The sequence below is a fragment of the Lederbergia sp. B243.17 genome (assembly GCF_057657925.1).
Genome location: NZ_JBWBKF010000019.1, coordinates 1 through 110,543, shown reverse-complemented (window position 1 = coordinate 110,543; position 110,543 = coordinate 1). Strand labels below are relative to the sequence as shown.

Genomic DNA, 110,543 nt, shown 5'->3' with positions numbered 1-110,543 from the left:
GCCGTCATCTCCGTCTTCATTTCGTCAAGCCGGAGGAGCATTTTCAGACAGAGCGGAAAAAGTGTAATCGCAATGATCAGGACAAGGCTCAGCGCCAGCAATCCCTCCACAAAGCTGAACCCGCCTTCACCTCTGCACATGAAATCGACCTCTTCCGATATAAAAGACGACTTTGAACGGCTTGTCGTCATGGGAAAATATGAGCGTTCCGAAATCACCGACTGTTCCGGAGGGCGAGATCGCCTGGTCCTTCATATTCGTCCTTGGGAGTGAAATGGACTCCGGATAGGTTCTATTAAACAGAACCTTCCCCTCACGCGATGAAACGGCGGTGTAATTTTTCGGGCGGTACGAAATTTTAACGGTCTCCTGACGGTTTAAAGCATAGGAATGAGCCATGTAAATATCCGCCTGAAATTGCGTCAAGAACAGCCGGAGCTGGAGGCTTTTCCAAACGGGCTGGATGTTGACCAAGCTGAAAGCAAGCATAATCGAAATGACGGAAACGACGATGAGTGCTTCCAGCAAGGTGAATCCGCCCTCCCCTATCCTATTCAACCGCCGCTTCCCTCCTCTTTGACAAGTCCTGTACTCCCATCAATTGTCAGCGGATTGCCGTTCGGGCATGTTTTTTCCTGATCCCCGATATACCCTTTGGCTGCCAGTTCTTCGAGGGTCGGGTATGCATGTTCATCCATCTGGTAGGCCTGGACCTGCCCCTGCACCATCTGAACGAGCGCCTTGCATCCTTTGTCATTGATCGAGGAACTGTGCTTTGTCACATTCGGGAGCGCAATCAACAGAATGACCGTGATGACAAGAAGTACAATCAGCATTTCGATCAGAGTAAACCCTTCTTCGTTTTTCAGCCATTTCTTTATCATGGATCCTATCTCCTTTAGTGGTATTGTAAAAATTCGTCAGGTCTAACTTGTCCAGCCCCTAAAGCGGACTCTTCATTCGGAGAGGCGGCCTTGACCGCAAAGACTCCAGCGCTTGTCGGGGCTGAAAGGGTGCCTTCCGCTTTTGATTCGGCTAGCTCCAGGCGCCAGCCCCTCGAGTCGCTTCTCCTATGCCCCCAAGGCAAAGAGCGCCTCGACCGCAAAGACTCCAGCGCTTGTCGGGGCTGAACGGCGCCTTCCGCTTTTGTATTTCAAATGGTTTCGAGCATGCGGAACATGGGCATGAGGATGGACAGGTAGATGGCGACGACGAAGAGACCGATGAGGGCGAAAATGAGCGGCTGGAGCAATGTGAACAGCCGTTCCGTCCTGTCCTCGAGCCTCTGTATGCACATTTCGCTGTAATACAGCAGCTCGTCTGCCAGCTTGCCGTTTTGTTCTCCATGTGCAATGATGATACCCATTTCCTTTTCCAGGAACTTCATGCCGGCGAGCGCTTCGGAAAAAGAGCAGCCGACAATCAGCAGCGCCCTCATTTCCTCGGCTGATTCTTTCAATAGCGGCCGAAAAGCCTGCTTTTCCATGATGGCGATCAGTTCATTCAGTGAGAATCCGCTTTTCAGCAAATAACTCCATTCTCGTGCAAGGAATATCGTTTGGATGAGGCGGTAGGTGGTTGAATAAAATGGGATTGACGCGAGGAGGTCAGCTTTTTCAATTGCGGTAAGACGGCGGAGGTAGAGGTGTCCGGCCATGATGGTGAGTCCAATAAAAGCGGCTGCGCCCCCAATGTATGCAGGCAAATGGTTCATAATATGAAGAAGGAGATCCGTTTTGCCGTCCGGTGCATAGCCCATTGAACTATACAGCTCCCTGAAACGCGGATAGAGGACACCTTTCAGGAGTCCCCCGGCTCCAATCATGATGACAAGAAGGAGAAGCGGATACTGGATCAGCTTTATGAATTTGCTCTTCTCCTCCGTTTTTTTCTGGATGTACATTCCGGCTCCGAACAAGGCATCCGCCAGAAAACCATGCTGGCCGGCGAAGAAAAGCTGGGTGCACGCCTGCGAGTCAAAACGCTGCCTTGCAAACACTTCATGGATCGGGAGACCCGCTTGCAGATCCTTCGTCATTTCTTCAATATCAATATACTTCCGCTTCTCGAGCCTCTCTAAAAAGCGGAGGGATTCCAGGAGCGTAAACCCATTGTCAAGCATCTCGGCGAGCCGAAGCAAAAAGGCGCCCTGTTCTTTGAGCCCCGGCTGCCTAAATTTATCCAGACGCCCAGCGAACAAACTCTTGCTCAGAGATGTAGCCAAGTGCAATCCCCTTTCTAATGATTTTAGCGAGCGGCTCCTCTGAAAATCGAGCATCCGTCCCAGCAGCTTGTCTGATGATCTTTTCTAGCCGGCAGCCTTGCAGCATTTCAAAAACGCCTGCCCTCTTCGGCAGTCCACCATACTCACAGTACAAATGGCACTCCGGCCCGCAGATCGGGCAGTTCAGATTGACAAGCCGCTGTCCGGTAATTCCGATCAGACTCTGGCCGATCTCCTGCTCCGACAGACCGAACTCCTTCAGCCTGTACACGGCTCCTTCTGCATTCCTCGTATGGAGGCTAGACAGAACGAGATGGCCGGTCATGGCCGCCCTTGCCGCGATGGCAGCGGTTGCCGCATCCCGGATTTCGCCGATCAGGATGATGTCGGGGTCATGGCGCAGAATCGCCTTCAGGCCGGAGCTGTACGAGACCCCCGCCTTTTCGTTCACTTGCAGCTGGACGAATGAATCGTTCTTCACTTCCACCGGGTCTTCGATTGTGACGACTTTCCGCTCCAGCCTGGCTGTGCAGTAATCGGCAAACGTATACATGGCGGTCGACTTCCCGCTCCCAGTCGGGCCAGTAAAAAGAAGCAGTCCATGGGAGTGACCGGCAAGCGAGAGCAGTCTGTCATTGTCATTCTTGAAAAGGGTAAATTGGTCGTAGGAGTGGATTTTTGCAGCGGGCAGCAGCCGGATGGCCAGGCTTTCCTTGGAGTGGATGGTAGGCAATGTGGACAGCCGCATCGATATGGGCCGGTTGAGGATGGGGATTTGCAGCGAGCCGCTCTGGGGTCTTCTTCTTTCCCCGATGTCCATCGAGGCGAGGAATTTCATATGGGAGATCAGTCTTTCGCCGGCGATCGGGGGGATCCGTTTAACTTCGGCCAGGCGGCCGCTGATCCGGAACCGAATGGAGTAATCCTTTTGGCTGGGGGCGATATGGATATCGGTCGCATTTTCGTGGAGCGCTTGGGTGAAGAGCAATTCAGCGGTTCTTTCAATCAACATTCTTCATGAAACACCTCCTTTTTCCCCTCGCTTTGTACCTATTCGACACCTCTCGTCAAACTCCTTCTTTAATTTGAAAACATTTTCTTTTTTATCCGGAGATATGGGGTATAATAATGGACAGGAGATCGTTATCACGTTTTCGACACAATCTCGATTGGCCGATTATTTACATTTCGTCTCCTTTTGCTTTATAATAAGATATTGATGGATCAAAGCTGCAAAGGAGGGAATACATATGGATCGTATGTACAGAGTGCTGGGCTTCTGGACCGGTATTTTTACCGTCATGTTTTTTCTTGGCGGAATGGACAAAACAGCTCTGTTATTCCTTGGACAAACAGGCTTCTTCGTACTTTTAAGTTATTTAAAATTGACTGAGCGGATGTATATGTATGTATTTGGAGCATATCTGACTGTATTTTTTGCCGGATTTACATACTATACACTCTTCCTCATGCCTCCGGGCGGCGGACTATAAGAAAGAAAACCAGGCGATTTGCCTGGTTTTTTCTTTTATGCGAGGAACGGGTTGCTTTCCTTCTCGGTCGAAATGTTCGTTTCCGGCCCATGTCCCGGCAACACAACTGTTTCGCCCGGGAGCGAAAATAATTTTCTCCGGATCGATTCGAGCAGCTTCTCTGTATTGCCGCCAGCAAGGTCCGTTCTTCCGATGCTGCCCGCAAACAGCGTATCGCCGGCAAAGACGGCGCCAGCCGGTTCCACATAGTAAGAGATGCTGCCAGGGGAATGGCCCGGCGTGTGGAACATCTCAAGGACGAATGGCCCGATCGTAAGCTCCCCTTCTTCTTCAATCGTCACCTCAGGAGAGCGGCAAATGATCGGAGCCCCGAATGGGAAACGGGAGGAGCCGTTCAGTTCGGGCTCTGCAAGCCAAGACTCTTCCTCCTTGTGGATGTACACCGGCACCTTCCAACGGTCCCTCATTTCCTCCAAGGCGCCGATATGGTCGAAATGCGCATGCGTAAGCAGGATGGCAAGCGGCTTGAGCTGTTTTTCTTCCAGCCATGATGACAGCTTATCCGCCTCCTCTCCCGGATCAAAGACGAGGCATTCGCCCTCCTCGTTGTAAAGAATATAACAATTGGTTTGTATCGGTCCCAAAGGGATCCCTTCCCATTTCAGCATGGATGACCCTCCTCTTTCCTTTTTCTCCATTTTACCATCCCCCTCGGGAAAAACATCCTTAACGCCTCAACCGAAAATGCAAAAACACTGCAGGTGCCCGGACGCCATAGAAGATTCACTTTTACAACTCGACAAAAGGACAGAAAAGCGATAAAATATGAGAAGCATGATATGATATCTACATAGCCATACTAGAATGATGAATTGGAAAGGAGCTTTTTTATGGGTACCGCCATTATTTTTCTGTTAGTAGCACTGCTAGCCGTATTCGGCACAGTGAGCGCCCTTAAAAACAAAAACATCCTCGGAATCCTCTTTGGTCTGGGAACTCTGAGCGTATTCGGGTTCTTTGCCGTCATGACATTGATCGGACTGCCAGACACATTGCCTAAATAATAAACAGCGAAAAAAGCGAAGTTCCCATCGGGAGTTTCGCTTTTTTCATTTTGCCGATGTTCCTGGGAAAAGCGGGATTATCTCTTTCTTCCGAAGATCAAGAAGCTGTTCAAGACTATAGCCATATAAGCATGCGTCCCCGTCCCTAGAACACTGCAAGGGCCTCGGCTCCAGGTTGTCGAACAAAATCGCCATCTCATCTTTTTTCCCGACGTTATACGACCTCAATTGATAGCTGCTTGTTGCCGGGTCTCCGTCCACTGGATAAAACGTGTAAAAGGTCTTGCCGCTGCTGCCGAACGCATAATAGGGCACCATCCAGCCGGAAAAATCCTCGATTGCCTTCATCGGGAACGAGGAAAACAGTTCACCACTTTTGTAAAACTCATATTGCAGCGATCCACCCTCCCCTTCAGGAGCCCGGATGGCGAGCAGTGTGCTGCCGGACACATCATAGCGGTACGTATCAGCTATGAGGATGCCGCTCTCCTCGAACTGCGGGATGCGCCTCCTGACGAGCGGAGCGCTTGCCTCCTCGCCGTCCTGCCAGTCCTGCTCGACAATCGTATCCTTGCCCAGCCATTTAACAAAAGGCTGCGGCAGATCAACCGGCTCTGCCCGCTCATTCGGGATATCCAGCAAAAAAGCTTCAAATGACCAATCCTCAAAGAAAGCCGTTAGGATCATGGAGGAATCGTCCTGTTCATTCCAGGCATACGCCAGTTCGTGGGAATCAATATCCTTTGTAAAAAGGAGCTTTCCTTCCAAATCTGTGAAATAGATTTTTGCAGTGCGGGCATTGGCTGAAGTATGGATAAATATCATTTTCCCATCAGGGTGGACAAGGACATCAATGATGGGTTCCGTTGAGGAAAAAATCTTACGGCTGCTGCCGTTATGCAGGTTGTAGGATCGAATTTCATGCTGGCCATAGATTTCCGCCGAATAAGCGATCGACTCATTGTCAATCCAACCGTAGACCCGCTCAAAAATGCCTTCCTTCAGAGCTACAGGTACCCATTTCGCTTCCTTCGCTGCCTTGTCTTGTACTGCTGGCAGCTTTTTCTCGCTCGGAGAAGTGTCCGTATCGGTGTTGCAGGAGGTTAAAAGCAGCACAAAACAAAAAAAGAGAAAAAGGTACCTTGTTTTTCTGGTTCTTATGATGGACACCCCCCTTTATGAATATTATCCTACTAAACCTTACGGAATTGAATAGGAAATGTTTCACTTTCTGACTGAAAACACAAATTACATTTATTTACAAACCCATAAAAAATCCCCCTGCCAGCGAAGAGCAGGCAAGGGGCAGCTGCGGAACTTACTGTTTATCCGAGCGGTATCCTGTATTTTCATAAAAACGGAGCAAGTCACCGTAGATGATTTTATCAGAGTAATCGAGCTCTACCTGGGCATTCTCCTTAAACGGCTCACATTTTCCCGGTTCAACAGGCAGCTCTGTCGATTTGGAATAGCATGTATTGTCTGCAAACACATAATCCTTTGTTACGAAACGGCCATCCCTGAAAACAACCATATCACGGTGCTTATCAGAGAATAGGTCCTCCCCGAACTGAATGTCCTTTTTCGTATCTATTCCGAGCAGATGAAGCAATGTAGGCCGCAGATCGATCTGGCCCCCCACTTTGGAAATAACCTTTCCGTTCCCTTGGTCGGTCACTCCCGGAATGTGAATAATCAGCGGGACTCTTTGAAGCTGTGTCGAGACGAATGGCGTCACTTCTTTCCCAAGATACTGGCTCATCGCCTCATTGTGGTTTTCCGATATTCCATAATGGTCCCCGTACATGACGATGATGGAGTCTTCATAGAGCCCTTCTTCCTTCAGCTGGGCAATAAACTCCTTCACTGCTTCATCCGTATAGCGGACCGTTGTAAAGTAGCGGTTCAATGTACCGCTTTTTGAGTCGTATTCATCGATAAACTTGTCCTCATCATCCAATTTAAAAGGATGGTGGTTCGTCAGTGTGATCATCTTTGTATAAAAAGGCTTTGGCATTGTCTTCATATGGTTCACAGACTGATCGAAGAAGGAGATGTCCTTCAACCCCCAGCCAATCGAGTTTTCAGGCTGGATATCATAGTCAGTCGCAGAGTAAAAGCGGTCATAGCCAATCGAATTGTACATAATGTCACGATTCCAGAAGCTTTTATTGTTGGCATGCATCGCTGCTGTGAAGTAGCCATTTTCACCGAGGCGCTCTGCCATCGAATCATATTCATTGCCGGAATGGGTAAAAAATACGGCTCCACGGCTCAGCGGATACAGCGAGTTCTCTACAAGGAATTCGGAGTCTGACGTTTTCCCCTGTCCGGTCTGGTGGTAAAACTGGTCGAAATAATAGCTGTCGCCAATCAGCTCATTCAAGTAAGGTGTGATCACCTGGCCGTTCACCGTATTGTTTATGACGAAGTTCTGGGTCGATTCCAGCGTGACAAGGATTAAATTCTTGCCTTTGGCAATCCCGAAAAATTCATCATCCGGCTTAACATAATTCGCCCGGATATGGTTGTCGATATCGACCAATTCGCTCCCGTCAGCCATCGCCCGCTGTGCGGATGATTTAGATTGAAGGAAGATATCATAGATATGGTAATTGTACGTCCCTAGATTCTTCACGAGCATTTCCCGGTCAAACGTGCGTGTCAGCAGCTGCGGCCGCTCTGTCTCGGCCAGGCCGATGTTTAAGAACAAAATAGCGGCAGAGACGAGGAAATACGCCCTCCGGTTCATTTTGCTGATCATCTTCTTCGGCTGGTCGCTCTTCGTCTTTTTCATTAAAAAGAACAGGAGAAGGATGTCCAGAAAATAAACAATGTCCAAAACGTGGATTTCCGTCAGCGCACTGTCCCCGAGATCGGCAAAATTACTCGTTTGAAATAGGACAGGCAAGGTGATGAAATCCGTAAAAAAACGATAAAAGACAACGTTGGCATACAGAATGAAGCTTAGTATTCCACTTGTAATCAGCAAATAGCGGTTCCGCCGCTTCTCTGTTTTGAAAAATAATGCAATTCCAAATATAAAGAGAAGAAAGCTTAGCGGATTAATCGCCATAATGAGTTCCTGCATAACATTCTCTGTCTTAATAGAGAAACTTGTCTTGTATACAATATACGTCTTGACCCACAACAAAACGGCTGCAGTCAAAGGAAGTGCGATAATTTTCCCGTTTAATTTTTGCAATGTATGTTCCTCCTTGCCCCTTCATACAATTCCAGTTTCCCCTGAAAGTAAGCAAAAGCAACAATGTCATTCTTGATCTCTGTGATGTTTAAAAGCAAATTACTGCCCCCCCTATAAAAAGCACAACAATATCCTATTCAGTCTTCCCTTAATATAGACGTTGCAAACGGATAAAAGTTTCGTTTTTCAGACAGGTTCCACCGAATACGGAACTTTCCTACTGCGCTTGTTCCATTTATTTACAAATAATACCCCGTCTTTTTTCATTAAAGCATAAGAAAAGACCCCGTTGAAAACTAACAGGGTCCCGGGAACATATAGGTGGCTGCCTGTTTTGTCAGCCGTTAAAACGGTTCTTTGCAAGCCATGCCGCGCCGATGATTCCGGCGTCATTGCCAAGCTGTGCAGTAACGATCTCCGTGTACTCGGCGATCGGCTTGAATGCATACGCTTTGAAATAGCTGCGGACCGGTTCCATTAACAGATCACCCGCTTTAGACACACCGCCGCCGATGACGATTTTTTCCGGATTGGTTACCGCAGCAGCATTCGCCAATGCGAGCCCCAAATACTTGGCAAGGCGGTCGACCGCTTTTTTTGCCAGAGCATCGTTCCGCTCAGCAGCGTCAAAAATATCTTTCGCACTGATGACGCCAGTCTTCTCGAACGATTCCCTAAGTTCCGATGCTTCATCGCTCGCGCCAATCAAATCAACTGCTGTTCTGACTACTCCAGTCGCAGAGGCGACCGTTTCCAGGCAGCCTTCCTTGCCGCAATTGCACAGATAGCCATTTTCCAGCACAGAGGTGATGTGGCCGATTTCGCCTGCTGCTCCCCTTGCCCCATGGGCGATATTCCCGTTGACGATCACGCCGCCCCCGACACCAGTGCCGAGCGTGATGGCAAAGAGATCCTTGGCCCCGAGTCCGGCTCCGCGCCACATTTCGCCCAGTGCCGCACAATTGGCGTCATTGTCAATCGCGACCGGGACACCGAGCGCCTCCGCCAGTAAGTCACGGAGCGGATACCTGTCACCCCAGCCAAGGTTGACGGCTTCGAATAACAGCCCGTTCTCCGCATCGATCGGTCCAGGCGCCCCGGCACCTGCACTCACTACTTTCTCCTTCGGCAAGCCGAGCTCTTCAAGCTTGGATGCGACCGAAGCAGCAATGTCACGGATGATTTGATTTCCGCCGTCCGCTTTATTCGTCGGAATCTCCCACTTTTGTTGAATTTCGCCTTCCATATTGAAAAAAGCGAGTTTTACACTCGTACCCCCGATATCAATTCCTGCCATCCATTTCTCCATTGCTCCTCTTCCTCCCCTTTTTACTTTCCTCTATGATGTTTTGCTGAATCACCATTAATGCCGAATGAAGCTCCTCTTTTGAAATAAGGCCTGCAAGGTAAAGCTCCTTCAGCTCAGCTGACATCATTTCCAGATCCCCGATCCGGTCCCCTATGTAGACGAAAACTCCGAATCTCTTCAATAATTGCTGCACATCATACATCGTTTTCATGTTTATTCACCGTTCCCGGCCTCTGTTTGTTCAATCTGTTTCATTACTTCTTTATATTTCGGATCATCGGCAATCTTTATTGCTTTTTCAATATTTTTCTTTGCATTGCCAATGTCGCCCTCATCCAGGTAAATCAGCCCCAGATTAAAATACGCTTCATGGAAATCCCTGTTCAGCCGGATGACTTGTTCAAGATGTTTTTTCGCATCTTCCAGCTTGTTCAGCTGGATTTCCGCATAGGATAAGTAGAAATACGTCACTTCATTGCCTTTCCCTTTATCCGCCAACTCCGAAAGCCGTGTGTATGCCGATTGAAAATTCCCGCTATCGATGTCTCTTTTCGCCATCTCATTGACCGTGCCTGGATGCTCCGCATTATAGCCGGTAAAGATGGTCACAGCCAATGCTGCTGCCAGCACAACGAATGAGGCCGCCTGCCAAAGCAGGTTTTTCTTTTTTGGAAGACGGACAGCACCGGTAGCAAGGAAGCCGCCGATCAGGCCGCCGATGTGACCCGCATTGTCGATACCGGAGACGGAAAAGCCGAAGACGAGGTTGACGCCGATCAGCATGATGACATTCGTGCCGATCGTCCGGAAAAACAACTTCGGATATAGAATTCCCACGTAAAGCAAGGCACCGAAACAGCCGAAAATCGCCCCGCTCGCTCCTGCGGAAACATGGTCGCTCAAGGCAAAGCTCGCAGCAGACCCCGCTAATCCGGAAAGAAGGTAGATCCACAAAAATCTCGCCCGTCCAAAAATCTTCTCAACCATCGTTCCCATGTAATAAAGTGCGAGCGTATTCATTAACAAATGGAGAACACCGATGTGAAGGAAGATCGGCGTAAAGAAACGCCACCATTCCCCGGAGATAATCGCCGGATTGTATTTGGCACCGTACTCCACGAGCGTCTCCGTATTCGTGCTCCCGCCGTTGAATTCCAGCAGGGCGAACATCACAAGCTGTATCGCAATCAGCACATAGGTGAAGAACGGTTTTCCATATTCGAAAACGCGCCGGTCCTTATCCGCCTGATCCGCCGCCCTCAAGTGCAAGGCCTGCTCGAGCTGAAAAATTTCAACTTCTTCATATTCCTCTTTTAGAGGCGGCAGCGAAAGGGGCCCAACTTTCTCCTGCAGTGCCTGAAGGACTCTCGAGGAATCCTCCCGGTCCAAAATATAGGACTCAATCAGCAGCTTTCCCTGGCTGATCGGATCCGTCAGTGCGGCGGTTTCATCAAAGGGGGCGTGCTTGCTCACATAAATATTGAAAATGTCCAACTCTCTGGAAAATGAGCTTTTTCGCAGTCTTTCCCCCAGGGCGGCCGTATGTTCCAGATCCTGTTTCACCCTATTCGCCCAATCAAGGTCGAACCGGACGAGTCTGATCATCTTCGGGCCTTCTTTCCCCTGCTTCTCCAGCCACATCTCATTTTTCGCTTCGCTGATGTTCGCCAGCCTGTACTGCTTGTCATTCACCAGCTGGAACGCCAGCAGCCAATATAGATAATCCTCTCGTTCACCCAATCAAGAAGCCCCGCTTTCCTACGCCTTCCAGCTTTGCATGTTACCTCTAACTATAGCGAAAAAGAGCCAATCATGCAAAGCAATCGATGCTGTCAGCGCAAGCCCCCGGCATAGAAAAAAAGACCTCCCGGACATCCGCCGGAAAAGGCCTTCCCTCCGCCTTCCTTCTTAAGCTGCAGAAGGGCGGCAGTTTTTCATCGCTATTTTTTAAATGCGCTGCTGACGAACCTTTCCCGGACCCCCGGAATATTCATCGCCGCATTGACGCTGATTTTCCTGAGCCGCTCATTGCCGAGCAGCGCATTCATGATTGTATATCTTTTCTTCACGGCAATTGTCAGGGCGACTGCAGGCAAGAGCCATTTCATCCAATTTGACATCTGCATCCCTCCTGTCGGTAGTTTGTGAAACAGGAGGGGGAAATATGCCTTGTTCAAAAAACGGGGTTCAGACTCCTTCAGGCTTGATGATGCCTTGTTCTGTTATCAAGGTGGGAACCTTTTTGTCATGTACCTCAGTGGGAAGCCGATCGACAATCTGGTCGGTAAAAGCGAGGGCAAGCGCTCGGCCTTTATAGTTTTCCAGGTAGCGGTCGTAATACCCGCCTCCGAAGCCAAGTCGATGGCCGCCCTCTGTAAAAGCGAGCCCTGGAATGATAATCAAGTCTATGTCCTCTTTCATTGCTTCCTCCGTCGCTTCAGTCTCCGGTTCAAACAGCCCAGAATACCCGGCCTCCAGCTGATTAAAGCTGCCAAGAACATGAAACGTCATCCCCCGGCTTGCCGGTTGGCATTTTGGGACCGCCATCCTTTTGCCCTGCTCCCAGCCTTTTCGGATCAACTGCCATGTGTCCACTTCCGGAAAGCGGGACACCGTCAGCGCGATCGTTTTGGATTGTTTCCATAGCTCCGTAGAAAAAAGCGTCCTGGCGATTCGATAAGAATGGTGTTCATACGCTGGCCGTCCAAGAGCCTGCAGGCGGCCTGATACGAGCTTCCGCATTTCTTTTTTGTCCATATCCTCATCTCCTCCTCATAAGCCGGACACAAAAAAAAGCCAGAAACACTTCTGTCTGCAAGTGTGTGCTGGCTTTTTCCATCCTTATTTCGTTTCACGGTGCACTGTTACACGTTTTTCTCTAGGGCAGTATTTTTTAAGCTCAATACGGTCTGGATTGTTACGTTTATTTTTTGTAGAAATATAATTACGCTCACTGCAATCCGTGCAAGCCAATGTAATATTTACGCGCATGTCTTTCCCTCCAAACTCAATGCATTCTTCTCTATTCACAAGACTTTTATATAATATCACTATTTTTTCGGAAATGCTAGTGCATTTTCTTGAAAGAAGCCGACATTTTCGCAAGCAAATAGAGGAGAAGGAAAAATTATGGTATAAATAGAGGAGCAGGAGAGAAGTTTTTTCTCTCCAAAAGAACAAACAACGGCAGAGGTGGATTCATGAATACATTGATTATTGCATTACTGGCAGCAACAATCTTGCTCTTCGTCCTCTCTTTTTTTCAAAAAGACCGTACGAAACAGCTAGAACAGGATCTGGAGGAGCTGTCGCTGCTCGTCGTAAAGGAGCAATACGGGATGAAAAACCGGCTGAAAGTGCTCGAGGAAGAACTGCTGCTTGAAAACGACGGATCATTTGTGGAACAGGCAGCACCTGCGGGAATTAATGATATTTTGAAAAACCAGGTTCTCGCCCTCCACAGCCAGGGATTGAATGTGATGCAAATATCCCGCCAGTCCTCCTTGCCGCCAGAGACTGTAAAATCGATCATTTCGGCAAGGGTTTAGGAGGAAAACGGATGAATCGGAACACAACAAGAGGCCTCGCTCTCGGGCTTTTAATCGCTGCTGCAGCCCTTTTCTTTTATGAAAGATGGGAAGAGAAAACACCCTTACCGGCTGCTTCTGCTCCGGATATGGTGTCAAAGGCAGACTATGAAAAGGCGGTCGGCGAAGCGAAAACACTGCGCGAGCAATTGGATGCTCTGACGGCGGAGCGTGATGCCCTCCTCGCCAAAACACCGGAAGAGGAAACGAAAAAAGCGGACAAACCAAAAACGTATCATCTTTTAGTGCGCGAAGGCACAAATTCCAAGGAAATCAGCCGCTTGCTCGAGGAGCAGGGAATCGTTGAAAACGCGGAAGAGTTTGACCAGTATTTGGCCGATCGGAATTTGCAGGGATACATTCAGATTGGCGAATATACAATCAAAAAAGGGATGAGCTACAAGGAGATCGCCTCCATGATCGCAAAAAGCCGATGATTTTCATCATCGGCTTTTTCCTATTTACTCGGCTTCCTCCGTTTGTTCATCAGTGGAGGGAGCAGTACCTTCGGCTCTGTCCTTTTGGATCTGGTAATAAGCCTCGATCACCCGCTTGCCGATGTCCATGTTAATCGAGTTTTTGTAACGGTCGTCACCTGTATTGAGATAAGCGGACGGAACAACGACTGTCATGGTGATCTCCGGATTTTCATACGGAGCATAGGCTACGAGCGACAGGTTCCAAACAGACTGGCCCTGGTCGTATGTTTCGGCCGTACCCGTTTTGGCGGCCATCCGGTATTGCCGGTATGGTTCTGTATTGAGGGCACGCCCTGTCCCTTTCGGATCATGGACCACTCCCCAGAAACCTTCCTGTACGACTTTCAGCTGCTGTTCCGTCGCATTGATCTTATTCAGCACTTTTGGTTCGAATGCTTCCGCAACAGGACCCAGCCCTTCTTTTCCGGTATCAGGCTCGCGGATTTCCTTGACGATCCGCGGCTGCATACGATAGCCCCCGTTAGCAATCGTCGATACGTATTGCGCCAGCTGAAGCGGCGTGTACGTATCATACTGGCCAATTGAGAAGTGGAGGACATTACCTGCCATATCCACATTCCCTTGATAGCCCGCCAATTCGCCAGGCAAGTCGATGCCTGTTCGGACGCCGAGACCAAACTGGTTAAAGTGGTTGCGCAATTCCTTAACGGCAAGGTTCTTGTCAATCGAAAGCGGCTGGCCGCTGCGGTACTGCCCCTTGCCGATCATGATCGCCAATTTGTACATGAAAACGTTCGAGGAGCGGACGAGCGCCTGCCTCGGAGACAGATACATGTTATTCCCGCCCCGGTTGAATACGGAGCTCATTTTTCCTGTCCCTTTAATATTCAATGGTTCATCCAAAATAGTCGACCCGCCCTGGATTACTCCTGTCATCAGGCCGGTCATAACCGTCGCACCTTTAACGACGGATCCCGGAACATAAGCAGTCGTATAGGCACCAGAGGCAAAGTCGCGGAACACCCTGTTCCCATCATCATCCCGTGTGTACTGCTTGCCCGCCATCGTCAGGATTTCACCGGTATGCGGGTCCATCATCACGACGAACGCCCTGTCGAGAAGACCTGTTCCCCCTCGGGACTTCGCTTTCAGGAGCTCTTCCTCAATGATCTGCTCCACTGCTTTTTGCAGATCCATATCAATCGTCAAGACAAGATCGTTCCCCCGCTGTCCCTCGTGGAGCACTTTCGTTTCAAGCACGCTTCCCGACCTTGTCACATTTTTAATTTTCGCCTTCTGTCCGCGCAGCACATCTTCGTATTGCTGCTCAAGATAGCTTACGCCGACCCGGTCGTTACGGCTGTATCCCCTGGCCATATAATAATCGAGTTTTTCAATTGGCATCTCATTGATGCTGCCAAGAATCGAGCGCATCGTTTTTTCATTTGTGTATGACCGCGTCCAGTCAGTTGTTGTATCCACTCCCGGTAGCTTCGTCAGCTGTTCGCTTACCCGTGCGAATTCCTCCGGGGTCACATCCGAATTTTTTACAAGCTGCGGTGTGAGTGCATAGCCGCCGATGAACTCGCGGTAGATTGCCAGCACCTTCAGGTCCTCTTCCGTCAGGCTGTTCAAATCTTTCTCGGTTACACGCTCGCGCTGCAGCCGGTAGATCTCATCATTTTTCCCTTTGTATTTTTCCAACTCTTTATCCGTGACGAGTTTCTTCGCCTTTTCCGGGTTTTTAATCAGCCAAAAGTCGATTTTGTCCCGCTCGGTAATCTTTTTTGTGCTTACCTCAATCAATTTTGATAATTCCTTAGCCGTATTGAGCGCCTCTTCCTGATTAAACTTCTTCGGTGCCGTATAGGAAATGGCACGCTGAGGCTCGTTCTGCACAATTGGCTGATGGTTTTTGTCATAGAACAGCCCGCGCGGGACCGATGTATTGACCGTAATGTCTTCTGTTCTCTCAAGCTCTATTCTAGCGTCTTCCCCGTGAACAATTTGGACAAATCCTAATCTCAGGATCAAAGCCGCAAACAGGAGGAACACAATAAAAAACAGCATATTTAATCTGAGAGGTATATGCGTTTTACGTTTCCTCGCCTTTTTTTTCATACCTTTCAGTCCTTTCTTCCCCAATGCACTATTCCCATTGTAAAAGAAAAACCGCCATATTGCCAGATGAAAACCGGCAATATGGCGGATGTACGCTTTTTCCTGAGTCGTTAATTGAATTTCAGTCTTTGCAATAGGATGGCAGCCGCCAAATGGCCGGCCCCCACAATGAGCAGGAAATACGGTACAGCCACTTCTGTTTCCCCCAGCGAAAGGGAGAATAGAAACGCCAGAATAGAGAAGACCCTGCCAAGATTAAGGAATACTTCCCTTACGACGATATATTCGATCCGCATCTCAGCCGCTTTCCAGGCGAGACCGATCACATCATACGTCATGGAAGAATACGGAACGAGCATGAGCGGATAGGACAGGCCGATCACCGCGCCGTAGAGGAGCAGCCTCGGGAAGGTCAGGTCGAATGTGATCAAAAACAGGGAGGCATAGAGAAGAATCCCTCCCAGCAGCATCACTTTCTTTTTCCAGCCTTTTTTAATCCATTTGGCGATCAAGGTGTATGCAAGAAAGGAGACAGCCGAATTGATCAATCCGAACGTCCCGAGCGAAAACTCACTACCCGTCGACAAAAAGATGAGAATGGAGATGATAAAAACAAACGATCCGTCCCTGAGTCCCTGCAAGAAATGGGCATTCGTGATCAAGCGCCAGTTCCTGTTCCTTTTCCTCTCCTTGACGATTGCCCAGAAATGGAACTGCCCCTCGGCTCCCCGCCTTTTCAAAAGCAGACTTAAAACGACGGCGCCTGCAAATAAGATGAGCGAGACGGCGAAAATGATCGTATAACCAAAATTGGATGCGAAGCGGGTGATGATGAAACCGGCGGCAAGCGGGCCGACCATCCCTCCGGCAGACGAAAGTGTACCAAGGAGGCCGTTAAAGAAATCACGGGTCTCGGGTTCTGTAATTTCAAAGGTGAGGACGTTGAATGCCAGCCAGTATAGGCCGTAGCCAATCCCCAACAAACCGCCGAGCATGGCGAGATGCCTGGACGAATGCTCGCCGAAAACGAGAACAACAATAAAAAAAAGGGCCAGGAACAGGACGCCTGCTCGGAGTACAAGCACGCGATCCACCTTCTTTGCCCAGCGTCCGGCTGCGATGAAGGCAACCAATTGGAAGATAAACACAGCCAAGTTATAAATGGCGATCGCCTGGAACTCGCCTGATTGCTTCCACAAATAGATATTCACGAACGTGTTGGAGAGCGCAATGCTCAACGAATAGAGGCCGCCGATGCCGAGCAGCAGAAGCAGATCTTTCGTAATCTCAATGTTTCCTGTTAGTTTTTTCAAAAGTGACATAAGAAAACTCCCCTTTGCCTACACCTTATTTTTCGTGAAGCGGAGAGTTTTATACTTGCAAATCATTTTCATTAAAAAAGGAGTGCCGAATCGGCACCCCTTTCTTCTTATTATTTTGCTGCGTCGTAAAGTTTTTGAACTTCATCCCAGTTAACGACGTTCCAGAATGCACTCATGTATTCAGGACGGCGGTTCTGGTATTTCAAGTAGTATGCATGCTCCCAAACGTCAAGGCCAAGGATTGGCGTTTTGCCTTCCATAACCGGGCTGTCTTGGTTCGGCGTGCTGACAATCTCAACATTGCCGTTATCGACAATCAGCCATGCCCAGCCTGAACCGAAACGGCCTGCGCCTGCTGCTTCAAATTGTTCTTTAAACTTATCGAAGCTGCCGAACTTGCTGTTGATCGCTTCTGCCAAAGATCCAGCCGGCTCGCCGCCGCCGTTTGGAGAAAGCAATTTCCAGAACATGGAGTGGTTCGCATGGCCGCCGCCGTTGTTGCGGACAGCAGTGCGGATGGACTCAGGTACTGCATCTAGGTTTGCAATCAGTTCTTCCACTGATTTGCCTTCCAGGTCAGCGTTTCCTTCGATCGCCTTATTCAAGTTTGTCACATATGTGTTATGGTGTTTTGTGTGGTGGATATTCATTGTTTCCTTGTCGATATGAGGCTCCAGTGCGTCATATGCGTAAGGTAGTTGAGGTAATTCAAATGCCATTTTAACATTCCTCCTTATGTAATGGATAATTCGCTCGTTTTTAAGAGCGTTTACAGTTTAAGCCTACCAAATTTAGGCCCGGCATACAAATTTTTTGCCTGCCTTTGCAGCATACCCAGAGCTCTTCCGCAAAAGCATTTAATGAAGAACGGCCCATAGGAAATAACCGATCATCCCAAGCTGGATCAATGCCTTCATAACGACACTGCCGATGAAGCCTGCCACAGAACCGACGCCAATTTTCAGCGCCCTTTTCCAAGGTGTCCGGTTGACAATCATTTCACCGAGCAGCGCACCAATAAACGGGCCGAGCAAGATGCCTGCGACCGGGATGAGAAACGGGCCGAGGAGGAGGCCAGCCGTGCTGCCCCAGATTCCCGCCTTTGATCCGCCGAATTTTTTCACTCCGAAAATATTCGCAGCCTGGTCGGCGGCAAGCAGGAGCAGCGCAAATAACACCTGAACAAACCAAAAGAAAATACCGAGCGGCTCAAATGAAAAGAACAGCCCGTATAAAAGATAGGCTCCGAGCAAAAACAGCATGCTTGGAATAATTGGATACACCAGACCGACAAACGCGATGATGAATAGCGCGATGATAATGGCCCAATAAACGATTGACATGACAGCACCCCGTTCATTCTTTTCTTTTACTATACCCGCCCCTTTGCTCTCTTGAGCAGCTTTTCGAACTTTTTCGCACTCTTTGCCAAATAGCTTGAACGGACGGGCGTTCCCATCTAAACTGGCTTTAGAAGGAAGTGGATCAATGAATAACTCTATCTTTTCCCTTTTCGGATACAGTTTGTATTCCCTGAAAAAAATCGCCAAACTCCGAGCTGCGGGAATCGGCAAGACAATAAAATATGTATTTCTCCTTTCTTTTGTTTATTTCCTGCCTGGACTTTTCGATGCACTTGACCCTGACGGCATTCGATCCGAAATACCGGAAACCTTTCTCCTGCCCTTTTACATCTTGTTCATGTACATTTTTTACGCAGGTTTGATCTTCCTAAAAATCTCGGTATTTGCCATCTACGGGACTGGATTCGCCCATTTGGCAAAACGGAAACTCGTTTACAGGCACAGCTGGAGACTATCCGCGTTCAGCATCACGCTGCCCGTACTGCTGTTTGCACTGCTCGCCTTTTTTGACATCACCTTTAAAGGCGACTCAACAATAGACCTACTGCTTAGCCTGCTGATCATCTCAGGGAGCATTTTGACAATCCCAAAACGCGCCGATTCTTAAAGAAGAAAACAGTCATACTCTCCCCAGCCCCTGCATAAAATGAGGCATCATAAGGACAAGGCGGGGAGAAATCATGAAAAAAGTCGCAGCTCTATTTGCCGTACTGATTTGCCTCTACAGTATCTATTACGATATGACGGTCGGAACGGTTCCCATTCCAAAAGCGGCCGCTTCCGACAAGTCGGAACAAAAGCAAAACGAAGAAAAATTCAGGCTCGTGACCGTCAGCGCCGGCGACACAGTCCTCTCAATCATCGAAAGAGAGAACGGCGCTCAAATCGATGTTCCGATCGAGACGGCTGTCGCCGATTTCCAAAAGCTGAACCCCCAGGCCGATCCGCATTTTATTCAGCCTGGACAGGCGTACCGCTTTCCGCTATACAGTAGTGCAAGTCGCTGAAAACGGGCATTCTATTGTCAATCAGGAGCAAACATTGGTACAATAGAGACGTACCGCATTACGATTCTTCGTTTTTATAAAGGAGAGAATAACCCTTGGGTGAAATTATACATCGTTCAAAAACCCGTCCCGTCAAAGTCGGAAATTTGACGATCGGCGGAAATAATGAAGTCATCATTCAAAGTATGACCACAACCAAAACACATGATGTCGAAGCAACTGTCAAAGAAATACAACGCTTGGAAGAAGCCGGCTGCCAGATTGTCAGGGTCGCTTGCCCAGACGAAAGAGCTGCCCGCGCCATTCCAGAAATCAAGAAGCGGATCAACATTCCGCTCGTCGTAGATATCCACTTCGACTACCGCCTCGCTTTGATTGCGATTGAAGGCGGAGCGGATAAAATCCGCATCAACCCGGGCAACATCGGGAAGCGGGAAAAAGTTGAAGCCGTCGTCAAAGCGGCGAAAGCGAAAGGCATTCCGATCCGGATCGGCGTCAACGCCGGAAGCCTTGAGCGGCATATCCTGAACAAGTACGGATATCCGACTGCGGACGGCATGGTCGAAAGCGCCTTGCACCATATCAAAATTCTTGAAGACCTTGATTTCCACGATATCATTGTTTCCATGAAGGCATCTGATGTCAATCTGGCAATTGAGGCGTACGAAAAAGCATCGCGCGCGTTCGATTATCCGCTTCACCTCGGTATTACTGAGAGTGGAACGCTGTTTGCCGGCACTGTAAAGAGTGCTGCAGGCCTCGGTGCCATCCTTAGCAAAGGCATCGGGAATACGTTGCGCATTTCGCTCAGCGCCGATCCTGTCGAGGAAGTGAAAGTCGCCAGGGAATTGCTGAAATCATTCGGCCTGATCTCCAACGCAGCGACTCTTGTTTCGTGCCCGACATGCGGACGGATTGAAATCGACCTGATCAGCATTGCGAATGAAGTGGAAGAATACATTCGCGATATTAAAGCACCAATTAAAGTATCCGTCCTTGGCTGCGCCGTAAACGGTCCAGGCGAGGCCCGCGAAGCCGATATCGGCATTGCTGGAGCACGCGGCGAAGGTCTTCTCTTTAAAAAGGGAAAAACCGTCCGCAAAGTTCCGGAAGAGACAATGGTCGAAGAACTTAAAAAGGAAATCGACTTGATGGCCGCGGAATACTTCAAGAAGCAGGAAGAAGAAAGAGCTGCGCTTGAAGCGGAAACGCCTGTACAATTATAACGAAGACGAAAGGAGCACGGGGCCACCGTGCTTCCTTTTTTGAAAGGGGAATTTTGTTTCATGAAAAAAAGATTTGGCATTGATATTGACGGGACGGTCACTTGCCCCACTTCGCTCGTCCCCCATATCAATAAAGCATTCAATTTGGACATTACGCTTGATGACCTGACTGAATATGAGATCACCTCATGCCTGGATATCCCGAAGGATGAATTTTACAAATGGTTCATCGGCGCCGAGCCGGCCATCTACTCCCAGTCACCGATGGCAGCTGGAGCCGGAGAGGTGCTGAACAAGTGGAAGCACGACCACGAGCTTTATTTCATCTCTGCCCGTGCGAACGCATTAATCGACGTCACAACGAAATGGTTCACCGACCACGAGCTGGAGTACCATCATATTGAATTGATCGGGTCGCATGACAAAGTCTCCACCGCTAAAAAATACGATGTCGACCTGTTCTTTGAGGACAAGCATGACAACGCGGTCTCGATCTCCGAAGAATTGGGCATCCCAGTCATCCTCTTCGACACGCCATACAACCGAAAACCCGCTCCGGAGCAAGTCATCCGTGTGCATTCCTGGGAAGAAGCCGAGCAGTGGGTCAGCGGCTGGTTGCAGCAGGAAAAGAGATTGACAATTAAAAACGCTTAACAAAGAGAGGGACCCGGCACAGAATCACTTCTGAACCGGATCCCTCTTCTTTTGATTCTCAAACTGCATTAATGCTATATCTCCCGGTTGGCGCTTTAACCTCAATGAAATACTTTTGGTTTCTCTTGAGACTTTTTAATTTCACGCTGTGACCGGGAAGTATCCGCGTTTCATCGATCACGATATTTCCCTTTCCATCCTTTACTCTTAATAGGATAGCCTTATCGCTATTTGCATCATTAATCAATTCCTTTTTCCAAAAAACACTTTTGTACAAAATATGATCCTGACCTTGATTATCGGAATGCGGTTTATAAAAATGGGTGCTCTGCCAGTCAGCGGGGTCATCTGTTATGTTTACGATTGCGAATACTTTCGGGAAAAAGACTTGATTGACAACCCCTACGTCCTGGACGACGAAAGAACCGGCGATCGTCAGCAATAGAGTGAACAGGACAGCCGTCAATACCTGTAATCGCCGGTATCTGTTTATCCGTTTAAACGGCGCTTTTGCCTCCTCAACCTCCGGGTCGGGTAGTGGATCAGCGGTCTGCTGCATTATCTGTAAAGCGCGGGCACATTCCGAACAAATTCTCGTATGATTTTCTACAGCAGCTTTTGTGTCCTCGCTGGAAATTCCATCAATATAAGACGGCAGTAAATCCTTAATAATATTACAATTCATCGACATCCATCCTTTCTGCCAATTTGCATTTTGCACGATAGTATGTAACCCTTGCCCAGTTTTCCGTTCGCTCAAAAATTTCACCAATCTCCCTAAAGCTTGCGTTAAGCGATGTCCGGAGCAAAAAGATTTCCCGGTACGGCTCATTCAATTGTTCGATTTCCTTATAGATGGAGGATAATGTGCTTTCTTTCATCAAGGTCAACTCTGGCGTATCGTCGCTTGATTGAATATCCAAACCCTTTTGTGCCAGTTGATCCAGACTCGTATGATTGCGGTATCTCGCCTTTTTTATGTAGTCATAATAGGCATGCTTGGCAATCTGGCATAACCAGACCGACATTTTGCATTCGCCATTGTAGCGATCAATCGATTTGACTGCTTGATAAAAAGTTTCTTGCGTCAGTTCCTCCGCCAAATCAACATCTGATGTCAGGCAATAGAGAAATCGTTTCACGTCATTTGCGTATGTTCGGTAGACTTGACTAAGTTCTTCCACTTCATTCCCCCTTCCTTTTTAAATGAGCCGGACACGTATAAATAGAATGAAACAGCGTTTTGTTACAAAAATCCTCAATTATTTTTATATATAAAAAAAGCATATTATCTATGGGACTTGTACCATAGTATAATATGCTTTCCGTTAGGCAGGTTCATTTCCGCAAAATCTTCTCCATCGCTTTACCCTTTGCCAGCTCATCGATCAGCTTGTCCAAATAGCGGATTTCCTGCATGGTCGGCTCTTCAATCTCTTCCACCCTGACGCCGCAGACTACCCCTTTGATCAAGGAGCGTGACGGATTCAATTGAGGAGCTTCAGCAAAAAAGGATTCGAAATCTGTATCCTTTTCCAATTGGGTATTCAGCTCTTCATCGGTATAGCCGGTCAACCATTGGATGATCTCATCGACCTCCGACTTTGTCCGTCCCTTCCTCTCGGCCTTTGCAAGATAAAGAGGATACACCTTTGCTATGCTCATTGAGTAAATCTTATGTTTGGCCAAATTAGTCCTCCATTCGCCCCTAATGGCGTTTCGCTTCTACACATTCCGGGCAGTTCCCATAGATTTCAAACTTATGGTCTTTGACCGCGTAATCCTTCAAGTCCTCAGTCACAAATGACATCGGGCAAGCGGCGATCGCCTTCGTCCTCCCGCAAGTGAGGCAGATGAAGTGGTGATGATGGTCGTCGGTTCCGCATGTATAGCGGAAATGCTTTTCCCCTGACAACTCGGTCATCTCAAGGATGCCGAGCTCCTCAAACAAGGACAGGTTTCTGTAAATGGTATCGAAACTCAATCCCGGGTAGGCCGTCTGCATCTCTTCAAGCACTTCTTTTGCCGTCAGGTACTTATTATTAGCTGCAAAAATTTCGAGCATCTCTTCCCTTTTGCCTGTCAGTTTGTATCCCCGGTCCTTCATTAGCCCAATAGCTTCCGATATATTCATTCCATTTCACCTCTGTTATATGAAAAGCATAAAGCTTACAGTTTCAGGCGGCAAGCGGAACAGCGCTCCCCGGTTAATGGCCTGGAACCGGAAATCCTTTTATAATGCGCGAGAACTGCGCCGCTTTTTCAAACCGATCACCGATAAAAGCAAAATGATGGCGACCATCACGATTGTCCCGCCTGGTGCGAGATCAAGGTAATAGGAGCTGATCAGCCCAGTGATGACGGAAAATTCTCCGAACACAATCGAAAGTAGGATCGTCTGCTTGAATCCTCTTGCAATCCGCATGCTGGCGGCTACAGGGAGTGTCATCAAGGCTGAGACAAGGAGAATACCCACGACACGCATTGACGCTGCGATGACAAGGGCGATGACAACCATGAACACGTAGTGGATCGTCTTCGCCGGAATGCCGGAAGTTTTCGCATGCTCCTCATCAAAGGAGAGCGAAAATAATTCCTTGTATAACCCGATGACAATCAAGATGACAACGAGGCTGATCAGTGCTGTCACATATAGATCTGTCCGGCTTACCGCACTCACGCTTCCAAAGAGATAACTGAGCAGGTCGGTATTGAAGCCGTCAGCGAGCGAAATAAAAATGACGCTGACCCCGATGCCTCCTGACAAAATGATCGGGATGGCCAGCTCCTGATAATGCTTATAGACGACGCGAAGCCGTTCAATCAAAACCGAGCCGAGCACCGAAAACCCCATTCCCATGTATACGGGGTTTAGGCCCGACAGAAAAGCAATTTTTTTGCTTAACAACAGGCTGCCCGCGATGCCGGCGAGCGTAACATGGCTCAATGCATCGGCGATCAGCGACAGCCTTCTGACAACGATGAACGTGCCTAGCAGCGGAGCGATAATCCCGATCAAAAGGCCGGTGATCATTGTATTCCGCAGAAATTCATATTGAAAAAATGCTGTTATCATGGCAGTTCCACCTTCTTAATGATCATCATGATTGTGCGCGAGCATATGGACGTCATGATGATAAAATGTTGAGACATCTTCATGTTCCATTTCCTCAAACTCAGCTGCAGGACCATGGAAGTGCAGATGTTTGTTCAGGCAGGCGACATGGGTCACTTTATTCGTCACCGTTCCGATATCATGGGTGACGAGCAGGAGTGTGATCCCCAGCCTCTTATTCAAGCCTTCAAGCATCTCGTAAAATGCCTGGACATTTTTGGCATCGACACCGACTGTCGGCTCATCAAGGATCAATACGTCCGGTTTGCTGACGATTGCTCTCGCGATAAATACACGCTGCTGCTGACCGCCCGACAGCTCTCCGATGTTGCGGCCGATAAATTCTTCCATGCCGACCGCTTCGACAGCTGCAGCAATCTCCCGTCTGTGAGACTTGTTCATTCTTTTGAACAAGCCGATGCTTGCCGTCAATCCACTCGCGACGACTTCAAATACCGTAGCAGGAAATCCGCTGTTAAATGAGTTCGCTTTTTGGGAAACGAAACCGATCCTGCTCCAATCCTTGAACTTCGACAGCTCATTGCCGAACAAAAGAATCTCTCCATGCTGCGGCTTGAGCAGTCCGAGAATCAGCTTCAGCAAGGTCGATTTCCCGGATCCGTTCGGACCGACAATCCCAAGGAAATCACCTTGATTGATTTTAAGATTGATATGATCAAGGACGTTTTCACGCTCGTAGCGGAAGCTGACGTCCCGTAATTCAATAACCGGCTTTTGGCTCATACTTTCACCTGGCCTTCTATAAATAAGAATTGTTCCGATTTAACTCTTAGCATTATACACAAAAGTTTTCAGCTTGTAAATGGATAGAATTTTGCGCACTGTTTCCGGAAATCCGGCATACACATTGATGGAGGAGTGATGCAGATTGAAAATCATGAAACAGATTGTCAATGCGAGGATTAACACGATCACGGCTGATGAATTGCTGAAGTATGCAGGACAGTTCGGTTTTACCATTACTTATGAGGAAGCGGACAAAGTTGCCGGTTATTTGCGGGGCAGGCAGATTGATATTTTTAACGACGAAGATAGAGTCAGGCTCGTCCGGGAAATCGCAAAAATATCTGGTCCGGATACGGCAAAAAAGCTGAATGGACTGTTTCTCCAATTTTTAAATGAAATATAAAAGCAGCGGGAAGGCCGTATCGGCCTCCCCTCCTTTTTGTTATACAAGTGTTTCGCCCATAATCAATCCTTTAAGCTCTTCATTGAATTGCTTGCTGCGGATCATTTCAATTTCATGCTTATATGGGGCTTTCTTGTCCTTCTTGTCTTCACCAACGAATGGCGTTTCCAAGATCTTCGGAACATCTGCAAGCTGCGGATGGTGGACGATATAGCTCAAAGCATCAAAGCCAATATGGCCGAAGCCAATATTTTCGTGGCGGTCTTTCCCGGCTCCGCATTCGTTTTTACTGTCATTAATATGGAGCACTTTGATTCTGTCGATGCCGACCAACCGGTCAAAATCGGCGAGCACGCCGTCGAAATCATTGACAATATCATATCCAGCGTCATGAGTATGGCACGTATCGAAGCAGACCGACAGCTTGTCATTATAGACAACACCATCGATAATCCGGGCAAGCTCCTCGAAGTTCCTGCCGATCTCGGACCCTTTCCCCGCCATCGTTTCCAAGGCAATTTGAACATCATGTTCTGGGGTCAGCACCTCGTTCAGGCCCTCAATGATTTTCCGGATGCCTTCCTCAGCGCCTGCGCCGACATGGGCTCCAGGATGCAGCACGATTTGCTTTGCGCCTAAAGCGATCGTCCGCTCCAGCTCGCTTTGGAGGAAATTAACTCCGAGTTCAAAAGTCGCCGGGTTTACCGTGTTGCCGATATTGATGATATAAGGGGCATGAACAATAATTTCATCGATGCCATTTTCAGCCATATGCGCTCTTCCGGCTTCGATGTTCAGGTCTTCAATCTTTTTTCTTCTCGTGTTCTGCGGGGCTCCTGTATAAATCATAAATGTATTGGCCCCGTAGGAAATCGCTTCTTCACTGGAACCAAGCAGCATTTTCTTCCCGCTCATTGATACGTGGGATCCAATTTTCAGCATGATGTTTCTCCTCCCCTTTATCTATTGCTGTTTCTGTTTTTTATCTTACGCTGGCGCCGCTTCACTTTTTCAATTTCGGCGTTCATCTTTTTCTTATAGCCCGGCTTTACCTTATCCGGTTTCCTGACAAACTGACGGGCCTTTTCGTCGATTTCATCCTTGCCCTTTACCCTGTTCTTCCGTCTGTTCCGATCCTTAACTTCCACCCATTCGCCTTTCTGCAAATCGGCATAGCGGAACTGAATTCCCATCTTTTCAAGCTGGACGAGTGCTTCCTCATCCGCCGGTTCATAGATGGACGCAGCAATGCCTTCGTTGCCTGCCCTCGCTGTCCTGCCTGTGCGGTGAACATAGAAATCAAGGTCTCTCGGAAATTCATAGTTGATGATATGGCTGACGCCTGGGATGTCGATTCCTCTCGCTGCCAGATCGGTCGCCACAATATATTGGAATTCAAGGTCGACAATCTGCTTCATCACCTTTTTGCGTTCACGCGGTGAAATGTCGCCGTGCAGCCTTCCTGTCTTAATTCCTTTTTCAATCAAGCTGTCCGCAACTTTATCTGCCATTTGTTTTGTATTGACAAAAACGATCGCCAAATACGGATTGTAGCTCTCAAGGATATCCGCCAGCAAGTCCATTTTCTTTCTGCTGCCAAGCGGAACGAGAACGTGATCGATATTCTGGGCTGTGGCATGCTCAGGTTTAATATGGATCGTAACCGGGTTTTCCATATACTTTTTGAGGAAAGGCTTTAATTTTTCCGGAATGGTTGCAGAGAAGACGAGCATCTGCAATTCTTTCGGCATCCTTCCTGCAATCTGATCGACTTCATGAAGGAAGCCCATGTCGAGCATGAGGTCTGCTTCATCAACAACCAAAATACCGGCTTTGTATACAAACAGCGCCTGTTCCTTCATTAAATCCAAGATACGGCCCGGTGTACCGACGATGATTTGCGGCTGCTGCTTCAGCTTGCCGATCGCCCGTTGCTTGTCGGTACCTCCGACGAAGCACCTGGCCGTGATGCCTTCTCCGCCTTCCTGGTCTGTGATTTTCAAGATTTCCTGATAAATCTGGTTCGCCAGCTCCCGTGTCGGCACGGTGATGACCGCCTGCACTTCTTGTGCCTCCGGTTTGATCTTTTCTAAAATCGGCAAGAGGTACGAATGGGTTTTTCCTGTCCCTGTCTGCGATTGGCCGACCGCACTTTCGCCCCGCAATGCAACTGGGATCATCTTTTTCTGAATTTCAGTAGGCTCTTCAAAACGAAGTTCTTCGATCGCTTTATGGATAAACGGCTTGAATGGATATTGCTTAAAGTTTTCAGCCATGATTCAATCACTCCTTAGCTATGGGCATAGACCCAGATACAACATTATAAACCATACAGGCGTCAATCACAATCTTTCCTGAAAAGCCCACGGTGTTTTTGCCGTGTCTGTGCGTTCATCCATGGATTTTTTCCGTTTTTAGCATATGGTACTATAGCTGGATATTTGGGAAGGGGTGTGCGGTATGGATCCGCGTTTTATGAGAGGGCCCGGCATGAGGGGAATGGGCCCAATGGGAAGGTCGATGGGAAGGGCCATGGGAAGACCGATGGGAAATCCGATGCCAATGAGAGGGCCAAGAATGGGAGCAGGGATGGGGCCGCCGAATGGGATGATGATGGGCAGAGGCATGCAGGCACCGGCAGCAGGCGGCGGAACGCCCCGCAGCGGAGGCGGTTTGCTCTCGCGATTGCTGAGCAGGGTCAGCGGCGGGCAAGGTGCACAGAGTGCCGCCGCTCAAGGGTTTTCACAGGCAGCAGGCGCCGGAGAAGCGGTCCAGGGAATGTTGAATCCACAAAAGTTTTCGTCTTTCCTTGGCCAGACACAGGAAGTATTGCGTACGGTTCAGCAGATCGGCCCGGTCGTCCAGCAATATGGCCCGATCGTGAAGAACCTTCCGTCGATGTGGAAAATCTACCGGGGACTACAGTCTGCATCTGAAGAGAATGGCGGCACAGATGAAGAAAAAGCAGATTCTGCAGAGGAAAAAGTGGAAACAAAGAAGAATGACCAAACCGATGAATCCGCCGAGAGAATGGAAGAAAAGCACGATGATGAAGAGGATCAACCGACAAAGAGAAAAAGCGGCGAATCTGTGCCAAAATTGTTTTACCAGTAATGGATCCGCCCTCCTCCATTTGGCTTTTCGGCCTATGTTCTATATAATATAGGTATGAGTTCAATAGATTACAGGTCGAAGCCTGCAGTCAGGAGGATTTAATTCATGCAAATTATAAAAATTTCCCCGCGCGGTTATTGCTATGGTGTGGTCGATGCCATGGTGATTGCGAAAAATGCCGCTTTGGATAAGACGTTGCCGCGTCCGATCTACATTTTGGGGATGATTGTTCATAATAAGCACGTTACAGATGCATTTGCCGAGGATGGAATCATCACCCTCGACGGGAAGAACAGGAAAGAAATCCTTGAAAAGGTCGATAAGGGCACTGTCATTTATACGGCTCACGGCGTTTCGCCAGAGGTGCGTGCGCTTGCCGAAGCAAAAGGCCTGACAACGATTGATGCGACATGCCCGGATGTGACGAGCACGCATGATTTAATCAGGGAAAAAGAAAAAGAAGGCTACGACATCATTTACATCGGGAAAAAGGGCCATCCGGAGCCTGAAGGAGCCGTCGGTGTTGCTCCGCATATCGTCCACCTGGTCGAATCAGCGGAAGATGTTGCCAAACTCGACATCCAAAATGAAAAAATCATCGTCACCAATCAGACGACAATGAGCCAATGGGATGTCGCCGCGATCATGGATACAGTCAGGGACAAATATCCACATGTTGAAAAGCATGAAGAAATTTGCCTGGCCACGCAAGTCCGGCAGGAAGCTGTCGCAGAGCAGGCCGGAGAAGCGGATGTCCTTATCGTTGTCGGGGATCCGATGAGCAACAACTCAAACCGTCTAGCCCAGGTTTCGATAGAAATTGCCGGCACGGAAGCATACCGTATCGGCGATGTCTCAGAGCTTAAGCTGGAATGGATCATGGATGCAAAAACTGTCGCCGTAACGGCAGGTGCCTCGACGCCGACACCGATTGTCCGGGAAGTCATCGCCTTCCTGGAGCAGTTCGACCCGAAAGATGAGTCTACATGGACCAGGGAGCATCTCGTTCCCCTTGAAAAAATCCTGCCGAAGGTCAAAAAACCGAAAGTGCAGACAAACTGAATCTAGAATAAGAGGAGGAGAAAAACTATCGTTTTTCTCCTCCTCTTTCGTTTATTCCTTGGAAAAGAAAAAAGACTGTAGACAAGCTCCGAAATTTCTAGAGCTGCCTACAGCTTGAAGCCGTCCTTTATGGCCGGCTTTTTTCATATGAAATAAAACGGGTCGGTTTTCGGTTCCGACGGAAAGACTTCGACATCGTATCCCTTTTGACCGCATACGGACTGCAGTACGTTCGCAAGCCCTTTCTTCATCACTTTTTCCACATGATGACCCGGATCAACGATGTTCATACCCGCCGCCATCGCATCATGGGCCGTATGATAGTAAAAATCGCCGGTCACATACACATCCGCACCCATTCTTTTGGCGTGATGATAGTACTTGTTTCCATCCCCGCCAAGAACTGCTACCTTTTTCACCTTATCACCGAGATTGCCGACCACTCTTACTCCGGAAGAATCAAGCGCCTCCTTGGCAAATGAGGCAAACTGCTCAAGTGTCATCTCTTCTGGCAGTTCCCCTACCCTGCCAAGGCCGAGCGTCTCTTCCGTTACTTCAAGTGGATAGACATCATAGGCCGGCTCTTCATATGGATGGGCTTTAAGCATCGCCTGGAGAATCTTTTTCTGCAATTCTACAGGAAATACCGCTTCGATCCTCACTTCATCGACTTCCTCCACTTTGCCGACTTCGCCGATATGCGGATCGGCGCCATTCCCCGGAAGGAATCGGCCCTTGCCCTTCACCCTGAAGGTACAATGGCTGTAATCACCAATGGCACCTGCCCCGGCGTCTCCGAGTACCTGCAGCAATTCCTTTTCGTTTTCCTCAGGGACAAAGACGACGAGCTTCTTTAGCGGCTGCTCGTACAAAGGAACCATCACTTTTGTATTTTGCAATGTAAGGGCCTCTGCCAGCATATCGTTCACGCCGCCTGGCGCAATGTCCAGATTGGTATGGGCGGCATAGACTGCGATATCATGCTTGATCAGCTTTTCAATAATTTTACCAGCCGGCTCATTCGCATCAATTCGTTTAAGCGGGCGGAAGATGAGCGGATGGTGGGCAATGATCAGGTCCACTTTATGCTCGATTGCTTCGTCAACAACCGGTTCAAGCACATCAAGCGCCGTCATGATCTTTTTGACAGGTCGATTCAGGTTCCCGACCTGCAAACCGATTGGATCCCCTTCCATCGCGAATTTTTTCGGGGCGAACGCTTCGAGCAATTCAATGATCTGGTGGCCATTCACCTTTTTCATGCCAACGCCTCCTTAACAAGTCGGATTTTTTGTTCCATTTCACTTCTTTTGGCGAGCGTCTTTTCTGGATCTTCAGCCTTTTCTAGCTGCCGAAGCACATTCTTCCATTGCTCCATCTCATGCTGCCATTTCTTTTTGAAGACAGGGTTCTTTTCTTTCAATAAAAATGGGCCCATGAGCAGTTCCGCCTCTCCCATGCTGAGGCTGCTGTCCGTGCCGTTCTTTTCAGCGACAAGCACTTCATAAATCTTGTCGTCTTCCTCCAGGATCTCTTCTGCAATCAGTCCCCAGTTGTTGGAAACTAACCACCTTCGGACAGTATCCGACCCGATGTTCGGCTGCAGTATCAGCCTTTTTGTCCCGGAGATTTTTTCCTTGCCCCGATTGAGAATATCCCGGATCAGCGCTCCGCCCATGCCGGCAATAATGACGCAATCGGCCTCTCCTGGAGCGAGGACTTCAAGGCCGTCCCCTTTTCGGACGCTGATTTTGTCTTCAAGGCCATTGAGCCTAACCTGCTTTTTCGCCGACTGACATGGCCCCTCTGCGACCTCGCCTGCAATCGCGGAAGCGGCTATCCCTTTTTTTAGAGAGTAGCAGGGCAAGTATGCATGATCCGAGCCGATATCTGCAATCGTCATCCCTTTTTCTATGTATGATGCAACGGTTGAAAGTCTATTTGATAATTGATCACTGTTCACGCTGTTCACCTCTCTCTAACGATAAAAGAGTTCTTTGCAAATTGCAAAGAACTCTTATCCTGTGTGGCTCTCAAAGTTTAAAAGCCCTTATTTCAGATTGGCTACCCATTCTGCCATCTCGTCGATGTTGTCAGCAGGCACTAGCCCAGCAGGCATACCGCCCTTACCGTTTGTCAATATATCGGCAATTTCATCTTTGGAGATCGGAAGTCCGTGCAAGGACGGCACAGAGCCATTTCCTTTAAGGTTTTCCCCATGGCAAGTGATGCAAGTTGTGTTCGCTGTATTTTCCGGATCGAACGCGACCGCTTCCTCTTTCGGGCCGCCCTCCGCATCTTTTGCGATCTCCTTGGCATCGCCAAGTCCTTTGATTCCCAAGAAAAATACGAGTCCCAAGCCCAGGACCATAATCAAAATATAGGGAACGATTGGGTTACGTTTCATGACTATCCCTCCTTATGTAGTAAGCATGAGACAAATATCAATAATGCAAACATCTACATTTTACTCGAATTCCGTCAGAAGGGAAAGCCTTAGCCTTGAAGTTTCACTCATTTTTCGATAATTGGACAAAAAGACGGCCATTTCCGTCAGAAACAGCCGACTTCCCTTGAAATGACCATTCTCTGAACTTCCGATGTCCCTTCGCCGATTTCGAGCAGTTTGGCGTCCCGCATCATTCTTTCCACTTCATATTCTCTCATATACCCGTATCCTCCGTGAATCTGCACCGCTTCATCTGTGATTTCCATGCAAACCTCCGAAGCATACAGCTTGCACATCGCTGCCTCCTTCGCGAATGGCCTGCCCTGATCCTTCAGCCAAGCAGCTTTATACACCATGTTCCTTGCCAGTTCAATTTTCAGCGCCATATCGGCGATTTTAAATTGAGTAACTTGGAAAGCGGACAACGTCTTGCCAAACTGTTTTCTCTGTTTTGCATACTGGAGCGCCTTGTCGAATGCCCCTTGGGCGATTCCAACGGCCATCGCTCCGATACCGATCCGTCCGCCGTCCAGTGTTTGCAGGAACTGCTTGAATCCCTCGCCCTCTTTTCCGAGCAGGTTCTCCTCAGGCACTTTCACATCCTCTAGAACGAGCTCCGTTGTATTGGAGGCATGAAGCCCCATCTTTTCATATTGATCTATAACGGTGAAGCCTGGAGCGTCTGTCGGCACGATGATCGCACTGATCTTCTTTTTCCCATTCACTTCACCGGTGATAGCTGTAAGTGCAAGATGTTTGGCATAGGAGGCATTGGTGATGAAGCATTTATTGCCGCTGATCACATAGTGGCCATTTCCCTTAACGGCCGCGGTTTTGGTGCCGCCGGCATCTGAACCCGCATTCGGCTCTGTCAGCCCAAAGGCGCCCAACGATTCGCCTGTGCAGATCGGAGTCAAATATCTTTTCTTCTGTTCCTTCGTGCCGAAAAGATGGATCGGAGCCCCGCCGAGGGAGATATGGGCGGAATAAGTGATTCCCGTTGAGGCGCAGGCCCGGCTCAGCTCCTCCGTCACGATGGCGAAGCTGACCGTATCTCCCCCGGCTCCGCCATACTCTTCAGGGAAAGGCAACCCCATCATGCCCAATTCGCCCAGCTTACGGAAAATTTCAAGAGGAAACTGCTTCGTCCTGTCCCGAATGATTGCCCCGGGTGCTACTTCCCTATCAGCAAAGTCACGGATCGTCTTCCTGATCATTTCTTGTTCAGCCGTCAAATCAAAGTTCATACCTTCTCCCCCTATCCTTTGAATGCGCTTACAATCTATAATATAATAAGAGCAGGGGGAAATGTTTCATTTTTTCAAATTCGTTATCGATTCTACTTAAAAAAAGACAGCCCGGAAAATCAAGAATAACACCGAAAGCCCGCTGGCAAAAAGGAAAAAAGGCTGCCGTTTCCAAACGCCGATTACTAGCCAGGCAACGATATTCGCAGAAACGAGGCCATACAGCGACCCTGTTCTTCCGGAGAAAAAGACATCATTTATTTCTACAGAATACAACAAAACCAGAAATGCCATTGAAATGAACAGCAGTAAGGGATTTTTCTTCTTCTTGATAAAAAGAACGGAAAATATACCAATCAAAATGACAAAAAATGACATGATTCCAGTTTGCAATGAAAATGAAAGTTCAGTAAAATAGGTTATCAATAAGGTGCTGAGCAAAATAACTGCCATGACGGGGTAAATGATTCCTTCAGCGGATAGGCGCTTTTTCCCTTTAACAACAGGCTCGATTTCCTGCTCTTCCCCTTCTGTGTAGAGAGTCGTCAAATAGTCGCAATAATGCGCAGGGAGCATATTGTGCTCCTTCCAAAATTGAATTTCCTGAAGAATGACCTTTTTCCGGTTCCGATCCATAACACCACACCCTGAATGCTCGTTTTTGTGTAAAGCATACGCCTTGCCTGAAATTAGAAAAGCGCAAGGCGCCCGCCTATCGGCGACAAGCATAAGACAAGCGCTGACAGAAGGCATTTGCCTTCCGAAGCGATTGGCTTTTGACTCGAGCCGATGGCGCCTGGAGCTGGACAATGAAGAAAAACAGTTTGCCTTCCTGCAAGCAGAGGGCAAACTGTTCTGGCTGTTTATTCCAAGAAATCCTTCAGCCGTTTGCTTCGGCTTGGATGGCGGAGCTTCCTGAGTGCTTTCGCCTCGATCTGGCGGATCCGTTCGCGAGTGACACCGAACACTTTGCCGACTTCTTCAAGTGTCCTTGTTCTGCCGTCATCAAGACCGAAACGGAGCCTCAGCACGTTTTCTTCCCTGTCTGTCAATGTGTCCAGCACATCTTCGAGCTGTTCCTTGAGCAGCTCGTAAGCAGCATGGTCAGCAGGAGATGTTGCTTCCTGGTCCTCAATAAAATCGCCGAGGTGGGAGTCATCTTCTTCTCCGATCGGCGTCTCAAGAGAGACAGGCTCCTGAGCGATTTTCAAAATCTCCCTGACTTTTTCAGGTGTGAGGTCCATCTCCTCCGCAATTTCTTCTGGGGATGGTTCGCGGCCAAGATCCTGAAGCAGCTGGCGCTGGACGCGGATCAATTTATTGATCGTTTCCACCATATGGACAGGTATACGAATCGTTCTAGCTTGGTCAGCGATAGCCCGAGTGATTGCCTGGCGGATCCACCACGTTGCATACGTACTGAATTTAAAGCCTTTGTCATAGTCGAATTTTTCGACCGCTTTGATGAGGCCCATATTGCCTTCCTGGATAAGGTCCAAGAACAGCATACCGCGGCCGACATAGCGCTTGGCAATGCTGACGACGAGACGAAGGTTCGCTTCAGCCAGACGTTTCTTTGCCTCTTCATCACCTTGCTCGATCCGCTTGGCGAGTGCAATCTCCTCTTCCGCGGACAAAAGATCAACACGGCCGATTTCTTTCAGGTACATGCGGACAGGGTCATTGATCTTGACACCGGGCGGTACACTCAGGTCATTAAGATCAAATTCCTCTTCGCTCTCTTTTTGGATTTGTGAAGCTGCCGGATCGTCCTCGTCATCCGCTTCCTCAGAAAGCTCGACACCCTGGTCTCCTAGGTATTCATAAAATTCATCCATCTGGTGGGAATCCATTTCAAAATGGGCGAGTTTCCCAGAGATGTATTCATATGTCAAACTACCCCGTTTTTTACCTTGTTCGAGCAGTTGCTCTTTCATCTGGTCAAGGGTAAATTCCGTTTCTGTTTCATTGGAACGAGCTGATTTTTCAGCCATGCGTCCCCCTCCTTCCACCATTTGCACGCCATCGGGTCAACTTCCTGCCGGATGTTCACCTATAAAGATTTACGGAGCTCAATAATCTCCATCGCAATTTGAATTGCTTTTTCAAGATCATTTTTTCGCTCTGCATGTTTCTGTTCTGCCTGCTTTTCCTTTATCATTAACAATTTTGGATATTTCAACACATATCCAACATAATCTTCTAACTCCCGCTCGGTATATTCCTCATTGATCTCGAGCATGGCAATTTCAGTTGCCGTCCTGCGAAGCTGCGGATCGGGCAGGTAATTGAGGAAGTTGCTTGGATCCGGCTGGCTGCCTTCTTCATAAAAACCGAATAAATACGTTAAAATTGCCTGGTGCTCATCAAAATGGAACCCCTTGTTTCCAAGCATCCCTTTTACCTTGTAGGCCAGCTCCGCATCGCGCAGCATTCTGGCCAGCAGCTGCCTTTCCGCCTGTTCGGCCGCCGAAGGCATGCGCTTCGGCTTTTCCGCCTGCTCTTGTGCCATAGCGGGTTTCTGATATTTAGTTTTTGGAGGATTCTTCTTCGCGGGAATCATGTCTTCCAGCTGTTGCTGCAATGCACCGAGGGAAAGTGTGAATTCTTCGGCAAGCTGCCGCAAATACATATCCTGCTCGACTGCATTAGACAATTTACTTATTTCCGTTAATACCTCTTCGATATACTTAAGCTTTTCTCCTTCATTTTGGAGATTTTTTTTCCTGCGAAGATAAAAAAGCTTGAATGAGGTCCATGTCATCGCATTCCCGATGACTTTGTCACGGAATGCTTCTGCCCCAGACCTGCGGATATACTCGTCAGGGTCTTTCCCCTCTGGCAGCAAGGCTGCTTTTACTGTCATCCTCTGCTCGGATAGCATTGAACCGGAGCGGAAAGCCGCTTCAATGCCGGCATCATCGGAGTCAAGGCATAAAATGACGGTATCGGTCAGTTTTCTCATCTTCTTGACGTGTTCCGGCGTCAGCGCTGTCCCCATTACGGCAACCGCATTCTGCACGCCTGCCGCGTCGGCGGAAATGACATCTGCAAAGCCCTCCATCAGCACGGCGCTGCCCTGCCGCCGAACCTGCCCCTTCGCTCCTGAGAAGTTATAGAGCAGGGAACTCTTGTTAAAAAGCGGAGTCTCCGGTGTATTCAAGTATTTCGGGTGGTCTTCCGCATCAAGTGCACGTGCGGAAAAGCCGATCACCCGCCCTTTCTCATCGCTGAGCGGGAACATGATCCTGTTGCGGAAACGGTCATAATACGTACCGTCCCGCTCGCGCTTCCCTGCAATCCCGGCGAGCTCCGCCAGTTCATTCGGAAAGCCGCGCTTTTCCAAGTACTTGACAGCAAAATCCCACTCCGCAAGCGAATAGCCAATGCCGAATTTTTCAATGCTCTCCTTCGTAAAGCCGCGATCGAGCAAATATTCGAGCGCTCTTGACCCTTCATTTGTATGAAGCAGCAGATGATGGTAGAATTTAGCCAAGAGCTCATGGGCATCGATGATTTTCTGGTGGTTTTCCGGCAGCTGCGGAGAACGGCTTCCGCCCTTCGGCTCAATTTCGAGTTCCACTCCGCCTTTGTCGGCAATCATTTCTGCCGCTTCTTGAAATCCGACTCCTTCAATATCCATCAAAAAAGTGAAGGCGCTGCCCCCGGCTCCGCAGCCGAAGCAGTGAAAGATCTGCTTTTCTTGAGATACAGAAAATGAAGGAGTATTTTCCCCATGAAACGGGCAGAGACCAAAGTAGTTGCGCCCCTGCTTCTTCAACTGGACATAGTCACTGACGATATCGACGATGTCTACCGCCTGCTTCAGCTCAGTGATCTTTTCATCAGATATTCTTGCAGTCACAAAAACATCTCCATTAGCGTAATGTATCAATAGTTATATTCGCCGAAAATGCTCAGACTCCTTCAATTTTCGACAAAAGGCTTAAAAGACTAACGAGAAAATTTCGGCGGTCCGCCTCCGTAAAAGGCTTCGGCCCTTTCCCATAATTCCCTTTCTTCCTTTCCTGAGCCGCCAAATACCGGAAGCCAAGAGAGACGTCTATCGTTTCTTCCCTGTATTCCGTTCCCTTGGGTGAAAGTGCATAAACGCCTTTCGGGAGGACAAGGCTTGCCAGCCCGATATCCTGGGTGATCAATACATCGCCCTTGCGGATCCGGTTCATAATATGAAGATCAGCCGCTTCCTTGCCGGGATCAACGAATGTCCATTCACCTTCCATATTGGCTGGCTTATGATCATAGGACGCAATGAATCGAACGGGGATATTTTTCTCCTTGCCGGTCTGTAAAATTTCCTTTTTGACCGGACAGGCATCCGCATCGACAAAAATGGATATAGTATGAGTATCTATTTTTGCATCACTCCGTCTACACATTTTTTGAACCGTTCTGCCTTCAACCTGCACAATCCATAGTGTATTCCTCAAACAGGCACTCTAAACCTATTTTCCATACAATTCAACACAATATTTCATTATAGCGCATAAATGCAATTTTGCCTAGGAAAAAGAATGAAGTTCTTTTGGGCTTCATCTGCACCCCTGAATAGGCAGTGCTTCTTCATTTTTCCCTGTCATGAAGCGGAACGGCTGACAGGTATGCAATTATAAAAAAAAGAGTGAAAGCACAACGCGGTTGTGCTTTCATCTTCTTTTGCTCATATACTCCATGATGATGTTGGCTGTTTCTTCAACAGCTTTATTTGTGACATCGATGACGGTACAGCCGAGCCGTCCGGCAATTTCATTGAAATAGCCGATCTCTTTTTTGATCCTCTCGATGTTGGCGTAGCTCGCCCGGTCATCAAGACCGAGGGAGATGAGCCGCTCCCGGCGGATGTTGTTCAGTTTTTCCGGACTGATGCTTAAGCCGATGCAGCGTGTCGGATCGACTTTGAACAATTCTTCGGGCGGGTCGACCTCAGGAACGACCGGCACGTTCGCCACCTTGTACCGCTTATGCGCCAAGTATTGGGAGAGTGGTGTTTTCGAGGTCCGGGATACACCAACCAAGATGATGTCAGCCCTCAAAAGCCCTCTCGGATCTCGTCCGTCATCGTACTTGACCGCAAATTCGATCGCTTCCACCCGTTTGAAATAGTCCTCATCCAGCTTGCGCACGAGGCCCGGTTCGTTCAACGGCTTCTTCTCAAAAATCTTCTCAAACGTATCCATGAGCGGGCCCATAATATCGATTGCTGTTACTTCCATATCTGCTGCCCTTTGAATCATCAGCGCCCTCATCTCAGGCTTGACGAGCGTAAAAACGATAGTGCCCTGGTTCATTTTAGCAAGTGACAGCACTTCATTGATGTGCTCTTGCTCTTCAACAAACGGATACCGCTTCAAATCGAAAATCGCACCGTTAAACTGGCTGATCGCCGCTTTCGTAACGAGCTCAGCCGTTTCTCCGACTGAGTCGGAGACAACATATATGATTGGCTGCTTCACTGCCCTTCACCATCCCTCATCCTATATGTCCTGTTCTGTAAGCGAAACGAAAGCTTTCGTGATGTTTGTCTTCGTCAGTCTGCCGATCACTTCAAAACCGTTGCTTTCCCCTTTTACGACAGGCACGGCGTCAATTTGAGTATCAATCAATTTCTTCGCTACATCAATCAGCAGATCATCTTCCCTGCAGACGGTGATATTCGGCATCCTCGTCATAATAATGTGGACGGGCAATGAAGACAAATCCTGATTGCCGAGACTTGCCCGGAGCAGGTCTTTTCTGGAAACCACTCCGGTCAGCTTCATTTTGTCATCTGTCACAAAAATCGTCCCGACATCCTCCAGAAACAGGGTGACAATCGCATCGTAGACGGAGATGTTTTCATTGATAAGGACAGGCATTGATTTGAAATCCTTCACAAGGAGTTTCCTCAGATTCTCGGTCAGAAGCTGTGTTCCTGTCTTTCCTGTATAAAAGTAGCCGACCCTGGGCCTTGCATCCAGGTAGCCCGCCATGGTTAAGATGGCCAGATCAGGCCGGAGCGTCGCCCTGGTCAAATTCAGCCTTTCTGCAATATTCTCGCCTGTAATCGGCCCGTTGTCTTTGACGATTTGCAGGATGCGCTCCTGTCTATCACTGAGTTCGATTGTACTCACCACCTTGTCTTCGTTAATGACCTACTTATTAGAATGATTATATCCTAATGTAGAGCAGGGGACAGCCTTATTCACGAAACGTTCATTACTTGACGAGGATTTCGTTCATATTGGCAAAGGAACCGATCAATTCTGCAAGCTCCCTCATTTGAGCCAAACGGTTTGCCTTGATCTTTTCGTCTTCAGCCATAACCATATTGTTGTCAAAATAAGCAGCAATCGGTGCAGCCATCTCTGTTAGTTCACGGTACTGAGACTCAGCATCCTGATGGGCATCCACCGTTGTCTTCAGCTCGGTAAAATGTGCGTAAAGATCACGTTCTTCTTCGTTTTCAAACAAGGAAGGATTGATTTCCGAAGGCTGATCCGCTTTTCCGGCAATGTTCATCACCCGTGCGAGCGACTCGACAACCTCCTTGAAATCAGCATCCTGGCGATGGCTAGACATGACGATTGCTTTTTCGAATACAGCAGGAAGGTCAGTAATTTTTGCCCAAAGAACCGCTTCGATAATGTCATGGGAAACCGATTCAGACTGCAGCAAATGCTTCATCCGCAATTTAAAGAATTGGACGAGGTCTTCAATCAGGTTTTCATTTGATTGCTCAATATCTTCCTTGACAACAGCCGCTGCTTCCTCTAACAAAGTGACAAATGGAAGATGCCACTGCTTCTCTTTGAAAATTTGAATGATGCCTGTCGCCTGTCTTCTAAGCGCATAAGGATCCTGGGACCCGGTCGGAATCATGCCGATCGCAAAGGCGGACAGGATCGTATCGAGTTTGTCAGCTGCGGCAACGACTGCTCCTGTGAGAGAAGCAGGGATGGAATCTTCGGAATGCCTTGGCTGGTAATGCTCATTGATCGCTTTGGCAACTTCCGGCTGCTCGCCTTTTTCCAGAGCATATTTTTCACCGATGATGCCCTGCAGTTCAGGGAATTCATTGACCATGTTCGTAACGAGGTCGAACTTCGCAATGGCGGCAGTCCGGTCGATTCGGTCCTTCTCTTCTCCTGATAAGCCGAGATGCCCGGAAATCAAGCTGGACAGCTTGCGGATTCTAGCCACCTTCTGCGCCAACGTGCCCATTTTCTCATGATAGACAATCGTTTCAAGTTTCTTCAATGCATCCTCGATAGCAAGCTTTCCATCCTCTTCAAAGAAGAATTCAGCATCTGCCAGGCGGGCCCGAAGCACCTTTTCGTTTCCTTTGACTACGGTCTCAAGATGGCGATGGTCACCGTTGCGGACACCGACGAAATTCGCCTGCAGTTTTCCGTCCTGCCCGATGACAGGGAAATAACGCTGATGGGTTTTCATCGATGTGATCAGCACTTCTTCCGGCAGTTTAAGGAAGGTTTCATTAAACGTGCCTGCGAAGACTGTTGGGTATTCGACGAGGTTTGTCACTTCTTCCAACAGCTCCTCATCCACAGGAATCTCCCAATTGTTCTCTTCAGCAAGCTTGCCGATCTGATCGAGGATCGCCGCACGTCTTTCCTCATAGTCTGCAAGAACGTATTGGCCGAGGAGGACTTTTTCATAATCTTCGGGGGCGATCAGCGCGATTTCTTCCCCAAGAAAACGGTGGCCCTGTGTTGTTGCGCCGGCTTCCACTCCAGCCGCCGAAAACGGAATGACTTCCGATCCAAACAAAGCGACAATCCATTTGATCGGGCGGATATAACGCAGGTCATTGCTACCCCAGCGCATTGACTTTGGAAAATGCATGGAAGTGATGACGGAAGAGAGTTCAGGAAGGAGCTCCATCGCTGTCTTTCCTTCGCTGAATTTTTTAACATGTGCGTACTCGACGCCGTTCAGTTCAACAAAATAAATGTCATCTGTAGACATTCCCTGGCCGCGGGAAAAGCCGATGGCGGCCTTTGTCCAGTTCCCCTCTTCATCAAGGGCGATTTTTTTCGCCGGTCCTTTCGCCTCTTCAACCGTATCTTCCTGGGATTCTGCTACCTCTTCGACAAGCACCGCAAGTCTCCGCGGTGTCACATAGCTCCGGACTTTCCCAAAAGAGATTTTATGATCTTCCAGCCATTCGGCAAGTTGGGTTTTCAGCAATTCGGCACTTTCATTCATATACCTGGAAGGCATTTCCTCCAAGCCGATTTCAAGCAGCAGGCTGCGTTTATTCATGATCTCCCGTCTCCTTTGCTGTTTGATGCAGAATCGGGAAGCCGAGCTTCTCCCGCTCCTCGTAGAACGTTTTGGCAACGGTCCGCGCCATCGTTCTCATCCGGCCGATGTAGCCGGTTCTTTCTGTAACCGAAATCGCTCCTCTAGCATCGAGAAGGTTGAAAACATGAGAGCATTTCAAGATATAGTCATAGGCCGGATGAACAAGGCCATGCTCCATCTGCTTTTTCGCTTCCGCTTCATAGATCCCGAACAACTTGAACAGCATCTCTTGATCAGATGTTTCAAACGCATATTTGGAATGCTCGAATTCCGGCTGGAGAAAAATATCCCGGTATGTGAAATCGTCAGTCCATTGCAGGTCAAACACGTTTTCTTTTTCTTGGATATAGGAAGCGAGGCGCTCCAGTCCGTATGTCAGTTCAACCGACACCGGCTTGCACTCAAGGCCGCCGACTTGCTGGAAATAGGTGAACTGGGTCACTTCCATTCCATCCAGCCATACTTCCCAACCAAGACCGGCACATCCGAGAGACGGGTTCTCCCAGTTGTCCTCGACAAAGCGGATATCATGCTCAAGCGGGTCGATGCCAAGCGCGCGGAGCGAATCAAGGTACAGCTCTTGAATATTATCCGGTGACGGCTTCATGATCACCTGGAATTGATGGTGCTGGTACAAGCGGTTCGGGTTTTCCCCGTATCTTCCGTCAGCAGGCCTTCTGGAAGGCTCCACATAGGCAACATTCCATGGCTCCGGGCCGATAGCGCGCAAGAAAGTGTACGGACTCATCGTACCAGCGCCTTTTTCGACATCATATGCTTGCATAAGGATACAGCCTTGCTCTGACCAGTGCTTTTGAAGCGTCAAAATCATTTCCTGAACGTTCATGCATTAACATCCCTTCTCTGATTAAGTACAAAAAACAGTTTCCTCAGGATGAGGCCGGATGAACGCAAAAAACTCCCGTTCCCATGCTTACATCCTAAGCATAGGGACGAGAGTTTACCCGCGGTTCCACCCTATTTGCCGCAAAAAGCGGCCATCTTCATAAAAACCCGCTCCGGAATGCCCTTCCCTGGTGCCTGCTCTCCGGCTCCCACTATCCCGGATTCGCTATAAAACAGACGAGCCAAGTACTCTTTTCCATCAATGCGGAGACTATTTTTCATTCATATACGTAAAATAGCTGATAAAGCGAGATTTGTCAACCATCTCCACTTCAAAGGGAGTTAAAGACGGTCTTTCAAGTCACCAAGAGAATCAAGGAATTTCCGCGATTTCAGAAAAAGTCCGGAGTATTCATCATAATATAGTGAAATCGCCCTTTTCAGTTCCTGCTTTGTCTCCTCGCTGACGGAAATATTGCCAAGCTGCTGCAGGTCGTAATAATAAAAAAGCCGAAGCAGCCTGATCGCTTTCTGGGAAAGCGGCAGATAATACGGATCCTTTTCCATGCATTGTTCACAGATCAGCCCGTTTTCCCGGATCGAGAAGCCGAAGCGGGATTCCGTGTTTCCGCAGACGGCACACTCATTCATGACCGGATAAAGCCCAAGGACATTCAACATTTTCATTTCAAAGATATGGATGATAATGTCTGGGTCGAACCCCTCGCTTATGTTATGGAGTGTCTGGTAAAGCAGTTCAAACAAAAAGGGATTCGGCTCCCTGTCTCCCGTGCCCTTATCAAGCAATTCGACAACATAGGAGGCGTAGGCCGTCTTGAAAATATCTTCCCTCAATCCCCTGAGAGAAGAGAGGACTTCTCCTTGCTGGAGGGCGGCCAGGCCCCTGCCAGTCTGCAGGAGAAATTGGGCATGGGTGAACAGCTGGGAAATACCGGCGAGGCGGCTGCTCGGCTTTTTCGCGCCCCTCGCCATGCCGCCGATTTTGCCGGCTTCCCGGCTGAAGATCGTAACAATTTTATCGGACTCCCCATAATCGGTCGTCCGGATAATAATTCCTTCAAACTTTTGAAGCATGCTCTTCACCCTTTCACAGCAACAGCTGCCTATTGGGCGACAAATGAGGATCAAGGAATCGGATAATCAATTTCCCCCGCAGCTTCCTCGACTGGCAGAATCTTCATGTGCTCTTCCTTTTCAAGTTCCTTCAGAAGCAAGTACGTGTCAACGCTGCCTGTTTCTTTAAAAACTTTCCATGTGAACTCATACATCGATAATCCCGCCTTTCCATCTCGTAATGATGAATTTCATTCTTATTTTAGCCACTTGGACGGGGACAATTCAGCGTAAAATTTGCTAACTGCATGACGGTTGACTTCCGCATGAACTCTTGGATTAGTATTCATCTTCCTTGAAACCATAGTCTTTCAACAGGGATGACTTGTTGCGCCAGTCTTTTTGGACTTTCACCCACAGCTCGAGGAACACCTGGGATCCAAGAAGGTGCTCAATGTCTTTCCTTGCAAGCTGTCCGATTTCTTTAAGCATCTTTCCTTGCTTGCCGATGACGATCCCTTTCTGGGAATCCCGTTCGACGATGATCGTTGCCATAACATGAACGAGCTCTTTGTCCGGCTTTTTCTCCATCTTGTCGATTAATACAGCGATCGAGTGCGGGATTTCCTCCCTCGTCAGATGAAGCGCTTTCTCCCTGATAAGCTCTGACACAATGAACCGTTCCGGATGATCCGTGATCTGGTCTGCAGGATAAAACTGCGGTCCCTCAGGAAGTAATTCTTTCAGTGTTCCCAGCAGCCTGTCGACATTTGTTCCTTCCAGCGCAGAAATGGGCACGATCTGCTCGAAATCATAAAGCTCCTTATACTGCTCGATCAGCGGCAGCAATTCATCCGGGTGGAGCTGGTCGATTTTATTGACGACGAGAAATACAGGCGTCTTGACATCTTTGAGCTTTTCGATAATGAACTCATCCCCGCGGCCAAAGCCTTCGACAGCGTTGATGACAAACAGGATCACATCAACTTCCCTCAGTGTATTGGTGGCAAGCTTCATCATGAAGTCTCCGAGTTTGTGCTTCGGCTTATGGATTCCCGGTGTGTCGATGAAAATCATCTGGGCATCATCTGTTGTCAGGACACCCTGCACCTTGTTCCTCGTTGTTTGCGGTTTGTCGCTCATAATGGCGATCTTTTGTCCGACAACCCTGTTCAGGAAAGTTGATTTTCCGACATTCGGACGCCCAATAATGGAGATAAAACCTGATTTATACTGATTTGTTGTATTATTCACCATGCAGATCCTCCGGCATGAAGGCAAATGGGAGCAATTGCTCTACTGTTACTTCCTTCATATCCCCTTTTCCGTTGGACAAAACAACTTTCATATCTTTCGGACACAGCTCTGCAATGACTTGCCTGCAAGCTCCGCATGGAGGTACCGGCCTTGCCGTATCCGCCACAACCGCGAGCTGGACAAATTTCGTGTCACCTTCCGAAACCGCTTTGAACAACGCAGTCCTTTCAGCGCAGTTGCCGACTCCGTATGCGGCATTCTCTATATTGCAGCCATGGTAGACTTTTCCGTCTTCCGTGAGGAGCGCAGCGCCTACCGGAAACTTCGAATACGGCACATAGGCCTTCTCTTTCGCCAGTATGGCTTCTTTAATCAGGTCTTCAGCATTCATGAAAAAACCCCTTTGCATTCATAATTTTATTTTACTATATCCGCAAGAAAAAAGTTATAAAATCCACAAAGATTTTTGATTATTTCAAACAATTGATCTTCCTGTCCCTTTTCAAGCTGTGAAAATAGTTTATCGCAAAGGGAGGCAAGATTCAAACATGGGTGAGCCTTCCATTAACAATTAACCAATATCGAGGGATCGTCTCGGAGGATAACTCTTTTGTGGCCGAGCAGCATAGAAAAGGAAAAGGTGTGACATATATTTCGAACAAAAAAAGCCCGTTTCCTTAGGAGGGAACGCGCTCTGAATAAAATCGATTTTAAAAGAAGTCCATCATTTTAGGGCCGAAGATGACGGCGGCTGCCAGGACGGAAAAGATGGCAAAAACGAGAACTGCCGCGGCTGCCATGTCTTTTGCCTGCTTTGCCAGCGGGTGGATGTCCTCTGTGCTGAGGTCGATCGCCTTCTCAATCGCCGAATTCACCAGTTCAAGCGCCCATACCCCAAAAATGCACAGCAGCAGAAATAGCCATTCTACTGCACTAACCCGAAAAACAATGCCCGCAAGGACGGTAAGAACAGAGGCGATCAAATGGATCTGCATGTTCTTTTCTGTCCTCGCCGCATAAAGAAATCCGGAAATGGCATGGTGAAAAGAAGCGGTAAGCCGCCTGGGGGAAAAGACTCCCCTCTTATCTTCCAAGACCGAATCCCTCTAAAATCGCTCTTTGGCGGCCGAACATTTTTTCCTCATCTTCGGGATTCATATGGTCATACCCGAGAAGATGAAGCAAGCCATGGACCGCCAAGAAGCCGAGCTCCCGCTCAAATGAATGGCCATATTCCTCAGCCTGTTCGATTGTCCGATCAACGGAAATAATGATGTCTCCGAGCGTCCGCGGGATGCCGGCACCGGTAATTTCGATTTCTCCTTCGCCCATTTCTTCCAAAGCGAACGAGATGACATCCGTTGGCTGGTCTTTCCCCCGATAATCACGGTTGATCTCCCTGATCCGTTCATTGGACACGACAGTGACGGACAGCTCAATAGCGCCTTGCAAGTCCTCCTGTTCAGCTGCGTAGCCAAGAAGCCTTTCAAGCAGGTTCACATTTTCTTCTTTCAGAGTGTCTGTTTCATCTATGAAATCAATTTCCAACTCCATCATTAACCACCTTCTGCTGTTTGAAATCCGGATATTCGATCCGCGAGTGAAAAATCCCGTTCAATGTTTCACAGAACGTTCGCTTTACGATTTCCAGTTCTTTTAATGTAATATCACATTCATTAAACTGTCCGTCAAGCAGCTTGTCTTGGACGATATTATGGACGAGAAGGCGAATCTGCCCCGAAGTCGGGTGTTTCATCGAACGAACTGCTGCTTCTACGCTATCAGCCAGGCTGATAATCGCTGTTTCCTTTGTCTGCGGCTTTGGCCCTGGATACCGGTAGTCCTCCTCCTGCAAATCAGGATTCTTTTCTTTCGCTTTGTAATAAAAGAACTTAAGAAGGCTTGTGCCATGATGCTGTTCCGCGATGTCGACAATCTCCTTCGGCAGTTTGTGCTTCCTCAGCACCTCCGCTCCGTCCACTGCATGGGCAACAATGATATCCCTGCTTGTCTCTGGCGGAAGCCGGTCATGCGGGTTGTCATGCCCCATTTGGTTTTCGATGAAAAAGTGCGGCCGCTTCGTCTTGCCGATATCATGGTAATAACAGCCGACACGGGCAAGGAGCCCATTTGCGTCTATTGCCTCACAAGCAGCTTCTGCCAGATTTGCGACCATTACACTGTGATGATACGTGCCGGGAGCTTCCATCAGGATTTTTTTCAGCAGCGGATGGTTCGGGCTTGATAATTCAATCAGCCGGATCGTCGATAAGACGCCGAAGCCTGCCTCAAAATACGGCAGCAAGCCCATCGTCAGAATGGCCGAAATGATGCCGGAGCCGATTGCATAAAGAATATAGTAAAAGTACTCCGCCATCTCAAACTGCCCGCCGCCCATCAAGGTCAAGAACAGCATCAGGCCGATATTCGTCACAGAGACAAGCAAGCCTGAGCGCAAGATCCGGTTCCGGCCATTGCGTTCCCCCAAAAATAGGCTGCCCGCCATACCGCTGAACAAGATATACATGGCGACCTCCACATCAATCGTTCCTGATATGCCATCATGGAAGATGATGCTGCCGCATGCTGCAAGCAAGATCGCCATCATCAAAGCAAGCCGCTCATTGAGCATAATTTTGACGAGCATCGGCATCATGGCAGCCGGGAAAACGAATGCGATGCCGTACAAGCCGACCTCTTCCAACAGTCCGATGATTTTCATTAAAATAAGAGAAAGGATGAAAATGACACTGACAAGCAGCAGGTAATTCTGCTTCCTTTCCTCGGAAACGTTCAGACGGGAAAAGTGCAGATACAGCGCACCGATGGAAAGAATAACAAATAGGAGCAGGCCGACAATTGGCTTGATTGTCGGATTGCTTTTCAGGAGCCCGAGCATTTCCAATTGGCGGTAAATTTCCCTGTCGATCAAATGCCCTTCCTGAACAATGATCTGTCCCTGAAGAATTTTGACCGGCTCAACAGATGCTCTTGCCTGTTCCCGTCTTTCATCGGTTAAACCTGGATCATACAGTTCATTGGGCACGATCGCATATGTCCCCAGTTCTCTTGCGGCAGCGAGCAGGTCGTCAGGCAGTCCTGTGATTTGCACACTTGTGCTATCCTTCACTCGCTGCAGCTGCTCTTCACGAATCTTACCGGCCATCGTCGTTTCCACACTGCGAATGACGGTGTTCTTCGTCTTGGCCAAATTTCCTTGGCTCGCATCCAGCAGTGTGGTCAATGTCTTATCCGAAACGGAATCCGTAATATCCTCAGATACATTGGCGGTCAGCTTGCTTTTTAATGTTTTCAGGCGGTTCTGAATTGAAGGTGCAGCATTCTCCATCTCAGCCTCGCCATCTGTTCCAGCAGAGACTTTGTTATACTCATGGTTCGTTTCCTTAACATAATCAAAGATCGACCCGATCAGCGAAATTCTGTGCTGGGCCGTCTCTTTCTTGAATACATACACCCTGTCCACATTGTCGGCAGCAATTTCCCGCTCCTCTTCCGTCTTCGCTTCATCTTCGACGGTTTTTGGTGAACGGATTGTTTTATCAGCGACCGAGAACTGTTCAATGTCATACGTTTCCGGTTTCACATTGTGGTACAATACGCCGAATAACACGAGCGCAAGCACTCCATAAATGATAGCGGTGAAAACTTTATAGCTTAGAAACGTTCGAACCTTATTCAGATGCGATTGAAAGTTCATATAAGCCTCCATCTAAAGCGTTTTCCTCTTAACTTGATGATAGCAGGTTTTTCGCGTGAATACATCAACAATTGGGAAATTTCCCATGCCATCGACACGAATTCTGCCAGACGATGCGGGGAATTGGAATCAATAGGGAGGTGGCATATGAGGGGAATTCGCTTTCAGCTTGGCAGAGGCTGTTGTTGTTTGATACGGATACGCCAAGACGAGAGGAATCTTGATTCTTCGAGTCTAAGCCTTCTCTGGCGATTTCAGCCTGAAAGGGTGAATCCCAAAGTCTTCATCCAATGCAAAAAGGGCTGTTCATTAGCCGATCTTTCCGACTTTCTGAACAGCCCTGGATAAAAGCAGCAGACCGCTCCTACTGCCCTGCCAGCGTGTCATTTTTTTCGTACGCATCAATGATCCGCGCCACAAGTGGATGGCGGACAACATCGCTTTGGTTCAAATGGATGAAGGAGACGCCTTTGACATCGTGCAGGATCATTTCCGCTGCGACGAGTCCGGACCGGGCTCCTTTCGGTAAATCGACTTGGGTGGAATCCCCGGTGATGACCATTTTCGAACCAAAGCCAAGGCGGGTCAGAAACATTTTCATCTGCGCCTGCGTCGTGTTTTGCGCCTCGTCCAAAATGACGAAGGCGTCGTCCAGTGTTCTTCCGCGCATGTAGGCAAGGGGCGCGATTTCGATTGTTTCCCGGTCAATCAGTCTTTGCGTATGCTCTGCGCCGAGAACATCGTGGAGCGCATCGTATAACGGCCGCAAATAGGGGTCAACCTTTTCCTTTAGGTCTCCCGGCAGGAACCCGAGACTTTCGCCCGCTTCAACCGCCGGCCGTGTCAAAATGATTTTGTTTACTTTATTGTTGCGGAGAGCATTCACCGCCATGACGACGGCAAGATAGGTTTTCCCCGTTCCCGCCGGCCCGATTCCGAAAATCAGGTCATGCTTCCGGATGGCATCAATATAATGGCGCTGTCCAAGCGTTTTTACCCTGATCGCCTTTCCTTTCGTGTTGCGGGCGATCTCTTCTTCGAAAAGATCAGAGAAATAGTCGATCCGGTTCTGCTTCGCCATTTGAACCGCGTAAGCTGCATCACGCTCGCCGATATTCATTCCGCGACGTATGACAAGCAGCAGCTGCCCGATCACTTCTCCGGCAAGCTCAGCTTGTTCCGGTTCCCCTGTAATGGAAAGCGTTCCGCCTCTTGTGACGATGGCCACACCGAACTCCTCTTCCAGCAATTTCAGGTTTACATCTCCATTGCCGAGCAGGACAACCGCTTCATCTGTGTTTTCTAGTTCAATTTTGACTGTGAAATTTTGTTGTTCGGACATTCGCTAGTCTCCTTGGATAATCGGTTTTTCTTCCGCTATATTTTCAATGATTTGATAATGTACTGTCAGCTTCACTTTACCATTGTCGACATTTTCATGCAAAATATATTCTTTGTCGATTCTGGCATCTTCGGGAATGGTCTTCTTCACGTCCATCCGGGCAAGCTCCAATGCTGCCTCAATCGCTTCTTTCTTTTCCAGAGAACGGGGGATTTCCTCGTTTTCCCGGAATATATGTTTCTCATAGCTGAACGGTGTCTTCCAGCCGAAAAGCTGGACCGGCCGCTCGTCAATTTCCTCGACGAACGACTTGAATTCTGGCTTGGCGAACCCCCAAACCGGAACCCGCCAGTTCCATGCTTTTACGATATGCTTCCTCATTTCAGCTCCGCTGTATACACTGAACAGCGTCTCAAGCGGATACTCGACATCTGTCTGATACCATGTTTTTCCCCATACCTTTCCGGTCGAGGCAACGAGTCTTTGCCCGTCGTCCAGGCCGATTACTCCTGATACGAGCAGCTGTCCCGGCTGGACATATTGGTTGACTTTAACAAGCGGTTTCCCTTTTTCCACGAATAAGTTGGCAATGACCGCCTTTTTCTTTGCGACTAAATTCCGGGGACCGCTCACTTCAATTTTCTTCGGTTCATTTTTTTCCACGACCTGGAAGTGGAAGGTTGTCCCCTTTAACTCTACCCCGACCCATGTAATATTATCCATCCTCTCCGTCAGTTTCCGTTGAATTGTCTCCGGATGATCGTTTTTCCAGTGAGAGGTGCCGACCTTGACCCCAAGCTTGTCCAACTCCTTTCGCATCTTATGCTCGGTCTCCGGTGAGGCGCCTTGGATTTGAATGCCCCATGTAATATTGGATAAGACAAGCGCTATTGCAAAAAAGAGGACAGCCCCTACGAAAAATCCGCTGTTTTTCTGCAGGCGCTTTGTTAAGAACGGCAATCCTTCCCCCCTTGCAAACGAAATACGGCATTCATGCTTCCTTGCCGCTCTCCGCAGCTTATGGACATCTTTCAGCGGTATATAAAAAGTCAGGAGCTGGTCTTTTTTTCTTTTTACGTGCCAAATGGAAAGACCGGAGCGGGTCAATTGATTAAGGAGCCGCTCTAGGCCTTTTCCTTCAGCTTGTACCTTCACCCTGCCTGCCAAAAATGTAAGCCATTGATTTTTCAACATCCCCATCTCCTATTCTTCCAGATACCTGACTTCTTCGATCTTCCCTTCGAGCAAAATTTCCTCAGGCAGAATGGTCTTGATCACAAATGAGTTTCCTTTCACGAGAAGCTGCCCCTGCTTGAGAAGTAGCCTGATCTCTTTGTCAGTAAAGGTAAGAAGCCCCCGATGGTTTTCTATATAAATATGGAGCTGCCCGACCATGGTCACTCTAGGGAGGTCCATGAGCACATCCGCAGGGAGGTCCATTTTCTTCGTGATCCACGACCTGATTCTTTCTGTCATTTTCCTGGCCATAAAATAGACTCCCCCTTTCCTCACGTATATGTATATGGTCAATTATCGGGAGTTTAGAATGGCGGCTTACATTATTCATATTCAAGGATGCTCCTGTTATGCGGAAAAAACAGGGGCGTGGAGGGCGAATAAGAAAAAAACAAAAAGCCCCATTCGTTCCCGCCGGGCAGGAACAAATGGGGCTTGCACAATTTTATCTTCTTGGCATGTGATAGGGATTTTTGGCTCTCGGCTTTCCGAGCACTTCCGCCATGATAATGCCGTTCAGAACTTCTCTTTGGCTGAATTCAGGCAGCCCGCCCTGATCTGGGCTGTTGCCTGCGTCCAGAGCCGGCGCCGTGCTGGCAGCTGTCTGTTTCAATTTCTCGGCGCGTGCCAGCAGCCTTTCTTCTTCACGTTTCAATTCCCGCATCTTCTCGGCGGCCGCCCGCTCCTGCATCTCAAGATCGGGACGCGATTTTGCGAGCATTGCCTCGGCTGCTTCCTTCAGGGATTGGAACCCCTTCGACATCGGCTGATTCGGGAAGCCCTGGGCAGGTGTCGGGAAGGGCTTGAATTCACGTTTGTCCTCTTCGATTTCATACTCTTCCTGTTCAGCCGTCTGATGCTGCGGCCGTGAAGGCTCATTTCTTCGGACCGGAGGCTTTTCCGGTTTTTTGTTGCGGTTGAACAGAAAGCTCAATATGGCAATGATGATAATCGGCAAAAACTGTTCCACTGCAAAACCTCCTTCCCATTATCGCTTGCCTGTATTATTCGGGCTTGCGGTTTTGCGGCTTGTTGGACATTTTGCTGATTGAATCACGCATATCCGTATCGGCATCGATGTTTTTCAATGAGTAGTAGTCCATGACGCCAAGCTTTCCGCCCTTCAGCGCATCTGCCATTGCAAGCGGAACCTCCGCTTCGGCTTCGACGACTTTCGCTCTCATCTCTTCGACGCGCGCCTTCATCTCTTGCTCATTCGCTACCGCCATCGCTCTTCTTTCTTCCGCTTTCGCCTGGGCGATTTTCTTGTCCGCTTCTGCTTGGTCAGTCTGAAGCTGGGCACCGATGTTTTTGCCGATGTCCACATCCGCGATATCGATCGAAAGAATTTCAAAAGCCGTTCCGGCATCGAGGCCTTTTGAAAGGACTGTCCGGGAAATCATGTCCGGGTTTTCCAGCACCTTTTTATGGTTATCGCTTGAACCGATTGTAGAGATGACGCCTTCGCCGACACGGGCGATGACCGTATCTTCCCCGGCTCCACCGACGAGACGCTCGATATTCGCGCGCACGGTGATTCTCGCTTTCGCCTTCACTTCGATCCCGTCCATTGCCACACCAGCGATGAATGGTGTTTCTATAACCTTCGGGTTAACACTCATTTGAACGGCTTCCAACACGTCACGTCCGGCAAGGTCAATTGCCGCTGCCCGTTCAAACGTCAATTCAATATTCGCACGCTGGGCTGCAATCAGGGCGTTGACGACCCTGTCAACATTACCTCCTGCTAGATAGTGGCTCTCCAGCTGATTTGTTGCAACATTTATGCCTGCTTTATGGGCCTTAATGAGCGGATTGACGACACGCCCAGGAATAACCCGACGTAGTCTCATTCCAATAAGTGTAAAAATTCCGATTCTGACTCCTGCCGCAAGGGCCGAAATCCAGAGGCCGATCGGTACGAATGTAAAGATGATCGAGAGAATAATAATCCCCACTACGATCGCCACTAGCAAAAAGATTGTTTCTGGTCCAAATACCATGCTGATTTTTCCTCCTTGGCTTTATATATATAATTCTACCCGGTTGAGGGGGACATCCCTCCCGTATTGGCGCGGGATGGAGGGATGTCGGTCAGTGCCGGCTACACTTCCCTGACGACAATCCGGGAACCCTCCACTTTGACCACCTTGATGTCTGTGTCTGATTCAATGAATCGGCCTTCCGCCACAACATCAAGGCGCTCATCATCGACCACCACCGTCCCGGATGGACGCAAAGCAGTCACCGTTTTTCCTGTCCTGCCAATCAGGTCAAGGCGATTTACGTTCGAAACATATCCACTTTCTGTGTTTGTCGAGTCGGTTAAAATAAGCTTTTTGAATATATTCATACGTTTACCAAACACCTTTATCATAATAATAATGGATAGTGCGGCGAGCAGCAGCGCAACCGCTACAGAAACCGCCATGTGAGCAACATTCCCGCCGGCCAGGAATAGGCTGCCAACGACAGCAAGGGTGCCAAGCGTACCGGCTATGCCGCCTGCAAGGAAAAACTCTGCAGCGATGAGAAGAACGCCGAGTACGAACAGGATCAGCGTTTCATACCCTGCGAGGCCCGCTACATAATGCCCGTAAAAGAACAGCAGCAAGGCGCTGACTCCCATGCCCCCCGGCAGGCCGAAGCCCGGTGAATAAAGCTCCAGAACAAGGCCGATGCTTGCGATTGAGAGCAGGATCGGAACAACAATCGGATTCGTGATAAACCTTGCCAGTTGCTCTGCAAAGGACAGCTCAACTTGGTGGACATCACTTTCGGAATACCCTAATTGCTTGACAAGGGCAGACAGGTTTTTGACCGTCCCTTCCGAGTATTTGACTTTCTCCGCCTTCTCGGATGTGAGCGTCAGCAGTTTTCCGTTCTTCTTCAAATCGGGCAAATCGATATCGGCAGTGGCCATCGCCAAGGCAATTTGAGGGTCACGCCCGCTTTGCATCGCAGCGCCTTCCATCTCGGCCAGCCACATGCTTTCCGCCTTCTCCCCAGCCGTATTGCCTGTCGACGCCTCAATGATGGCAGATGCACCCATCGTCGCGGATGGGGCCATATAAATCTCGTTCGACCGCAGCGCGAGGTACGATCCTGCTGAAAGCGCCCAAGTATCGACGTAGGCAACCGTCTTGATCTTTGTATCTGACATACGGTTGCCGATTTTCACAGCCGCATCAACTGACCCGCCTGGCGTATGCATATCAAAGATGATCACTTCCGCCTTATTCTTCTCAGCCTCGCCGATCGCCCTGTCCAGAAACGCGTACAGCCCTTTCTCTACTTCCCCTTCAATCGGAATCACGTAGACCTTCGCATCCTTCTCTGCGGCCTGTACGAAGAGGACCGGCAAAAAAGAGACAGCGATAAGACAAAATAACGCAACAATCCGTTTCACATCATTCCCCCCTTCAAAATGTTTTCAAAGCTTAACAGTAAGCGGGCAGACAGGACGATGATAACGGCTGTTCGATTGCCCAGCCTGATGGATCCGCAGCAGCTTCTGCCGTATTGCTCGCGCCGGACAGCCCCTCCGGAATAAAAGTATATGCATCATTTCACAACGATGTCTTCCGCCGTTGCTCTTTTCTACGTTTTAGATAGAAAAAGGTTTCAAAAAATATGCTACTTTAAGTATAACGTATCTCTGTCCAGAAATCTGTTCGGTTATGTACATTTCCTGAAAAGTTTGAGGCTTTCCAGGCATATGAAAAAACCGGCAGCAAAAATGCCTGCCGGTTTTGCGACTGCTGATTATGATAGATGCCTTTGGACAAGTTTGCTCACAGTCGAGCCGTCCGCTTTGCCTTTTACTTTCGGCATGAGGGCGGACATCACTTTGCCCATATCCGCTTTCGAAGAGGCGCCTGTTTCAGCGATGGTCTCTTTGACGATCGCCTCCACTTCCTCGTCTGAAAGCTGTTCTGGCATATATATATTCACAAAAGCCAGTTCACTTTGAACTTTTTCCACAAGGTCATGACGACCTGCTTTTTCAAATTCATGGAGGGAGTCTTTACGTTGCTTTACTTCGCGAGAAAGGACTGTCAACTCTTCTTCTTCCGTCAGTTGTTGCTTGCCAAGCTTAATGGCTTCATTTTGCATGGCTGCCTTCAGCATCCGAATGACAGAGAGCTTTTCTTTTTCTTTGTTTTTCATCGCTTGTTTCATATCTTCGTTTAAACGACCGAGAAGACTCATTACTTATAGCACCCTCTTTAGAACTTGCGCTTTCTTGCAGCTTCGGATTTTTTCTTGCGTCTTACGCTTGGTTTTTCATAAAATTCGCGCTTTCTGTATTCTTGTAAAGTTCCTGTTTTAGAAACTGTACGTTTGAAGCGGCGAAGAGCATCTTCAAGCGATTCGTTTTTACGAACAACTGTTTTTGACATCTCTCTTTCCCTCCCTCCGAACATAGCGATAACATGTTCACACATGGCATGAACCATGTACTTTGCAATTATAATATAATGCTTTTATCCGGTCAACAATCTTTATTCAAAAACTGCCGAGAGGAACTATTGGCATGTCCTTCTCCGACTGATCATATGTATACAGGAGAGGTGGTTGGACGTGCTATATTTATTTCTTTTCATTTTATTTGCGGGCTGCTTCATCCTCGGAATGGTCTGGATGAGGGTCGGGCTCTTCAACCTGTCTGGCAGCAGGATCGAGCGTATGCTCCGGCAAGTTACCGGAACGCCGCTGAAAGGGATGGCGGCCGGAATTGTGATGACTGGACTGCTCCAGAGCAGCTCGGCCGTAACCGTCATTGCTGTCGGGCTCGTTTCCGCCAGGATTCTAACCTTTCCGCAGACGATCGGCATCATCCTCGGAACGAATATCGGTTCGACCATTCTGCTTGAAATTTTCACTTTCGATCTCTCTCGTATTATCGTTCCCGCACTTGCGGCCGGTCTTTTGCTCCAATGTTTCCGGAAACCCATGTTGAAAAGTATCGGCTTTATCTTTCTTGGCATCGGCATCATCTTCGCCTCGATGAACGGCTTCGAATGGCTTTCCGAGCCGCTGGCCAGCATCGATTATGTCCAGGGCTTTATCGCTGCGATGGGAGCAAGCAAGGTGCTGGCGCTTCTGACTGGAACGCTGATGACGGCCGTTATCCAGTCGAGCACCGTAATGACCGGGATTGCGATGAGCTTCCTCTCCTCCGGCACACTCGGGATTGAGACAGGGATCGCGATCATGTTCGGCGCAAATGTCGGCACATGCTCCACCGCTCTTTTCGCCAGTCTTGGAGCAGGGCGAGAAGCGCGCCTGACAGCCTTTGCCCATTTGTGGCTCAATCTTGGCGGTGTAATGCTGTTCTGGTTCCTGATCCCGGCTCTCGCCGCCTTGAGCGGCTATCTGTCTCCTTTGCCGGAGACACAGCTTGCCCATGCGAGCGTCCTCTTTAATATCATCTGTTCCCTCCTTGTCCTTCCTTTTGCTGGCACATTCGGAAAGATGATTGAACGATTACACGGGAAACGAAAAGGATGAGGCAAATGCCTCATCCCTTTTTAGTAATCAGATTCTCCTTGAAGCCCCTTGGCAATAGAGACGCCAGAGCTTGCCCCAATTCTTGTTGCCCCTGCTTCAACCATCGCTTTCACATCATCAAGGCTCCTGACGCCGCCTGAAGCTTTGACGCCGATGTCCGGACCGACAGTTTTTCTCATCAAGGCTACATCTGCCGCTGTTGCCCCGCCTGTAGAAAATCCGGTTGATGTTTTGACGAAATCCGCTCCGGCTTTCACTGCGAGCCTGCATGCCAATTCTTTTTCCTCATCGGTCAAAAGACACGTCTCGATAATCACCTTTACGAGCGCCTTGCCTCTCGCTGCAGCGCATACAGTCGCGATGTCCTGCTCAGCCTTTTCCTCGTCTCCACTTTTCAAAGCGCCGATATTCAGCACCATATCGATTTCCTGAGCGCCATTTTCAATCGCATTTTTCGCTTCAAATGCTTTTGTTTCTGTTGTGCTTGCGCCGAGCGGGAAGCCGATGACGGTGCAGACCTTTACATCGGTATCATGCAGCAGCGAACTGGCATTTGCCACCCAAGCGGGATTGACGCAGACAGAAGCAAAGTGGTATTCCTTCGCCTCTTGGCAAAGTTTTTCGATTTGTTCCTTCGTTGCATCCGCCTTCAGCAATGTATGATCGATCAATGACAAAAGATTTTCCGCCATAGTGTCCAGCTCCCTTCAATTTATCATGCCTGTCTATTCTATCAAAAAAGCCGCAGCCTGTAAGCTGCGGCTCCTCCGCTCAAACAACCAATGTACGGTGTTCGGACGCTGTTTCATCTTCCATGACGCGGACGAACTGTCCTTCATTGTATGGATAGCCTGCTTTTGTGATTTTCACTTTCACAAGCTTGCCGACCATTTCCTCCGTTGCCGGGAAGACAACTTTCAGATAGTTATCAGTATAGCCTTCATAAAGACCGCTGTCAGGGTCTTCCTTGTAACGCTCTTCAGGAATGACTTCCAGTACTTCATTTTCGAAGCGTGAAGCATATTCCTTCGCCAACTGGTCCGAAAGCTCGATCAGCCTGTGGACGCGGTCATTTTTGATATTTTCGTCAATCTGGTCTTCCATTCTTGCAGCAGGCGTGCCTGTCCGCTTGGAATATGGGAAAACGTGAAGCTCGGAGAATCCATGTTCTTCAATGAACCGGTATGTCTCCATGAACTCCTCTTCCGTCTCGCCTGGGAAGCCGACGATGACGTCCGATGTAATCGCCAATCCCGGCAGCGCTTTTTTCAAAAGTTCGAGGCGCTCAGCGAAAAATTCCATCGTATATTTCCGGCGCATCCTTTTCAACACGGTGTTCGAACCGGATTGGAGCGGAATATGGAGATGGCGGACAACAAGCTTCGAGTCGTTGATCACTTGGATCACTTCATCTGTCAGCTGGCTCGCCTCGATAGAAGAAATGCGGATCCGCTTCAGGCCTTTCACCTGTGCTTCCATATCGCGGAGGAGAGCAGCAAGGTTATAGTCCTTCATGTCTTCTCCGTATCCGCCTGTATGGATCCCTGTCAGGACGATTTCTTTATATCCGGCATCAACAAGCTGCTGTGCCTGGCGAATCACTTCCTGCGGGTCGCGTGAACGCATCAGACCGCGTGCCCACGGAATAATACAGAATGTGCAGAAATTGTTGCAGCCTTCCTGGATTTTCAGGGAAGCCCTTGTCCGGTCCGTAAATGCCGGCACGTCCAATTCTTCATATACGCGGTTTTTCATAATATTGCCGACGCCATTGATCGGCTGGCGTTCCTGCTTGAATTGCTCGATATAACCAAGCATCTTCGTCCGGTCCTGTGTTCCGACAACAATGTCCACTCCCGGAATCGCCATGATTTCCGCAGGGGAAGTCTGGGCGTAGCAGCCCGTAACACAGATCACCGCATCCGGATTGCTGCGGATCGCCCGGCGGATCACCTGCCGGCTTTTCTTGTCTCCCGTATTTGTTACGGTACAAGTATTGATAACGTATACGTCCGCACGGCTTTCAAAATCGACGCGTTCGTACCCTTGATTTTTAAACAACTGCCAAATTGCTTCAGTTTCATAATGGTTTACTTTACAACCTAATGTATGAAAGGCAACTAGTGACATATGATCACCTCATTAATTCAAAATGATAGGAAATGGCCGCAAGCGCATATAGCGGCGCGGTTTCCGTCCGTAAAATCCTTGGTCCAAGTCCGCAGAGAACAAATCCCGCTTCTTTTAGCGTCTCTGCTTCCTTTTCCGACAAACCGCCTTCCGGGCCGAACACGATCAGTATCTCGTCGCCGGGTGCAGCGGAAGACAGCACCTTGGCAAAGCTGCGCTGTTCCCCTAGCTTTGCCTCTTCTTCAAAAGCGGCGATTTTCTTATCATACGATCCGGCCAGTGAGAGAAGCCCCTTAAAGGAGACTGGCTGTTCGATGGCAGGAACAGACTGCCGGTGCGACTGCTCAGCCGCCTCTTTGGCAATCTTCCTCCAGCGCTCAGCCTTTTTGGCCGCTTTTTTCTCTTCCCATTTTACAACGGAGCGGCTTGCAATAAAAGGGATAAAGCTGGAAGCTCCCATCTCAGTCCCTTTCTGGATGATCCATTCTAATTTATCCCCTTTTGGCAACCCGCTCGCAATTGTCACCTTCACCGGGAGCTCTTTTTGCTGCTCTTCCCATCCAGTGATCGCCACTTCGGCAGAGTCCTCCCCGATCAGGGTAACCTCGGCCAATGCCGTCTTTCCGTCAGGGTAAGAGATCCATACTTTATCGCCCGGCTTCATCCGCATCACCCTCGCGAGATGGTGGAACGATTCACCCGTGATCTCCTCGGATGACTGTCCTTTATATTCGCTGTCGAGAAAATATCTTTGCATTTCGGCACCTCATTTGCGTCTCGCCACAAGCGCAACCCAGTCTTCCATCGTCAATGTTTCCTCTATTTCAAAGCCTGCCTTCATAATGGCATCCTTCACTTCGTTTTTCTTGTGATGGATGATGCCTGACGTGATAAAAAGACCGCCTGGCTTGACAACATTTGCCGCATCCTCAGTAAACAGCAGAATCACTTCGGCCAGGATATTGGCAACAACAATATCCGCCTGTTCATCAATTCCTTGAAGCAGATTGCCCTGTTTCACTTCAACGACCTTGTCGACATGGTTGAGTTCGACATTCTCGGCAGCAGATCTTACGGCTACTTCATCCAGATCCAGTGCGGTAACATGGGATGCCCCAAGCATCGCTGCGGCAATGCTCAGCACGCCTGAGCCTGTGCCGACATCGACGATCCGGTCATTTTTCCTGACGGCATTTTCAAGCGCCTGGATGCACATGACCGTTGTCGGGTGCGTCCCCGTTCCAAACGCCATACCAGGATCCAGTTCGATGATCAGCTCGTCGGTGCTGACACGCTCATAATCCTCCCATGTCGGGACAATCGTGAACTTCTCGGAGATTTTGACAGGGTGGTAGTATTGCTTCCAAGCCGTCGCCCAATCCTCCTCATGAACATCGGCCGTCGTAACCTTATTATGACCAATATCAATATTGAATTGGGACAGGCTCGTAATTTCCTGCCGGATTGAGTCGACAGTTTCGCCGATGAAGTTATTCACAGGCAAATAGGCTTTGACGATGACACCGTCCGACGGGTAATCTGCAGGATTTAGTGCATAGATCTCTCCGAATCTGTCTTCCCGTTCCCGAGTCAGCTCCGCAGGGTCCTCAATAACAACCCCGCTCGCACCTGCCTCGTGGAGGATATTGGAAATCGGCTCTACCGCTTCGTTTGTCGTATGAATACTGATTTCAGTCCATTTCATTTGCTGCCCGCTCCATTTCCGTTAGTCACCTTTAAATGCCCGTTTTACCTTTGAGAAAAATCCTTCATGCTGTTCATCCGGAATATCACCGCTAATGTCGCCAAACTCACGGAGCAGCTGCTTCTGCTGTTCAGTCAGCTTTGTCGGAGTAATGACCTTCACAATCACATGCTGGTCGCCGATTCCGTAGCCCCGGACATTTTGAATCCCTTTGCCGCGCAGCCGGAATTTCGTCCCTGTCTGTGTGCCGGCCGGAACTTTCAGTTTCACTTTGCCATGGATTGTCGGCACTTCCACTTCATCACCAAGAGCTGCCTGGACGAAAGTGATCGGCATTTCGCAGTAAACATCGTCGCCGTCCCGCTCGAAAAATTCATGCCTTCTGACATGAAAGACCACATAAAGATCGCCCGGAGGCCCTCCGTTGATTCCCGGCTCCCCTTGCCCGGCTACCCGCAGCTGCTGGCCATCGTCCACGCCCTGCGGTATTTTCACCTGAATTTTCTTGCGCGTCTTGACAGTTCCTTTGCCGTGGCATTTCGAGCATTTCTCTGGAATAATCTTACCCGTTCCCTCGCATCGCTGGCACACTCTGCGATTGACGATCCGGCCGAATGGTGTATCCTGTTCCACATTCAACTGGCCGCTGCCATGGCATTCCGGACATGTTTCCGGAGAAGTTCCCGGCTTGGCGCCGCTTCCGTCGCATCTGTCACATTCCTCATCTTTCGGAATTTCAATTGTCGTTTCTTTTCCGAATGCCGCCTCCTCAAAGCTAAGCGTCATCGTGTATTGCAGATCGGCACCCTGGCGCGGAGCATTTGGATCTCTTCTGCCGCCTCCGCCGAAAAATGTGCTGAAAATGTCCTCAAAGCCGCTGAATCCGCCGAATCCTCCTCCGAAATCGGAGCCGCCTCCGCCGAATCCCTGCGGGCCGCTATGGCCGAACTGATCGTATTGCGCCCGTTTCTGGTCATCGCTCAGCACTTCATAGGCTTCGCTGATTTCCTTGAACTTTTCGTCTGCACCCGGCTCTTTGTTGATATCCGGGTGATACTGTTTGGATAGGCGCCGGTACGCTTTTTTGATTTCGTCCTTGCCGGCGCTTTCCGAGACACCTAACACCTCATAATAATCCCTTTTACTCATATGCAGCACTCTCCCGATTCTGTTCACATAAAGATTATTCTAACATAAATGCCAAGTGGATTAAAAGCAGATTCAGCCTTAAGAAAAGCCCAAGCCAATTCAGGCTCGGGCTTTCCGGTTTTGCTACGCTTATTTCTTGTCATCTTCCACTTCTTCGAACTCTGCATCAACAACGTCATCTCCGCCGGCATTTTGGCCGTCTTGAGCTTCGCCGCCTTGCTGAGCCTGCGCCTGTTTTGCCGCTTCTTCATAAAGCTTGACTGACAGGTTTTGGACGATTTCTTGAAGTGCGTCTTTCTTCTCGCGAATTTCTTCCAGCTCATTTTTTTCGACTGCGGCTTTCAGTGCGTCTTTCGCCTCTTCCGCTTTCTTGACCTCAGCTTCATCAACTTTGCCTTCAAGGTCTTTCAGCGTTTTTTCAGTCGTGAAGATCAGCTGGTCTGCTTCGTTTCGCAACTCCACTTCTTCTTTGCGTTTCTTGTCCGCATCTGCGTTTTCTTCCGCTTCGCGGATCATCCGGTCGACTTCGTCCTCTGAAAGGCCTGAAGAAGACTTGATGGTGATGTTCTGCTCTTTGCCTGTACCAAGATCTTTTGCACTGACGTTTACGATACCGTTTTTATCAATGTCAAATTTGACCTCGATTTGTGGAACGCCGCGCGGAGCTGGCGGGATATCGGACAATTGGAAACGTCCGAGTGTCTTATTGTCAGCAGCCATCTGGCGCTCTCCTTGCAGGACGTGGATGTCAACTGCTGTCTGGCTGTCAGCCGCAGTTGAGAACACTTGGGATTTTGATGTCGGGATTGTCGTATTGCGGTCGATCAATTTTGTGAACACGCCGCCCATCGTCTCGATTCCAAGCGAAAGCGGTGTAACGTCAAGAAGCACGACGTCTTTTACGTCTCCAGTCAGCACGCCGCCCTGGATGGCTGCACCCATGGCAACAACTTCATCCGGGTTCACGCCTTTATGAGGCTCTTTGCCTGTTTCCTTGCGGATTGCTTCCTGGACAGCAGGGATTCTTGTCGAACCGCCGACAAGGATAACTTTGTCGATTTCGGCAGCCGTTTTGCCTGAATCTTTCAGTGCCTGGCGAGTAGGTCCCATTGTACGCTCAACAAGGCCTGAGGAAAGCTCTTCGAACTTCGCGCGTGTAAGAGTCATTTCCAGGTGAAGCGGTCCTGCTTCGCCTGCTGTGATGAACGGCAGTGAGATTTGCGTAGAAGCTACCCCTGAAAGGTCTTTCTTCGCCTTCTCTGCTGCATCCTTCAGGCGCTGCAATGCCATTTTATCCTGCGACAAATCAATACCGTTTTCTTTTTTGAATTCAGAAACAAGGTGGTCAATAATCACTTGGTCGAAGTCATCGCCGCCGAGACGGTTGTCACCGGCAGTAGCGAGCACTTCAAATACGCCGTCGCCGAGCTCAAGGATGGAAACGTCGAATGTTCCGCCCCCAAGGTCATATACAAGAACCGTCTGGTCTTCGTCAGTTTTTTCCAGTCCGTATGCTAGAGCAGCAGCTGTCGGTTCGTTAATGATCCGCTCAACTTCAAGGCCCGCGATCTTACCTGCGTCTTTTGTCGCCTGGCGCTCAGCATCATTGAAGTATGCCGGAACTGTAATTACGGCTTTATCCACTTTTTCGCCGAGATAGTCTTCAGCGTATGATTTCAGGTATTGAAGAATGATGGCGGAAAGCTCCTGAGGAGTATATTTCTTGCCTTCAATTTCCTCTGTGAAATCTGTGCCCATATGGCGTTTGATTGACATTACTGTATTCGGGTTTGTGATTGCCTGGCGCTTTGCCACTTCCCCTACTTGGCGCTCCCCGTTTTTAAAAGCGATGACCGATGGAGTTGTGCGATTGCCCTCTGGGTTTGGAATAACTTTCGGTTCGCCGCCTTCAAGTACGGATACGCATGAGTTTGTCGTACCAAGGTCAATTCCGATAATTTTGCTCATACACCTTACCTCCTAGATATGTAGTCCTTATTTGTTCACTTTCACCATAGCCGGCCGCAAAACTCGGTCTTTCAGCTTATAGCCTTTCTGCAGCTCTTCCACTACGATATTTGAACCGTATTCAGGGTCTTCAGCCTGCATGACCGCCTGGTGGAAGTTCGGGTCGAATTCTTTCCCGGCAGCCTCAATTTGCTCTGCCCCTTCTTGCTCAAGCGCAGAGATGATGCTCCGGTATACCATTGCCACACCGTCAAGCAGAGCCTTCGCCTGTTCATTGTCGGTTTCGATTTGCATCGCCCGTTCAAAATTATCAATCGCAGGCAGCAGGTTTGTGATCAACTGCTGTGATCTATATTTTTCTCCAGCCTCACGCTCCAATTGCGCACGGCGGCGGAAATTGTCAAAGTCAGCATAGAGACGCAGATACTTGTTTTCCTTCTCCGCAAGCTGGGCTTCCAGCTCACTGATCCGGGCAGCCAATTCTACTCCCGGGCTTACCTCAGCCTCAGCAGTTCCTGTCTCACCTTCACCGAGTACAGTTTCTTCCGGTTCAGCCGTCTGCTGCCCAACCGTTTCCTCGGTCTCTTCATTATGGGAATTCTTCATTTCGTCAGACATCATTTCACCTCCTTAAAATAGAAAAGCGTAGGGCGGCTGCTTAGGGGCGACAAGCATAAGGCGAGAACAGAAGAAGGCGCTTTTTGCCTTCATCTGTTCTTGACTTATGACCTCGAGCCCCTGCCGCCCGGAGCTGGACAAGCGAAAAGCGTAGGCGCCTTGCTCAGCTGCGACAAGCATAAGGCGAAGACGGACAAAGGCGCTTTTCAGCCTTTATCCGGCTTTGACTTATGACCTCGAGCAGCTAGGCGCCGGAGCTAGACAATCGAAAAGCGCAGGGCATCCGTTCACACCGATACCCGCGCATTGTTTCACTGATGGTAAAGCCTTGTCAGGGCACTCGACATGTCACGGCTTAGAAAATCAAGGATGCTGATCACCCGGGAATATTCCATCCGGGTTGGCCCGAGAATTGCAATTGATCCGACAGGCTCCTCGCCGATAGAATAGGTCGCGGTGATCACACTGCAGTCTTCCATCGCCGAGTTTTTGTTTTCCCTGCCAATACGGACATCAATTCCATCCGGTATGCTCTTGAACAGTTCGTATATACCCTGTTCTTGTTCAATCATGTCCATCAGCGAACGGATTTTATCTATATTATGGAATTCGGGCTGGTTCAGCATGTTTGACTTCCCGCCAAAAAACACTTTGCTGGCGGCAGGATAACTAACGGCTTCCGAGAGCGACCTAATCATGAAGCTATGCTGTCTGACATTGTGCCTGATGATGCTGGCCGCTTCCTTGAAAATCGTATCCTTGAGCTCTGAAATGGGTACTCCGGCCAATTTTTCATTGAGAATATTCACAAGCCGTTCAATTTCTCCTGCATGGATACCATCCGGCAAGGTGAAAATCCGATTTTCAACATGCCCGGTGTCCGTCACGATGATCGCAACAGCCGTTTCATGCGAAAGCGGGACAATCTGCAACTTTCTCAATTTGTTTTCCTTCACTGCCGGCCCTAGGAGAATGGCTGTATAGTTCGTCAGCTCCGATAGGATCTTGGCAGATTTCTGCACGGTGTTTTCAAATTCATATATTTTCTCCGCAAAAATCGAATGGATTTTTCTGACGGCTTCTGTTTCAAGCATCTGGGGCACAAGCAAATGGTCCACATAGTATCGATATCCTTTTTCCGAAGGAACCCTGCCTGAAGAAGTATGGGTTTTTTCAATGAAGCCATACTCTTCCAGATCTGCCATTTCATTTCGGATTGTCGCCGAGCTGAATGGCAATTCTTCTTTCTTGGACAAGCTTCTTGAGCCGACCGGCTGGGCAGATCGAATAAAATCATCGATGATAACTTGCAATATGAGCAACTGCCGATCTGTTAGCACACTCATCACCTCTGTTAGCACTCTTTATGGCCGAGTGCTAAATCTACCATTAAATTATCAAAATCATTCACTGTTGTCAACGATTTTACCCGCTGCGGAGAGTTGGGTTCAGAGAAGGAATGCCTGGAATACTTCATTGCCAAGGTAACGACCTTTTTCGGTCAACCTTACTGCTCCGTCTTTGATTTCCAACAATCCCCGTTCAGTCATTTCCTGGATTGGCTCCGAAAAGACGTCACGCATTTCCTCGGCAAACTTTTGTTTAAAATGAACCGTACTGACGCCGGCTGTTTTCCTCAGCCCGAGGAACATCTCTTCTTCCATCTTTTCTCGTTTTGTCAGCTGGAAAGTTTCATATAACGGACGTTCGCCCTCTCTCAGCGGCTCCATGTATTTTTTTAGCGGCCCATAGTTCGAATACCGGGTATCTCCTGCATAGCCATGAGCTCCGGCACCAAAACCGAAATACTCCTCATTGCTCCAGTACACGAGGTTATGCCTGCTCTCGTATCCTTTTTTTGCGAAATTGCTAATCTCGTACTGCTCGAGCCCGTGCTTGGCCATCTCCTCCATCAGCATCCCGTACATCGTTGTTTCAGCATCTTCACCGGGCAGCTTCAGTTTCCCGTTTCTCATCTGATTGTAAAAAACGGTTTTCGGCTCGACGATCAAGGAATATCCCGAGTAGTGGGGCAGATTGAGCGCAATCGCACTATCCAATGTATGCTTAAACGACTCGGTGGTCTGGCCTGGCAGCGCGTAGATCAGATCAATGCTAATGTTGCTGAATCCTGCTTCCTGTGCATTGCTGATTGATGTATACACATCTTTCACTCGGTGTGCCCTTCCTATACGCTGCAGCAGCTCATCATCAAAAGCCTGAACACCGAAGCTCAGCCTGTTTACCCCGTAGTCTGCCAGCACTTTCAATTTGGCAAGAGAGAGGTCGCCAGGATTCGCTTCAAATGTGAATTCGCCATCTTCAAAAGGCAAGTAAGTCCGAATCCCTTCACAAAGTACGGCAAGCTGTTTTTCATCCAGAGCGGTCGGAGTGCCGCCTCCGACGAAAATTGTTTTGAACTGAGAATCCGGATGTTGTTGCCGGACGATCGCCATTTCTTTGATCAGCAGATCAACATACTCATCGACCGGCTGGTTTTGCAGGAAAACCTTATTAAAATCGCAATAATGGCAGATGTGCTCACAGAACGGGATGTGTATATACGCTGCATTCATAATTTTTCACTACCTTATCATTGATTATCCGACAATCCGGACCATTCCATTTCCAAATAAAAAGGGAATGGAAGCGAATGATCGCTTCCCCTCCCCTGTGATCAGCCTGTATTATTTCGATCCGTTCTTGCCTGGATCGTCCATTTTCAGAACGGCCATGAACGCTTCTTGCGGAACTTCGACTGATCCGACTTGCTTCATCCGTTTCTTACCTTCTTTTTGCTTCTCAAGCAGCTTCCGTTTACGGGAAATGTCGCCCCCGTAACATTTGGCAAGTACGTTCTTGCCCATCGACTTGATGGTCGAGCGGGCGACGATCTTTTGCCCGATAGCTGCCTGAACCGGCACCTCGAACTGCTGGCGCGGGATGAGCGACTTCAGCTTCTCGACAATCGTTTTTCCGCGATCATAAGCAAAATCGCGGTGAACGATGAAGCTGAGAGCATCGACTTTCTCCCCGTTGAGGAGGATATCCATCTTGACGAGCTTCGACGGTTTGTAGCCGATCAGCTCGTAATCGAAGGAAGCATATCCTTTCGTATGAGACTTCAGCTGGTCAAAGAAGTCATAAACAATCTCCGCGAGCGGGATTTCATAAATGACGTTGACACGGATGTCATCCATGTATTTCATATCGATGAAATTGCCGCGTTTTTCCTGGGCAAGCTCCATGACGGCCCCTACATAATCATTTGGAACCATGATTGAAGCTTTCACATATGGTTCCTCGACATGTTCGATCTTTTGCGCATCCGGCATATTTGACGGGTTGTCGACCGTCATTTCCGTGCCGTCTGTCATGACTACCTTATAGATAACGCTTGGTGCAGTCGTGATCAGGTCGATCTTGAATTCGCGCTCGATCCGCTCCTGGATGATTTCCATATGAAGAAGACCGAGGAAGCCGCAGCGGAAACCGAAGCCGAGTGCCTGGGAGGATTCCGCTTCGAATTGAAGCGAAGAGTCATTCAGCTCCAATTTTTCCAATGCTTCACGAAGATCGTTGAATTTCGCAGAGTCGATCGGATACAGTCCGCAGTACACCATCGGGTTCAGTCTTCTGTACCCAGGCAGCGGTTCGGCCGCCGGATTGTCAGCACCTGTGATCGTATCCCCGACACGGGTATCCTCGACCCGCTTGATTGCGGCGGTGAGGAAGCCTACATCACCGACGGTCAGTTCTTCGACAAGCATCGGCTTTGGCGCGTGGACTCCGACTTCGATTACTTCGAACTCCTTGCCGGTTGCCATCATTTTAATTTTGTCGCCCGGCTTCACGCTTCCTTCCATGACACGGATCGAAGCGATGACACCGCGGTATGCATCGTAGAGCGAGTCGAAAATGAGCGCCTTCAGCGGTGCTTTCGGATCTCCTGTCGGTGCCGGCACCTTTTCGACGATCTGTTCCAAAATCTCGTCAATGCCGATACCTGCTTTGGCTGAGGCAAGCACTGCATCGGAAGCATCAAGGCCGATAACATCTTCTACCTCTTGGCGCACCTTTTCAGGATCGGCTGCAGGAAGATCAATTTTGTTGATCACCGGAACAATCTCAAGGTCGTTATCCAGAGCGAGGTACACGTTCGCAAGCGTCTGGGCCTCGATGCCCTGAGCAGCGTCGACGACTAGGATCGCACCCTCACAGGCCGCGAGACTGCGGGACACTTCATAGGTAAAATCCACATGTCCCGGAGTGTCAATCAAATGCAGGATATAATCCTCGCCATCCTTCGCTTTGTAATGCAGCTGGACCGCGTTCAATTTTATTGTAATGCCCCGCTCCCTTTCCAAGTCCATTGAATCGAGCAATTGGCTCTTCATTTCACGGGACGACAATGCTTTCGTTTTTTCAAGGATCCGGTCAGCCAATGTCGATTTCCCATGGTCGATATGGGCAATAATCGAAAAGTTGCGGATTCTTTTTTGCCGTTCTGACTTCTCTTCATGATTCATTATGTTTTTCACTCCTGTTAATCTGCGCATGCAAGCTAGGTTAAATTATATCAGCCCGCATGGGAATGGGCAATGAAAAGCGCATCCCGGGCAGGATGCGCGCTACTCTTTCAGAAGTGAGAGCAAAGAAGAGAAGACTTTCTCCGTGAAGGAGGAGACTCCCGCTGCAAGTGTCTTTCCAAGCTGCGAAAAGAAATTGAATGTCTCCAGACTCTCCAATTTTTCCTTTTTCTCCTTAAGATGATCGATCTCTATTCCTTTTCCAAGCACAGCGGCCTCCGTCTTGCCGCCTTCCGTTTCTTTTATATGGAGCGGCGATGGAAAGGAAGTTTCCTCATATCCTTTCATGCTGACCATGCCTTGATTTGCTTTTTGCATGCCGATTCCGATGCCGGCAAACAGCACAGAAACAAGTAGCACCAGTTTAAGGAAAAACCTCATTCCCATCACCTCTCTTATCTATTAACAAGATATGTCTTTCTTTCGATTGATAGACCGTCAGTGCGTTTTATAGCCAGTGTTTCCCTGGTTAACCGCGGAATGAAGGGCAGCATTCAAGCCGGATGCGATCAAATGGGCCATGTCTTCGATAAATACGTCCACTTCTTTCGGGGTCACCATCAAGTTATGGCCGAGCGGGGCGAGCACCTCGCGGATCAGGCTTCTTTTATCGGCTTCTTCCAGCGTGCCGACAATGCCCATGAACGCTTTCCGTTCCTCTTCCTGCGGCATGTCTTCATCCGTCAGCACCCGCTTTTCACCAAAGGTCATCCCTGCCGGGGCAAGTGCTCGAGACGGCCGGCCTGACTCTCCCATCTCCCGTCCGAAATGCTTTAACAAAAAGTCGATTGTATCACTGGTAATGGACACCGCATCGACTACCGTCGGAACCCCGATTGAGATGACCGGAACGCCCAGTGTGTCTTTGCTCAGTTCTTTCCGTTTGTTACCTACTCCTGAACCCGGGTGTATGCCGGTATCCGAGATCTGGATCGTTGAATTCACTCTTTCCAATGATCTGGAGGCGAGAGCATCGATTGCAATAATGAAGTCGGGCTTTGATTTTTCCGCAACACCGAAAATGATGTCACTCGTTTCGATACCTGTCAGCCCCATAACACCAGGAGACAGCGCACTTACGGATCTGTAACCCTCTTCTACTTGATGATCCTCCAATTCGAATAAATGCCTCGTGATAATCAGATTTTCACATACCCTCGGACCAAGTGAATCGGGTGTCACATTCCAGTTGCCGAGACCGACGACGAGGCAGCGGGCATTTTTCCCTATGCCGATTTGTTCAAGGAAAGCGCTGAATTCCCTTGCGAATATTTCCTGCACACTCTGCTGAAGGTCGGTATTTTGTGAGCGGATCCCTTGTACTTCCAGTGTGAGATAGCGGCCTGCCTTCTTGCCGATTTTTTCGGCTCCTTCCGGTGTAATCACCGTCTGGGAAATGTTCAGCTCTCCAATGGATCGTTTGCTCATCGTCACGCCTTCGATTTCCGGCCTGACTGTTTTTTCCCTTTCAAGAACTTGAGCAGCAGCCATTTCAAATGCCTCGGCTGCGAGATCGGTTCGAATCTGATAGTGTTTCATCTCTTCCATTTTGGACCCTCCTCAATGGCAATAAACATAGCCATAGGATTGCCTTCTCCCCCTTCTTTCATTCAAACTGACATTTTAAAATGAATTCTATTGCAATCCGTCCTTTCGTTTGATAAAATATCTCTTGTTCTTACTGTTAATTAGGGATCGTCGAGAGCAATAGAACCTCGATACTTGTCAGGAGGTGAATGCAATGCCAAACATTAAATCCGCTATCAAACGTGTGAAAATCAACGAAGCGAAAAACGCGCAAAACACTGCTGCAAAATCTGCTATGAGAACAGCAGTCAAGAAGTTCGAAACAGCTGTTGAGCAAAATGCCGATAACAAAAACGAACTATTCAAAGATGCTGTTAAGCAATTGGATAAAGCTGCAACTAAAGGTCTTATCCATAAGAACACAGCAAATCGTCAAAAAGCACGCCTTTCCCGCAAATTGGGCTAAGCTATGAAGGGTTGAAGGCCTTCACCCCTTAAAACGTGCTGAATATACGTAAAAAAGACAAACAAAAAGCGTCCGTATTATACGGAACGTTTTTTTGTTTGTCTTTTTGACTTTCATTCAGTTTCCTTATTTATACTTCCAGTGAATGCAACCTCATCAAAAATAGTTCAAGCGGTAATTTCTTCTCCAGCGCGCTTGTCTTCAATTGAAGATCAACCTCAGAAAGCATATCGATGATACGGCAGAGCGCCTCCTCGGAAAAAGACTGCGCCTGGCCGGCTGCAAGCTTGACCCGGTACGGATGCACTTTCAGCACTCCCGCAATCTGCTTTTGCCCGTACCCCCGTTTCAGCAATGATTTCACCTGGTAAATAAGCCGGAATTGGCCTGAAACGAGTGCAAGGATTTTGATCGGCTCCTCGTTCAGCTTCAACAAGTCGTAATACATGCGCAGTGCCTCGTCCATTCTCCGTCCGACCACCTTGTCGATCAGGGAGAATACATTTTGCTCAAGTGACTTCGAGGTGAGGTTTTCGACAGTCTCTGCATCGATCTCCTTCGTGTCTTGAGCATAAAGCGCCAGCTTGCGGATCTCCATTGCCAAATTAGCTTGATCCGTCCCGGCAATGGCAAGCAGCCTTTCAACCGCTTCATCGCTGATCGCCACGTCATGTTCCGCTGCTTGTTCCCGCAGCCAGCCTTTCAGTTCTCCTTCGGCCGGCTTCTTCGCTTCGATAATTTCAGCTTTTTTCTTCAGCAGTTTCGTCAGCTTTTTACGCTCGTCCAGCTTTTCATATGGACCTGTAAAAACGACAATCGAATAAGGGGGCGGATCTTCCAGAAAAGATTCGAGCCGCGCAAGGCTATGCTCCACTTTCTCTTTTGACTTCTCTGCAGTCAGGAACATCGGATTGGCAATGAAAATGAGCTTTCGGTCTCCTAAAAACGGCAAGGTCTCCGCATCCTCGATAGCTGTTTCTATCGGAGTCTCCTCCATATCATATACAGCCAAGTTGAATTCCGCTTCCTCGTCTGTTAACACATTTGCCACTAATTTCTGTTTTGTCTCGTTGATAATAAAGCTTTCCGTTCCATATAATAGATAGAGACTTGAAAATTGTTTCCGTTCTATATTCTTCCATATATTCATTTCATTTGATCCTTCTCTCGGGGATTCTCATATGTATATCGTATGAAAAGATATGGAATTTGGCAAGAGGAATAGGAGCAGACAGCGGACTTGCCGCAGCCGCTCCTGATCTATATTGAACACATCAGATCCAGGCCTAGGATACTCGATCTGATGCGGTGCTTGCAAGGCCTCCTTGCTGTCTTAATCGTAGTGTGGCCCTATCATGTTTAAAGTATGGGTGTCAAGTCTTGTCAACAGTGGCAAACGAACAGTGGATTTTTTTGTCGTATTCATCTATACTAAAGTGGAAATAGGAGGGGTAGTCATGAATGAGTTTGAACAGAATGTGCAGTCCAAACGTAACGATGCGATCGATTCAGGAGTTGGCTTCGGCGTTTCTTTCCTCTTCTTTGCCGCAATGTTCGTAATCGGAACGGTCATCGAACTGCTCGGAAGATAAGGTGCATTTCAGCCGAAGGAAGAAGTTTGTCATATACAAGCTTCTTCTTTTTTTTATGCGCTTTTTCCTTTTCTTCATCCTATGGGAGGATGCTCATAAAGGTTCCGCTTTTGCCACGGAAACGGTAATGAATTGCGCCCTGCCTATCTGTCCTGTACACGGCATCCGCCTCCCTCTGCAAATTCCCCAGCGCTTCAGAATGGGGATGCCCGTAACGGTTGTTCATCCCCGCTGAAATGACAACTGTTTGTGGCCTGACCGCTTGCAAAAACGGTTCGGTCGAGGAGGTCCGGCTTCCATGATGCCCTGCCTTCAATACATCTGCCTTGAGATCCCCATACATTTTCACGAGATCCGCCTCACCAGCCTCTTCCACATCGCCGGTAAACAACCAGCTCTGGCCCCCGAACTCCGCCCACAACACAAGCGAACTGTCATTTCCCTTGTATTGATCGGAAAAAGGATAAAGAATTTGAAACGTCCCTGATCGATTCGCCCAGCCGCTGCCCGCTTTTATTTCACGGACGGGGATCCGGTGATTCTCGGCTTCCTGCAGCAGATTTTCCATAATTGGCTTTTCCCCTGAGTTCGGGCTGATATACATCTCCCGAATTTTTACTATGCCGAGCAGTTCGTTCGCAGCACCGATATGGTCGGCATCGCTGTGTGTCAGGAGCAGTTTGTCAATCCGGTTGATCCCTTTGCTTTTCAGCAGCGGAAGCACGACATTTTTGCCGACGCCAAACGTCTTCTCCCGCCTTTCCCAGTCTTCCATTGGAAACTCGATCCTCCCGCCTGTGTCGATCAAATAAATCCCCCGGTTGTACGGCAGCTTAATAAGGGTACTGTCTCCTTGGCCGACATCAATAAACACGACCTCACCTTTAGGGGAATAGTGGATGGACAGAAGTTGCAAGAGAAGAAGGAACAACAGCGGGATTGCAGAAACAAAGAGGCCCTTCCCTTTCTCATAGAAAAGAAAGCAGACAATGACAGAGAGCGTCATGAAAAACAACATGAGAGGCGCAGGTTTGCCTGTCAACAGGACAGCGAAGGGCAGCTTTCCGAACCAGAGGGCGATCTTTTCCGAGCCAACGACCAGCCTTTCCAGCCCGCTGGCGAAAAACAAAAACAACGAAGGATGAACCCACTGGATGAAAAATAAGCCGATGATCCCCGGCAGAACGACAAAGGAATAAAAAGGGATATAAAGGATATTGGCGGCAGCACTAAGCAAGGAAAACTCATAGAAATGCCAGGATAAGATTGGGAATGAGGAGAGCAGCGAAACGACGGACAGGATCGTCAAGGATTTCAGGGAGGATTGATTATGAAGGATTCGACCTGCGGATACTACGATGCCGAAGCTGACTGCGTACGACAGCTGGAAGCCGGCATGAAGCAATATATATGGATGATAAAGGGTAAAAGTGATGAAGGAGACGGAAAGAGCATCAAGTGTCGTGAGAGGAAATCGCCATTTGCTGGCGGCAAGAAGAAGGAGTGACATGCCGGCAGCCCGAATGACAGGAGGATTTCCGCCGCTAAGCACGGCGTAAGCCGGAAGTGCAGCGAGCATAAGCCAAAAGACCGCTTCCCGGGTGAGGCCCGCACGGATTAGAAGAAAATGGAGCCCGCCGGCGATCAAGCCGACATGAAGACCGGAGATCGCAAGCAGATGAACAATTCCCAGCCGCTGGTAGGCATCGATCTCCTCTTCGCCGAATGCGTCCCTGTCTCCAAATAAAAGAGCATTGGCATATGGAAGAAGCCGTTCGGGAAAGGTTGATTTTACCCTTTCCAAAGCGAGTGCGCGGACATTCCGGAGCGTGTATACGATTGAAACCGACTCCCTGCTGCAAGTATCAAGCCGGATGGAGTCCGCCTGCAGTATCCAGTGGATATTTCGGCCGCGGAGAAATTCCCGATAGTCAAAAGCATGTTCATTTCGCCTGCCTCCGGGGTGTTCCATTTTCCCCTCCACCTTGCAGACCGTTCCGGCAGCAATTCCTTCCGCAATCCTGCTCTTTTCTTCCCGGCTCGGAATCCGATAGGAAACAACGAGCCTCTCTCTTCCCGCGAAAGCTTCCGTTCTCAGTATATTGCCATCGATCCGCGGCGTATCAACGAAGGTTAGCTGCAGATCAGCCGGTCCTTCAGCGAACTCGCTCACAAGCATTTTTTCTTTATGCCCTGCATTTATCAAAGCAATCAATGCCGCGGAAGCGACCGGGATGGCAATTCTTTTGTCGAACGGTATGCGGAGCATGGCAAAGAGCAAGATGGGCACAGCGAGGAGCCTATAGCCAAGGGCGAGCATTGTGCCTGCCAGAACTGCTCCTGCAATATAAACCCACTTTCCTTTCAAGGCGGTGCCCCTCTTCCTGCAGATGCCAAAGAGCTCATGCTTTGGCCAACGCTCCGAAAATTGCCGGATCGACAGGCACCTGCTCCAACTTTACGCCTGCCTGCTCAAACAATTGCAGAGCATATGGATGATTTTTATAATCTTCGGCGTAGTAAACAGCCTTGATACCCGCCTGGATGATCGCCTTGCAGCATTGGAGGCATGGAAAATGGGTCACATAGATTTCCGATCCCTCCGTTGGCACCCCAAATTTCGCGCATTGGATGATGGAGTTCATTTCCGCATGGATGGTACGGATGCAGTGCCCGTCCACGACGTAGCAGCCTTCATCCGTGCAATGGACGCCTCCGGCAATCGAACCGTTATAGCCTCCTGCAATAATACGTTTGTCCCGCACAATCGTTGCCCCTACCGTCAGCCGTTCGCAAGTGCTGCGGAATGACAGCAAATGGCTTTGTGCCATAAAATATTGATTCCAAGAAATCCTAGCCATTTTTCTCCTCTTTTCTATTTCGTATCTTCTATAAACAGTGTAGCGGGAATTTCCGCCCGCCGTCAAATCAGGTCCTACTATCGCACCATGATCGAATCTTGCAGCTTCTCAAATGACTTGGCGCCGATTCCGCTCACATTTTGAATATCCTCTATCTGTTTGAACGATCCGTTTTTCTCCCGGTAATCGATAATCGCTTTTGCTTTCGCTGGCCCGATGCCAGGCAGCGTCTCGAGTTGGACGGCATCCGCTTCGTTGATGTCGACCTTTCCTTCCCCAGTTTCCGGCCCCGAAGAAGGCTGCGGGGCTGGAAGGTTGAGCTCTTCGGTTTCCTCCCCCTCTGCCGGTATAAATACGACCATCTCGTCAAAGAGCTTCTGTGCAAAATTAACACGCTTCTCGTCGGCATGTTCTGTAAGGCCGCCCGCTGCTCCTATTGCATCAAAAATGCGATCTCCCTCTTTCATGCTGTACATTCCCGGCTGCACAACCGCACCCTTGACATCGATATAGATTCGGGCAGCAGCGAATGTCTCCTTCACTTCCCCCTCTGCTTGCCCCTCATCCGACTTGACTGCAGGAGGAATGGACGGGCCGCCTGTTACTCCGGATACCGTTTCATTCTTCGGCTCGCTGATAAACAGAAAAATCCCAATGCAAAGTGCCACTCCGCCAAGGAATAGCGCTTTATATTTTTCAAAAAGGATCTTCATTTTCTCACTCCAAATCATCATCATATTTCTTTTTAACCGTCATACATTAATTAGGAATAGAGAGCGGAGGGGGGAATTGCATGAAAATCGGCATCATTGGAACCGGAAATATGGGAACTATTCTCTCTGAAGCATTTTTAGAAGGGAAAGCCGCGGAACCAAGTGAGTTGATTGTGGTTAACCGGACGAAGGAAAAAGCGCTCGCATTGCAAAAACGCCTGCCCGGCATCCTCGTGGCCGACTCGGTCGAAGAAGTAATCGGAACGGCCGAACTCGTTTTTCTTTGTACGAAGCCGATGGAGATTCTGCAGCTGCTTGTCGCCAATCGCACCTTGTTCCGGCCAGAGCAGTGCATCGTCTCCATTACCAGCCCGCTCAACGCAACTCAAATGGAAGACATCATAGACAGTTCATGCGCGAGGATCATCCCAAGCATTACCAACAGGGCGCTTTCCGGGATTTCACTATTTACGTACGGGGAGCACTGTGAAGAGGATTGGCAGCTAAAACTTCACACCTTGTTCAGCAGCTTGTCTGTCCCGGTTATCATTGAAGACAATGTGACAAGGGTGGCATCGGATATTGTCAGCTGCGGTCCTGCTTTTTTCAGTTACCTTGCGAGGCGGTTCATTGATGGAGCTGTGGCGAAAACAGGGATTGACAGGGGCACTGCGACTCATCTGACGGAAAAAATGCTGATTGGGCTGGGGGAATTGCTGAAAAAGGAAATTTACACTTTGCCTGCGCTGGAAAAAAAGGTGACGGTAAAAGGCGGAATTACCGGAGTTGGCATTGACGTACTGGAGGCGCATGTAGGAGACATGTTCGAAGAGCTTTTCTCTGCCACCCACCAAAAATTTGCCGATGAAGTTCGTTTGTTGAAAGAGAACAGCCCTTTATAACTATCATTCGACATCATTCCGCTAACTCCTGCTTATTCCATTAAAAAAGCCAAACGGGAGACATGTTCTCCCTGTTTGGCTTGTTTCCGGTTTACTGAGGCTTCAGCACTTTAAAGAAAATCCTCTGTGACACTTCATTTGGCGCCTCTTCGGTAAAATCGGCAGTGACGGACAAGACTTCAAATCCCGCTTTCCCGAGCCATTCCTCATAATCTGCAACCGGATAGGTCCGCTGCTTGTGCAGTTCATCAAACCGCTCATAAAGGCCTGTCCCTTCATCCAGCACGAAAAAGGACAGATCATGTTCAACCGACAGGCGGTATTCACCGGGATAGCTGTTCCAGATATAAGCAATTTCCTCTTCGTTCAGCGTGAACGTTTCGTTTTGAAAGACGTTTTTCATCTGATATGGCGAATGGACGTCAAATAAGAGGATGCCTCCAGGGACCAGGTGATCAAATACACGCTGAAACGTACTTTGTACCGCTTCCGGACTCCCCAGATAATTCAGCGAATCGCAAAAAATAACAACGGCATCAAATTGGCCAAGTCCTTCAAGCTCACTCATATCCTGGAGAAAGAAGGGGATCTTTACTCCGGCATCTTCAGCCCTGTCCATTGCCACTCTCAGCATATCCTCGGACAGATCAACGCCAGTTACATCATAGCCTTCTTTTGCCAGGCGGATGGAAATCGCCCCCGTTCCACAGGCGAGATCCAATATTTTCTTTCCCTGCCTCTTAGAGAGCTCGGGTTGCTCCTCGACCAGCTTCATCCACTGATCATAGGGCACTTCAGACATCAAATAATCATACACATCTGCGAGCCGTTCATAGCTCACGGGGCAAGTTCCTCTTCGATATTCTCAAGAGGTGCATCTCCCCAAAGGCGTTCGAGATTATAATAACTGCGCTCCTCGCGGTGGAATACATGTCCGACGATGTCTCCCATATCGATCAGGATCCAGCGCCCTTCGTCGAAGCCTTCCATCCTTTTTACTTCGGCTCCGGCCTTTTCCGCCGTGTCCTTCATTTCCCTGGCGATGGCCTGAACCTGCTTTTCTGAATTTCCGTGGCAGATCAGGAAATAGTCGGCAATCAATGAGATCCCCTGCATATTTAGAACGACAATGTCCTCTGCCCGTTTGTCATCGGCAGCTTTCACTGCCACACTTAACAATTCTCTTGTATTCAAATGCTGCTTCCTCCTTTAATGGTTGATGAGGCTGTTATACGCCTCGAATGTATCTGGAAAAATCGCCGCGTGCTTGTCCGCCAAGTGGCGAATCGTATTCACAAGCGCCTGCAGCATCGCCCCGTCAAGGTCGTGCTCTGCAAGCTTGCGTACGTCGTCCACTCCCGGAAAATCGCGTCCCGGCTCAATATAATCGGCCAAATAAACGATTTTCTCGAGCTGGGTCATCCTTGCTCTTCCGGTCGTATGATAAAAAATCGCGCTGCGGATCTCCTCGTCATCGATGCCTGCTTCTTCCTTGACCAATACAGAAGCCGCCGGTCCATGCCACAGTTCAGAATGATAGGAGAGGAGGAGCGGATCCAATTGATATCGGACAAGGATTTCCTTCAGCTCCTCAACCGGCATCTTTTTCGCGTAATCATGAAAAAGCGCCGCAATCTCAGCCTTTTCCTTGTCACCGTGAAATCGTTCCGCAAGCTGTACAGCCGTATCTGCCACTCTGAGCGTATGCTCAAAACGCGGTCCGGTCAGCCTCTTATTCACCAATTCAATAGCCTTCTCACGATCCATATAGACGATGCTCCTTTATATAGTCGATGACTTCATCGGGAAGAAGATACTTGATTGGCCTTCCCTCCGCTGCCCGGTCTCTGATCACAGTCGAGGATATATCAATTTGAGGGACTTCCCCGTATTTGATCGGGTACGGACTTTCCGTCTGATAACCCGGTCGCGAGACACCGACGAAGGTTACGAGCTTCAAGAGTTCATCGATTTGATGCCAGTTGGGCAAGTATTCCACCATATCACCCCCGATAATGAAGTACAGTTCATCATCAGGCCATTGTTTGCGCAGGATCCGGATCGTATCCACTGTATAGGATAGTCCCGAACGCTCAAATTCTATCGTTTCGAGCGAAAATTGAGGATTGCCGGAGATGGACAGCTCGATCATCTTCTTCCGGTCGTCATCAGTCGTCCCTGATTTCCTCACTTTATGGGGCGGTTCATGATTGGGCATGAACCTGACCTCATCAAGGCGATATTGATGCAGCACTTCGTTGGCAATGATCAAATGGCCATAATGCGGCGGATCAAATGTACCGCCGAGTATACCGATCCGTTTCCCCATGGCGGACGCCTCCTTACTGCGGAAGTTCTATCGTTTTCTTTTCACTTGACTCTTTGTATAAGAGGATCGTGCGGCCGATCACCTGGACGAGCTCCGCCCCTGTTCCGCGAACGAGCTCCTCGCTCACTTCGTCCCGGTCAACCTCACAGTTTTGCAGCACAGCGACCTTCAGCAATTCTCTCGCTTCCAACGCTTCACTGATCTGCTTTGTCATATTTTCATTCACTCCGCCTTTTCCAACTTGGAAAATCGGGTCAAGATGGTGTCCTTTTGCACGTAAAAATCGTTTCTGTTTACCTGTAAGCATTATTGTCCTCCTAAATGTTGCGTCACCGTTTTCTTCATTCTGGCGATGTCCGGCTTGCGGCCGGTCCATTTTTCAAAAGCCAAGGCTCCTTGATAAATAAACATCCCGAGACCGTTTTGGACGGCGGCTCCTTTTTGCTCTGCTTCCAATAGAAGCTTCGTTTTAAATGGATTATAAATGATATCGGACACGAACGTTGATGCCTGCAAATTGCTCACCGATATGGGGCTCTTGTCCTCATCGGGCGTCATTCCGATTGCCGTCGTTTGAATGATCAGCTCATATTGCTGCAGCTTGTTTTCCGCTTCAGCGAGAGACAGTGCTTTCGATTCCCCCTCGAATGGACTTGCCTTAATCAACTGCTGCGCCTTTTCGACTGTCCGGTTGGCGAGATCGACTTTTTTCATCCCTCTCGCCTGCAATGTATAATAAATGGCCTTCGCTGCCCCGCCCGCTCCGATAATCAGCGTGTTTGCGGTCGAAATGTCGCCATTCCATTCTTCAAGCAGCGCTTCAACGAACCCGTCTCCATCTGTATTGTACCCGACAAACCTGCCGTTCTTGCGGACAACGGTATTGACGGCGCCGATCTCCTTTGCAAGCGGGTCGACTTCATCAAGAAACGGGATGATGGCAGTTTTATGGGGTACCGTTACGTTGAACCCTTCTACGCCGATCGCTTTCATTCCCCTGACAGCCGTTTCAAGCTCTTCTTCTTTTATCCGAAACGGCTGGTAGAAAGCATCAATTCCCAATTGCCGAAACTCTAGGTTATGCATGAGCGGCGAAAGGGAATGGGCAATGGGATTGCCGATCACTCCATATAATTTGTTCACGTTTTCCTCCCCCTCATCCGATCAGATCAATGACTTGCGCAGCTGGACATTTACCCCTTTTGGCACATAGGCGGCAATGACGGCGCCCGGTTCGTTCACTGTCACCCAGCCAAGCCCGGAAAAGACAATATCCGTCTTTTCATGCTTAATCGAGAACTCCTGCCTGACAAGCTCAGGGAACCCTTCAAGCTCATCCTTGCCGGGCGGCTGGAGAAGTTCGCCCGCATGATTTTTGTACAGTTCATCCGCCTTCTCAAGCTTCGTGCGATGAATGTCCAGCGCATTCGACAGGTAGCAGACAAATGACCGCCTGCCGCCCTTCAAATAATCGAGCCTGGCAAGCCCGCCAAAGAACAAGGTCTGTTCTTCGTTCAATTGGAACACCCTCGGTTTAATTTCCTTTTTCGGGGTGATCACCTTCAAATCTGATTTACCGATAAAGTGGGCCATCTGATGATGGTTGATAATCCCCGGCGTATCGATCAGGCGCTTGCCGTCATCGAGTGGAATTTCAATCATATCCAGCGTTGTTCCCGGGAAATGCGAGGTCGTAATCACATCCTCGCCTCCAGCCGCCAGCTTGATGATTTTATTGATAAACGTCGACTTGCCGACATTCGTACAGCCGACAACATAGACGTCTTTGCCTTTGCGGTAGTATTCGATTTTCTCTAGCGCCTCTTCCATGCTCTTGCCTTTGGCCGCACTGACGAGAAGCACATCGACCGGCTGGAGCCCAAGCTCTTTCGCTTCACTCTTCATCCAGCGGATCAGCTTGTTCGGCTTGGTCGATTTCGGCAGAAGATCCGCCTTGTTGCCAATCAGCAGAATATCATTGTTGCCGACAAACCGCGGCAATCCCGGCAGCCAGCTGCCATTGAAATCGAAAATATCGACGATTTTCACAATCAGGCTATCCGTCTTTCCAATCCCATTTAAAATATTAATGAAATCCTGATCGGTAAGCGGCACATCCTGCACTTCATTATAATGTTTGAGGCGATAGCATCTTTGGCAGATCACTTCCTCTTTCTGCAAAGAAGAAAGAGGGGTATACCCCGCCAAATCCGGGTTTTCCGTCTGAATGACTGCTCCGCAGCCAATACACTTCAATTGCTCTTCGTTCATTTTTCATCCTCCCAGCCAAGCAGCCCTTTTTTCTTGAACGAGGCCATAATCCGCCTCTCCACCATCCGGTTAAACCGGGTAAAGAACCCGTCCGACTGTGCGACAGGGACAACGAGGATCGTATAAAATCCCGCACGATTACCGCCCAGTATATCCGTCATCAGCTGGTCGCCGATGATTACGGCCTCTTCCCGTTCAATCCCCATCGTCCCGACCGCCTGCCGGAATGCCTTGCCAAGCGGCTTTCTCGCTTTATGGATGAACGGAATGTTGAGCGGATCCGAAAAGAACTTCACCCTGTTCTCATTATTATTTGAGACAATGGTCACTTTTAAATCCTCTTTCTTCATTTCTTCCAGCCACTCGATCAGCTTAGGCGTTGCATTCGGCCTGTCCCATTCAACGAGTGTATTGTCCAAGTCCGTTATAATCCCTTTGATCCCGCGTTTTTTCAGTTCCTGCGGAGAGATGTGGTAGACACTCTTAACATATTCATTCGGCAAAAAGTTCTTTAACAATCATCTGCACCTCATCGTGTAAATCATTTTCATTTTGCTATTCTCATCTTAGCGAATCCTGGCCCGGCTTTCAAAAAGGAAAGCACCATTTTTTAGGAAAGAACGAAAAGTTTTCGACATTCTTTTCATTTTCCGCAATTGTGGATAACCTTATAAACAGTATACATCTCTTAATGATGCATATACAGAGGGCTATTCACAGGTTAAACACAACTTATCCACTATCACATGTGGATAAAAGAACGCTTGTTCCATACGGTTTATTCTGCTAAAGTGTGGGTATACGATAAACGTTGATTAACTTTTCAGTTTTTATACATAACTCAGCCGAAACAGTGAATTGCGGAGGTGACAAAGTGAAAAACCTTTCGGATGAATTATTGATCGAATCATATTATAAAGCGAAAGAATTGGATCTCAGCAATGAATTTATCGTTCTCATCGAAAGGGAGCTGGAGAGACGGTCCCTGCTATGCAAATCAAGGCTCAGCTCCTGAAAAATATGAAAAAGCGCCATGAGCGGCGCCTGATTCCAATAGAATCAATCGGCGATCGATCCAATTTTTTGCCCCATTCGAACATCTGCCGGCAGATCCAATTCCTCGCTCAGCCTGAAAGCGGATCTTTCAAACAAAAGGATGACCGTCGAACCGAAGGAAAAGAAGGCTGCCTCTTCGCCCTTCTGCCAGCGGGCATTCTGATTTGTAACCATGACAGAATTGATGAACATCGCCCCGACCTTCACCATAACGAATGATGTATTGCCGTGACGCAATTCCGTCACCGTACGAAAGTTTTTCGCCAATACATCTTTTCCATATCGCAAACCGGCAGAATTTACCGGATACGATTTGCGCCCGAGGCTGTATGAGTGGATGACGTCTGCATCAAGCGGGCTGTGGATCCGGTGATAATGGGCTGGGCTCAGGTAAAGAAGCACATATGTCCCGCCCTCATATTTTTCTGCCATGCTCCTGCTGCCAAGCATCTCTTCCAGCGAATATTCCTTCCCTTTGACAACCATCCTCATCCCTGCCGAAATGGCTCCGGAATCTGCCCAGCCGTCCACCGGACTGATGACTGAATCGCTTGTTTGGTCCAGCGGCCTGGCATCATCTTTTAACTTTCTCGTAAAAAATTGATGCAAGTTCTTATAATCGCTTATGTCGCCTTTCATTTCCTCCAGTTGTATCCCGTAAGCTCTGGCATATAATCGAATAACAGGCCTGCTCGCCGGCGACATCGCAAATTTCTGCAGCGCTCGTGATGTAAGCCTCCCATTGGTCAGCTCAATCAGCGAGCGATATAGTTTTTCCCTCAAACCTTTTGCCCCCATCCAAAAATTTCTTAACGCCGGCAGAAAAAAGGAGTATAATAAAGTATTATCGGATGTATACATCATGCTTCACAATTTAAAAGGGGGTGAAAACAATGTTCTTTTCACACGTCCTTTACGGTACGATCAGAAGGTTCAAGTCCCAGACAGCCAATATGCTGACCCTTGCCAACCTTGGGCTCGGCGGCTTTGCAATCATTTATGGCTTGAACGGACAATACCATCTGAGCGTTCTGCTGATTTTCATCGCGGCACTAGCTGACCGTTTTGACGGAATGGCTGCACGCAAACTTAAGATTGAGTCCGATTTGGGAAAACAGCTGGATTCCATGAGTGATATTATTTCCTTCGGAGTCGCTCCAGCTCTCCTATTATATCAGGGAATTCTTCATCTGTTTGGTTTTCCCGGAATTTTCTTCACGATATTTTTTATCGGCTGCGGCGCTTTCCGCCTTGCCCGGTTCAATGTATCGGAGAGCAACGGATACTTCACTGGCTTGCCAATCACTGCAGCAGGCTGCTTGCTCACATTGAGCTTTCTTGCCACACCATACTTGCCATCATTCGTATATGTATTCTTTATCTTAATTCTATCCTTGTTGATGATCAGTACATTCACGTTAAAAAAGGTGTAAAAACTAGCGGGTGCCTCCAATCCAGGACGGACACCCGCTTTTTTTTACTTTTGCATCCACTCGCGGACGACAGCAGCCGTTTTTTCTTTCAGCCGCCTTGATGCATGCCGAAATGCCTCGTTAGCAGTAATACCTTCATCTGTAAGGGCATGGACGCCCCGGAATACATTATCCAACACCGAACGGTCGTTATCCTCAACACTCCCTGAAATCAGGATAACGGGCACCCCTGCAGCTTGCGCCGCCTGTGAGATTCCGTATGGCGCCTTGCCGAATAGTGTCTGCCGGTCAGATTTCCCTTCCCCGGTGAGAACCAGATCAGCTTGTTGAAGATAGAAATCAAAATTTGATGCCTCCAGCACTACCTGTACACCCGGCTGCAGCCTAGAAGGGAAGAGCGAAAGAAAGGCCGCTCCCGCACCGCCCGCAGCCCCGGCGCCTTGCAAATTCGAAAGCAGGATTCCGGTCTTTTGTTCGATTTTTTCTGCAAAGAGGGCTAAATTCCGGTCCAGGCACTGAACATCCTCTATGCTGGCCCCTTTTTGTGGGCCAAAAACGAAAGCAGCCCCGTCCAATCCTGCCAATGGGTTGGTAACATCGGACGCGATGAGAAATGCAGACTCCTTGATTCGCTGATCAAAATGATCCAGATCGATATCAGCAAGCCTGCCAAGTGCACCACCGCCATGCGCCAGCTCCTCGCCCGCTCCGTCCAGTAATTTCCCCCCAAGCGCCTGGATGATGCCTGCTCCTCCATCTACCGTTGCACTTCCGCCCAGCCCGATGATGAATTTCCGGAACCCCTCTTCAAGCGCAGCATGGATCAGCATACCTGTCCCAAAACTTGAGGCAGCGAGCGGATTCCGCTCCTCTTCACGCAAAAGAGTGAGACCGGAAGCCTCAGCCATTTCAATTACACAGGTTGTCCCGTCGCCGAGGATGCCATATCGCGCTTCCTTTTCACGGCCGAGAGGATCTTTCGCACGGGCACGGACAAAGCGGCCGCCTGTCGCCCGGACAAGCGCTTCCATCGTCCCCTCCCCTCCGTCAGCGGCAGGAAGAATCACAGATTCAGCTTCAGCTGCTGCTTCCTTTACTCCGCCTGCCATTGACTCGGCCGCTTCAAGCGAGGACAAACTTCCTTTAAAAGAATCTGGTGCGATGATTACTCTCATGCCCTTCCACCTTCCCACTACTTTCCTTTAGTCTATCACGAGCCCTTGTGCCGGTAAAAAAAACAGGACCGGTTGGCCGGCCCTATGTTTCCTCGCTTGCCCGTTTCAATTTTTCTTTTTCCGCCCGGTAAAATTCATGGAACATCTTCATCAACGCCCGCTTTTCGATCCTTGATACATAGCTTCTTGAAATTCCGAGTTCTTCGGCGATTTCCCTCTGCGTCCTTTCCTTTTCAAGATTGAGACCAAAGCGGCCGACGATAACTTCCCTTTCCCTTTCATCAAGAACATCGATGTACTCTTTTACCCTTTCCAGCTCCATGTTCAGCTGGATTGTATCAAAAACATCCTCGGCCTCGGACTGCAGCACATCAATCAGAGAAATCTCATTCCCTTCCTTGTCTTGCCCGATCGGATCATGAAGGGACACATCCTTTTTCGTCTTCTTCAAGGCACGGAGATGCATCAAAATTTCTATTCTAATGTCTATAGAGGTGCTAGAAAGTATGGATTTCCATTCTGTCCTTATAAACGATGATTTCACGTACGACCTGACGGATCAAATGTTGTTTATCTTCAAACGTTAAATCCGCTTCACCTTTTTTTAAATAAAACTCAGAAGCCTCTTGAAACAGTTGCATACTGTAAGCGGAAGTTTCTTGTTCTTTCTTATTATATAGAAGTTCGGCCATCCGTTTCTTAGCTGCCTCTTCTTTTTCCTTCATTTCCCGCAACGATTGCCTAATCTCATCATCGGAAATATCCAGATCCTCGGCCAATAGCGCCAATAACCGCTTCCGACCATTCTGAGCAGATTGTATTTCTGATTCCAGCCTCGTTAGTTCTATTTCTTCGTAATTTGGCCGATCATCTTGTTTTTCACTTGCGGCTGCTATTTCATCAGGATTATAAAGCCACGCCCTAACTTTCTCCCAAACCTCAGTATCTGCATCTTTGACTTTTATTTTTAACCCGCATCCTCGGCTTTTAGCGCCTGCAGTATTTTTGATATCTGTATATTCCATTTCATACTTACCCCAGTTTTTCGAATTCCGACCTGTTATGGTATTGCCACAGTCTCCACAACGCATGAGCCCACTAAGCAGATACTGATTTAATCCTTTTTTTGCCCAACGCCTCCTTGACTCTTCCAGCAACTTTTGCGCATGTGCGAATACATCTTCGGTTATGATTGGCGGAACGGATATTTCAATCCATTCGTCGCGTGGCCTTTCCTTCATGGGGATCCGTTCTTCTTTCGGTTTATATTTATTTCCGAGTATTCCCTCGGTGTTCCATCGGTTGTGATAAAACCTGCCAACGTAGGCCTCGTTAAGCAGTATTTGGCGGACAACTTGCCTGTGCCATACTTTGCCACCTTTTTTGGTGGGTATGTTGGAATCAGTCAAATAGTGAGCAATGCCATTCATACCCTGCACTCTTGAATTAGGGCTTGTAAACAGATCGAATATTAATCTAACGATCTCTGCCTCTTTTTCTACTATTTCCAACTGGCCTGTTTCTTTATTCAACTTATAGCCGTACATAGATGGCTCACGGACAATTTTTCCACTCAACGCTTTACGCTTCCTCCCAGTGCTCATTCGCTCATTGATTTTAGCTTTCTCATATTCGGCGATAGCTCCTCGCATCTGGTAAAAGAGCATGCCTTCAGGCGACTTTTGATAGTCATGATTTACAAATGTGAGGATCGCTCTCTTTTCGATTTCCTCCGAAACGATTAATTGGTTCATTAGTTTGCGTGATAGCCGGTCAGGATCGTAACAGATCACTTCATCGATGAGACCTTCTTTGATATCATCCCGAAGCTTCATAAGGGCCGGACGGTCCAGGAACTCTCCCGAAAAGCCGTCGTCGATATACTCCATCACATCATTGGTTTTCGCCTTCTCCCTGCATTGGGCGAGCTGGTCCTCCAAGCTGTACCCCTTCTTGGCCTGCTCTTCCGTGGATACCCGGACATATACTGCCTTCATTTCCCATTTCCTCCTTATACTTCTTGTACAGATAATCATAGCAACTGGCCCTGATATTGTCAGTAGAAGTTCCAGGTATTATTTCGACATGCATCTCGCATACCCCCTTTATAGAAGGTATGCAGTAGCTGCTTGTCCACTTGTCCAAAAAGAAGACCCAGCAATCCGCCAGGTCTTTTGGTTACATCATAGTTATTTTAGGCAATTATCGAGATTGTTCTAGGTTGACCGGGTGCAAAGTTAATATATCCCTTACGCTTTAGTTTATCCAAATGTGTACATACCGTAGACACGGAGCTTATACCAACCAAGCCAGAAATGTCCCTGTAGGATGGGGAGTAACCATTTTCCTCTATATATCCTTTTATTGCGGATAAAATATCCTCTTGCCTTCTGGTCAATTTATTCATTGCTATAATACCTCCATGCAAATAATTATATTGAAGGGTATTTTTTCAAACCCATCATTTTCATTTACTACATGAAAACTTTCGTCTACATCATTAAGGTAATGAATAAGCCCAATCACTGTTCTTGCCGGATCAGAACATATAAAAGTTATCTTTTGATGAAACTCAATAGCTGTATAAATCTCATCGCTGATATCCTTAATCATTTTTACGCTCCTACCGGTTTGTGTCATTAATAAGATTATTACACGAACAAACGTTCTTGTCAATTTCCGGTTTTTTTATTAGAATGGAATCAATCACATTAAATAGGGGCTGGCGGCATGACTCGGATACCAACACAGGATAGGGATATTATCGAACAGGCAATATATTTGCCGATGGTATTAACTGTTTTGGAAAGAGATAAAAAGGTGTTTAGTGCGAGTCCGTTTAAGTTTAAGGATCCATACTTAAAATTAGTCGAAGACGTAATGGGGATAGTACATAAGGATCTGGCGGATGCAAAGAGGTATATGTATCAAAATAAGATTAAAGTGGAGCGCTTGAAATCAGATGAGGCATTCACAATGTACATATTTGTATACAAAGGGTATCAGGAAGAACACAATTATTTTAATCCCCGCCTGCGGAATAGGACAGAGGAATTATTGCTACTTTATTTAGCTCGGCAGAGGGTGATTGAGTTTAGTTGATTAGAGCCCTGGCAAACCGCCGGGCTTTTTACTAATTAACACCTATTTTTATGAAACAGCTCTCTTTTTACCTTTTATTGTCTAATTATTATCAATTTTGTAAATAAAGGAGGAAATTAGACCTATTCACTCGAATGAGGTAATAAAGAGATGAGGGAGGATAATTTATTGAGAGATTTGAAAGTTTGGGAAGATATATACCAAGGTCAGAAACTAAAATTCAACATCGCTGCTAGGATACGGAACGAAGAAATGGTCGACGAATGGAAGCATATTGATGAATTCGTTAATCCTTTATTATCCAAACATACGATTAGTCAAAGAGCACTGATGGAATTTATGGGTTACAACAACATGTATACCTTCCCCGTCATCGTCTTAATGCCATGAGTAAAGACGATTTAATACAGATACTCCTTCTATATCGAGGTATTTACAGCAGATTACTAGATGAGGTTGAGGAGCATAAAAGAAGAGAGTTTAAACTGAAATTAGATGAGATATATATGATAGGCGAAAAGAAATAAAGTGGCCCAGCAGAGCACTGGGCCTGTTGTTTATTCCTTCACCCTTGCAGGCTCTTCAATTAAAGCTTTGAAATTATTCCGAAGCCGATTGACCACGATGGCCGCCTCTTGCCTCGTCATAAACGCCTGCGGCCTGCTTCGATCGAAATAACCATTCTCGCTGGCTGTTTCCCAATCTTCCGCAGCCCATTCGCTCACACCGTCATTGTTGCTCAACTTTTTCTCTAAGGCGGCCACTTGCTTCTGTAGTTTCGCAATTTCATCTTTCATCGCTTCCTCATCCTCCTTCATAGAAGCTGCCGAATAAACCGGCATACCATTCTCTACGTCTTTTTTAAATTGAGCTCGAGTGATTCCGAAACTAGCCAGATAACCAAACGGATCAGTATGTGTAGTGCCTCCAAGCTCTTTCCTGATCCAATCGTGTGACTTGATTCCTTTCGTCCCCGCCTTGCCCTCATCGAACGTTTTCGGTATGCCAGCCTGGTCAGCTAGGTATCTCAAGAGCCAGATATAAGCTGCATAGTCCTTTTTAAATGTCTCGGGATCACTCGTCCGGGCCAGCTCGACCTGAGCATAGGAATAAGGGTTGCCTTTCGGGCCGCAGCCATATTGCAGACGACCAACAGGCGCCAGCTGGACGATACGACCGCCCCCGCCTACCCAATGGGAAGTGAATGCGTTTCGATAGTTGTTTTTCATAAAGTTGATTTCGTTTTCTAAGGAATCCGGACCAGTATTTTTCGGATTTCCAGATTCATGCGCCACAATATAACGGGCTGCCGTTAAAGATATAACAGGCAGCCCGGATATAATTTGATTTTCGATTGGATAGGACAATTTACTTTGCCTCCTTCTTCGGCTCCTGATATCTAAGCGCCTGCTGGCTGTCAGATACTCCGGCCGTCGTCGGGTCCGTCACAGCATTATATAGAGCCACAGCGATTGTACCGAGAACAAATGGATTTCCAAAAGCATCCCGGATCAGTCCGAAGAATGTCGCCCAGTTAGTGACATCTTTTGTAGACAAACCATAATAGGCCAGGATCGGTACCCCGAACGCTATCAGGACTTGTATAATAAACTGCGGATTGCGTAATCTCACACGCCAATTAATCTTCATTTGTATCATCCTTTCGCTTTATGAGTTCTTGCTGCAAAATCTCGTTTTCTTTCAGCAACTTCACTTTGTCGATTTTCTCCAGTTCCGGATGACGTTCCAATCTCTTCTCTTTACCATCCGGATCCTTGTGGAGCTTTTCCAGCGCATTGTACAAAATCGGCGGGATCGGCAGCCCCATTTGCGCGCAATTTTCCAAGACGGAAATGCCTTCGTTGACGATAAAAAATGAAGTCACACCAATGATGATCCATCCGTTTGTGTTCTGCCCGGCAGCCACGGCCATATACTCGATAGCTCCAGCCATACCAATCAACAGGAGGACAGCCACCTTCTTAATCACTCCTGCCATGCCAACAGTGCTATTCCATGACTTAGTTAAAAACGACCGCATCAGGCCACTGGCGACGTCCAGAAACATCAAAAAAACGAGGACCACAATGGCCTCGTTTATCGTGTTTAGCATATACATGGCAAAACTGGCGATCAATGCGCCAATGCCTTTAACTCCCGTGACCTGCATACGTGTCACCCTTTTTCGCCCCTCTCAATCCCCATACCCCCTGTTCCGTAGATGTTCCATACAATGATGGAATTCAATTTGCTAGGTAGTTAAAGTTCAAACAAATGACCAAAAATATAATCATATAAATCATTGACTATATAAACCTTGGTATTTGATTTTGTTTCCACAACAAAAAAGTTATTGCTTTCTAATGTTAACTTAAAGTCCACTACATTAAAAAGTATGTTAAATTCTCTCGTAATTTCTTTCATATTTCTTACTTTAAATTTTAGATCCCTTTCTATATCTTGAAGAACATCAAATACGTGGTCCACTTTACGTGTGTGAGTTAAACTTGTCTTGGCGGTAGATATCCCCCCGCCTATCGGCATGAACACCTCTCCTTCAATCTCGACGGGCACGAATAATCCTGCTCTCCTCGATAAAGAATGTCTTTTGTCATCTATTGCTTCCGATAGCCCAATAACATCTTTCATTTTGAATGGCTCTAATATATATGGCCAGTTGCTTCTTAAAATTTTCAATAGATTTTGTTGTGAAAATTCTGTTCCATCCTCAAGCCGATGCTTAGTCACATCAATAAGATAAACATCATCTTCTTCGAGTATGAAAAACAAAAGCCAGTCAGATCTTTCAATGAAGCCTTTATCATCAAATTCATTGTGCAAGTGTAAATGATGAATTCCCCAGTCATACAATAGTAAATCTTTCTTCTTAGCCTCAAGTGACCATTTGCTTAAATAGGGATTAACATCTTCAGCATTCTTAAACTTGTTGATTATTTGTTTTAAATAAATATCATAAGGTTTTTTTAATTTTTTTGCGCTTAATTCCTTCGAAATATGGACAGTTCTTCTCTTAATGCTAACCGTCTTATCCTGTAAATTTATCAAGCCGGTCAACAATTTTCGTAAGTCATCTGTTTTTATCGTATATTTGAAACCCTCTAATTCCCCAATTAAAATTCCGTGTAAGTCTTCCAGCAAATTCAATTAATCCCGCCTCCTCACTACATTACCTTCAATTGTATTAGAGAAGGCGGGTTATTGCTATGGACTTTTGAATAACTGGTGTCTTATATTCTTTTGTCCTCCACTTCAGCAGCCAAATACTCCGCAACCGGAATCTGATAGTGGCCCGGCACTTTAGTAATTTCCCATCCTCCTGATTTTACTAGGAGGGCAAAAACAGGAATCATATGCTTTTGGACCATCACTCCGCACCTCTTTTCAGCGCCTCGACTTCAGCTTGCAATTCTTCGATTTGCATTTGCTGCCCGGCCATTGCTTCCAAAAGGATGAGCACTGTTTCATCGATTGCTGGTGGCATATCCGGAAACAAAGGCTCCAACGGACCAAGAGAGCCATCCTCTTGCCTTCTTCTGATCATTGGCTGTGTCATTGCTGCAACGCCCCCGTTAATAATGTGATTGGCTTATCGCCTGTCCAGGACAGCTTCAGGACAATGTTCTCGGCAGGTGCATCGCCACGATAGAGGAAGAAATCCTCGATAATTCCGGGAGCAACTGGGGCTGATGTATCGAGCGTCAGGGGTACAAACTTCTCTTGCTCTGTGCCGTTGGTCATGCTGATCTCCGCTTGAATCTCCTGCCCCTCGTCCCTCTGAGTCCACAATAAAACGCCCTGCGCTGATCCGGCTGGAGGTACGATTTTGTATCGTTGCACAGATTGGCTCGTAGGCGTTCGATTGGCTGTCTTATTCACTTTGATTGTTTTTGTTATCTTGAAATCATAGGTGTCGATGGCCTCCACAACTATGGTGTTTTCTCCTTCCTGCAGCTTGCTCAGTTGGAGATCGAAAGACCAAGGACCGGATGGGCCGGAATGAATCTGTGTGTTCAGTCCTTCGTTAAGCCTGTAGCGCACGACCAGCTCGTTCCCATCTGGGTCGTTTGCAATACCGCTAATCGCAACCTTTTCAGTATTGATTAAATCAGACTGCAACTCAAACGGATTAACGGAAAGGACCGGCGGCCTGTTAGGAACTACATAGAATGTTCGCTCTGATATGGTAGATTTGCCGCCCTGGTCATCCTCGGCCCATACTCGAAGGATATGTGCTGTACCTTCAGATAAAGCTCCTGAAAGGTCAGTGGCCCCGTCATACAGTCTGCCTCCCTTGAAGGTCAACTTCTTTTCAAAGGTCTTTGCAGTCAATCCATCACTGATATAAGTGTCCAGGGCTCGGCCGGTACTTCCATTGATTGAGAATCGAACATTGATGATATTGCCGTTATCTATGTCTTTGGCGCTTCCTTTAATTAGGAAAACATCATTTTCGTACAGGGTTATGTTGTTTTCAGTCTCAAGTGTAAGCGTTGGGTTTGCATTGATTGTGTAGGTGCTGCTTTCTCTGTAATCCGAAGCAGCGCCTTCTCTATCCACCGCCTTGACGCGGAATCGGATAGTTCTTGCTGTCGGGATTGTATGTGTATAGCTTGGTGATGTTGGCTGTGCAATTGCCGACCACCCGCCGTTATCGACTGACTGCTCCAACATATAGTTGGCTAAATTGCCTTCTGCATCGGTTGAGGCTCCCCAACTGATGACGGAAGAAGTACCTTGCCTTAACACGCCAGTTGGCTGTGTAAATTCGCCCGGAGTTGTTGGGGCGGAATTTTTCTTCTCATATTCCAACCTCATCGATCCGCTGCTAGTCGCGAACATAACAGTACCAGGGCTTGTAAGACCAGCTAGATATGTCGATATATCTATAGTAGTGCCTTTCCAAATCGTTACTCTGTGAGTATATATTCCGTTCATGTAATCAATATAAAGAACCGCATCAGATGCTGTGCTCCCGACGACCCGATACCGATAATTAATCGGGTCAATTGACCACCCTTGTCTGGTAGTTGTTATAGGTGCATAATATTCCCACGCCATTATTACACCACCTCTCCAACTTCAATCGAATACGTGCTCCAAGCTCCGTTCTCCATCTTCCCGCCTGCAATCTTCGCCGTACTCCGCGCAATCACTGCACCCTTTACATAATCATTTTCCAACGGCTGCACGGTGATTGTATTTGGTGTGATTTCCGTGATTAACGTATCCTCAAAATTCAACCCGTCAAATATGGAGATCTCGGTAAATGCTTTGAATCCTTCGGTATGATCGACATTTAGAACCGTCGTCCCTGCCGAACGGGGAGCCGTCAAGACCGCTCTGGCCGTTAATCTTTGGATCTTGTTCGGCTCACCGTCGAACATGTCCGCAAACGCGCCGGAGTTGCCCGGGAACTTGTCATTGATTTCGTCTCGGATATCCTTTTTGATGCGCCAATTGTCGATGTCATCCAGCCTATTATGAGCCTTTGCAATGCCTTCCTCTTGGTGATTTTCACGTGCAGCTGAGTGTCTGGTGCCCTTTTGTAATAGTCGGGGTTTCGGCAGTGGCTTGAGATTAATTGGATCCAAGACATAATTTCCTTGCCGATCTTTCAAATAGACAATGTTTCCCTGTTCGTCCTTTTCATATATGACCTGACCGAACTCGTCCATTTCAACGATTTCATCAAGCCACTGAAACGGCACATATACATATGGTTCAGCCAACTGTAACTCCCTCCTTTATCTCCAGACCAAGGAAAAACGTAATCATCATTCCTTCCTCGCCCTTATTAATGTTCATGTCCGTCTCTCGAATCCGCCGGCCGTCTCGATCCACAACATAAGCATGGGTAACATGGCCGGATTCGGTTTCTAAGTAAACGATTTTTTTTAGCTCGTTTCCCTCGATGTAGGATGAGGGGTGGATGGGATAATCACGCTCAATCCCATCAATCGTTACCTTTGCGCCGACAATCAGCCTATCCCAAAATTTCAGAGTCTCAACTTCGAGCAATGTTGCCATCTAATAACCTCCTTCCGAACAATAAAAAGTCCCGGTCACTGGATACGGGACTGTATAGCTGTATTCTTTTGATTCGACAGCCATTGTTGCCTTGGACGCAACGCCGTTAAGGGGGGCCGTGTGGAATGTGCCTGTGACGGGATAGGGGACAGGGAAGGTGTATTCCTTCGGAAAAATCGTTGCATTGATCTGGTCAATGATAGCAGCATAATAGATTCGAACACCAGCAGCCTTCACACGCTTCATCAGCTTATAAGGAATCTCTTCCGCATCCTTGCTCACGTTGATAACCATCGAAGCCGGCTCCCGCAGGAAGCTGTCCCATCCATCGTCAATGCTTACAAAACCGTCGCCCATATATGCAGTCAGAATGGTGTTCAGAGAATCGATATCGCCCTCCGCCATGTTGACGATGTATTGAATCTTTATCATTTTTCGATACATCTCATCATCATAACTTCCGCGGCTGATGCCCTCTTCTTTCCCTAAGCGATCTAGCCCAGACCCTTCCGCCTGATCCACATCCCAATATTTTTGGATGGTCGCATACAGCTCGTTCAAATCCTCTGAGGCGTCTGCTGTCAGTGACATGGCGTTATAGTTATTGCTTCCGGGTGATTTCTTAAAGTGGGATGGTAGGCGCCTAATTAGTTCTTCAACCTTCAAGATCGCTCACCTCAATCTTAGAAAAGTCCGTCTCTGCCACTTGCGCAAAGCCGACGGATATATTTGTGTCTACAAAATCGACTCCATCGGCAGAAAGAAGGATTCTTCCATCCTCCACTCCCTCCACTCGGAACAGCTGCGCTTCAAGCCTTGCCAAAATGACATTTTCACTCATGTTTAAACCATTGAAAGTTTCGCTTGCTCCGGTACCCCCGATGAATTTCACAATTTGTTCCTTCACCTGCTGATCTCCGTCCAAGGGGTAGTTGGACCCTTTCTTAATCAAAGCTTTAACATAGATCGGTATCGTTTCAGCATAGGTAAATCCTATTTTATGGAGCTTACCTTTTGCATCTGGCACCTCAATAATGGTTGATCCGTAAGCCCGAATGCCGCCAGCCTTCGCTTGCAATATCTTCTTTGCAATGTCATCGGCATTCCCGCCGAGCACCAATGTTTCAAATGCTTTGGGTGGTACCCCTCGCTCGTTCGGCTCCATCGTGTCGTTCTCATCCACCTTGCAGGAACGCACGCCTTCCACCTCGTCCAGCACTCTGGCTTCAATCGATTCCGAGCGTCTGCTGCCAGATTTCCCGAGTGAAGCATAGTAACGAGTTTTTACCTCTTCATCCGTTTCTCTATCCTGGCCATTCCTGAAAGATTCTGGATTGGTGACCGCCTTGAAGCCAGGGACTGGATTAATGATCTTGGTGATCTCTCCGGCGGCTACATTGCCGATTTTGCCGAATTCCACAGCTCGGACATCAACAGTATAGGTAGCATCCTCGGAAGCTCTCACGGCGGCCAGCGTCTCAAACTGAACGCCGTATGGAGTGCTTACCAACGTACCTGCCGGGATATCGGCGCCGCGTTCAAGGGTAAGCTGCACCTTGCCGGTCGCCTTTAGCCAATCCTTTCTTGTGATAATACGTTTCACGTTTTGCTCGAGAGAAACGCCTTCAGATGTATCAACAAAACGGCTGTTATAGACTTCCTCCGCCGTCTCCGCATCTTCTGCACGTGTGTATGCAATCAAGGAGACAAATTTCCCTAGTGGAGAACGTTCCGATAAATCAACGTCCTCTCCCCATAGCTTCCGGGCTAGTTCGCCCATTTCCTCAAAAAAGTCAGCGTATCGCTTACGCTTGAACCCGACCGATGTCAACATTCACTTCACCCCCTGCTTCTCCATCCGCCGTCTGCAACCGGAAGGCAATGGACAGTTTCCGGGTAATCCGGTTAAATTGATAGTCCACCTTAATGATTTCCAACACCCTCGGCTCCTGGTAGATTGCATCATACAGAGCCTGAACGATCTCGCTCTCCGAATACTTCTTTTCTTCCAATACATCCCGCCGGAAGCCGTAGTCCTGATTCAAAAACCATTCACCCACACGGGTATAAATTAGATGCTTGATAGACTGGACAAGCTCCGCATCACCTTCCACCATGCCAAGTGTCCAATCGCCCGAGTCATTGATTTCAAGAGACCTCATGCCGATCCACCCCTTGAATCCGTGGTAGTGACAAGTCCTTCAGCTGTAAGATTTATATTTTTCCTGGATGAAATATTGATATCCTCATCTGATTCCATGAGAAGTGTTCCGTCCTCTTTAAAGATGAGACGGGCAGAGTAATCTCGCTTCGCTATGACAAAATCATCCGCATGCTGGGAAAAGTCAGCAGGCAACGGCTCTGTAAAAGGAACAAGGCCGCCAATAATCACAGCATCATCCAAAGCGTGAGTCCTTCCTGATGCCGGGCCTCCACTAAATAGAAAAGGTTGAATATCAGTCTGAGAAAACACCAGTAATACGGCGTCACCCGGCTTATATGGCGGCCGTATGATAAAATCGCCAGTTTGTTGCGCGGCAATCGGTACCTGGAGAACGGGACTCTGATCTTCTCCGTATGGCTGGACATCTGCCCGCATATTGGCAAGGTCAACCGCCAGGATATCCGCAGGTAAGCAAGTGTATAAATCTCCAGCCATATTTTCCTGTTGCTTCTTGAAAAATCGGTAAGCTTCTTCGCTCATCTGTACACCTCCACAATGGTATAGAAGTCGTTACCATTGCACGTATGGCTGCCCTTTGAAACACGGAAAGTACCATTGACCTTCCGGGATTTCAAAACGATTACCGAATCAACGGTAATCCGATGATTGAGCAGCATCTTCACTTTATAACCGACCTTTTTCGTCTTCTTTCCGGTCTTTTTATCTTCCGTTTCTTCTTCAATGATGTCCGGATCCTCAATCAGGCCGCTATCTTTATCCACGACAAACGCTCGATTATCACCCTTTGCTGTATCACGAATGTATATTTTCCCTCGAGTAATATGCATTTTTGCCTTGCAGTCCTTGGCGACCTCTTTCAAACGATCGCTCACGTTACCCTTGACGACCTTGCCTTTCCTGTAGACAAAATTCACTGGCGGATTGAGATCACCAATCCCGAGTCCTGCCTGATCGATGAGATACTGCAGTACCGTCTTTGCTGTAGTGTTGGGAGCAAAAGTCCGGGAGACCTTGCCCTTAAGATAGGAACCGTGGGCATCAGCGCACTCGAGCTCGGTGATCTTGTCTACGCCCTCCCAGTCCGTTGATACCTTTTTGATAACCCCTTGAAAGATGAGACCAGTGTCTCCTTTGTAACCCGCAGACAGCAGTACAGGGGTATCTGTTTTGAATGCGGAAATAGTCTTGTCGGACAAGTTGTAGATTTTTATGGATGTCATATTGATCTTCTCGGAATCATCAAAATCCACATCGAAATAAATGGTCAATGGCGGCTCGATCAGTTTGCCGCCAGCTTCTAACCGTATTTGTCTGCCGAATAAATTCATGGCCATCACTCCACAAATAAAAAGACCGTCTCATTTAGATTGTCATAGGTGATCCTATCGGCAATTCCGGCACGGTCTCTAGGTATGATTTTGTTTTGTGTCAGCCCCTCAAAAACAGGCTGATTGAGCACCATTTTTTCTCCCACTCGCAAAGCTTCATCCTCCAGGTAAAGGTCCAGCGTAAAGAAATCATAGCGCTCGTTATAATTGACTTCGATGGTGTACTCAACTTCACTGATATCAATATCAAACTGATAGGGAATCAGTTCTTTTTCAATGTCGATATAATTCATTGAGCCACCAACCTATCTCCGGCACGAGTTGTTCTTGATGCAGCTGGCGCCTTTGGCTTCGGTGTAGTTGTCGGCTTCTTGGCAGGCGTTTTACTTTGTGTCTTTTTAACCTGCTTTTTCCCTTCCTTCGTCACCTGTTTAACTTGCTTTTTCACAGGGAGAGAAACCCTCACCGTGTTGGGCACTTTCCCCATGCGGATCTGCTTCAGGGACATAGAAAAACGGTACCCATCTTTGATTTCCTTATCCTTGTCAGGTCGGAAGGAAGTGATGAGTACCATCTCTAAACGAGTGCGATATTTGTATGTCAGCAATTCTCCGGACTGTCGGTATTTCCTCAGTTTCAGCAACTTCTCATCGCTTGGATCAATGATGACTCCCTCAATGTCCAGTGTGATCGGATCATTTTCCACATGGTCAGATATTCTTTCCCCATCTTCCAAAGCATGATCGGTTGTTGAAGAACTCTCATTCAAGCTCTCTCTTTCTATGACATTGATCAAAACATCGCCAATATACGGCACTACATCACCTCCTAGACTGTTCCGGCATTCAGGCGGGCAAAGATTGCATCGATTTCTTTCCTCACCAAATGAGCGACTTCTTGGGCATTTCCGCCGCCATTGACATTTACACTAAAGTTATAGTGATTTTCTGTTTTTCCGCCTCCTGATGAGGAACCGGTCACGGCTGGCTTACTTAAATCCAAGGAAGGACCTACTCCATCACCCTTGAGCATTCCGGCTGTTCGCAATGCATTTGCTTGTTGGGCTGTCAGAATCGCTTCATCTTTATGCGCAAACATTGGATATTCATCATAAGGAACCCGGCCAAGTCCGGTAGCATGAGAGCCTGCCGGTTGGATCAAGCCATTGCCACCCATCCATTTTGGCATGCCGATTTTAGGCATTTTAAAATTGGCAGCAGCATCAGTAAATGATTTAAACTTCCCCACTGCCCATTCAATGGCATCTGCGATTCCATCAAACAGTTTTGCAATCCCCTCCAGGATTGGTTGAATATCCTTCCAGAGGTCTGAGATAACATCAGTTATGATAGGAAGCAGAGGCTTGACCACGTTGTTGACTAGGAACATAATCACATCAATAATTACTCCGAATAGTGAACTGGCAATCCGCAAGATGGGTGAAATGATTGAAAAAGCTGTGCTGATGATGCTCGAAACAATAGGAATCAACGGAATGACGACGTTATTGACCAGAATCATGATGATGTTCTTGACAGCTGTGAAAGCTGTTTTGATTACTTCGAGCACTGGCTGTATGGCTGTGAATGCACTTGAAATTGTCGATTGCATGATCGGCACCAATGGCAACACGACGTTTTGGACAAGAAAGCCAACAACTTCTCCAACGTCCTTAATAACTGATGCTACCGTGTCAATTACCGGTGTCAGACCCTCAAAGGTTGTCTTGAAATTGTTTTCTATTAAGGGCAGGTATTGAGCAACCACATCACTTATGAAGTCTTGGATTACCGCTCCTGTTCCTGCAAAAGTCTCTTTTAAAGGTTCTATAAAACTATCAAAGGATTGTTTGGCGCTTTCGAAAATAGGCTTTAGCTGTTCGAAAACTGGCTTCACAGCAGCAACTGCCCCAAAAACAAGATCCGGCAACTTACTGAAAGTCTGTCCAAACCAAGCCATCCCTTCCTGAAGATGAGGCTTAACCGGTTCTATTAACGTTGCCATGGTCGAAGATATCGATGACTTCAAGCTGTCAACAGAGCCTGTCCAATTCTCCTTTGTCTTTTCCATGATGCCTGCCATGGCAGCTGTATTTCCTGCTACTCCTTTTGTTCCTTCCTGCATCCCTTTAACCAACTGATCGATGGCTTTTACAGAATCAACGGACCCATCGGAAATCTTCTTTTTCATCTTGTCCGTCGAGATACCGAACGTATTGGCCATAATCTTCAATGCGGGAACACCGGCTGCTTGCAATCTATTAATTTGATCCAGACCCAACGTTCCAGCGATTTGCATATCACCGAATGCCGCCGCAACTTGGTTAAGCCCTTCTGATCCTTTCCCGGTTGCCGCCGCAGCATCCCCGATAGCTTTCATGGTCGGGACTACCTTCGCTTCGTCCATACCAAAGGCAATGAGGTTCCTTGATGTTTCAGCAAGATCCGGAAAAGCAAATGGCGTGGTTTTTGCAAACGCCAGGATATCGTCCATAAATTTATTGGCTTTTCCTGCATCTCCCATCATGACGGTGAGAGAGGTCCGAGCATTCTCAATGGCTGACAAACGACCCATCCCTGAAGCAGCCAGCGCTCCCCCGGACAAAAGTCCAAGGGCGCCGGCATATTGCTTGATCATGCCTACAGCACCGCGCAAAGGCGCAGTGATGAAGTTAGTAATGGATGAGCCGACTTTCATGGTCGCTCCACCCACGAGTCCAGGAAGAGACCGAAAACCACTCTTTAAAGAGGAGAGCGCCGGCATAGATGCGCTTTTCAGTTTCCCTAAGCCAGAGCTGGCAAAGGATTGCATCTTGGATGCGGCCGTTTTGCTGGCATCCCCCACCGATTTCATGGCCCGTTGCATTTTCGTCAACTCAGGCGGAATCGGCTTTGCCGCAGATGCAGCGTTTTTCATGATAGCTGTTGCCTGATGGAATGTCCCGGACATCTTGCTGGCATTGCTTTCAGTCCGTTTGAAGGCAGTTTGCACCGTTTTCATCGTCGCCGCTGTCGCCTTAAATCCGCTGTCCGTTCGCTTGATCGATTGCGCGGCCGCCTTGCTTGCACCCCCCACATCCTTAACAGCTTGAGATGTTTTTGCCGCGCCGGTCGCAGATGACTGAAATGCTTTCTTTACTGCGTCCATGCTTTTATTTACTTCTTGCACGGCTTTGGAGGCATTGTCTTTAAAGGCGATGCTGACGATCATATCTCTCAAATTATCGCTCATACTCATCCTCCTTTCGGTTTTGACATCTCGATGTAGGCAAGTGCTTCCATGACTCTTTCAGGCACCCATTCCATAACTAAAAACGGATCAACGCCGAATTTCTCTCCAATCAGAAACGCCCACCAGTTCCTGCCTGCCGAATTAAAATAACGCCCGGGGATCACCTTAAATCCCTCGAGCGTTACATTAACCAATTCTTTATTAGCCTTGCTGAAAGTTTAGTGCTGCTTCGCAAACCTCCCGAAGCTCACCGAAGTCTTCAAAATCATCCACCGTTAGGCCACCCGGCTGGACGACAATATGCTCGAGCAGTTGAGGATAAAGCTTTGATACCGATGGATTTCCATCAGGCTTGACCGCGTTATCCATCACCTCGAGATACTTAGAGTTAGGGATGCTTTGAAATGTAAAAGAATTGCCTTTGCTTGATTTAAACTCTTTTTGTTTTGGTTTGCTCGCCATCTATAATCGCTCCCTTTAGTTTTCTTTGTAATCTGCTACTGTGATTGACCACTCAACGCCGGAAACTTCATTGCTCCAACTCCTGTCTGGAGCCTTGACGATACGGCACTCGGTACCACCGCATCGGAAGGCATTATCATTGGAGTCAACAATGCGCACGGGAAACATGCGCTTGCTTGTTCTCAACGCCTGCAAATATGGAATCGAAGAAGAGGTTTGTTTGAGTGTCAGGGTGATGGTTGCTGTGTCATCATTCGATTCAGAGAATGTTACATCTCCCGCCGCACCTACATGCGTAGTTACGTCATCCTCATTCTTCTCAACGCCAATCGCATCACCATCCATGAAGCCGGTAATAATTACGCCATCCACGATGACAGACGCCTTTTTAAAATCATAGGTCGTAGTTTGGCCCATTCCTTATCCCTCCTTATAGTGCGAGTACGCCGCGGATCTCTACATGTTCAACAGCACCGGCAATGACCGCCCGCCAATGAACATCCGGGAGAATCCGTTTCGCTTTTGTATTTTTCGGCACATCAGCAGCGCGGGGAGCAGTGATCGAATAAATCGGATTACCTGCCTCGTCAACAGCCACAATGTCCTTTTTCGTCGCTTGATCCAATACGTTTTCTACCTCTGCGATAATCAATGCAATACCGGCATCGGTGTATGGCACTTTTTCTTTAAGAGCCAGCAACCGGAAGACACTCTCTGCCATCCGTGCTTTGAGGAAGTGCGTCGCCTGAATTACATCGATGTATTCGCCACTTGTAACGACTCCTTGCAAGTTCATGAGTACACCGGCTTCTTCGATGTAGGTCGAAGCATTGTTCGCTTCAATTTCATTGATCGTCGTGTTGTCAAATTCAACCGCAGGGACGCCCTGAACGTTTTTGAATGTCCAAGTATACGAGCCGATGACACGAGGCGCACACGTTGAAATGAGCCCTTCTGCCACATATGTTTCCGGCTTGTCATGGACTACAAGGAATGTGTTATCAAATTGCCCCCTAAGAGTGGCTGCCAACTCCGGATTTGCCGTTGTTGCTCCGTAAAGACGGTCGGATGTATTCGTCCATTCTGCCAATGCTGTGATTTCTTCATCGCCCTGTTCTGTTGATACAAGGTAATAAAAATCCTTGTGCTTCTTTGTTAGCTCGTTCAATGCTTCGGCAAGTGCTGTTGGTCCATCAGAAACAGAATCATACAGAAAACTGAACATCGCAATTTCCTGCGGCCTTGGATTCTGGCCGAACATCCGGGATGCCAGTTTATACTCCCTCGACTCCACATCGTAATCAGCTGCAACATCCTCAATTTCCCGATACACCCGATATGGTGCATCCTTGCTTGTTCCCAAAATTAAAGGGAGACCAAAGCCTTTTTCCGCAATCGGCTTGGTCTCCCGGGTGATGATTACATCAACATAGCGCATCTATTCCACTCCTTTGTATTCAATTATGACTTTCTCAATCCAATCGTAGCCAACAGGATCAATGATTGTCCCGTCTGGTTTCTCAATGGATCCATCAGGATTCAATGTGCTGCCATCCGGGAAAGTAATGGTTCCATCAGGATTGGTCACGGCATCATCCGGAATCATTGGCGCCCTTGTAATAACCTGCCCATCAGTCGCCCTCAATCGCACGTCAAACCCATGTTTGTATTCATAGGAATCGACTAAAAAAGTTGTCCGATTCTCGATGTTCCCTCGATTCACTACAACCACATTCAATTCATCCAGGAAGCTTTCTCCTGCCAGCACAAACCAATTTCGAATGGTTTTTGCAATCTGGATTGTTGCCGCATCATCTGCAGCATAAACGTTGATGGAGAAAACCATCTGATATGCTTCAATTCGCTTTATATGGGTACCGGATTCATCCGAATAGGTAAGTGTATCTGCATGCCCTCGGTCATCAATCCAAGGCGATGTGGCATTGATGGTTGCATAAGGCATGGTCGGTTTCTTCGCTGTTGTATTGGCAGGGACGACGAGGATACCTGTGTCTTTTAATATTTGCTTACGGATCTGTTCTATCATTTTTCACGCCACCTCATGAGATAGATATACACATCCGCATACTCGCTGTAATCCTTGAAAGATTGGATGGTGTACCGATCCCCTTTGTATTCGACTTCCCGTCCTTCTTGAAGGGGAAGAGTGGTATAAACCTTCTTCTCTTTCTGAGAATAGGTTCCAGCTTCAGCGTACCGCAAATCATCGTCTGATAGAGGCAGTACGATACCGGTCATCTGGATGGGCACTTCTTTCTCCTCGATATAGTCGCCATTGTTGTCCCAATAGCCATCTTGGTGTTGATAGTAGATAAACGGCACTTGAAACTCGGTGACAAAATCAGCAAATTCAAATGGCTTCCCCATCATTTCACCTCGTGCTCAATAGCACCGATCAACCGACCAGAGTCTATTAATGGATTAGACGATCCCTTGCGTTGTTGAGTCATATCGCTTAGAGGCGGCGATTTGACTTCACGTAATTTCCTCTGAATCATCGAAGCGAATTGTTGACCAATTTGATCCATGAAAATCCTAGGATCCACATCGTTTTCCAGTACGAGAGGCAACTGTTGTTCAACTTGTTCTACAATCTTTTTTATGTTCTCGTCATATCCAGCACGTAAAAAAGATCGTTCCGGGATTCTGATTACAGTCGTTTCTTTTTTCAGGGGATAACCATTTGCGCCAAACCAGCCCCGCATCTTGTCGGTTACTTGGATATCACAGCCAAATTCATGAACGGCAGCAATCATAGCAATCTCTGAATCTCCACCGATAACTCCGACATTGATTTGAGACTTACCAACTTCCTTTAGAGCTTTTAAAAGTGATTTCGAATTGTTTTGATCTTTAACCGAAATCCTCATGTGAATCTCACTTTCTTGAACGGCCTTAGCTCGTCATGAATGGCTTTCATGCTCCCGCCTTCAAAGAAGGACTTTGACATATCGCCAAGGCGCTGGCTCTGCACGTTACGGCTCTCCGCATTCGATTTAACAAGCATGACGATTGCTCGTTTCACCCCTGCTGGAATGCCGCCTACAAATGGATTATTGCACCACTCCATTGCATATGCGATGGCGTCCTCCAGTTCAGCTGCAAGTTTTGAATCACGGACTGCATTAATATCATTTGGATCGATTCCGAGCCGGATTTTCAGTTCATCAATCGTCATCGCAATCGCTCCTTCTTCCATTCTTCAAATGCCATATTCTCCAATTCTTCGGCATCTGGTTTCTCGATCGCTTCGACCGAATACATAAGAAAGCATCGACAGTTTATATCCTCTGCCGGATGACCTAATTGGCCAGGCGCAGGACCACTGCCGAGCTTTCCCTCAAAGTTTTCATCCATCTTCTTTTTTGTTCCATCCAAGTGCTTGTGCGAACTCCTGACTCGTTCGTCCTGGGAGGACGCCCACTCTTTCATCATGATGACTCCGTTTCTTGTGGCATGTTTTGCACTGTCATGCTTGGCCTGCTCAGCTACCCGGTGTGCTTCCGTTCGGACCACACGCATAGACTTGGCCGCATCGCCCTCGAACGTCTCTTTCAGGCGCTTGGACATCGCCCCAAAGGTTTCGCCCTTCACAAGCCCCTGCGTCACTTCCTGCTGCACCTTCCACACGATCTCGGAACGGCTTTTCTCCAAGCGATGGCTCAGTTTCAATCCACTGATTGGGTTTTCTATCATGTTAGTGATGACTTCCGGCTTAACCGCTGAATATGAAAGCTTACTCAGTGTGTCCGTTTCAACCGCCCATGCTGTTAAGTAAAAGCCATCTTTATATGACTCTCCCAAAACGTCGTATATCGTCCCTCTGAGGTCTTTATGATTGCGCTTGAGCAATTCATCAACATAGGAGATAAAACGTTCCAGGCGGTCATAACGAGCCATTTCCTCGTAGGTTAAAACGCCATCCTCCTCATACTTCTCGAAGTACTTGGCGAGTTCGGCGCGAATCTCATTGAGAGTATTGGCATATCGCTTGGCGATCTCCCGGTCGGCCTTTTTCATCAGTTGGCCGACAGCCCGGTTGATCTGCTCCGGCGTTTTATTGAGATTGGACATGATTACTCACCTGCAATCAAGTCAATCAAAGCCTCTTTCTTCGCCCTTTCATCAAAATCGATTTCCTCGGTTTTGAGGAATTTTACAATGTCCGACTTACTCACCTTTTCCAGTTCCTCGCGGGAAAGAGTGAATAAATCGACAGGCTCCTCAGTTACTTGAATAGCATCTTCACCCTCAGCAGCCAAACGATATCCAAGCCCTTGATATACAACATCAAAGGCTTTCTGAGTGACAATCAATTCTTTGCCATCCTTATTGATGATTTGAATTTTAGTATTCAATCAAAACCCCTCCTCTTCATGGTCCTGGTACTGGTGGAACTAGTGCAGCAAACGCATCTTCTTTTAGAGTCATGAAGCCTATATGCATTGTAGCCCTCAGAGCAAACATGTCACGCTCAAACAGATTGATTGGCTGTCCATCTTCGCCTTTTATGGTTGTCAAAGTAGCGTCCTCAGAAACTGCATACTCAATGTCCTGCAGGATTCCATAGCGCGCATAGTCCCAGTCGCCAGTGATCAGCTGCGCTTTGTCATAATCCCATGACTTGCCGTCCACGTAACCGACAGGAAGGCCAAGCAACTGATTCGCCGCGCCTTGTGTCGTTGCGTTGAAGATAGGTTGATTATTTGCATCCACTGCCCCGCGAAGTTTCGAACGGAAACGGCGAGTAGTTGTGAATCCGTTTGGATCGTTGTCTCCATCCTCCACAAGAGCCAGGAGCCCATTCAGATCTGAGTAAAGATTTGCAGTTGATCCGATCTCTAGCGTGTTGCCAGAGTCAGTGATGCGCTCGAAAACGGATGTACCTGCCGCATAAGGCGAGTTATTGCCGAAGAGGGCCGCCTGGTCAAACTTTGTGTAGAAAGCTTCCGCAATTCCCGGACGCATCAGGTTGAAAAAGTCAGCGACCGTATAGCGAAGGAATTCTTTCGATACCGGCAGGATGACACCGAGCTTCTTGGCTTCCATTTTCGCAGTAAGCCAAGTGGCTTTGCTTGTCTGGATCTTCTCCGCCTCTCCTACCCAGTAAGCGCCAGGCCCGTCGGCAAGATACGTGAATTCTTTTACTGGTTTATCCATTGGCTCATTCTTCGCCAGCTGGACAACGGCTGAATTTGTCATGAAGTCTTTTAGGACGAGGGTCCCTTGCTCAGTCGGGATTGAACCGTTTTTCGCATCCATCAGCATGACGTTGTTCGGGTCGAACGATGCTTTAGTAGCGAAGAATTGAATATCTAATTTCAGTTGCTTTGGCTGTTTCTTTTTCATAATCAAAGGCTTTTTGTTTTTCATAAGTAAATTTCCTCCCATTATTGGTTTCTGATGCTCGCTTCTTCAGCAAGCTTTGTAATGTCGATGCTGCCCCCTGCAGTTCCTTTAGAGCCTTGAGGGATATCTCGACCTGATGCCTTGAATTTCGCATCGACGCCGGCCTGGATGGCCGCATTCACTTCCTCTTCCAGCTTTGTAAGATTGGCGAGTGTGTTCTCCTCATCGTCTGCGATGAAGAAGTCCAAGACGCCCTTTGGCAGCCCCTTTTCAGACGCTACTTCCAGGGCTTTGTTCTTCAATGCTTCACGATTGCGGGCATTGCGCTCATCCTCGATTTCTTTCCGCAGCTTCTCAAGTTCAAGTTGTTCCGGCGTTTTATCCGGATTGCGCTTCTTGACTTCTTCCTCGACAAGGGTTTCCAGGTTGTTTGTTTTCCAAGTCTCGAGCGCTTTGTTGTGATGCTTGTCCTTTTCTGCATCCAGTACGCTTCGTACATCCGCATTGACCGATTGCACCAACGGCACGTCCTCTTTCTCGAATGCCTTGAAGATGTATGCCTCAACGGACGTTTTGTCGCCACCCTCCGCCAATGTTTTCAACTGTTCCAAATCCAATTTCATTATTATTCCTCCTTGGCCCTCCGCACGCTTTTGCCCACGGAACGCAAAATAAATAAGCCTGTTTATGGACTCTTGCTTAAAGTCCTCTCATGACGCCGAGCCGGCAGATGTTGTATCACCAAACCTTTCCCTTAACGGATAATTTTCAACGGCCTGCATAGTGGTTTCCGAATTATCACTTGATGTGGCTTGCGAGTGTCGTGTTGTATTTGCCCAGTCCGTCGAGCTTGATGTTCTTTCATGGGCTCAGCCTGAACTGTTGTCACCCACTTATATAAACGGAAAGCTGCTGATTTGATTCTTTCCCAAACATTCAGCAACGCTTCCTTCAACCTGTCTATGAATTCTTTCCACTCAATCATTTTTCTCCCCCTTCCTCCTCAACATTATCTAAATCAACATACCCCTCACGATCTTCTTGAAGATGTTGCAACTCATGGTCCACATCATCAACAAACGACAGCATGGAGAGCCTTGTTGCCTCTGACACGATGCCTTTCAGTTTCAGTGAAGCATCAGCTTCCTCGATGACATTCGCCGGTAAATTACGTTTGAAGCCCATCCAGATAGCAAGATAATCATCTGCCTGGCACTTTCCACGCTTCTGCCATGCCGAGCAAAGCACCTTGAATTGATAACGCAGGGCTGCAGAGAATTTCCGTTCCATCGTCACGCACTTGTTTTCAAGGGCCATCAATTTGAATTTCATTGCAATGCCACTAGCGTTCCCGCTGAACTGCTCGTCTGAAAAGTTAACTGACTTGGCGAAGCGAAGTATGTTTTGTTCGAGCCGATCCAGATGGTTTTCTATCAACTCGCCATTGACATCCTTCGTCAAATAGCTGGCATCCTCTTTTTCATCCAGCAATTGTAGGATGCCTGCCCTCTTCATCTCCTGCAGCGTTTCTTCATCAGCGCCGACGCCTTTCAGAATTAGATAAGCGAGCCTGTACTGCTCAATCTCGTTATTCGCATCGGACAGCGTACGGTCGTATGCATCAATCAGGTTCAGGACCTTCTCCACATCACCCTGCAATTCCTCGTTGTTCGGCACACCATATAGAGGGCAATAATCGAACAGATGCGGTTGCTCATCGAAAAGGGTGAAGTTTCCTCCTGCTGTGTCTGCACGGAAGATAGTGATTGTGGACTCTCCGTAAAACTCTGCCTGCCAGATCTCCTTTTTCTTCCCAGCTTCCAGAACGGCCAATGGGTAATATCGGACTGCGTATGTCGGTTCAGAGATATCGGCTTCTGCAAGGATGATGACCTCCCAAGGGTCGATATTCCTCATGCGCTCGCGGCCCTCTTTGTCGATGTAAAGCAAGCGTGCGCCGTACCCGCAAATGGCTGCCTTTTTCCCCAACTCTGCATCTGCATCCTCTGCACTGTTCCGGGTTACGAAGTCTTGTACTGTATTTTCCAAGGCTTCTTTATCATCCACATGGTAGGAAATCGGATGACCGAACAGATAGCCGACCTTTGTATCAACGATTTCCGCATCAAAAGAGTTATTGAGTGTATTGTTGACCTTATTGTCAATCCGTTTGATGTTACCTGTCTCAAAATCCTCATATTCGATTGGAGTACGTTTCAAGATCGGCACACCTTCAATACTGGCTTTGTATCGCTCATACAAGAGCAGCATGCGATTGCGGTTGGGCTTATGCTCTTCGATAATCTGATTCAGCAGCTGCCCGTCCATTCCGTTCTTCTGGATGTAAGGAATGTACTCGTTCATCTTCACACCACCCTTCTGGATCGTTTTCTAATTGGCTCCATGCTATACCGCAGGGCGTCTAGCAAGTGATTGTACTCGTCAATTGGTTGATTTATTTGCTTGCCTTCTTTGTTGGTTTCCCAGACATAGTTGGCCAGTTCTATCTGGAAGTTCGTACAGGACGGATGCACATAAATGGTAAACTGCTGCAGGAACTGAATACCGACCTTCACGCTGTCCCGGCCCTTCTCAGCCGACTTAACCCGCCGTAGACCGTACCGGCGTAGATCGACAATCGATTTTGGCTCAGCACTGTCCGCGATGATCAACTCTTTGCCATATCCCATATCGGTCACTTTCTTGGCAATCTCGTCATTCAGCATCGCCTTTTCATACATCTCATCGAAGAGGAACAGCTCTCTGTTTTTGATATCCACAAATGAACATGATAGAGCTGATGGGTCATTGGTATAACCAAAGTCCAAGCCAAATGCAGACTTGATACCATCTCTCTTGGCAATCTCCGTTTTGTCAAAAGCAAGTTCTCGCCAGTTCTCATAGATGCCGCCCTCTGCGATGCCCCATTCACCAAGTCCCTCGATTTTGTACCGTCTCGGCGCATGGATCCGCATCCACTCGAATAGTTGAATATCGGCTGCATCGAGAAACTCATTGATCAGATAGTTGGTCGTCATAGCCAATACATTTGGATTTTGAACATCAAAAAAACGCTTCTTCAGCCAGTGTTTGTCACTCCACGGGTTGAACGTCAGCGTTATTTGTTTGAATAGCCCTCCGGTATCTCCCCGGATGGACATGTCTATTTTGTTAAAGTCATCTTCTTTGAGTACCTGGAAGGCTTCTTCAAACCATGCCCATGCTAGATATCCTTTTTCCACTGTGATCGAGGTAACACTCATTGGATTGTCGAGACCACGAAACATGATTTTCTGCCCAGTGGGCTTATAGATGATTTCCAATGGACTGAGTTTGGCTTCCCATAGATGTGCCACACCAAGCCGGTTAATAGCCCATTTCAATTGTGCATAGGTTGAATCCTTATGGTCCTTGAAAACCTTCCTAACGACGAGCAGGTTTGCATCCGGGTGCTCCATCATACGGACGATGAAGTTTAATGCAGCTGTTGCGGACTTCTTCGACCCCCGGCCACCTTTTACTACCCGATAGCGACCGCGATAATTCCAGAAGTCTTTGTACCCACCGCCGACCACTTTTTTCAGGCTAACATTAATCATCGAGATCATTCACGATCGTTACAGGTACCAAACCTTCCACCTGCTGCTTGTCGGTCCACATGGTATAGCGTTTGCCGAGAAGTTCTGCTGCTTTGATGCGCTCTGCAACTGATGGCTTCATATCCGTCTTCATGTATTGTTCGCCCATTCCCATGCCTACTAATGCAGCGCCCTGGGCCTCTCCTCTTAACACCGCTGTTAAAGTTTCTAGGATCTCTTGCTGATCAGCAACACGTTCAGACTTTAGTTCTTCCATTCGGTCTGCTATA

Annotated in this window: 133 protein-coding genes and 1 pseudogene (1 of these 134 running past the window's edge); 19 read left to right on the top strand and 115 right to left on the bottom strand. The window is 48.2% G+C overall.

The window, feature by feature from the left end; translation table 11 throughout:
• The 5 genes from AC0TWI_RS02155 to comGA form a co-directional block, all read right to left on the bottom strand.
• A protein-coding gene (locus AC0TWI_RS02155) for a hypothetical protein (RefSeq protein ID WP_488124686.1) crosses the window boundary here: on the bottom strand, positions 1 to 140 show its 5' end (the start). It extends 169 nt beyond the left edge of the window; only the first 140 of its 309 coding nucleotides appear in the window; the start codon lies at positions 138 to 140; its stop codon lies beyond the left edge, outside the window.
• The gene (comGD, locus tag AC0TWI_RS02150) at positions 127 to 558 is read right to left on the bottom strand and encodes a competence type IV pilus minor pilin ComGD (protein ID WP_488124685.1); all 432 of its coding nucleotides are present in this window, start codon (positions 556 to 558) and stop codon (positions 127 to 129) included. The genes AC0TWI_RS02155 and comGD overlap by 14 nt, the downstream gene beginning before the upstream one ends.
• The gene (gene comGC, locus AC0TWI_RS02145; protein ID WP_488124684.1) at positions 555 to 884 is read right to left on the bottom strand and encodes a competence type IV pilus major pilin ComGC; all 330 of its coding nucleotides are present in this window, start codon (positions 882 to 884) and stop codon (positions 555 to 557) included. The genes comGD and comGC overlap by 4 nt, the downstream gene beginning before the upstream one ends.
• A gap of 269 nt (positions 885 to 1,153) precedes the next feature.
• Positions 1,154 to 2,224, bottom strand: a complete 1,071-nt coding sequence (gene comGB / locus AC0TWI_RS02140; RefSeq protein WP_488124683.1) for a competence type IV pilus assembly protein ComGB — start codon at positions 2,222 to 2,224, stop codon at positions 1,154 to 1,156.
• On the bottom strand, positions 2,178 to 3,236 hold the full coding sequence (gene comGA, locus AC0TWI_RS02135; RefSeq protein ID WP_488124682.1) for a competence type IV pilus ATPase ComGA: 1,059 nt from the start codon (positions 3,234 to 3,236) through the stop codon (positions 2,178 to 2,180). The genes comGB and comGA overlap by 47 nt, the downstream gene beginning before the upstream one ends.
• Positions 3,237 to 3,474: 238 nt before the next feature.
• Between comGA and AC0TWI_RS02130 the strand changes: the two genes are divergently transcribed.
• Positions 3,475 to 3,717 carry a DUF2626 domain-containing protein gene (locus AC0TWI_RS02130; protein WP_488124681.1) on the top strand — a complete coding sequence of 81 codons (243 nt, stop codon included), beginning with the start codon at positions 3,475 to 3,477 and terminating at the stop codon, positions 3,715 to 3,717.
• A gap of 35 nt (positions 3,718 to 3,752) precedes the next feature.
• Here the strand turns inward: AC0TWI_RS02130 and AC0TWI_RS02125 are convergent, their stop codons facing one another.
• On the bottom strand, positions 3,753 to 4,382 hold the full coding sequence (locus AC0TWI_RS02125) for an MBL fold metallo-hydrolase (protein WP_488124696.1): 630 nt from the start codon (positions 4,380 to 4,382) through the stop codon (positions 3,753 to 3,755).
• Positions 4,383 to 4,607: 225 nt separating this feature from the next.
• Between AC0TWI_RS02125 and AC0TWI_RS02120 the strand changes: the two genes are divergently transcribed.
• Positions 4,608 to 4,781 (top strand): DUF2759 domain-containing protein, encoded by a 174-nt coding sequence (locus AC0TWI_RS02120; protein WP_488124680.1) that lies wholly within the window; start codon positions 4,608 to 4,610, stop codon positions 4,779 to 4,781.
• Positions 4,782 to 4,826: 45 nt separating this feature from the next.
• Here AC0TWI_RS02120 and AC0TWI_RS02115 read toward each other — a convergent pair whose 3' ends face one another.
• The 8 genes from AC0TWI_RS02115 to rpmG form a co-directional block, all read right to left on the bottom strand.
• Entirely contained in the window at positions 4,827 to 5,951 is a 1,125-nt protein-coding gene (locus AC0TWI_RS02115) for a YqgU-like beta propeller domain-containing protein (protein ID WP_488124679.1), read from the bottom strand.
• A gap of 148 nt (positions 5,952 to 6,099) precedes the next feature.
• Positions 6,100 to 7,986: an LTA synthase family protein gene (locus AC0TWI_RS02110; RefSeq protein ID WP_488124678.1), complete on the bottom strand. Its 1,887-nt coding sequence runs from the start codon at positions 7,984 to 7,986 to the stop codon at positions 6,100 to 6,102.
• Positions 7,987 to 8,323: 337 nt separating this feature from the next.
• Entirely contained in the window at positions 8,324 to 9,295 is a 972-nt protein-coding gene (locus tag AC0TWI_RS02105; protein WP_488124677.1) for an ROK family glucokinase, read from the bottom strand.
• The gene (locus AC0TWI_RS02100) at positions 9,270 to 9,506 is read right to left on the bottom strand and encodes a YqgQ family protein (RefSeq protein WP_488124676.1); all 237 of its coding nucleotides are present in this window, start codon (positions 9,504 to 9,506) and stop codon (positions 9,270 to 9,272) included. The genes AC0TWI_RS02105 and AC0TWI_RS02100 overlap by 26 nt, the downstream gene beginning before the upstream one ends.
• Positions 9,507 to 9,508: 2 nt before the next feature.
• The gene (locus AC0TWI_RS02095) at positions 9,509 to 11,035 is read right to left on the bottom strand and encodes a rhomboid family intramembrane serine protease (RefSeq protein WP_488124675.1); all 1,527 of its coding nucleotides are present in this window, start codon (positions 11,033 to 11,035) and stop codon (positions 9,509 to 9,511) included.
• A 200-nt stretch (positions 11,036 to 11,235) separates the two neighbouring features.
• Positions 11,236 to 11,415: a hypothetical protein gene (locus AC0TWI_RS02090; RefSeq protein ID WP_488124674.1), complete on the bottom strand. Its 180-nt coding sequence runs from the start codon at positions 11,413 to 11,415 to the stop codon at positions 11,236 to 11,238.
• 67 nt (positions 11,416 to 11,482) lie between these two features.
• Positions 11,483 to 12,052: a 5-formyltetrahydrofolate cyclo-ligase gene (locus tag AC0TWI_RS02085; protein ID WP_488124673.1), complete on the bottom strand. Its 570-nt coding sequence runs from the start codon at positions 12,050 to 12,052 to the stop codon at positions 11,483 to 11,485.
• Positions 12,053 to 12,136: 84 nt separating this feature from the next.
• Positions 12,137 to 12,286, bottom strand: coding sequence for a 50S ribosomal protein L33 (gene rpmG, locus AC0TWI_RS02080; RefSeq protein ID WP_488124672.1), 150 nt, complete (start codon positions 12,284 to 12,286; stop codon positions 12,137 to 12,139).
• Positions 12,287 to 12,495: 209 nt separating this feature from the next.
• Here rpmG and AC0TWI_RS02075 point away from each other — a divergent pair, with 209 nt between their 5' ends.
• Positions 12,496 to 12,843, top strand: a complete 348-nt coding sequence (locus tag AC0TWI_RS02075) for a hypothetical protein (RefSeq protein WP_488124671.1) — start codon at positions 12,496 to 12,498, stop codon at positions 12,841 to 12,843.
• A gap of 11 nt (positions 12,844 to 12,854) precedes the next feature.
• Complete coding sequence (locus AC0TWI_RS02070; protein ID WP_488124670.1) at positions 12,855 to 13,319, top strand: endolytic transglycosylase MltG; 465 nt, start codon at positions 12,855 to 12,857, stop codon at positions 13,317 to 13,319.
• 24 nt (positions 13,320 to 13,343) lie between these two features.
• On the opposite strand, the gene AC0TWI_RS02065 is transcribed toward AC0TWI_RS02070, so the two are convergent.
• The 4 genes from AC0TWI_RS02065 to AC0TWI_RS02050 form a co-directional block, all read right to left on the bottom strand.
• Positions 13,344 to 15,443: a peptidoglycan D,D-transpeptidase FtsI family protein gene (locus AC0TWI_RS02065; protein WP_488124669.1), complete on the bottom strand. Its 2,100-nt coding sequence runs from the start codon at positions 15,441 to 15,443 to the stop codon at positions 13,344 to 13,346.
• Positions 15,444 to 15,553: 110 nt separating this feature from the next.
• Positions 15,554 to 16,765 (bottom strand): MFS transporter, encoded by a 1,212-nt coding sequence (locus tag AC0TWI_RS02060; protein WP_488124668.1) that lies wholly within the window; start codon positions 16,763 to 16,765, stop codon positions 15,554 to 15,556.
• Positions 16,766 to 16,875: 110 nt separating this feature from the next.
• Entirely contained in the window at positions 16,876 to 17,484 is a 609-nt protein-coding gene (gene sodA, locus AC0TWI_RS02055) for a superoxide dismutase SodA (protein WP_488124667.1), read from the bottom strand.
• Positions 17,485 to 17,622: 138 nt separating this feature from the next.
• Entirely contained in the window at positions 17,623 to 18,108 is a 486-nt protein-coding gene (locus AC0TWI_RS02050; RefSeq protein ID WP_488124666.1) for a DUF456 domain-containing protein, read from the bottom strand.
• A gap of 145 nt (positions 18,109 to 18,253) precedes the next feature.
• Between AC0TWI_RS02050 and AC0TWI_RS02045 the strand changes: the two genes are divergently transcribed.
• From AC0TWI_RS02045 to AC0TWI_RS02030, 4 genes are all read left to right on the top strand, one after another.
• On the top strand, positions 18,254 to 18,736 hold the full coding sequence (locus AC0TWI_RS02045) for a DUF1189 family protein (RefSeq protein WP_488124665.1): 483 nt from the start codon (positions 18,254 to 18,256) through the stop codon (positions 18,734 to 18,736).
• A gap of 73 nt (positions 18,737 to 18,809) precedes the next feature.
• Positions 18,810 to 19,136, top strand: a complete 327-nt coding sequence (locus tag AC0TWI_RS02040; RefSeq protein WP_488124664.1) for a LysM peptidoglycan-binding domain-containing protein — start codon at positions 18,810 to 18,812, stop codon at positions 19,134 to 19,136.
• Between the two features lie 95 nt (positions 19,137 to 19,231).
• Complete coding sequence (ispG, locus tag AC0TWI_RS02035; RefSeq protein ID WP_488124663.1) at positions 19,232 to 20,362, top strand: flavodoxin-dependent (E)-4-hydroxy-3-methylbut-2-enyl-diphosphate synthase; 1,131 nt, start codon at positions 19,232 to 19,234, stop codon at positions 20,360 to 20,362.
• Between the two features lie 60 nt (positions 20,363 to 20,422).
• A complete protein-coding gene (locus AC0TWI_RS02030; protein WP_488124662.1) occupies positions 20,423 to 21,016 on the top strand; it encodes a 5' nucleotidase, NT5C type in 594 nt (197 codons plus the stop codon).
• Positions 21,017 to 21,074: 58 nt separating this feature from the next.
• Here the strand turns inward: AC0TWI_RS02030 and AC0TWI_RS02025 are convergent, their stop codons facing one another.
• From AC0TWI_RS02025 to AC0TWI_RS02000, 6 genes are all read right to left on the bottom strand, one after another.
• Positions 21,075 to 21,701: an anti-sigma factor family protein gene (locus tag AC0TWI_RS02025; protein ID WP_488124661.1), complete on the bottom strand. Its 627-nt coding sequence runs from the start codon at positions 21,699 to 21,701 to the stop codon at positions 21,075 to 21,077.
• Positions 21,691 to 22,200: an RNA polymerase sigma factor gene (locus AC0TWI_RS02020; RefSeq protein ID WP_488124660.1), complete on the bottom strand. Its 510-nt coding sequence runs from the start codon at positions 22,198 to 22,200 to the stop codon at positions 21,691 to 21,693. Before AC0TWI_RS02020 ends, AC0TWI_RS02025 begins: the two co-directional genes overlap by 11 nt.
• Before the next feature lie 154 nt (positions 22,201 to 22,354).
• Positions 22,355 to 22,705, bottom strand: a complete 351-nt coding sequence (locus tag AC0TWI_RS02015) for a DUF2200 domain-containing protein (RefSeq protein WP_488124659.1) — start codon at positions 22,703 to 22,705, stop codon at positions 22,355 to 22,357.
• A gap of 19 nt (positions 22,706 to 22,724) precedes the next feature.
• Complete coding sequence (locus AC0TWI_RS02010) at positions 22,725 to 23,150, bottom strand: Fur family transcriptional regulator (RefSeq protein WP_488124658.1); 426 nt, start codon at positions 23,148 to 23,150, stop codon at positions 22,725 to 22,727.
• A gap of 99 nt (positions 23,151 to 23,249) precedes the next feature.
• Positions 23,250 to 24,092: a metal ABC transporter permease gene (locus AC0TWI_RS02005; RefSeq protein WP_488124657.1), complete on the bottom strand. Its 843-nt coding sequence runs from the start codon at positions 24,090 to 24,092 to the stop codon at positions 23,250 to 23,252.
• A 15-nt stretch (positions 24,093 to 24,107) separates the two neighbouring features.
• Entirely contained in the window at positions 24,108 to 24,875 is a 768-nt protein-coding gene (locus AC0TWI_RS02000; RefSeq protein WP_488124656.1) for a metal ABC transporter ATP-binding protein, read from the bottom strand.
• A gap of 154 nt (positions 24,876 to 25,029) precedes the next feature.
• Between AC0TWI_RS02000 and AC0TWI_RS01995 the strand changes: the two genes are divergently transcribed.
• A complete protein-coding gene (locus tag AC0TWI_RS01995) occupies positions 25,030 to 25,281 on the top strand; it encodes a DUF2624 domain-containing protein (protein WP_488124695.1) in 252 nt (83 codons plus the stop codon).
• A gap of 39 nt (positions 25,282 to 25,320) precedes the next feature.
• Here the strand turns inward: AC0TWI_RS01995 and AC0TWI_RS01990 are convergent, their stop codons facing one another.
• The gene (locus AC0TWI_RS01990) at positions 25,321 to 26,223 is read right to left on the bottom strand and encodes a deoxyribonuclease IV (protein WP_488124655.1); all 903 of its coding nucleotides are present in this window, start codon (positions 26,221 to 26,223) and stop codon (positions 25,321 to 25,323) included.
• A 17-nt stretch (positions 26,224 to 26,240) separates the two neighbouring features.
• Positions 26,241 to 27,560 carry a DEAD/DEAH box helicase gene (locus AC0TWI_RS01985; RefSeq protein ID WP_488124694.1) on the bottom strand — a complete coding sequence of 440 codons (1,320 nt, stop codon included), beginning with the start codon at positions 27,558 to 27,560 and terminating at the stop codon, positions 26,241 to 26,243.
• Between the two features lie 229 nt (positions 27,561 to 27,789).
• Here AC0TWI_RS01985 and vrrA point away from each other — a divergent pair, with 229 nt between their 5' ends.
• The gene (gene vrrA / locus AC0TWI_RS01980; protein ID WP_488124654.1) at positions 27,790 to 28,395 is read left to right on the top strand and encodes a VrrA/YqfQ family protein; all 606 of its coding nucleotides are present in this window, start codon (positions 27,790 to 27,792) and stop codon (positions 28,393 to 28,395) included.
• Positions 28,396 to 28,500: 105 nt separating this feature from the next.
• Positions 28,501 to 29,457 (top strand): 4-hydroxy-3-methylbut-2-enyl diphosphate reductase, encoded by a 957-nt coding sequence (locus tag AC0TWI_RS01975; RefSeq protein ID WP_488124653.1) that lies wholly within the window; start codon positions 28,501 to 28,503, stop codon positions 29,455 to 29,457.
• A gap of 143 nt (positions 29,458 to 29,600) precedes the next feature.
• On the opposite strand, the gene AC0TWI_RS01970 is transcribed toward AC0TWI_RS01975, so the two are convergent.
• The 27 genes from AC0TWI_RS01970 to rpsU form a co-directional block, all read right to left on the bottom strand.
• Complete coding sequence (locus AC0TWI_RS01970) at positions 29,601 to 30,719, bottom strand: Nif3-like dinuclear metal center hexameric protein (RefSeq protein ID WP_488124652.1); 1,119 nt, start codon at positions 30,717 to 30,719, stop codon at positions 29,601 to 29,603.
• Positions 30,716 to 31,420, bottom strand: a complete 705-nt coding sequence (locus AC0TWI_RS01965; protein ID WP_488124651.1) for a tRNA (adenine(22)-N(1))-methyltransferase — start codon at positions 31,418 to 31,420, stop codon at positions 30,716 to 30,718. The genes AC0TWI_RS01970 and AC0TWI_RS01965 overlap by 4 nt, the downstream gene beginning before the upstream one ends.
• A gap of 87 nt (positions 31,421 to 31,507) precedes the next feature.
• Positions 31,508 to 31,864 (bottom strand): cytochrome c550, encoded by a 357-nt coding sequence (gene cccA, locus AC0TWI_RS01960; protein WP_488124650.1) that lies wholly within the window; start codon positions 31,862 to 31,864, stop codon positions 31,508 to 31,510.
• A gap of 146 nt (positions 31,865 to 32,010) precedes the next feature.
• On the bottom strand, positions 32,011 to 33,153 hold the full coding sequence (locus AC0TWI_RS01955; protein ID WP_488124649.1) for an acyl-CoA dehydrogenase: 1,143 nt from the start codon (positions 33,151 to 33,153) through the stop codon (positions 32,011 to 32,013).
• Between the two features lie 96 nt (positions 33,154 to 33,249).
• On the bottom strand, positions 33,250 to 33,789 hold the full coding sequence (locus tag AC0TWI_RS01950; RefSeq protein ID WP_488124648.1) for a hypothetical protein: 540 nt from the start codon (positions 33,787 to 33,789) through the stop codon (positions 33,250 to 33,252).
• A 227-nt stretch (positions 33,790 to 34,016) separates the two neighbouring features.
• Positions 34,017 to 35,147, bottom strand: coding sequence for an RNA polymerase sigma factor RpoD (gene rpoD / locus AC0TWI_RS01945; protein WP_488124647.1), 1,131 nt, complete (start codon positions 35,145 to 35,147; stop codon positions 34,017 to 34,019).
• A 59-nt stretch (positions 35,148 to 35,206) separates the two neighbouring features.
• Positions 35,207 to 37,018, bottom strand: a complete 1,812-nt coding sequence (dnaG, locus tag AC0TWI_RS01940) for a DNA primase (protein WP_488124646.1) — start codon at positions 37,016 to 37,018, stop codon at positions 35,207 to 35,209.
• Positions 37,019 to 37,070: 52 nt separating this feature from the next.
• Complete coding sequence (locus tag AC0TWI_RS01935; protein WP_488124693.1) at positions 37,071 to 37,553, bottom strand: YaiI/YqxD family protein; 483 nt, start codon at positions 37,551 to 37,553, stop codon at positions 37,071 to 37,073.
• Positions 37,554 to 37,820: 267 nt separating this feature from the next.
• Complete coding sequence (locus tag AC0TWI_RS01930) at positions 37,821 to 38,627, bottom strand: pyruvate, water dikinase regulatory protein (protein ID WP_488124645.1); 807 nt, start codon at positions 38,625 to 38,627, stop codon at positions 37,821 to 37,823.
• A gap of 21 nt (positions 38,628 to 38,648) precedes the next feature.
• The gene (gene ccpN / locus AC0TWI_RS01925; protein ID WP_488124644.1) at positions 38,649 to 39,284 is read right to left on the bottom strand and encodes a transcriptional regulator CcpN; all 636 of its coding nucleotides are present in this window, start codon (positions 39,282 to 39,284) and stop codon (positions 38,649 to 38,651) included.
• An 85-nt stretch (positions 39,285 to 39,369) separates the two neighbouring features.
• Positions 39,370 to 41,436, bottom strand: coding sequence for a glycine--tRNA ligase subunit beta (gene glyS, locus AC0TWI_RS01920; protein ID WP_488124643.1), 2,067 nt, complete (start codon positions 41,434 to 41,436; stop codon positions 39,370 to 39,372).
• A complete protein-coding gene (gene glyQ / locus AC0TWI_RS01915; protein ID WP_488124642.1) occupies positions 41,429 to 42,325 on the bottom strand; it encodes a glycine--tRNA ligase subunit alpha in 897 nt (298 codons plus the stop codon). Before glyQ ends, glyS begins: the two co-directional genes overlap by 8 nt.
• Before the next feature lie 341 nt (positions 42,326 to 42,666).
• Positions 42,667 to 43,419, bottom strand: a complete 753-nt coding sequence (recO, locus tag AC0TWI_RS01910) for a DNA repair protein RecO (protein ID WP_488124641.1) — start codon at positions 43,417 to 43,419, stop codon at positions 42,667 to 42,669.
• A 50-nt stretch (positions 43,420 to 43,469) separates the two neighbouring features.
• Positions 43,470 to 43,613 (bottom strand): YqzL family protein, encoded by a 144-nt coding sequence (locus AC0TWI_RS01905; protein WP_488124640.1) that lies wholly within the window; start codon positions 43,611 to 43,613, stop codon positions 43,470 to 43,472.
• Between the two features lie 124 nt (positions 43,614 to 43,737).
• Positions 43,738 to 44,655 (bottom strand): GTPase Era, encoded by a 918-nt coding sequence (gene era / locus AC0TWI_RS01900; RefSeq protein WP_488124639.1) that lies wholly within the window; start codon positions 44,653 to 44,655, stop codon positions 43,738 to 43,740.
• A complete protein-coding gene (locus AC0TWI_RS01895; RefSeq protein WP_488124638.1) occupies positions 44,645 to 45,046 on the bottom strand; it encodes a cytidine deaminase in 402 nt (133 codons plus the stop codon). The genes era and AC0TWI_RS01895 overlap by 11 nt, the downstream gene beginning before the upstream one ends.
• A gap of 319 nt (positions 45,047 to 45,365) precedes the next feature.
• The gene (locus AC0TWI_RS01890; RefSeq protein WP_488124637.1) at positions 45,366 to 45,749 is read right to left on the bottom strand and encodes a diacylglycerol kinase family protein; all 384 of its coding nucleotides are present in this window, start codon (positions 45,747 to 45,749) and stop codon (positions 45,366 to 45,368) included.
• Entirely contained in the window at positions 45,739 to 46,209 is a 471-nt protein-coding gene (ybeY, locus tag AC0TWI_RS01885; protein WP_488124636.1) for an rRNA maturation RNase YbeY, read from the bottom strand. The genes AC0TWI_RS01890 and ybeY overlap by 11 nt, the downstream gene beginning before the upstream one ends.
• Positions 46,193 to 48,373 carry an HD family phosphohydrolase gene (locus AC0TWI_RS01880; protein WP_488124635.1) on the bottom strand — a complete coding sequence of 727 codons (2,181 nt, stop codon included), beginning with the start codon at positions 48,371 to 48,373 and terminating at the stop codon, positions 46,193 to 46,195. Before AC0TWI_RS01880 ends, ybeY begins: the two co-directional genes overlap by 17 nt.
• A gap of 364 nt (positions 48,374 to 48,737) precedes the next feature.
• Entirely contained in the window at positions 48,738 to 49,715 is a 978-nt protein-coding gene (locus AC0TWI_RS01875) for a PhoH family protein (RefSeq protein WP_488124634.1), read from the bottom strand.
• A gap of 3 nt (positions 49,716 to 49,718) precedes the next feature.
• Positions 49,719 to 50,909 carry a sporulation protein YqfD gene (yqfD, locus tag AC0TWI_RS01870; protein ID WP_488124633.1) on the bottom strand — a complete coding sequence of 397 codons (1,191 nt, stop codon included), beginning with the start codon at positions 50,907 to 50,909 and terminating at the stop codon, positions 49,719 to 49,721.
• A gap of 9 nt (positions 50,910 to 50,918) precedes the next feature.
• Positions 50,919 to 51,203 (bottom strand): sporulation protein YqfC, encoded by a 285-nt coding sequence (yqfC, locus tag AC0TWI_RS01865; protein WP_488124632.1) that lies wholly within the window; start codon positions 51,201 to 51,203, stop codon positions 50,919 to 50,921.
• 193 nt (positions 51,204 to 51,396) lie between these two features.
• Complete coding sequence (locus AC0TWI_RS01860; RefSeq protein WP_488124631.1) at positions 51,397 to 51,921, bottom strand: hypothetical protein; 525 nt, start codon at positions 51,919 to 51,921, stop codon at positions 51,397 to 51,399.
• Between the two features lie 34 nt (positions 51,922 to 51,955).
• Entirely contained in the window at positions 51,956 to 52,954 is a 999-nt protein-coding gene (floA, locus tag AC0TWI_RS01855; protein ID WP_488124630.1) for a flotillin-like protein FloA, read from the bottom strand.
• Between the two features lie 101 nt (positions 52,955 to 53,055).
• Positions 53,056 to 54,360 carry an NfeD family protein gene (locus tag AC0TWI_RS01850; protein ID WP_488124629.1) on the bottom strand — a complete coding sequence of 435 codons (1,305 nt, stop codon included), beginning with the start codon at positions 54,358 to 54,360 and terminating at the stop codon, positions 53,056 to 53,058.
• A gap of 356 nt (positions 54,361 to 54,716) precedes the next feature.
• Complete coding sequence (locus tag AC0TWI_RS01845) at positions 54,717 to 55,163, bottom strand: GatB/YqeY domain-containing protein (protein WP_488124628.1); 447 nt, start codon at positions 55,161 to 55,163, stop codon at positions 54,717 to 54,719.
• 17 nt (positions 55,164 to 55,180) lie between these two features.
• Positions 55,181 to 55,354 (bottom strand): 30S ribosomal protein S21, encoded by a 174-nt coding sequence (gene rpsU / locus AC0TWI_RS01840; RefSeq protein ID WP_057983047.1) that lies wholly within the window; start codon positions 55,352 to 55,354, stop codon positions 55,181 to 55,183.
• Positions 55,355 to 55,535: 181 nt separating this feature from the next.
• Between rpsU and AC0TWI_RS01835 the strand changes: the two genes are divergently transcribed.
• Positions 55,536 to 56,465: a Na/Pi symporter gene (locus AC0TWI_RS01835; protein ID WP_488124627.1), complete on the top strand. Its 930-nt coding sequence runs from the start codon at positions 55,536 to 55,538 to the stop codon at positions 56,463 to 56,465.
• 20 nt (positions 56,466 to 56,485) lie between these two features.
• Here the strand turns inward: AC0TWI_RS01835 and deoC are convergent, their stop codons facing one another.
• The 12 genes from deoC to gpr form a co-directional block, all read right to left on the bottom strand.
• Positions 56,486 to 57,157 (bottom strand): deoxyribose-phosphate aldolase, encoded by a 672-nt coding sequence (gene deoC, locus AC0TWI_RS01830; protein ID WP_488124626.1) that lies wholly within the window; start codon positions 57,155 to 57,157, stop codon positions 56,486 to 56,488.
• A 79-nt stretch (positions 57,158 to 57,236) separates the two neighbouring features.
• Positions 57,237 to 58,595: a tRNA (N(6)-L-threonylcarbamoyladenosine(37)-C(2))-methylthiotransferase MtaB gene (gene mtaB / locus AC0TWI_RS01825; RefSeq protein ID WP_488124625.1), complete on the bottom strand. Its 1,359-nt coding sequence runs from the start codon at positions 58,593 to 58,595 to the stop codon at positions 57,237 to 57,239.
• Positions 58,596 to 58,599: 4 nt separating this feature from the next.
• Positions 58,600 to 59,352 carry a 16S rRNA (uracil(1498)-N(3))-methyltransferase gene (locus AC0TWI_RS01820; protein ID WP_488124624.1) on the bottom strand — a complete coding sequence of 251 codons (753 nt, stop codon included), beginning with the start codon at positions 59,350 to 59,352 and terminating at the stop codon, positions 58,600 to 58,602.
• 9 nt (positions 59,353 to 59,361) lie between these two features.
• Positions 59,362 to 60,300 (bottom strand): 50S ribosomal protein L11 methyltransferase, encoded by a 939-nt coding sequence (gene prmA, locus AC0TWI_RS01815; RefSeq protein WP_488124623.1) that lies wholly within the window; start codon positions 60,298 to 60,300, stop codon positions 59,362 to 59,364.
• A 21-nt stretch (positions 60,301 to 60,321) separates the two neighbouring features.
• Positions 60,322 to 61,449, bottom strand: coding sequence for a molecular chaperone DnaJ (dnaJ, locus tag AC0TWI_RS01810; RefSeq protein WP_488124622.1), 1,128 nt, complete (start codon positions 61,447 to 61,449; stop codon positions 60,322 to 60,324).
• A 129-nt stretch (positions 61,450 to 61,578) separates the two neighbouring features.
• Positions 61,579 to 63,417 carry a molecular chaperone DnaK gene (dnaK, locus tag AC0TWI_RS01805; protein WP_488124621.1) on the bottom strand — a complete coding sequence of 613 codons (1,839 nt, stop codon included), beginning with the start codon at positions 63,415 to 63,417 and terminating at the stop codon, positions 61,579 to 61,581.
• 27 nt (positions 63,418 to 63,444) lie between these two features.
• Positions 63,445 to 64,035, bottom strand: a complete 591-nt coding sequence (gene grpE, locus AC0TWI_RS01800) for a nucleotide exchange factor GrpE (protein WP_488124620.1) — start codon at positions 64,033 to 64,035, stop codon at positions 63,445 to 63,447.
• Positions 64,036 to 64,346: 311 nt separating this feature from the next.
• The gene (gene hrcA / locus AC0TWI_RS01795) at positions 64,347 to 65,375 is read right to left on the bottom strand and encodes a heat-inducible transcriptional repressor HrcA (protein WP_488124619.1); all 1,029 of its coding nucleotides are present in this window, start codon (positions 65,373 to 65,375) and stop codon (positions 64,347 to 64,349) included.
• A 108-nt stretch (positions 65,376 to 65,483) separates the two neighbouring features.
• Positions 65,484 to 66,611 (bottom strand): radical SAM family heme chaperone HemW, encoded by a 1,128-nt coding sequence (hemW, locus tag AC0TWI_RS01790; RefSeq protein ID WP_488124618.1) that lies wholly within the window; start codon positions 66,609 to 66,611, stop codon positions 65,484 to 65,486.
• 111 nt (positions 66,612 to 66,722) lie between these two features.
• The gene (lepA, locus tag AC0TWI_RS01785; RefSeq protein ID WP_488124617.1) at positions 66,723 to 68,564 is read right to left on the bottom strand and encodes a translation elongation factor 4; all 1,842 of its coding nucleotides are present in this window, start codon (positions 68,562 to 68,564) and stop codon (positions 66,723 to 66,725) included.
• Between the two features lie 102 nt (positions 68,565 to 68,666).
• Positions 68,667 to 69,005, bottom strand: coding sequence for a DUF3679 domain-containing protein (locus AC0TWI_RS01780; protein WP_488124616.1), 339 nt, complete (start codon positions 69,003 to 69,005; stop codon positions 68,667 to 68,669).
• 57 nt (positions 69,006 to 69,062) lie between these two features.
• Positions 69,063 to 70,172: a GPR endopeptidase gene (gene gpr, locus AC0TWI_RS01775; protein ID WP_488124615.1), complete on the bottom strand. Its 1,110-nt coding sequence runs from the start codon at positions 70,170 to 70,172 to the stop codon at positions 69,063 to 69,065.
• A 193-nt stretch (positions 70,173 to 70,365) separates the two neighbouring features.
• On the opposite strand from gpr, the gene rpsT reads away from it, so the two are divergent.
• On the top strand, positions 70,366 to 70,617 hold the full coding sequence (gene rpsT / locus AC0TWI_RS01770; RefSeq protein ID WP_488124614.1) for a 30S ribosomal protein S20: 252 nt from the start codon (positions 70,366 to 70,368) through the stop codon (positions 70,615 to 70,617).
• Between the two features lie 130 nt (positions 70,618 to 70,747).
• Here rpsT and holA read toward each other — a convergent pair whose 3' ends face one another.
• A complete protein-coding gene (gene holA / locus AC0TWI_RS01765) occupies positions 70,748 to 71,767 on the bottom strand; it encodes a DNA polymerase III subunit delta (protein WP_488124613.1) in 1,020 nt (339 codons plus the stop codon).
• Between the two features lie 307 nt (positions 71,768 to 72,074).
• On the opposite strand from holA, the gene AC0TWI_RS01760 reads away from it, so the two are divergent.
• The gene (locus AC0TWI_RS01760) at positions 72,075 to 72,209 is read left to right on the top strand and encodes a YqzM family protein (RefSeq protein ID WP_488124612.1); all 135 of its coding nucleotides are present in this window, start codon (positions 72,075 to 72,077) and stop codon (positions 72,207 to 72,209) included.
• Positions 72,210 to 72,288: 79 nt separating this feature from the next.
• On the opposite strand, the gene AC0TWI_RS01755 is transcribed toward AC0TWI_RS01760, so the two are convergent.
• From AC0TWI_RS01755 to AC0TWI_RS01745, 3 genes are all read right to left on the bottom strand, one after another.
• Positions 72,289 to 74,577, bottom strand: a complete 2,289-nt coding sequence (locus tag AC0TWI_RS01755; protein WP_488124611.1) for a DNA internalization-related competence protein ComEC/Rec2 — start codon at positions 74,575 to 74,577, stop codon at positions 72,289 to 72,291.
• A 34-nt stretch (positions 74,578 to 74,611) separates the two neighbouring features.
• The gene (locus AC0TWI_RS01750) at positions 74,612 to 75,070 is read right to left on the bottom strand and encodes a ComE operon protein 2 (protein ID WP_488124610.1); all 459 of its coding nucleotides are present in this window, start codon (positions 75,068 to 75,070) and stop codon (positions 74,612 to 74,614) included.
• Positions 75,071 to 75,147: 77 nt separating this feature from the next.
• Positions 75,148 to 75,783, bottom strand: a complete 636-nt coding sequence (locus tag AC0TWI_RS01745) for a helix-hairpin-helix domain-containing protein (RefSeq protein ID WP_488124609.1) — start codon at positions 75,781 to 75,783, stop codon at positions 75,148 to 75,150.
• An 80-nt stretch (positions 75,784 to 75,863) separates the two neighbouring features.
• Here AC0TWI_RS01745 and comER point away from each other — a divergent pair, with 80 nt between their 5' ends.
• Positions 75,864 to 76,685, top strand: a complete 822-nt coding sequence (comER, locus tag AC0TWI_RS01740) for a late competence protein ComER (protein ID WP_488124608.1) — start codon at positions 75,864 to 75,866, stop codon at positions 76,683 to 76,685.
• Between the two features lie 91 nt (positions 76,686 to 76,776).
• Here comER and AC0TWI_RS01735 read toward each other — a convergent pair whose 3' ends face one another.
• The 8 genes from AC0TWI_RS01735 to AC0TWI_RS01700 are packed head-to-tail and all read right to left on the bottom strand — an operon-like array spanning position 76,777 to position 81,803.
• Positions 76,777 to 77,526 (bottom strand): class I SAM-dependent DNA methyltransferase, encoded by a 750-nt coding sequence (locus AC0TWI_RS01735; protein WP_488124607.1) that lies wholly within the window; start codon positions 77,524 to 77,526, stop codon positions 76,777 to 76,779.
• Complete coding sequence (gene rsfS / locus AC0TWI_RS01730) at positions 77,523 to 77,879, bottom strand: ribosome silencing factor (protein WP_488124606.1); 357 nt, start codon at positions 77,877 to 77,879, stop codon at positions 77,523 to 77,525. Before rsfS ends, AC0TWI_RS01735 begins: the two co-directional genes overlap by 4 nt.
• Before the next feature lie 15 nt (positions 77,880 to 77,894).
• Positions 77,895 to 78,452, bottom strand: a complete 558-nt coding sequence (yqeK, locus tag AC0TWI_RS01725; protein WP_488124605.1) for a bis(5'-nucleosyl)-tetraphosphatase (symmetrical) YqeK — start codon at positions 78,450 to 78,452, stop codon at positions 77,895 to 77,897.
• Positions 78,442 to 79,014, bottom strand: a complete 573-nt coding sequence (locus AC0TWI_RS01720) for a nicotinate-nucleotide adenylyltransferase (RefSeq protein ID WP_488124604.1) — start codon at positions 79,012 to 79,014, stop codon at positions 78,442 to 78,444. Before AC0TWI_RS01720 ends, yqeK begins: the two co-directional genes overlap by 11 nt.
• A gap of 13 nt (positions 79,015 to 79,027) precedes the next feature.
• Complete coding sequence (yhbY, locus tag AC0TWI_RS01715) at positions 79,028 to 79,321, bottom strand: ribosome assembly RNA-binding protein YhbY (RefSeq protein WP_488124603.1); 294 nt, start codon at positions 79,319 to 79,321, stop codon at positions 79,028 to 79,030.
• On the bottom strand, positions 79,321 to 80,157 hold the full coding sequence (gene aroE / locus AC0TWI_RS01710; protein WP_488124602.1) for a shikimate dehydrogenase: 837 nt from the start codon (positions 80,155 to 80,157) through the stop codon (positions 79,321 to 79,323). The genes yhbY and aroE overlap by 1 nt, the downstream gene beginning before the upstream one ends.
• Positions 80,158 to 80,178: 21 nt before the next feature.
• On the bottom strand, positions 80,179 to 81,285 hold the full coding sequence (gene yqeH / locus AC0TWI_RS01705) for a ribosome biogenesis GTPase YqeH (RefSeq protein ID WP_488124601.1): 1,107 nt from the start codon (positions 81,283 to 81,285) through the stop codon (positions 80,179 to 80,181).
• Entirely contained in the window at positions 81,282 to 81,803 is a 522-nt protein-coding gene (locus AC0TWI_RS01700) for a YqeG family HAD IIIA-type phosphatase (protein ID WP_488124600.1), read from the bottom strand. The genes yqeH and AC0TWI_RS01700 overlap by 4 nt, the downstream gene beginning before the upstream one ends.
• Positions 81,804 to 82,159: 356 nt before the next feature.
• Between AC0TWI_RS01700 and sda the strand changes: the two genes are divergently transcribed.
• Entirely contained in the window at positions 82,160 to 82,300 is a 141-nt protein-coding gene (sda, locus tag AC0TWI_RS01695; protein ID WP_488124599.1) for a sporulation histidine kinase inhibitor Sda, read from the top strand.
• A 44-nt stretch (positions 82,301 to 82,344) separates the two neighbouring features.
• On the opposite strand, the gene AC0TWI_RS01690 is transcribed toward sda, so the two are convergent.
• Positions 82,345 to 83,124 (bottom strand): phosphatidylserine decarboxylase, encoded by a 780-nt coding sequence (locus tag AC0TWI_RS01690; protein ID WP_488124598.1) that lies wholly within the window; start codon positions 83,122 to 83,124, stop codon positions 82,345 to 82,347.
• Between the two features lie 110 nt (positions 83,125 to 83,234).
• On the opposite strand from AC0TWI_RS01690, the gene pssA reads away from it, so the two are divergent.
• Positions 83,235 to 83,774, top strand: coding sequence for a CDP-diacylglycerol--serine O-phosphatidyltransferase (pssA, locus tag AC0TWI_RS01685; RefSeq protein WP_488124597.1), 540 nt, complete (start codon positions 83,235 to 83,237; stop codon positions 83,772 to 83,774).
• Between the two features lie 44 nt (positions 83,775 to 83,818).
• Here pssA and AC0TWI_RS01680 read toward each other — a convergent pair whose 3' ends face one another.
• The 5 genes and pseudogenes from AC0TWI_RS01680 to AC0TWI_RS01660 all read right to left on the bottom strand — a co-directional run bounded on the left by AC0TWI_RS01680 (position 83,819) and on the right by AC0TWI_RS01660 (position 87,562).
• Positions 83,819 to 84,949, bottom strand: a complete 1,131-nt coding sequence (locus AC0TWI_RS01680; RefSeq protein WP_488124596.1) for a glycerate kinase — start codon at positions 84,947 to 84,949, stop codon at positions 83,819 to 83,821.
• 82 nt (positions 84,950 to 85,031) lie between these two features.
• Positions 85,032 to 85,433, bottom strand: a pseudogene (locus AC0TWI_RS01675) (sigma-70 family RNA polymerase sigma factor); the annotation flags it as partial.
• Between the two features lie 13 nt (positions 85,434 to 85,446).
• Positions 85,447 to 86,946, bottom strand: a complete 1,500-nt coding sequence (locus tag AC0TWI_RS01670) for a recombinase family protein (protein ID WP_488124595.1) — start codon at positions 86,944 to 86,946, stop codon at positions 85,447 to 85,449.
• 197 nt (positions 86,947 to 87,143) lie between these two features.
• Complete coding sequence (locus tag AC0TWI_RS01665) at positions 87,144 to 87,356, bottom strand: LexA family protein (RefSeq protein WP_488124594.1); 213 nt, start codon at positions 87,354 to 87,356, stop codon at positions 87,144 to 87,146.
• 2 nt (positions 87,357 to 87,358) lie between these two features.
• Complete coding sequence (locus tag AC0TWI_RS01660; protein WP_488124593.1) at positions 87,359 to 87,562, bottom strand: YolD-like family protein; 204 nt, start codon at positions 87,560 to 87,562, stop codon at positions 87,359 to 87,361.
• 117 nt (positions 87,563 to 87,679) lie between these two features.
• On the opposite strand from AC0TWI_RS01660, the gene AC0TWI_RS01655 reads away from it, so the two are divergent.
• Positions 87,680 to 88,051 (top strand): YhjD family protein, encoded by a 372-nt coding sequence (locus AC0TWI_RS01655; protein WP_488124592.1) that lies wholly within the window; start codon positions 87,680 to 87,682, stop codon positions 88,049 to 88,051.
• A 168-nt stretch (positions 88,052 to 88,219) separates the two neighbouring features.
• Positions 88,220 to 88,441 carry a hypothetical protein gene (locus AC0TWI_RS01650; RefSeq protein ID WP_488124591.1) on the top strand — a complete coding sequence of 74 codons (222 nt, stop codon included), beginning with the start codon at positions 88,220 to 88,222 and terminating at the stop codon, positions 88,439 to 88,441.
• Positions 88,442 to 88,608: 167 nt separating this feature from the next.
• On the opposite strand, the gene AC0TWI_RS01645 is transcribed toward AC0TWI_RS01650, so the two are convergent.
• The 32 genes from AC0TWI_RS01645 to AC0TWI_RS01490 all read right to left on the bottom strand — a co-directional run.
• A complete protein-coding gene (locus tag AC0TWI_RS01645) occupies positions 88,609 to 89,418 on the bottom strand; it encodes an N-acetylmuramoyl-L-alanine amidase (RefSeq protein ID WP_488124590.1) in 810 nt (269 codons plus the stop codon).
• Position 89,419: 1 nt separating this feature from the next.
• Positions 89,420 to 89,701, bottom strand: coding sequence for a phage holin (locus AC0TWI_RS01640; RefSeq protein WP_488124589.1), 282 nt, complete (start codon positions 89,699 to 89,701; stop codon positions 89,420 to 89,422).
• Complete coding sequence (locus AC0TWI_RS01635) at positions 89,691 to 90,221, bottom strand: phage holin family protein (RefSeq protein WP_488124692.1); 531 nt, start codon at positions 90,219 to 90,221, stop codon at positions 89,691 to 89,693. Before AC0TWI_RS01635 ends, AC0TWI_RS01640 begins: the two co-directional genes overlap by 11 nt.
• An 89-nt stretch (positions 90,222 to 90,310) precedes the next feature.
• Complete coding sequence (locus AC0TWI_RS01630; RefSeq protein WP_488124588.1) at positions 90,311 to 91,216, bottom strand: hypothetical protein; 906 nt, start codon at positions 91,214 to 91,216, stop codon at positions 90,311 to 90,313.
• 83 nt (positions 91,217 to 91,299) lie between these two features.
• A complete protein-coding gene (locus tag AC0TWI_RS01625; protein WP_488124587.1) occupies positions 91,300 to 91,437 on the bottom strand; it encodes a CD1375 family protein in 138 nt (45 codons plus the stop codon).
• A complete protein-coding gene (locus AC0TWI_RS01620; protein ID WP_488124586.1) occupies positions 91,437 to 91,625 on the bottom strand; it encodes a hypothetical protein in 189 nt (62 codons plus the stop codon). Before AC0TWI_RS01620 ends, AC0TWI_RS01625 begins: the two co-directional genes overlap by 1 nt.
• Positions 91,622 to 93,130, bottom strand: a complete 1,509-nt coding sequence (locus tag AC0TWI_RS01615; protein ID WP_488124585.1) for a hypothetical protein — start codon at positions 93,128 to 93,130, stop codon at positions 91,622 to 91,624. The genes AC0TWI_RS01620 and AC0TWI_RS01615 overlap by 4 nt, the downstream gene beginning before the upstream one ends.
• A 2-nt stretch (positions 93,131 to 93,132) precedes the next feature.
• Positions 93,133 to 93,801 carry a hypothetical protein gene (locus AC0TWI_RS01610; protein ID WP_488124584.1) on the bottom strand — a complete coding sequence of 223 codons (669 nt, stop codon included), beginning with the start codon at positions 93,799 to 93,801 and terminating at the stop codon, positions 93,133 to 93,135.
• Entirely contained in the window at positions 93,794 to 94,099 is a 306-nt protein-coding gene (locus AC0TWI_RS01605; RefSeq protein WP_488124583.1) for a hypothetical protein, read from the bottom strand. The genes AC0TWI_RS01610 and AC0TWI_RS01605 overlap by 8 nt, the downstream gene beginning before the upstream one ends.
• The gene (locus tag AC0TWI_RS01600) at positions 94,100 to 94,765 is read right to left on the bottom strand and encodes a hypothetical protein (protein WP_488124582.1); all 666 of its coding nucleotides are present in this window, start codon (positions 94,763 to 94,765) and stop codon (positions 94,100 to 94,102) included. It abuts the gene before it with no gap.
• The gene (locus AC0TWI_RS01595; RefSeq protein ID WP_488124581.1) at positions 94,755 to 95,933 is read right to left on the bottom strand and encodes a baseplate J/gp47 family protein; all 1,179 of its coding nucleotides are present in this window, start codon (positions 95,931 to 95,933) and stop codon (positions 94,755 to 94,757) included. Before AC0TWI_RS01595 ends, AC0TWI_RS01600 begins: the two co-directional genes overlap by 11 nt.
• Entirely contained in the window at positions 95,905 to 96,261 is a 357-nt protein-coding gene (locus AC0TWI_RS01590) for a contractile injection system sheath initiator (protein ID WP_488124580.1), read from the bottom strand. Before AC0TWI_RS01590 ends, AC0TWI_RS01595 begins: the two co-directional genes overlap by 29 nt.
• The gene (locus AC0TWI_RS01585; protein WP_488124579.1) at positions 96,258 to 96,803 is read right to left on the bottom strand and encodes a Gp138 family membrane-puncturing spike protein; all 546 of its coding nucleotides are present in this window, start codon (positions 96,801 to 96,803) and stop codon (positions 96,258 to 96,260) included. Before AC0TWI_RS01585 ends, AC0TWI_RS01590 begins: the two co-directional genes overlap by 4 nt.
• Positions 96,800 to 97,612: a phage protein gene (locus tag AC0TWI_RS01580; RefSeq protein ID WP_488124578.1), complete on the bottom strand. Its 813-nt coding sequence runs from the start codon at positions 97,610 to 97,612 to the stop codon at positions 96,800 to 96,802. Before AC0TWI_RS01580 ends, AC0TWI_RS01585 begins: the two co-directional genes overlap by 4 nt.
• Before the next feature lie 5 nt (positions 97,613 to 97,617).
• Positions 97,618 to 97,905, bottom strand: coding sequence for a phage baseplate plug family protein (locus AC0TWI_RS01575; RefSeq protein WP_488124577.1), 288 nt, complete (start codon positions 97,903 to 97,905; stop codon positions 97,618 to 97,620).
• Positions 97,902 to 98,429, bottom strand: coding sequence for a phage baseplate protein (locus AC0TWI_RS01570; RefSeq protein ID WP_488124576.1), 528 nt, complete (start codon positions 98,427 to 98,429; stop codon positions 97,902 to 97,904). The genes AC0TWI_RS01575 and AC0TWI_RS01570 overlap by 4 nt, the downstream gene beginning before the upstream one ends.
• Before the next feature lie 11 nt (positions 98,430 to 98,440).
• The gene (locus tag AC0TWI_RS01565; RefSeq protein WP_488124575.1) at positions 98,441 to 100,843 is read right to left on the bottom strand and encodes a tape measure protein; all 2,403 of its coding nucleotides are present in this window, start codon (positions 100,841 to 100,843) and stop codon (positions 98,441 to 98,443) included.
• A 2-nt stretch (positions 100,844 to 100,845) separates the two neighbouring features.
• Positions 100,846 to 101,037, bottom strand: coding sequence for a hypothetical protein (locus AC0TWI_RS01560; RefSeq protein WP_488124574.1), 192 nt, complete (start codon positions 101,035 to 101,037; stop codon positions 100,846 to 100,848).
• A gap of 7 nt (positions 101,038 to 101,044) precedes the next feature.
• Positions 101,045 to 101,305: a hypothetical protein gene (locus tag AC0TWI_RS01555; protein WP_488124573.1), complete on the bottom strand. Its 261-nt coding sequence runs from the start codon at positions 101,303 to 101,305 to the stop codon at positions 101,045 to 101,047.
• A gap of 15 nt (positions 101,306 to 101,320) precedes the next feature.
• Entirely contained in the window at positions 101,321 to 101,722 is a 402-nt protein-coding gene (locus AC0TWI_RS01550) for a phage structural protein (RefSeq protein ID WP_488124572.1), read from the bottom strand.
• A gap of 13 nt (positions 101,723 to 101,735) precedes the next feature.
• A complete protein-coding gene (locus AC0TWI_RS01545) occupies positions 101,736 to 102,743 on the bottom strand; it encodes a DUF3383 family protein (RefSeq protein ID WP_488124571.1) in 1,008 nt (335 codons plus the stop codon).
• The gene (locus AC0TWI_RS01540; protein WP_488124570.1) at positions 102,744 to 103,352 is read right to left on the bottom strand and encodes a phage neck terminator protein; all 609 of its coding nucleotides are present in this window, start codon (positions 103,350 to 103,352) and stop codon (positions 102,744 to 102,746) included. It lies immediately after the preceding gene.
• Complete coding sequence (locus AC0TWI_RS01535; RefSeq protein WP_488124569.1) at positions 103,349 to 103,693, bottom strand: hypothetical protein; 345 nt, start codon at positions 103,691 to 103,693, stop codon at positions 103,349 to 103,351. Before AC0TWI_RS01535 ends, AC0TWI_RS01540 begins: the two co-directional genes overlap by 4 nt.
• Entirely contained in the window at positions 103,693 to 104,196 is a 504-nt protein-coding gene (locus tag AC0TWI_RS01530; protein WP_488124568.1) for a phage virion morphogenesis protein, read from the bottom strand. The genes AC0TWI_RS01535 and AC0TWI_RS01530 overlap by 1 nt, the downstream gene beginning before the upstream one ends.
• On the bottom strand, positions 104,193 to 104,504 hold the full coding sequence (locus tag AC0TWI_RS01525) for a phage head-tail connector protein (RefSeq protein ID WP_488124567.1): 312 nt from the start codon (positions 104,502 to 104,504) through the stop codon (positions 104,193 to 104,195). Before AC0TWI_RS01525 ends, AC0TWI_RS01530 begins: the two co-directional genes overlap by 4 nt.
• Positions 104,501 to 105,400: a phage minor head protein gene (locus tag AC0TWI_RS01520; RefSeq protein WP_488124566.1), complete on the bottom strand. Its 900-nt coding sequence runs from the start codon at positions 105,398 to 105,400 to the stop codon at positions 104,501 to 104,503. The genes AC0TWI_RS01525 and AC0TWI_RS01520 overlap by 4 nt, the downstream gene beginning before the upstream one ends.
• A 2-nt stretch (positions 105,401 to 105,402) precedes the next feature.
• Positions 105,403 to 105,684 (bottom strand): hypothetical protein, encoded by a 282-nt coding sequence (locus AC0TWI_RS01515; protein ID WP_488124565.1) that lies wholly within the window; start codon positions 105,682 to 105,684, stop codon positions 105,403 to 105,405.
• Between the two features lie 16 nt (positions 105,685 to 105,700).
• Complete coding sequence (locus AC0TWI_RS01510) at positions 105,701 to 106,594, bottom strand: phage major capsid protein (RefSeq protein WP_488124691.1); 894 nt, start codon at positions 106,592 to 106,594, stop codon at positions 105,701 to 105,703.
• Positions 106,595 to 106,716: 122 nt separating this feature from the next.
• On the bottom strand, positions 106,717 to 107,298 hold the full coding sequence (locus AC0TWI_RS01505) for a DUF4355 domain-containing protein (RefSeq protein ID WP_488124564.1): 582 nt from the start codon (positions 107,296 to 107,298) through the stop codon (positions 106,717 to 106,719).
• A gap of 358 nt (positions 107,299 to 107,656) precedes the next feature.
• The gene (locus tag AC0TWI_RS01500; protein WP_488124563.1) at positions 107,657 to 109,039 is read right to left on the bottom strand and encodes a phage portal protein; all 1,383 of its coding nucleotides are present in this window, start codon (positions 109,037 to 109,039) and stop codon (positions 107,657 to 107,659) included.
• Between the two features lie 2 nt (positions 109,040 to 109,041).
• A complete protein-coding gene (locus AC0TWI_RS01495) occupies positions 109,042 to 110,274 on the bottom strand; it encodes a PBSX family phage terminase large subunit (protein WP_488124562.1) in 1,233 nt (410 codons plus the stop codon).
• Positions 110,267 to 110,543 (bottom strand): terminase small subunit (locus tag AC0TWI_RS01490; protein WP_488124561.1); only part of this gene is annotated, 277 nt, incomplete at its 5' end. The genes AC0TWI_RS01490 and AC0TWI_RS01495, both read right to left, overlap by 8 nt.

Bases quoted from the DNA above. Each gene is read 5' to 3' on its own strand.
- comGC (WP_488124684.1), bottom strand. From the start codon at position 884: ATGATAAAGAAATGGCTGAAAAACGAAGAAGGGTTTACTCTGATCGAA.
- comGA (WP_488124682.1), bottom strand. From the start codon at position 3,236: ATGTTGATTGAAAGAACCGCTGAATTGCTCTTCACCCAAGCGCTCCAC.
- AC0TWI_RS02130 (WP_488124681.1), top strand. From the start codon at position 3,475: ATGGATCGTATGTACAGAGTGCTGGGCTTCTGGACCGGTATTTTTACC.
- AC0TWI_RS02120 (WP_488124680.1), top strand. From the start codon at position 4,608: ATGGGTACCGCCATTATTTTTCTGTTAGTAGCACTGCTAGCCGTATTC.
- AC0TWI_RS02105 (WP_488124677.1), bottom strand. From the start codon at position 9,295: ATGGAGAAATGGATGGCAGGAATTGATATCGGGGGTACGAGTGTAAAA.
- AC0TWI_RS02100 (WP_488124676.1), bottom strand. From the start codon at position 9,506: ATGAAAACGATGTATGATGTGCAGCAATTATTGAAGAGATTCGGAGTT.
- AC0TWI_RS02090 (WP_488124674.1), bottom strand. From the start codon at position 11,415: ATGTCAAATTGGATGAAATGGCTCTTGCCTGCAGTCGCCCTGACAATT.
- AC0TWI_RS02085 (WP_488124673.1), bottom strand. From the start codon at position 12,052: ATGGACAAAAAAGAAATGCGGAAGCTCGTATCAGGCCGCCTGCAGGCT.
- rpmG (WP_488124672.1), bottom strand. From the start codon at position 12,286: ATGCGCGTAAATATTACATTGGCTTGCACGGATTGCAGTGAGCGTAAT.
- AC0TWI_RS02075 (WP_488124671.1), top strand. From the start codon at position 12,496: ATGAATACATTGATTATTGCATTACTGGCAGCAACAATCTTGCTCTTC.
- AC0TWI_RS02070 (WP_488124670.1), top strand. From the start codon at position 12,855: ATGAATCGGAACACAACAAGAGGCCTCGCTCTCGGGCTTTTAATCGCT.
- AC0TWI_RS02065 (WP_488124669.1), bottom strand. From the start codon at position 15,443: ATGAAAAAAAAGGCGAGGAAACGTAAAACGCATATACCTCTCAGATTA.
- AC0TWI_RS02060 (WP_488124668.1), bottom strand. From the start codon at position 16,765: ATGTCACTTTTGAAAAAACTAACAGGAAACATTGAGATTACGAAAGAT.
- sodA (WP_488124667.1), bottom strand. From the start codon at position 17,484: ATGGCATTTGAATTACCTCAACTACCTTACGCATATGACGCACTGGAG.
- AC0TWI_RS02050 (WP_488124666.1), bottom strand. From the start codon at position 18,108: ATGTCAATCGTTTATTGGGCCATTATCATCGCGCTATTCATCATCGCG.
- AC0TWI_RS02045 (WP_488124665.1), top strand. From the start codon at position 18,254: ATGAATAACTCTATCTTTTCCCTTTTCGGATACAGTTTGTATTCCCTG.
- AC0TWI_RS02040 (WP_488124664.1), top strand. From the start codon at position 18,810: ATGAAAAAAGTCGCAGCTCTATTTGCCGTACTGATTTGCCTCTACAGT.
- AC0TWI_RS02030 (WP_488124662.1), top strand. From the start codon at position 20,423: ATGAAAAAAAGATTTGGCATTGATATTGACGGGACGGTCACTTGCCCC.
- AC0TWI_RS02025 (WP_488124661.1), bottom strand. From the start codon at position 21,701: ATGAATTGTAATATTATTAAGGATTTACTGCCGTCTTATATTGATGGA.
- AC0TWI_RS02010 (WP_488124658.1), bottom strand. From the start codon at position 23,150: ATGAATATATCGGAAGCTATTGGGCTAATGAAGGACCGGGGATACAAA.
- AC0TWI_RS02005 (WP_488124657.1), bottom strand. From the start codon at position 24,092: ATGATAACAGCATTTTTTCAATATGAATTTCTGCGGAATACAATGATC.
- AC0TWI_RS02000 (WP_488124656.1), bottom strand. From the start codon at position 24,875: ATGAGCCAAAAGCCGGTTATTGAATTACGGGACGTCAGCTTCCGCTAC.
- AC0TWI_RS01995 (WP_488124695.1), top strand. From the start codon at position 25,030: ATGAAACAGATTGTCAATGCGAGGATTAACACGATCACGGCTGATGAA.
- AC0TWI_RS01990 (WP_488124655.1), bottom strand. From the start codon at position 26,223: ATGCTGAAAATTGGATCCCACGTATCAATGAGCGGGAAGAAAATGCTG.
- vrrA (WP_488124654.1), top strand. From the start codon at position 27,790: ATGGGAAGGTCGATGGGAAGGGCCATGGGAAGACCGATGGGAAATCCG.
- AC0TWI_RS01975 (WP_488124653.1), top strand. From the start codon at position 28,501: ATGCAAATTATAAAAATTTCCCCGCGCGGTTATTGCTATGGTGTGGTC.
- AC0TWI_RS01970 (WP_488124652.1), bottom strand. From the start codon at position 30,719: ATGAAAAAGGTGAATGGCCACCAGATCATTGAATTGCTCGAAGCGTTC.
- cccA (WP_488124650.1), bottom strand. From the start codon at position 31,864: ATGAAACGTAACCCAATCGTTCCCTATATTTTGATTATGGTCCTGGGC.
- AC0TWI_RS01955 (WP_488124649.1), bottom strand. From the start codon at position 33,153: ATGAACTTTGATTTGACGGCTGAACAAGAAATGATCAGGAAGACGATC.
- AC0TWI_RS01950 (WP_488124648.1), bottom strand. From the start codon at position 33,789: ATGGATCGGAACCGGAAAAAGGTCATTCTTCAGGAAATTCAATTTTGG.
- rpoD (WP_488124647.1), bottom strand. From the start codon at position 35,147: ATGGCTGAAAAATCAGCTCGTTCCAATGAAACAGAAACGGAATTTACC.
- AC0TWI_RS01935 (WP_488124693.1), bottom strand. From the start codon at position 37,553: ATGTGTAGACGGAGTGATGCAAAAATAGATACTCATACTATATCCATT.
- glyS (WP_488124643.1), bottom strand. From the start codon at position 41,436: ATGAATAAACGCAGCCTGCTGCTTGAAATCGGCTTGGAGGAAATGCCT.
- glyQ (WP_488124642.1), bottom strand. From the start codon at position 42,325: ATGAACGTTCAGGAAATGATTTTGACGCTTCAAAAGCACTGGTCAGAG.
- recO (WP_488124641.1), bottom strand. From the start codon at position 43,419: ATGCTTCAAAAGTTTGAAGGAATTATTATCCGGACGACCGATTATGGG.
- AC0TWI_RS01905 (WP_488124640.1), bottom strand. From the start codon at position 43,613: ATGTATGAGTTCACATGGAAAGTTTTTAAAGAAACAGGCAGCGTTGAC.
- era (WP_488124639.1), bottom strand. From the start codon at position 44,655: ATGGTGAATAATACAACAAATCAGTATAAATCAGGTTTTATCTCCATT.
- AC0TWI_RS01895 (WP_488124638.1), bottom strand. From the start codon at position 45,046: ATGAATGCTGAAGACCTGATTAAAGAAGCCATACTGGCGAAAGAGAAG.
- ybeY (WP_488124636.1), bottom strand. From the start codon at position 46,209: ATGGAGTTGGAAATTGATTTCATAGATGAAACAGACACTCTGAAAGAA.
- AC0TWI_RS01880 (WP_488124635.1), bottom strand. From the start codon at position 48,373: ATGAACTTTCAATCGCATCTGAATAAGGTTCGAACGTTTCTAAGCTAT.
- AC0TWI_RS01875 (WP_488124634.1), bottom strand. From the start codon at position 49,715: ATGTCCGAACAACAAAATTTCACAGTCAAAATTGAACTAGAAAACACA.
- yqfD (WP_488124633.1), bottom strand. From the start codon at position 50,909: ATGTTGAAAAATCAATGGCTTACATTTTTGGCAGGCAGGGTGAAGGTA.
- yqfC (WP_488124632.1), bottom strand. From the start codon at position 51,203: ATGGCCAGGAAAATGACAGAAAGAATCAGGTCGTGGATCACGAAGAAA.
- floA (WP_488124630.1), bottom strand. From the start codon at position 52,954: ATGGTATTTGGACCAGAAACAATCTTTTTGCTAGTGGCGATCGTAGTG.
- AC0TWI_RS01845 (WP_488124628.1), bottom strand. From the start codon at position 55,163: ATGAGTCTTCTCGGTCGTTTAAACGAAGATATGAAACAAGCGATGAAA.
- rpsU (WP_057983047.1), bottom strand. From the start codon at position 55,354: ATGTCAAAAACAGTTGTTCGTAAAAACGAATCGCTTGAAGATGCTCTT.
- deoC (WP_488124626.1), bottom strand. From the start codon at position 57,157: ATGGCGGAAAATCTTTTGTCATTGATCGATCATACATTGCTGAAGGCG.
- mtaB (WP_488124625.1), bottom strand. From the start codon at position 58,595: ATGTCACTAGTTGCCTTTCATACATTAGGTTGTAAAGTAAACCATTAT.
- AC0TWI_RS01820 (WP_488124624.1), bottom strand. From the start codon at position 59,352: ATGCAAAGATATTTTCTCGACAGCGAATATAAAGGACAGTCATCCGAG.
- prmA (WP_488124623.1), bottom strand. From the start codon at position 60,300: ATGAAATGGACTGAAATCAGTATTCATACGACAAACGAAGCGGTAGAG.
- dnaJ (WP_488124622.1), bottom strand. From the start codon at position 61,449: ATGAGTAAAAGGGATTATTATGAGGTGTTAGGTGTCTCGGAAAGCGCC.
- dnaK (WP_488124621.1), bottom strand. From the start codon at position 63,417: ATGAGCAAAATTATCGGAATTGACCTTGGTACGACAAACTCATGCGTA.
- grpE (WP_488124620.1), bottom strand. From the start codon at position 64,035: ATGTCTGACGAAATGAAGAATTCCCATAATGAAGAGACCGAGGAAACG.
- hemW (WP_488124618.1), bottom strand. From the start codon at position 66,611: ATGAATGCAGCGTATATACACATCCCGTTCTGTGAGCACATCTGCCAT.
- lepA (WP_488124617.1), bottom strand. From the start codon at position 68,564: ATGAATCATGAAGAGAAGTCAGAACGGCAAAAAAGAATCCGCAACTTT.
- AC0TWI_RS01780 (WP_488124616.1), bottom strand. From the start codon at position 69,005: ATGAGGTTTTTCCTTAAACTGGTGCTACTTGTTTCTGTGCTGTTTGCC.
- gpr (WP_488124615.1), bottom strand. From the start codon at position 70,172: ATGGAAGAGATGAAACACTATCAGATTCGAACCGATCTCGCAGCCGAG.
- rpsT (WP_488124614.1), top strand. From the start codon at position 70,366: ATGCCAAACATTAAATCCGCTATCAAACGTGTGAAAATCAACGAAGCG.
- holA (WP_488124613.1), bottom strand. From the start codon at position 71,767: ATGAATATATGGAAGAATATAGAACGGAAACAATTTTCAAGTCTCTAT.
- AC0TWI_RS01760 (WP_488124612.1), top strand. From the start codon at position 72,075: ATGAATGAGTTTGAACAGAATGTGCAGTCCAAACGTAACGATGCGATC.
- AC0TWI_RS01750 (WP_488124610.1), bottom strand. From the start codon at position 75,070: ATGGCTAGGATTTCTTGGAATCAATATTTTATGGCACAAAGCCATTTG.
- AC0TWI_RS01745 (WP_488124609.1), bottom strand. From the start codon at position 75,783: ATGAAGATCCTTTTTGAAAAATATAAAGCGCTATTCCTTGGCGGAGTG.
- comER (WP_488124608.1), top strand. From the start codon at position 75,864: ATGAAAATCGGCATCATTGGAACCGGAAATATGGGAACTATTCTCTCT.
- yqeK (WP_488124605.1), bottom strand. From the start codon at position 78,452: ATGGATCGTGAGAAGGCTATTGAATTGGTGAATAAGAGGCTGACCGGA.
- AC0TWI_RS01720 (WP_488124604.1), bottom strand. From the start codon at position 79,014: ATGGGGAAACGGATCGGTATACTCGGCGGTACATTTGATCCGCCGCAT.
- yhbY (WP_488124603.1), bottom strand. From the start codon at position 79,321: ATGCTTACAGGTAAACAGAAACGATTTTTACGTGCAAAAGGACACCAT.
- yqeH (WP_488124601.1), bottom strand. From the start codon at position 81,285: ATGAACGAAGAGCAATTGAAGTGTATTGGCTGCGGAGCAGTCATTCAG.
- pssA (WP_488124597.1), top strand. From the start codon at position 83,235: ATGTTCTTTTCACACGTCCTTTACGGTACGATCAGAAGGTTCAAGTCC.
- AC0TWI_RS01680 (WP_488124596.1), bottom strand. From the start codon at position 84,949: ATGAGAGTAATCATCGCACCAGATTCTTTTAAAGGAAGTTTGTCCTCG.
- AC0TWI_RS01670 (WP_488124595.1), bottom strand. From the start codon at position 86,946: ATGAAGGCAGTATATGTCCGGGTATCCACGGAAGAGCAGGCCAAGAAG.
- AC0TWI_RS01665 (WP_488124594.1), bottom strand. From the start codon at position 87,356: ATGAATAAATTGACCAGAAGGCAAGAGGATATTTTATCCGCAATAAAA.
- AC0TWI_RS01660 (WP_488124593.1), bottom strand. From the start codon at position 87,562: ATGATTAAGGATATCAGCGATGAGATTTATACAGCTATTGAGTTTCAT.
- AC0TWI_RS01655 (WP_488124592.1), top strand. From the start codon at position 87,680: ATGACTCGGATACCAACACAGGATAGGGATATTATCGAACAGGCAATA.
- AC0TWI_RS01640 (WP_488124589.1), bottom strand. From the start codon at position 89,701: ATGAAGATTAATTGGCGTGTGAGATTACGCAATCCGCAGTTTATTATA.
- AC0TWI_RS01635 (WP_488124692.1), bottom strand. From the start codon at position 90,221: ATGCAGGTCACGGGAGTTAAAGGCATTGGCGCATTGATCGCCAGTTTT.
- AC0TWI_RS01625 (WP_488124587.1), bottom strand. From the start codon at position 91,437: ATGGTCCAAAAGCATATGATTCCTGTTTTTGCCCTCCTAGTAAAATCA.
- AC0TWI_RS01620 (WP_488124586.1), bottom strand. From the start codon at position 91,625: ATGACACAGCCAATGATCAGAAGAAGGCAAGAGGATGGCTCTCTTGGT.
- AC0TWI_RS01615 (WP_488124585.1), bottom strand. From the start codon at position 93,130: ATGGCGTGGGAATATTATGCACCTATAACAACTACCAGACAAGGGTGG.
- AC0TWI_RS01605 (WP_488124583.1), bottom strand. From the start codon at position 94,099: ATGGCAACATTGCTCGAAGTTGAGACTCTGAAATTTTGGGATAGGCTG.
- AC0TWI_RS01595 (WP_488124581.1), bottom strand. From the start codon at position 95,933: ATGTTGACATCGGTCGGGTTCAAGCGTAAGCGATACGCTGACTTTTTT.
- AC0TWI_RS01590 (WP_488124580.1), bottom strand. From the start codon at position 96,261: ATGAGGTCTCTTGAAATCAATGACTCGGGCGATTGGACACTTGGCATG.
- AC0TWI_RS01585 (WP_488124579.1), bottom strand. From the start codon at position 96,803: ATGAGCGAAGAAGCTTACCGATTTTTCAAGAAGCAACAGGAAAATATG.
- AC0TWI_RS01580 (WP_488124578.1), bottom strand. From the start codon at position 97,612: ATGAATTTATTCGGCAGACAAATACGGTTAGAAGCTGGCGGCAAACTG.
- AC0TWI_RS01575 (WP_488124577.1), bottom strand. From the start codon at position 97,905: ATGAATTATATCGACATTGAAAAAGAACTGATTCCCTATCAGTTTGAT.
- AC0TWI_RS01565 (WP_488124575.1), bottom strand. From the start codon at position 100,843: ATGAGCGATAATTTGAGAGATATGATCGTCAGCATCGCCTTTAAAGAC.
- AC0TWI_RS01555 (WP_488124573.1), bottom strand. From the start codon at position 101,305: ATGGCGAGCAAACCAAAACAAAAAGAGTTTAAATCAAGCAAAGGCAAT.
- AC0TWI_RS01550 (WP_488124572.1), bottom strand. From the start codon at position 101,722: ATGGGCCAAACTACGACCTATGATTTTAAAAAGGCGTCTGTCATCGTG.
- AC0TWI_RS01545 (WP_488124571.1), bottom strand. From the start codon at position 102,743: ATGCGCTATGTTGATGTAATCATCACCCGGGAGACCAAGCCGATTGCG.
- AC0TWI_RS01540 (WP_488124570.1), bottom strand. From the start codon at position 103,352: ATGATAGAACAGATCCGTAAGCAAATATTAAAAGACACAGGTATCCTC.
- AC0TWI_RS01535 (WP_488124569.1), bottom strand. From the start codon at position 103,693: ATGGGGAAGCCATTTGAATTTGCTGATTTTGTCACCGAGTTTCAAGTG.
- AC0TWI_RS01530 (WP_488124568.1), bottom strand. From the start codon at position 104,196: ATGAGGATTTCGGTTAAAGATCAAAACAATTCGAAATCACTTTTAAAA.
- AC0TWI_RS01525 (WP_488124567.1), bottom strand. From the start codon at position 104,504: ATGACGATTGATGAACTGAAAATCCGGCTCGGAATCGATCCAAATGAT.
- AC0TWI_RS01520 (WP_488124566.1), bottom strand. From the start codon at position 105,400: ATGTCCAATCTCAATAAAACGCCGGAGCAGATCAACCGGGCTGTCGGC.
- AC0TWI_RS01510 (WP_488124691.1), bottom strand. From the start codon at position 106,594: ATGCTGATGGATGCGAAAAACGGTTCAATCCCGACTGAGCAAGGGACC.
- AC0TWI_RS01505 (WP_488124564.1), bottom strand. From the start codon at position 107,298: ATGAAATTGGATTTGGAACAGTTGAAAACATTGGCGGAGGGTGGCGAC.
- AC0TWI_RS01500 (WP_488124563.1), bottom strand. From the start codon at position 109,039: ATGAACGAGTACATTCCTTACATCCAGAAGAACGGAATGGACGGGCAG.
- AC0TWI_RS01495 (WP_488124562.1), bottom strand. From the start codon at position 110,274: ATGATTAATGTTAGCCTGAAAAAAGTGGTCGGCGGTGGGTACAAAGAC.